Consider the following 114,999-nt stretch of genomic DNA (forward strand, 5'->3'; position numbering starts at 1 on the left):
GTTAATATTTAGTTATTACAAGTAACTCCGGTATCGGCAGGCGATCTTTACATTTCGATGTCGGGATCACCTGCTACGCTTGGTGCTGTTTTGTTGAAAAAATGAACTGTGCAGCGTAGTGAGCCTGTACCTGTGTACACGATGTTGGAGTAATGGAAGGCGATAAAAATGAAGGCAACGTTGGCGATCCTCACCATTGGTGTGGTCCCTGTAAGCGAAGTGTTACCGCTCTTAACCGAGCACGTATCTGAACAACAGATAACGCATCTCAGCCTGCTGGGGAAGATGAGTCGGGAAGAGGTCATGGAAGACTACGCTGTCGAGGCGGGGGAGGATCCCCTGGCGACGTTATTAAGTGACGGTAAACTGGCGCACGTTTCACGCCAGAAAATCGAGCGCTCGCTGCAGGGCGTGATAGAAGTGCTCGATAATCAAGGTTATGACGTTATTTTGCTGATGAGTACTGCCCCCATTAAAGGTCTCACGGCGCGTAATGCGATTTTGCTGGAACCGATGCGCATCATTCCGCCGCTGGTGGCCTCTATCGTTGATGGTCATCAGGTGGGGGTGATTGTCCCCATTGAGGAGCTCATGGATAACCAGGAGGCAAAATGGCACGTGCTGGAAAAAGTGCCCTTGTATGCGCTGGCAAATCCGTTCTGGGACAGTGACGCTAAACTCATTGCTGCCGGGAAGGAACTGCTGGAGAGAGGGGCAGATGTCTTGATCCTGGACTGCCTGGGGTTCCACCAGCATCATCGTGATTTGCTGCAAAAAGCGCTGGATGTGCCGGTGCTGTTATCCAACGTTCTGATGGCTCGCCTGGCCTCGGAGCTCCTCATGTAATGATTTTGCGTGACAGGTGATGAGCATGGCCCCTATAGTGAATTTTTATCTAAAAATATAAGGGCCAGTTCATGCTTCAGAGTAACGAATACTTTTCCGGTAAAGTGAAATCCATTGGTTTTACCAGCAGCAGCACTGGCCGCGCCAGTGTCGGCGTAATGGCGGAAGGGGAATACACCTTTGGCACCGCGGAAGCGGAAGAAATGACGGTAGTCAGCGGCGCGCTGAACGTCCTGCTGCCGGGTGAAACGGAATGGAAAGTTTACGCTGCCGGACAAGTTTTCAACGTCCCTGGCCACAGCGAATTTCATTTGCAGGTGGCTGAGCCTACCTCTTATCTGTGCCGCTACCTGAAATAAAAAATTAGCCGGGTGGCGCTAACGCTTACCCGGCCTACGTTTTGCCCGTTATCTCTGCGCTTCGCCGCCGAGACCTTCCACCAGATTCTGAATCAACGCGGCCAGCTCGCCGGTCATCAGGATGAAGTCCGCGTCAAAACGCTGGGCGTAATCTTCCCTGTCGATATCTTCGTTCTGATCGCGCAGCTCATCGCAGAACTTCAGACGCTTCACGGAGCCGTCGTCGCACATCACGAACTGAATACGCTGCTGCCAGTCGAGCGCCAGTTTGGTCACCACTTTACCCGCTTCGATGTGTACGGCGATCTCGTCGCTCACCAGATCCTGCTTCTTCGCGCGGATCACGCCACCGTCTTCCAGCAGGGCTTTCAGCTCGGCTTCATCAAGGATCTGGAAACCCTGTGCCGCAGCACCGCTGCGTACCCATTCGGTCAGCGTTAACTCAATTGGCGTTTCCAGCGCCAGCGGCACGACCGGTAACGAGCCGATGCTTTTGCGCAGCAGGGCCAGCGTATCTTCTGCTTTCTTGGCGCTGGCGCAGTCCACCATGATCAGCCCGTTAACGGTATCGATCCACATCATGGTCTGGCTAAAGCGGCTGAAGGCGCGCGGCAGCAAGGAGTGCAGCACTTCGTCTTTCAGCGAATCTTTTTCGGTCTTTTTCAGCTTGCGGCCCTGTTCGGCTTCCAGCTTGAAAATTTTCGCTTCGAGCGCCTGCTTAACCACCGGCGTCGGCAGGATTTTCTCTTCTTTACGGGCGCAGACGATGATTTGACCCGTGCTGCTGGCGTGGGTCAGTGCATCGCTTTGTGAACCCATTGGCGGAACCCAACCGGTTTTCGCCATATCCTGGCTACCGCAAGGGGAAAAGGTATAAGCGGCTAACTGTTTTTCCATCTCTTCTGCACGCAGCGAAACGTCGCGGCTGAGACGGTAAACCATCAAATTTTTGAACCACAGCATGATAATTTCCACGGCCTTGTCGTTAAATCAGCGGGCATGATAACGAATTGTCGCATCGCTTGCATTGCTAATCGGGAAGCGTGCTTCTACTCTGTTGATAATCAAAATAATGAGGAGAGTCTTGTGCGTATTGGGATCGATTTGGGCGGCACCAAAACAGAAGTTATCGCACTGAGCGAGCAGGGGGAGCAGCTGTTTCGCCATCGTCTGCCGACGCCGCGCGATGATTATCACCAGACTATCGAGACGATTGCCAGGCTGGTCGAGATGGCAGAGCAGGCGACTGGGCAAACCGGCAGCGTCGGGATGGGGATCCCGGGGTCGATCTCGCCGTATACCGGCGTGGTTAAAAATGCTAACTCCACCTGGCTCAACGGCCAGCCGTTTGATAAAGATTTAAGCGCGCGTCTGAACCGGGACGTGCGTCTGGCCAACGACGCCAACTGCCTGGCGGTCTCTGAGGCCATCGACGGCGCGGCAGCGGGTGCCCAGACCGTGTTTGCCGTTATTATCGGCACCGGCTGCGGCGCGGGGGTGGCGTTCGGGGGGCGCGCCCATATCGGCGGCAACGGCACGGCGGGCGAGTGGGGACACAACCCGCTACCGTGGATGGATGAAGACGAGCTTAAATACCGCGCTGAAGTTCCGTGCTACTGCGGAAAACAAGGCTGTATCGAGACGTTTATCTCCGGCACCGGGTTTGCGACCGACTACCACCGTCTGAGCGGCCAGCCGCTCAAGGGCAACGAAATCATGCGTCTGGTCGAAGAACAGGATCCTGTCGCCGAACTGGCGCTTAGCCGCTACGAAATGCGGCTGGCGAAATCGCTGGCCCACGTGGTGAATATTCTCGATCCTGACGTGATAGTGCTGGGTGGCGGCATGAGCAACGTCGATCGGCTGTACGCCACGGTGCCGAACCTGGTGAAACAGTGGGTCTTCGGCGGTGAATGCGAAACCCCGATCCGCAAAGCGCTGCACGGGGACTCCAGCGGCGTGCGCGGCGCGGCGTGGTTATGGCCAGAATAAACGTTTATTCCCTCTCCCTATGGGAGAGGGCCAGGGTGAGGCAAGGTAAAAGCAAAACAGCAACTCAAGTTGCTGTTTTTGGTGTTTGTACCCTCTCCCTGTGGGAGAGGGTTAGGGTGAGGGCATCAGACCGTACGATCACCCCATTCATTCCACCGCAAACACCTTATCCAGCCTGCTATACCCCAGGCCGTTGATCTTTTTCACCTTGATCTGCACCGGAATACGCTCTTTCATCGCCTCTACGTGGCTGATCACGCCGATGGTTTTCCCGGTGGCGTTCAGCGCGTCGAGCGCATCCAGCGCGGTATCCAGCGTCTCACTGTCGAGCGTGCCGAACCCTTCATCCAGGAACAGAGAATCGATCCGCGTCTTATGACTCACCAGATCGGAAAGGGCCAGCGCCAGCGCCAGGCTGACCAGGAAGCTTTCGCCGCCCGAGAGCGTACGGGTATCGCGAACCGCATCCGCCTGCCAGGTATCGACCACTTCTAGCTCCAGCGCGTCACTGGCCTTACGCTGCAGCAGATAACGCCCGTGCAGACGGTTAAGCTGCTGGTTTGCGAGCCAGACAAGATTGTCCAGCGTCAGCCCCTGGGCGAACTTACGGAACTTGTCGCCGGTGCTGGAGCCGATCAGCGCGTTCAGGTACCCCCAGTCGTCCGCCTGGCGCGCGGTCTCTTCAATTTGCTGCATCAACGCCAACTGGTGCTGACGGTTATCGCTGTCCTGCTTAAGCTGCTGGCGGATCTCGCCCTGATGCGTGGTGTTCTCGCGCAGCCGCTGCGCCAACTGCTGCAGCTGGCTTTGCAGCGCAGGTGCATCGGCGTCGAGCCCTTCCGGCCGCAGCGCCAGATGAGCCTGCAGCTGCTGGTTAGCCTGGCCGGAAAGGGCCGCGGCCTGCTGTATCTGGCTTTCCAGCGACTGTTTCAGCTGTTCGAGGTGGCGAATAGCGTCGTCATCCAACAGCGCGGCAAGGAACGCGTCCCGATCGGCAAAGCAGCTTGCCGAGAGCGCCGCGGTGAACTGCGTCTGCGACTGCTGCAGACGCTCTTGCTCCAGCGTCTCCTGCTGTTGTTGCGCGGTCAGCTGGCTCTGTAGCGACACGCACTCGTCGTGGATGTCGCGCCAGTTATCAGGAATAACCGGTTCGGCGTCTGCGCTGTTCGTTGCCGGAAGCGCGTCGAGCAGCGGCTTCAGGGCGTTTATGCGTTCCTGAAGCACGCCGTGCTGCGTTTGCTTCTCCTGCCACTGCGAGAATTCCGCTTCGCGGGCGTGCAGCCAGGCGGCTTCATTTCCGTCTTCAGGTACGTTGAGTGATAGCGAGAGCAGGGCGTGTTCCAGCGCCTGGCGCGCGGTAGTCAGCTGCTGCTGATACTGTCGCTCCTGCGCTTCCTGCTCGTTCAACTGGTTTTGCAGGGTCAGACGCTGGCTGAGCTGATAAAGCTGGCGCTCGTACTGTTCCTGTTCGTTCAACCATGGCGTGATATCTTCCTGAATATTCAACGCTATATTCAGGGAAGCACAGGCCTCTATCCACTCTTTAGTGAGTGCTTGCTCTTCCTGAGAGAGCGTCTGAACTTCGTCTGTCTCGCGCTGGATCTGCTGAGTCAGGGCATTAACTTGCCCCAGCACCAGCAGGCCTTCCTCTTTAAGCGCGGCGACCTCTTTTTCCAGGGCATCACGGCGGCGCTGGTTATCCGTCAGCTCAAGCGACTGGTATTGCTCAACGGCGGGATGCTCGCTGGAGCCGCACAGCGGACAGGGTTTGCCGGCCTCAAGCCGGGCACGATAGCTTTCCAGGTCTTTAATCGTCGCTTCGCGTTCGCACAGGGCCTTCAGGTCCAGATAGTGCTGGTGTTTCTCTTTGTACTGCTGGCGGCGCAGCGTCAGCGTTTCATTGAGTTTATTTTGTTCGGCCTGGGCCTTCTGCACGCTTTCACCGCTCTGGCGCAGGCGCTTTTGCAGCGGCTGATAGCGGGCATGCAGCGACGTTAGCCGCTGGCGCAGCGTGCGTGACCGGGACTGCTGCTCCATGGCCGTACTGACCTCATCCGCCGTCAGGGTCAGCGCATTTTCCGGCATCTCAGCCAGCCTGTTGCGTAATTCACTCATCCGCGCAGCAAGCGAGGCTAACTGCGTTTTATCGCGGTTAAGCTGCGAGAACTGGGCGCGCCAGCCGGCAATCTCCTGGCCCAGCAGCCGATAGCGCTCGTGCTCCGCCAGCCACTGCGCCAGCGCCGTCAGTTCGGTCTGAAGCTGCTCGTGGTTACGCAGGGCGGTATTGCGGATACGTGAGCGCAGCGCGGTTCTGGCTTGTAAGCGAGTATTTACTTCGATAATTCGCTGCTGTGTCTGTGCCAGACGCGCGGTTTGCTCCTGCTGATGTTCCCAGAGCGGTCGAAGCTGGGCGGCGGGCAGAGCAAGCTGGAGCTTTGCCAGCTCTGGCGCAGCGTTCGTCAGCGCCTGTTGCGCCTGCTGCTGCATCGCGGTGACGCGCTGTTGCTCGCGCACGAGCTCATCATGACGCGTAAGCCACTGAAAATCTTTCTGCTGGCTTTGCTGCTGAACCAGCAGGGTTTTCTCTTCGTCAGTAAGTGCCTGCAAACTTTGCTGTAACTGCTGCTGCTGTTCTTCGCTCAATAGCACGACGCCCGCCGCCTGCGCCTCGCACTTTTCAAGCACGCTGCGGGCGGCTTTATGTTTTTCAAACACCATGGCGGAAATCTGGCCGTAGATCTCGGTGCCGGTCAGCTCTTCCAGCAGCTCGGCACGATCGCTCGGTTTGGCATTAAGGAAGGCGGCAAACTGCCCCTGTGAGAGCAGCATCGAGCGGGTAAAGCGCCCGTAGTCCAGCCCGGTAAGCGCGGCGGTTTGCTCCAGCTTATCCGACACTTTGTCGGCCAGGATTTTGCCATCTTCACAGCGCGCCAGCTCCACGCGCGGCGCCTGCAGGTTCCCGTCCGGCTGGTTGCGCGCCCGGTTCTGGCTCCAGAAGGCGCGATAGGCGGTGCCTTTTACCTCGAACTCCACTTCTGCCAGGCATTCGGCGGTGTCGCGGGTCATCAGATCGTTTTGCGCCTGAGAGACCTTCTGCAGTCGCGGCGTTTCGTGATAAAGCGCCAGACAGATGGCGTCGAGCAGGGTAGTTTTTCCTGCCCCGGTCGCGCCGGTGATGGCAAACAGCCCGTTGCTGGCAAACGGCTCCGCGGTAAAGTCAATTTTCCACTCGCCCTTGAGTGAGTTGAGATTTTTCAGGCGCAGGCTCAAAATTTTCATGCGTTTTCTTCCTCATCATTGAGCGCATGCAGGGTATGGCTGAACAGTTCGCTGAGTCTTGCGCGCTTCGCGTCGTCAATCTCTTCCTGCGAGAGCCTGCGTTCAAACACCTCTTCAACCCGCAGTTCACTGAGCGTTTCACGTTGAGCGCTTAACAGAATTTTCTCGCGCTGCTCGCGGCTGCGGCGGACCAGTAAGACTTCGACGGGCAAATCCTCCGTCAGCGCCTGAATTTTGCGCTGCATATCGTGCAGGTAGTCATCGGTGGTGATTTCGATATCCAGCCAGACGGGGGGATCTTGTTCGACACCGCGCCATTGTTCCAGCTGGGCGGTGATGGCATCGAGATCGCCTTTCAGCACCGCCAGCGGCTGGGTGACCGGTACTTCCAGCGTCTCGACGGCGCGGAGTTTTCCCTCGCTAAAGCTCACCAGATGCACCGATTTGGCTTTGCCCGTTTCGTCAAAGCTGAGCGAAATGGGGGAGCCGCAGTAGCGGATGTGCTCGCTGCCGCCAATAACCTGCGCGCGGTGGATATGCCCGAGCGCAATGTAGTCGGCTGGCGGGAAGTTCTGCGCCGGAAAGGCATCCAGCGTGCCGATATAGATGTCACGCACGGCGTCACTTTTACTGGCCCCGACGGTGGTGAGATGCCCGGTCGCAATCACCGGAATAGGCTGGTCACCCCGCAGGGCACAGGCTTCGGTGTGCTGCTGGTGGTAATAGTCTGTGATGGCCTGTAAGAGATGCTGCTGCTTTTCTGCACCCGACAGCCCCGCCTGGCTTTGCACGATGTCCCGCGGACGTAAAAACGGTATCGGACACAGCACAGCCCCCGGCGACCCGTCGCGTTTATTCAGGATCTGTGGGGCGTGCCCGGCGCTGGCGACCACGGTGGTATTGAGAAATGCCAGGATATCGCGGGATTCATTGAGCGTGGCGACGGAATCATGGTTGCCGGCGACAATCACCAGGTGACAGCCGGTTTGCTGCAGATTCACCACGAAGCGGTTATACAGCTCACGCGCATAGCTGGGGGGCGAGCCGGTATCAAAGATGTCACCCGCCACAATAATCGCGTCCACCTCGTGCGTCCGGGCCGTTTCCAGCAGCCAGTTCAGGAACGCTTCATGTTCAGCCGCACGGCTTTTGCTGTAAAAATTTTGACCCAGATGCCAGTCCGAGGTGTGAAGTATGCGCATAGCTGATCCGTGGCAAAAAAGAGAAAGCAGGATTATAAACGTTCAGAGAAGGGAAAATAACCGCTGTAATAAAACAACGGTTTGCCCGTTATCGTGGTACTGTTTTTCATAAATCTGTCATAAATCTGACGCATAATGGCGCCGAATTACAAACTTGTAACTTAAATAAGATAAGACAGGGCAAAGTATGGCGAGACGTATTCTGGTCGTAGAAGATGAAGCTCCAATTCGTGAAATGGTGTGCTTCGTGCTCGAGCAAAACGGTTTCCAGCCGGTTGAAGCGGAAGATTATGACAGCGCAGTGAACCAGCTGAATGAACCCTGGCCCGATCTGATTCTGCTGGACTGGATGTTGCCTGGCGGCTCCGGACTGCAGTTTATCAAACACCTGAAGCGTGAAGCGCTGACCCGCGACATCCCGGTTGTGATGCTCACGGCGCGCGGAGAAGAAGAGGATCGCGTGCGCGGTCTTGAGACCGGTGCGGACGATTACATTACCAAACCGTTCTCCCCAAAAGAGCTGGTCGCCCGCATTAAAGCCGTGATGCGCCGTATTTCGCCGATGGCGGTGGAAGAGGTGATTGAGATGCAGGGGCTGAGCCTTGATCCCACCTCACACCGCGTGATGACCGGTGAAAATCCCCTCGACATGGGGCCTACCGAATTTAAACTCCTGCACTTCTTTATGACCCACCCGGAACGCGTATACAGCCGCGAGCAGTTGCTGAATAACGTCTGGGGAACTAACGTGTATGTCGAAGACCGGACGGTTGACGTACATATTCGCCGCCTGCGAAAAGCACTGGAACTGAGCGGCCACGATCGCATGGTGCAGACGGTCCGCGGCACGGGTTATCGTTTTTCTACCCGTTTCTGAACAATGACAGGAGTGTGACGCGTGCTGGAACGTCTGTCATGGAAAAGGCTCGTCTTTGAACTGATCTTATGCTGTATTCCGGCCTTCCTTCTGGGGGCCTTTCTTGGACACCTGCCGTGGTTTCTGCTGGCGTCGGTCACCGGGCTGCTGATCTGGCATTTCTGGAACCTGCTGCGCCTCTCCTGGTGGCTGTGGGTTGACCGAAGTATGACGCCGCCGCCGGGAAGCGGCAGCTGGGAGCCGCTGCTGTACGGTCTGCATCAGATGCAGATGCGTAATAAAAAGCGTCGCCGCGAGCTGGGAAGCCTGATTAAGCGTTTCCGCAGCGGTGCAGAGTCGCTGCCGGATGCCGTGATTCTGACAACCGAAGAAGGGACGATCTTCTGGTGTAACGGCCTGGCGCAACAGCTGCTGGGCCTGCGCTGGCCGGATGACAACGGTCAAAATATCCTCAACCTTCTGCGCTATCCCGAGTTTACGCTGTACCTGAAAAAGCGTGATTTTACCCGTCCGCACAATCTGAAGCTCAATAATGGTCGCCATCTGGAGATCCGCGTGATGCCCTACAGCGATAAGCAGTGGCTGATGGTGGCGCGCGATGTCACCCAGATGCACCAGCTGGAAGGGGCGCGTCGCAACTTCTTCGCCAACGTCAGTCACGAACTGCGAACCCCGTTGACCGTGCTGCAGGGCTACCTGGAGATGATGCAGGAGCAAACGCTGGAAGGCGCGCCGCGTGAAAAAGCGCTGCACACCATGCGCGAGCAAACGCACCGGATGGAAGGGCTGGTGAAGCAGCTGCTGACGCTCTCGAAGATTGAAGCGGCGCCAACGCTGGCGCTGAATGACACCATTGATGTCCCGATGATGCTGCGGGTCGTGGAGCGTGAAGCGCAGACGTTAAGCCACAAAAAGCACCACCTGACCTTTGACGTCGACAACACGCTGAAGGTGCTGGGCAGCGAAGATGAGCTGCGCAGCGCCATTTCCAACCTGGTGTATAACGCGGTGAATCATACGCCTGAGGGGACAAATATAGTGGTGCGCTGGCACCATGCCCCAACGGGGGCGGAGTTTAGCGTGGAAGACAATGGGCCGGGGATCGCGCCGGAGCATATTCCGCGTCTGACCGAGCGCTTTTACCGTGTGGATAAAGCGCGATCCCGGCAGACGGGCGGAAGCGGCCTGGGGCTGGCAATTGTGAAACACGCGGTGAATCACCACGAAAGCCGTCTCGATATTCAGAGTACGCTGGGTAAAGGAACCCGTTTCAGTTTCGTTATTCCGGAACGATTAATTGCCAAAAAGATCGCCTGACGGCAGGCGTGTCATTTTACCTTTCCACGGGTCAGCCATCGCTGGCCCGTTTGCTTTGCAGTCAAGCGAAACGCGGATGAATTTTATACGGCTGTCTGTTTTTTGTTCGCATGATTAGCCATGGGTTTTTCTTATAAACAGCGTATTATTCTAATGTGTATTTTCATGCTGGCATATTGTTCTGGTTTTGCGATCCCACCTTGCCTTTAAACGTTATAAGCGTTTAAATTGCGCCCCAGATACTGTCAGACCGACTGTATTTGCGTGGTAAATCGAAAAACTATTCTTCTCCACGCCAGGACGGGAGCATTTCCCGCTGAAATTGAGCAAATTTTCGGCTGTATCGTCCCGTCAGGGATATCGAAAATCTCAATGTTTTCAACACCACATCCACAGGCAGTAAGGTTTTATGACCCATCACTTAAAATCGCGTGACATCATCGCGCTGGGCTTTATGACATTTGCGCTGTTCGTTGGCGCAGGCAACATCATTTTCCCTCCAATGGTTGGCCTACAGGCGGGTGAACACGTCTGGACCGCCGCGTTTGGTTTCCTGATTACTGCCGTGGGTCTGCCGGTTCTCACCGTCGTCGCGCTGGCGAAAGTCGGTGGCGGTGTGGATAGCCTTAGCACCCCGATTGGTAAAGTGGCGGGCGTTCTGCTGGCAACCGTCTGCTATCTGGCCGTGGGCCCGCTGTTTGCGACCCCGCGTACGGCCACCGTGTCCTTCGAAGTGGGTATTGCTCCCCTGACCGGTGACGGCGCGATGCCGCTGTTTATCTACAGCCTGATCTATTTCGCGATCGTGATTCTGGTTTCCCTCTATCCGGGCAAACTGCTGGATACCGTGGGTAACTTCCTGGCTCCGCTGAAAATTGTGGCGCTGATTGTTCTGGCGGTAGCGGCCATGGTCTGGCCAGCGGGCCCGATTAGCGATGCGATGGACGCCTATAAAAACGCCGCGTTCTCTAACGGCTTTGTGAACGGCTACCTGACGATGGATACGCTGGGTGCCATGGTGTTTGGTATCGTTATCGTTAACGCCGCGCGTTCCCGCGGTGTGACCGAAGCGCGCCTGCTGACCCGCTATACCATCTGGGCTGGCCTGATGGCCGGTGTGGGTCTGACGCTGCTGTATCTGGCGCTGTTCCGTCTGGGCTCCGACAGCGCCATGCTGGTCGATCAGAACGCCAACGGTGCGGCTATCCTGCACGCCTACGTTCAGCACACCTTCGGCGGTGCGGGCAGTATGCTGCTGGCGGCGCTCATCTTCCTGGCCTGTCTGGTCACCGCGGTTGGCCTGACCTGCGCCTGCGCAGAGTTCTTTGCACAGTATCTGCCGCTCTCTTACCGCACCCTGGTGTTTATCCTCGGCATCTTCTCTATGGCGGTGTCAAACCTCGGTCTGAGTCACCTGATTCAGGTCTCTATTCCGGTGCTGACGGCGATTTATCCGCCGTGCATCGTGCTGGTGGTGTTGAGCTTTACTCGCCCGTGGTGGAACAACTCTTCACGAATTATTGCGCCAGCCATGTTTATCAGCCTGATTTTTGGTATCCTTGACGGGATTAAAGCATCAGCTTTCGCGCACATACTGCCGGCATGGACACAGCGTCTGCCGCTGTCCGAGCAGGGTCTGGCCTGGCTGATGCCTACCGTTGTTGCACTGGTTCTGGCCATTATCTGGGACCGTGCTGCAGGGCGTCAGGTCGCATCGAACGCCCATTAATCAACGGCAACAAACTGTTTAACCACGGGGCTTAAGGCCCCGTGGTTTTTTGTTTTTTTCGTGTTGAATGGCAAGATTTAAATGGAAAGCACTAACAAACTTAAACGTGGATTGAGCACGCGCCACATCCGCTTTATGGCGCTGGGCTCTGCTATCGGCACCGGTCTTTTTTATGGCTCGGCAGATGCCATCAAAATGGCCGGTCCCAGCGTGCTGCTGGCGTACATCATCGGCGGCGTGGCGGCGTATATCATCATGCGCGCCCTCGGCGAAATGTCGGTTCACAACCCGTCTGCCAGCTCATTCTCCCGCTACGCGCAGGAAAACCTCGGCCCGCTGGCCGGGTTTATCACCGGCTGGACCTACTGCTTTGAAATCCTGATCGTGGCGATTGCCGACGTGACGGCGTTTGGCATCTATATGGGCGTCTGGTTCCCGGCGGTGCCGCACTGGATATGGGTGCTGAGCGTGGTGCTGATCATTTGCGCCGTCAACCTGATGAGCGTGAAGGTGTTCGGCGAGCTGGAGTTCTGGTTCTCCTTCTTCAAGGTCGCCACCATCATCATCATGATTGTGGCCGGTTTTGGCATCATCATCTGGGGAATCGGCAACGGCGGGCAGCCGACCGGCATCCATAACCTCTGGAGCAACGGCGGCTTCTTCAGCAACGGCTGGCTCGGCATGGTCATGTCGCTCCAGATGGTCATGTTCGCCTACGGCGGTATCGAGATTATCGGTATTACCGCCGGGGAAGCGAAAGACCCGGAGAAGTCTATTCCGCGCGCCATCAACTCGGTGCCAATGCGTATTCTGGTGTTCTATGTGGGCACCCTGTTTGTGATCATGTCCATTTACCCGTGGAACCAGGTGGGTACCAACGGTAGCCCGTTTGTTCTGACCTTCCAGCACATGGGGATTGCGTTTGCCGCCAGCATTCTGAACTTTGTGGTGCTGACCGCGTCGCTCTCCGCGATCAACAGTGACGTCTTTGGCGTGGGCCGTATGCTGCACGGCATGGCGGAGCAGGGCAGTGCGCCGAAGGTGTTCGCCAAAACCTCACGCCGCGGCACGCCGTGGGTGACCGTTGTGGTGATGACCGTGGCGCTGCTGTTCTCGGTTTACCTGAACTACATCATGCCGGAGAACGTCTTCCTGGTGATTGCATCGCTGGCGACCTTCGCGACGGTGTGGGTGTGGATCATGATCCTGCTGTCGCAGATTGCCTTCCGCCGTCGCCTGTCGCCGGATGAGGCGAAAGCGCTGAAGTTCAAAGTACCGGGCGGCGTTGCGACGACCGTCGTCGGGCTGATCTTCCTGGTGTTTATCATTGCCCTGATTGGCTACCATCCGGATACCCGCATTTCCCTGTACGTGGGCTGCGCGTGGATCGTCCTGCTGCTGGTGGGCTGGGTGTTTAAATGCCGCCGCGACCGTCAGCTGGCAGAAGCGCAGTAAGGTAAAAATGCCGGGTGGCGCTGCGCTTACCCGGCCTACACTCCCTTTTACCCCCGAAAAAAACTCCTCCCCCGTCCTCCTCCCCCAATAAATCCCATCATGGTGAGCTATCCTTAACCACCCTGTGGCAAGGTGACGTCAATTTCATCAAAGGGGATTCGTGATGTTAAACGCCTGGCACCTTCCGGTTGCCCCATTTGTTAAGCAAAACAAAGACAACCTTGAGATTACGCTCTGGCTGGCGGGTGAAAATCAGCCTGAACGCGTGACGCTCCGCGCCGAAATCGATAACGAAGAGACCGGGCTGAAAATGCACAAGCTGCGCAGCCAGCCGCAGCCGGGGATCACCGCCTGGCGGGCGAATATCGACCTGCGTAGCGGGCAGCCGCGCCGCCGTTACAGCTTCAAACTGCTGTGGAATAACCGCCAGCTGTGGTTTACCCCGCAGGGGTTTAGCCGTTTCCCGCCCGCACGGCTGGAGCAGTTTGCAGTCGATTATCCGGATAACGGCCCGCAGTGGGTTAACGACCAGGTCTTTTACCAGATTTTCCCGGACCGTTTTGCGCGCAGCGAAAAACGCACTGCCGACCAGGATAAGGTCTATCACCATCATGCGGCGGGCCATGACATTATCCTGAAAGCGTGGGACGAGCCATTAACCGCGCAGGCGGGCGGATCGACGTTTTACGGCGGCGATCTCGACGGTATCAGCGAAAAGCTGCCGTACCTGAAAAAACTGGGCGTGACGGCGCTGTATCTCAACCCGGTGTTTAAGGCCCCGAGCGTACACAAATACGATACCGAAGATTATCGCCACGTTGACCCGCAGTTTGGCGGTGACGAGGCGCTGCTGCGCCTGCGTAAGAACACCCAAAACGAAGGCATGCGCCTCATTCTGGACGGCGTGTTCAACCACAGCGGAGATTCGCACGCCTGGTTTGACCGTCATAATCAGTCGATGGGCGGGGCATGTCATAACCCGGATTCGCCGCAGCGCGACTGGTACAGCTTTAACGAGGAGGGCCGTGCGCTGGACTGGCTGGGCTACCCGAGCCTGCCGAAGCTGGATTTCCAGTCGCCAACGCTTGTGAACGAGATTTACGGCGGGGAAGACAGCATCGTGCGTCACTGGCTGAAGGCGCCGTGGAATATGGACGGCTGGCGCCTGGACGTGGTGCATATGCTCGGCGAAGCGGGCGGGGCGCGGGAAAACCTTCAGCACGTCGCCGGGATTACGCGCTCGGCAAAAGCGGCCCAGCCGGAGGCGTTCGTCTTTGGCGAGCACTTTGGCGACGCGCGCCAGTGGCTGCAGAACGATGCGGAAGATGCGGCGATGAACTATCGCGGCTTTACCTTCCCGCTGTGGGGATTCCTCGCTAACACCGATATCTCCTACGATCCGAATCATATCGACGCTGAAACCTGCATGGCGTGGATGGAGAACTACCGCGCCGGCCTGTCGCATCAGCAGCAGCTGCGGATGTTTAACCAGCTCGATAGCCACGATACCGCGCGCTTTAAATCCCTGCTGGGCAAGGATGTCGCGCGTCTGCCGCTGGCGGTGACCTGGCTCTTCACCTGGCCGGGCGTACCGTGCATCTACTACGGAGACGAGGTGGGGCTGGACGGCAATAACGATCCGTTCTGCCGCAAAACCTTCCCGTGGGAGCCAGCGAAACAGGACAAGGTGCTGTTCAGCCTGTATCAGCGGCTGGCAAAGCTGCGTAAGCAGAGTCTCGCCCTGCGCTACGGCGGCTGTCAGGTGGTGTACGCCCACGATAACGTGGTGGTATTTGCTCGCGTCTATAACCAGCAGCGCGTGCTGGTGGCCATCAACCGGGGCGAGGCCTGCGAAGTGGTGCTGGATGATTCACCGCTGCTGAAGGTAGCGACGTGGAAGAATAAAGAGGGCAAGGCGACGATACAGGACGGCGTGCTGGCGCTGCCTGCGGTATCCGCAACGATCTGGTCCGGCAGCTAAGACCTGTTAATGTTTCCACCTTTTAAGATGGCGCAAATGCAACTATTTGTGTCAATCTTAACGGATCGTTTACGGTGAAGGTGGAAACATGGACGAGCTTTACATCCTTGGCTGTTTGTTCCTGGTATTTGCGCTGGTGGTGGCACCCGTGCTTGCGGTTATAGGCTTTAATCGAAGTACGGCGGCGCGACAGGAGATTGCCCGGCTGCGCCAGCGCATTGAGGCGCTTGAGCAGCGCGGCGTGCCTGAGGACGCGCCGGAGCCGGTGCAGACCGCCGCGCCGGAGGCTGTGACCGCGACGGTGGTTGCAGACGCTCCCGCGCCTGTCGACCCCTGGCGCCCCGATACTCCCGCTGCCGTGGCAGAACCTGCCCCGACCCCGACCCCGGCGCCTGCGGCAAAACAGCCTTCTGCCTTTGGCGGCATCCTGACGTCGCTGCTGCGCTGGTTTATGCAGGGTAATCCGCTCGCGAAGCTTGGGATCCTGCTGCTTTTCCTTGGTCTTTCATTCCTGCTGCGCTATACCGTGGAACATTCCCTGTTCCCGCTTGAGCTGCGCCTCGTGGCAACGGCGCTGTTTGCCATTGTTCTGCTGGCGGTTGGGTGGCGACTGCGACACAGGCAGCGCGTCTATGCGCTGATCCTCCAGGGCGGGGCGACCGGCGTGCTCTACCTGACGGTGTTTGGCGCCTTCCGGCTCTGGCAAATGTTGCCGTTGACGCTGGCCTTTGCGCTGCTGGTGGTGATTTGCGCGGCGAGCGTCGGGCTGGCGGTGCTGCAGAAGGCGCTGAGCCTTGCCATGCTGGCGAGCCTCGGCGGCTATCTTGCGCCGCTGCTTTTGTCTACCGGGGGCGGCAGTTTTGTCGCGCTGTTCTCTTTCTATCTTCTGCTGTCTATCGGCATTCTCGCTATCAGCATCTGGCAGCACTGGCGCGAGCTGAACCTGCTCGGGCTGCTGTTCACGTTCGGCGTGGGCGGCATGTGGGGGCTGAATGACTACCAGCCTGAAGACTATTGGGTCTGCCAGCTGTTCCTGATTGCCAATACGCTGATATTCGGTGTCCTGAGCGTGGCGCTGTCGCTGCGGGCGCAGGAGAAAGGGAAGCAGATTATTGACGGCGTGCTGCTGTTTGCCCCGCCGCTAATCGGTTTTGGGATGCAGTACGGCATGACCCGGCACTGGGAATATGGCCCGGCCCTGAGTGCGCTGGGATACGGCGCATTTTATCTTACCCTCGCGTTCCTTGCGCTGCGGCGCTATCCCTCCCTCGGACGACCGCTGGTCATGGCGGCGCTGGCCATCGGCGGCGGGTTCGCGACGCTCGCCATTCCGCTGGCGCTGTCAGCGCGCTGGACGGCGATGGCCTGGGCGCTGGAAGGGCTGGGTATCCTCTGGCTGGGCGTGCAGCAGCACCAGCGTCGCATGAGCTATAGCGGGACGGCGCTGCTGGTGCTGGCGCTCGGCAGCGCGCTGTGGGCACAAACGAACGGCGTTACGTCGCTGAGTCTGCTGCTGATCTTCGCCATCCTCAGCCTTTGCTGGCTGGCGGCTGGCTGGCTGTGGCGGACTCTCTTCCTGCCGGTCAGCTGGGCGCTGCTGGCTGGCGGGCTGCTGTTCTGGCTCGTGGCGCTATTGGGCGCAGCGCGGCTGGCGCTGACGCAGGAATTACCGATTCTGGCGGGCGTGCTGGCGCTGACGGCGGCGTCGGTCTGGGGCTGGCGGCAGGTGGCCGCACGTCTGGCGTGGAGAGAGCTGGACGCCAGCAAATGGCTGCTGTGGCCGGTTATGCTGCTGATGGTGGGTTATCAGCTCTGGCACCAGCAGATCGTCTCCGCCGGCTGGTCAAATCTGGCCTGGTGCGTTGCGCTTCCTGCCGCGCTGGTACTGCTGCGGCGCGACGGTGAAAGACTCCTGCCACGCATCGCAATGGGGCTGCATTTGTCGCTCTTCTGGATGATTTTACTGGCGCTGGCCGCCGAGCTTTACTGGTTTGCCCGGTCTCTGCCCTGGGGCATGGCGGCCTGGGGTAGCGGTTTAGCGATGGCCGCAGGCGGCGGGGTGATTATGGCGCTCTCTGCTGCGGTACGGCGTCGCGTATGGCCGTTCCGGGAGTGGCCTGCGCTCTACGCCTGCCTGGCACCGATTCCTGTAGTCGTGGCGCTGCTGGTATTGCTGGTGGTGACCAATTTCCAGGACGGCGTGGTCTATCGTCAGACCTGGCTGCCGCTGGTGAACCCGCTTGAGGAAGGTGCTGCGTTCGCGTTGCTGGGGCTGGTCGTCTTTTATCGGGCGGTGGATCGCTACTACCCGGCGTGGCTTGCGCAAGCGCGCCCGTGGCCTGCCGTCGCGCTCATGGCGGTTGGCTTCTGGTGGCTTAACGGTGCGCTGATGCGCGCCCTGGCCTGGTACGGCGACGTGGCCTGGAATATGGCATCGCTGTGGGATTCGCGGCTTATCCAGACCAGCTTCGCCCTGTTCTGGATGCTGAGCGCGCTGGTGGTCATGATCCATGCTACCCGTCGGGCTTCCCGGCAGGAGTGGCTCTGCGGTGCCGCGCTGCTGGGTGTGGTAATGGTTAAACTGATGCTGGTGGACAGCGCGGGCGGAGGCGGTTTGTCGCGCGCGGTAGCGTTTATCGGCGTGGCGATACTGGTTCTGATTGTGGGGTATTTCTCACCGCTACCGCCCAAAACAGGAGATGAAAAATGAAATGGATGAAAGCGGTAGCGTGTACCGCGCTGCTGGCGCTTTCCGGCCCGGCGTTTTGCGACGAGGGACAAACGGAATCGCCCCGGGACTATGCTTTTGGTCTTTCACTTGATACCTCTGTTCCTTCCAAGTGGTATCGGGTGATGCTGCCGCTCGCCGTCTATGAGCAAAGCACGTCGCCAGATCTGCATGATGTCCGCGTCTTTAACCAGTCGGGCGAGCCGGTTCCCTTCAGCCTGGTCAGCGCGACGCGTCCGCAGGCGTCAGTGCAATCCACGGCGCTGCGCCTCTTCCCGCTGGATGCCTCGCCGCTTGCGGCTTCGCAAGGATCCGGTGATAGCGATAAGATCCTGCTCCGCTCCGGAAACGGTGTTGAGATTGTGCTGGAGGGGCAAAAAGCTGCTGCAGCCGGGCAACATTATCTGCTGGCCCTGCCGGAGCAGGCTACGGGGGAGATGGCCATATCCCAGCTGCAGCTGCTCTGGAATTCTCCTCAGACGCCGTGGCAGGGAACGGCGTCGGTCTATTACAGCGAGGATCTTAAGCGCTGGTATACCCTGCGCGAGGATATGCCATTACTTGACGCCGTCAGCGGCCAGGATCGTCTTAAGCTCGATCGGATCGATACCGATACGGTTTTATCTCCCGATGCGAATCGCTATCTCATGGTGGTGCTGAACGCGCAGAGCCAGGGGATAACCTTGACCGGCGTTAACGCAATCATCGCACCTGCCCAGGCGACCCCGGAAGCGGTCGAGCTTGAGGGGGAAGGGGAGCAGCTATCGACAAGCGAAGCGCAGTGGCGCTGGGCGCGCCCGCAGCCGCTGAGTGCTGTCAGCATCTCACTGAATGGCGATGGCGTCCTTCCCGTGGAGATCGCGTGGCGGAGTACGGAAAAAGACGCATGGCACCCCCTGAAAAAAGAGGTCCTTTACCGTCTTGAGGGAAAAACGTCGCCACCGGTTTCGCTTAACGGGGGCCTGGTGCAGGCAGTGAAAATCACGACGCTGAATGCGCGTCTGCCAGAATACCTGCCGAGCGTCACGGGACATCGTGACCGCTACGATCTGGTGTTCAACGCCCAGGGGAAAGCGCCGTACGTGCTCGCCTGGGGTAATGGCGCCGCAAAGCCTGCCAGCGTGGAGCCCGGCATGCTGATCCCAGCCGACCTGCGCAAGACCTATGCTATGGCGAACCTGCCGCAGGCCGACATTGTGGATAATGTTGCGTTAGGCGGCGAAGGGCGTCTGACCGCCACCTCTGCGGCCGAGCGAGAGAGCAGGATGAACACCCTGCTGGTGTGGGGCGTGCTGATTGCGGGCGTGATCCTGCTGGCGGGCATGGCCTGGCGCATTTGGCGAGAGACGCAGGGTAAGGCATAAAAAAAGCCCGCATAAGCGGGCCTTTTTCGTAAACCGTGCCGATTACAGGCTGGATACGTTCTCAGACAGGTATTTAGCCACGCCGTCTGGGGAAGCAGCCATACCTTCTTTACCTTTTTCCCACTGAGCCGGGCACACTTCGCCGTGCTCTTCGTGGAACTGCAGCGCGTCAACCATGCGCAGCATTTCGTCGATGTTACGACCCAGCGGCAGATCGTTCACAACCTGGTGACGAACGATGCCGTTTGCGTCGATCAGGAAGGAACCGCGCAGCGCAACGCCAGCGTCCGGATGTTCGATACCGTAAGCCTGCTGGATTTCGCGTTTGATGTCCGCAACCATTGCGTATTTCACCGCACCGATGCCGCCTTTGTCGACAGGGGTGTTACGCCATGCGTTGTGTACAAATTCAGAGTCGAAGGAGACGCCAACAACTTCCACGCCACGCTTCTGGAATTCTTCATAACGTTTGTCGAATGCGATCAGCTCAGACGGGCAAACGAAAGTGAAGTCCATTGGCCAGAAGAACAGAACGGTCGCTTTACCGTTGGTGTGCTGTTTGAAGTTGAAGTTTTCAACGATTTCACCGTTGCCCAGAACTGCTGCAGCTGTAAAATCCGGAGCCGGACGAGTTACCAGAACCATATGATTCTCCTGTAGATACTAAGGTTATTTGGAACGCAACGCGAGCCAGTATAGAGAGTGTTCATGGATAAGACAAAGAGGTGGTGACAATCGTTCCGCCAGCTTTTACCTATCAATGTCATTTTTATACACAAAATCATTCAAGTTGCATCAAGGCGGCAAGGCTGGGAATCCCCGGGAGCTTACTTAAGTAAGTGACCGGGGTGAGCAGACGTAGCCAACGCAGAGGCAGCTTGAAGGATGACGTGTATTCAAAGTTGTTTGTTTTTCGCCTGCGCCATCATGCGCGGATAGAATTGCCAGAATCGGGCCTCCAGCGCATCGTAATGTTCATCCAGGTCATACCAGGAATCCCGCAGCGCATCCAGGCGCGGGCGACGGCTGGCCATCCCGTTCAACACGTTCTGGATAAAGTCCATCTCGCGATAGCGCTCCAGCCAGCGTTCCGACCACAGATAGTTATTCAGATTCACAAAGCGCGGCGGCGAGTCGGGCAGAATAATCGAGACCTGCTGGTGGGCATAGCGCACAAACGCCGGCAGCGGCATCTCCGGTGACAGCTGTTCCCAGTGGCGCGACAGGAAGTGATCCCACATCACGTCGAGTGTGATCGGGGCAACGCGGCGCGTTTCAGGGCGGAACCAGGCTTTGGCTTCCGTCACTTCCGGCAGCTTATCCGTCAGCACGTCGATGCGGCGGTGCATAAAAATCCCGTCGACAACCTCAGGGGAGTAGTCCTCTGCGGGATTACCGCGTACGAAATCGGCCAGCAAATTGCCCGAGAGGGAGCTGTCAGCAAGGTGCGCGAGATGCAGGTGAGCGAGAAAATTCATGCGTTTTATTTGTCCGGGGGCGGCTAGTTGTTGCAGCAAAAGGGTGTGAGCACTAGACTATGCCGCCTGTTTTTAAGTCACGAGTATACGTCATGCGCGTCGCCGATTTCTCCTTTGAACTACCTGAATCCCTGATTGCTCACTATCCCATGCCTGAGCGCAGCAGCTGTCGCTTACTGTCACTGGATGGGCCAACGGGCGAGCTGACGCACGGTACTTTCACCGATTTGCTCGACAAGCTCAACCCTGGCGATCTGCTGGTTTTTAACAATACCCGCGTGATCCCGGCGCGCCTGTTTGGCCGTAAAGCCAGCGGCGGTAAGATTGAAGTGCTGGTCGAACGTATGCTCGATGATAAACGTATTCTGGCACATATTCGCGCTTCTAAGGCGCCGAAGCCGGGCGCGGAGCTGCTGCTGGGCGATGATGAGAGCATCAAGGCGACCATGACCGCGCGCCACGACGCGCTGTTCGAGGTGGCGTTTGACGACGAGCGCACGGTGCTCGATATCCTGAACGCCATCGGCCACATGCCGCTGCCGCCCTATATTGAGCGTCCGGACGAAGAGGCCGATCGCGAGCTGTACCAGACCGTCTACAGCCAGAAGCCAGGTGCCGTCGCTGCGCCGACCGCAGGCCTGCATTTTGATGAGCCGCTTCTCGAGAAACTGCGTGCGAAGGGCGTGGAGATGGCGTTCGTGACGCTGCACGTCGGCGCGGGGACCTTCCAGCCGGTGCGCGTGGACAGCATTGAAGACCACATCATGCACTCTGAGTATGCTGAAGTGCCTCAGGACGTAGTGGACGCGGTGCTGGCGGCGAAAGCGCGCGGTAGTCGCGTCGTGGCGGTCGGGACGACGTCTGTGCGCTCGCTGGAGAGCGCCGCGCAGGCGGCGAAAAACGGTCTTATCGAGCCGTTCTTTGGCGATACGCAGATCTTTATCTACCCGGGCTATCAGTACAAAGTGATTGACGCGCTGGTAACCAACTTCCATCTGCCTGAATCGACGCTGATTATGCTGGTCTCCGCGTTCGCGGGCTACCAGCATACGATGAATGCCTACAAGTCTGCGGTAGAACAAAAATATCGCTTTTTTAGCTACGGGGACGCGATGTTTATCACGTACAATCCGCTGGCTTTGAATGAGCGTGTCGGGGAATAAGTCCGCGGCACCGTTTTACAACGTTGGACTGTTTTTCTGACGTCGGAGAAAAAATGAAATTTGAACTCGATACCACCGACGGTCGCGCGCGTCGCGGTCGCCTGGTGTTTGATCGCGGCGTGGTGGAAACCCCCGCGTTTATGCCTGTGGGCACGTACGGCACCGTAAAAGGGATGACGCCGGAAGAAGTAGAAGCCACTGGCGCACAGATTATCCTCGGCAACACCTTCCACCTGTGGCTGCGTCCGGGTCAGGAGATCATGAAACTCCACGGCGATCTGCACGATTTCATGCAGTGGAAAGGCCCCATCCTGACCGATTCCGGTGGCTTCCAGGTCTTCAGCCTGGGCGATATCCGCAAGATCACCGAGCAGGGTGTACACTTCCGTAACCCGATCAACGGCGATCCGATTTTCCTCGATCCCGAAAAGTCGATGGAGATTCAGTACGATCTCGGCTCTGACATTGTGATGATCTTCGACGAATGTACGCCGTACCCGGCGGACTGGGACTACGCAAAACGCTCTATGGAGATGTCCCTGCGCTGGGCGAAGCGTAGCCGTGAGCGTTTTGACTCTCTGCAGAACAAAAATGCGCTGTTCGGCATTATCCAGGGCAGCGTTTACGAAGATTTACGCGATATCTCTGTTAAAGGTCTGGTAGAGATAGGTTTTGATGGCTACGCTGTCGGCGGTTTGGCTGTGGGTGAGCCGAAGGAAGACATGCACCGTATTCTGGAACATGTCTGCCCGCAAATCCCGGCGGATAAACCACGATACCTGATGGGCGTGGGTAAACCAGAAGATCTGGTTGAAGGCGTACGCCGCGGCATTGATATGTTTGACTGCGTCATGCCAACCCGCAACGCGCGTAACGGCCACTTGTTCGTTACCGATGGCGTGGTGAAAATCCGTAACGCGAAGCATAAGAGTGACACCAGCCCGCTCGATTCCGAGTGCGATTGCTATACCTGTCGCAATTATTCTCGCGCGTATCTGCATCATCTCGATCGTTGTAACGAGATTTTGGGCGCGCGTCTCAATACCATTCATAATCTTCGTTATTATCAGCGCTTAATGGCTGGTTTACGTAAGGCTATCGAAGAGGGTAAATTAGAGAGCTTCGTGACCGATTTCTACCAACGTCAGGGGCGGGATGTTCCACCGTTGAACGTTGATTAATTTTAATAATGAGGGAATTTGAATGAGCTTTTTTATTTCTGATGCGGTAGCGGCAACAGGTGCTCCAGCGCAGGGCAGCCCGATGTCTCTGATTCTGATGCTGGTTGTGTTCGGTCTGATCTTCTACTTCATGATCCTGCGTCCACAGCAGAAGCGCACCAAAGAGCACAAAAACCTGATGAACTCCATTGCGAAAGGCGATGAAGTACTGACTAACGGTGGTCTGGTCGGTCGCGTAACCAAAGTGGCTGAAAACGGCTACATTGCTATCGCCCTGAACGACACCACTGAAGTGGTCATCAAACGTGACTTCGTAGCTGCCGTTCTGCCGAAAGGCACCATGAAGGCGCTGTAATCCCAACTTTTCCCAAAGGGAACTGCCGTGTTAAACCGTTATCCTTTGTGGAAGTACATCATGCTGGTCGTCGTGATTCTCGTCGGCCTGCTGTACGCGCTTCCCAACCTGTATGGTGAGGATCCGGCTGTTCAAATCACTGGCGCGCGCGGTGTCGCCGCCAGTGAGCAAACGCTGATCCAGGTCCAGAAAACGTTACAAGAAGAAAAAATTACCGCTAAGTCTGTGGCTCTGGAAGAGGGTGCAATTCTTGCTCGCTTCGACACCACCGACACGCAGCTCCGCGCTCGCGAAGCGCTGATGGGCGTGCTGGGTGACAAATACGTCGTGGCGCTTAACCTTGCCCCTGCAACCCCGCGTTGGCTGGCTGCGATGAAAGCAGAGCCAATGAAACTCGGTCTTGACCTGCGTGGCGGCGTTCACTTCCTGATGGAAGTGGATATGGATACCGCGCTCGGCAAGCTGCAGGAACAGAATATCGACAGCCTGCGCAGCGATCTGCGTGAAAAAGGCATCGCTTACACCACCGTGCGTAAAGAAGATAACTACGGCATGAGCATCACGTTCCGCGACAGTGCGGCGCGCGATCAGGCTGTAGATTACCTGACCCAACGTCACCGTGACCTGGTAATCACCTCTCAGGGCAGTAACCAGCTGCGCGCGGTGATGACCGATGCGCGTCTGAAAGAAGCGCGTGAATATGCCGTTCAGCAGAACATCAACATTCTGCGTAACCGTGTAAACCAACTGGGCGTGGCTGAGCCGCTGGTACAGCGTCAGGGTGCTGACCGTATCGTGGTTGAACTGCCGGGTATCCAGGACACTGCGCGTGCGAAAGAGATTCTGGGTGCGACCGCAACCCTGGAATTCCGTCTGGTGAACTCTAACGTCGATCAGTCCGCTGCAGCCGCAGGGCGTATTCCGGGTGACTCCGAAGTGAAACAGACTCGCGAAGGTCAGCCAGTTGTGCTGTACAAACGCGTGATTCTGACCGGTGATCACATCACCGACTCCACGTCGAGCCAGGACGAATACAACCAGCCGCAGGTTAACATCTCGCTCGATAGCGCGGGTGGTAACATCATGTCTAACTTCACCAAGGACAACATCGGTAAACCGATGGCGACCCTATTCGTGGAGTACAAAGACAGCGGTAAGAAAGATGCAAATGGTCGTGCGGTGCTGGTGAAAGAGGAAGAGGTGATTAACATCGCCAACATCCAGTCTCGTCTGGGTAACAGCTTCCGTATTACCGGTATTAGCAACCCGAACGAAGCGCGTCAGCTCTCCCTGCTGCTGCGTGCCGGTGCGCTGATTGCGCCAATTCAGATTGTTGAAGAGCGTACCATTGGTCCAACTCTGGGGATGCAAAACATCCAGCAGGGCCTGGAAGCGTGTCTGGCCGGTCTGGTGGTCTCTATCCTCTTCATGATCTTCTTCTATAAGAAGTTTGGTCTGATTGCGACCTCCGCGCTGATCGCCAACCTGGTGCTGATCATCGGCATTATGTCCCTGCTGCCGGGGGCGACGCTGACCATGCCGGGTATTGCGGGTATCGTCCTGACCCTTGCGGTGGCGGTCGACGCCAACGTACTGATTAACGAACGTATCAAAGAAGAGTTGAGCAACGGCCGCTCTATTCAGCAGGCGATTGACGAAGGCTATAAAGGGGCGTTCAGCTCCATCTTCGATGCGAACGTAACAACACTGATTAAGGTTCTTATCCTGTATGCAGTGGGTACTGGCGCGATCAAAGGCTTTGCGATTACAACCGGTATCGGTGTCGCAACGTCAATGTTTACCGCTATTGTCGGCACCCGTGCCATCGTGAACCTGCTGTACGGCGGCAAGCGCGTCAAAAAGCTGTCTATCTGAGGAGTGCGTTGTGGCACAGGAATATACTGTTGAACAATTGAACCACGGCCGTAAAGTCTGGGACTTTATGCGCTGGGACTACTGGGCCTTCGGCATTTCAGGTTTCCTGCTGATTCTGTCCATCGTCATTATGGGCGTGAAAGGCTTTAACTGGGGTCTCGATTTCACCGGTGGTACGGTTATCGAGATCTCCCTGGAAAAACCGGTCGATATGGACCAGATGCGCCTGTCTCTGCAGAAAGCGGGCTTTGAAGAGCCGCTGCTGCAGAACTTCGGCAGCAGCCGCGACATCATGGTGCGTATGCCGCCGGTGCACGATGCTAACGGCAGCCAGGAGCTGGGCAGTAAGGTTGTTAGCGTGATTAACGAAACAACCAGCCAGAACGCGGCGGTTAAGCGTATTGAGTTCGTCGGCCCAAGCGTGGGTGCTGACCTGGCCCAGACCGGTGCGATGGCGCTGCTGGTGGCGCTGATCTCCATCCTGGTATACGTCGGTTTCCGCTTTGAGTGGCGACTGGCGGCCGGTGTGGTTATCGCCCTGGCGCACGACGTGGTGATCACCATGGGCATACTGTCGCTGTTCCACATTGAGATTGACCTGACGATTGTGGCATCCCTGATGTCCGTTATCGGTTACTCACTGAATGACAGTATCGTGGTATCTGACCGTATCCGTGAAAACTTCCGTAAGATCCGTCGCGGTACGCCGTACGAAATCTTTAACGTGTCGTTGACCCAGACGCTGCACCGTACCTTGATCACATCTGGTACCACATTGATGGTGATCCTGATGCTGTTCCTCTTCGGTGGTCCGGTACTGGAAGGCTTCTCGCTGACCATGCTGATTGGTGTCACCATCGGTACTGCATCGTCTATCTACGTTGCGTCTGCACTGGCTCTGAAACTCGGCATGAAGCGCGAGCACCTGCTCCAGCAGAAAGTTGAGAAAGAAGGGGCGGATCAGCCGTCCATTCTGCCGTAAAGCGACGTTTAGCGCGTTATCGAAATCCCGGTCTGTTGACCGGGATTTTTTTTATCTGCTCCTGACAAACACTCCTGACAGTATGCTGTCAGGAGCCCTGTCGTAGACTCTTTTCGAACCCAAACAAGAGTCAGGAGGATGTATGAAAAGCGTAATTAACTGGTTTGAAATTCCGGTCACGGATATGGATCGCGCTATCAAATTTTATGAGCCAGTGATGCAGCTCGCGCTGCGTCGCGAGAATATGGACTGCGCTGAGCTGGCCGTTTTCCCGCATGAGGATCCGGGTACCGGCGGGGCGCTGGCAAAATTTGACGGCGTTACACCGTCTTTGCAGGGCGCTATTATTTACCTGCATACTGATAATCTGGCGGCCACGCTCGATCGCATCGCCTCTGCGGGCGGCGAGTGCGTGTTTGGCCCGCTGGAACTGCCGCATGGCATTGGCACTATCGCATTGTTTACCGACAGCGAGGGTAACCGCGTCGGCCTCCATCAACCTGCCTGAGAACGGAATAAGATATGACCCGACGCGCTGACCGTTTGTTTCAGATTGTGCAGATCCTGCGGGGCAGGCGTCTGACAACGGCAGCGCATCTGGCGGACCGGCTTGGCGTGTCCGAGCGCACGGTCTACCGCGATATCCGCGACCTGTCGCTTTCCGGTGTGCCAGTGGAAGGTGAGGCAGGGAGCGGATATCGGCTGATGTCGGGTTTTGACCTGCCGCCACTGATGCTGACAAATAAGGAATCTGAGGCGCTGATCGTCGCGATTCGCCTGCTCAAAACCTGGGGAGGCGAATCGCTGTCGCGCGAGCTGGAGTCGGCTCAGGAAAAGGTGCTGGCTATCCTGCCCGAGGAGAGTCGTCGAAAGGCGGAGCAGACGCGGATCTACGCCCCGGATTTTTGCATGCAAAGCCACTCCCGCAGCGACTTTGACAGGATTCATCAGGCGATTTCCGCCCAACAGGTGCTGGCGCTGCATTACCGTGATGAAGCAGGACAGTTGTCTAATCGTGAGGTTCAGCCGCTGGGGCTGTTCTTCTGGGGGGAGCGCTGGCTGCTGGCGGCGTGGTGTGAACGGCGCGATGACTATCGCTGTTTCCGGCTCGACCGGTGTCTCAATATTGTGACTACGGAAAGGCGGTTTAGCGAAAGTGCGGACAGGTCTCTGGCAGATTTTTTGCGGAAGGTTAAGCAGTAAAAAGCCGGGTGGCGGCTACGCCTTACCCGGCCTACATTTGGGTCGTAGGCCCGGTAAGCGTAGCGCCACCGGGCGAAACCCGCGCTGATTAGAAGTTGTAACCCACAACCAGGTAACCACCCCAACCGGTAGAACGGACGTGTTCGTTCATCCATACCAGTTTAGCGTCGTCGTTCCACTGGCCGCCGTTGTGCCAGTAACGTGCCACAACAGAGTAATGCCAGTGATCGTAGTTCAGCGCCAGGATGTGGCTGGAGGCTATGGAGTCATTGGTACGCTGCTTAATACCGTTCTCTGCGTAACCGCTCTTATCGCCCAGATCTGAACCCCAGTCGAAGTTGGTGAAGCCGATGTAGCTCAGGTTACCGCCCCACAGCTGGGTGATTGGCACAAAGTATTTCACTTTGAAACGATAGCCATCCCATTCGTTCTGGTTTTCAGCGCCATAGTTCTGCCACTGATATTTGGCATAGACGTTCAGAGACAGGCTCATTGGCAGGCCAGTGTCGATGTCCGTACCCAGACCCATATACCAGGTGCTCTGACGACCGGACTCGTTGCGGCCCATGTCGTAAATGTAGTTGTTCGCGAAGTACCACTCTTTGAACGGGCCGAAGCTCAGATCGGTGCCGGTCAGCTTGTCGATGGAGAAGCGTGGTTCGATTTCCATGAACAGAGGGGAGCCGTGGTTCCAGATACCTTTAGCCTGAGAGTTACCACCGAAGAAGACCGGTGCATCCATGTAGCCATAGAAATCAAACCAGTCTTTCTTGGCGAACGCTTCATATTCCAGGTAGGTATCGTTACGAATCTGTGGTCCGAAACGCGTGTGGTAGCTGCCGACCACGTTAACGCTCTGGTGCCACCAGTCGGAGAGGTATTGTGGTTTATCGTTTTCCGCTGCGTTAACAGTGAAAGAGGAAGAAAGTGCCAGCACGGCGCCAGCTGCGAGTAATGTTTTTTTCATAATCATGCCACTGATTGAAATTCCCTTCCGGGAGTGAAAAATGCGCGAATTGCGTTTCTAAATATTTCGTGTTTCTGCGGTGCCTATTATAGGAATCCCTGCTCACAAAAATATGTGTTGTTTCACATATCTCTCACACGCGTAATCGATTGCGTTCACGTTTGCGTACTTTAAACGGCCGGGATTGTAGCGGCAATCATTTATGTTGCCAATCCATACGAAATGTAAATGTTAGCGGAGTGACATTTCACTCCGCTAAAAGAGGGGTTACTGAGCGGCGGGCTGGATATCGTGAATGCGGATGAAACCTAACTGATCCGGAGTCAGTCCGTTAAGCTGCAGTGGAATGTCAACATCGCTCGGAGCCAGCACGCTGGCCGGTGCGGTGAACAGCTGACGGTTAACATTCACCTCCTGGTAGCTCTCCGTGGTGCCCTGGATCTGTCCCCATTCGACGGTGCCGCTGAAGGCTGGCAACGGATCGTTGGATTCTCCCTGGATGCGTAATGTTGCGCGAGTACCATTTGCATTTGCCGCCACGTTCACCAGAGACATTTTCAGCGTGCCAATCTGACTATTGAGACGCGCAGGCGTATTCGCCCCCGGTAACAGATAAACCCCGCTGCTGGATTTAGCATTCAGCGCGTTTTGCTGGGTGATCTTCACCGTTTCTTTGTTCAGTTTGTCCATCGCCGTATTGAGCGTATTCACGCTCTGTTTCATCTGACGGACTTCGGTTTGCTGTGCACAGGCGCTAAGGGTGAAGAGGCTCCCCACCAGCAAAATTTTCAGGTAACGTCTTGTCATTGCGTTTATTTCCTTGAAATAACGGATCGTCCTAATGGTAGCCAGCATCATCGTGTCAGACATAGATCCATTGTCTCAAAAAGCTCTTCCTTTGTTGTCAGGCCAGATCAGGGTAAAATGAAAATCAGTTAACCGGATAACAGGGATACCGTATGCATTGCCCATTCTGCTCCGCTGTGGATACCAAAGTCATCGACTCTCGTCTTGTGGGCGAAGGGTCATCCGTACGCCGTCGTCGGCAATGTCTGGTGTGCAACGAGCGTTTCACGACCTTTGAGGTTGCTGAGCTGGTAATGCCGCGCGTGGTAAAAAGCAACGACGTGCGCGAGCCGTTTAACGAAGAGAAACTGCGCAGCGGGATGCTGAAGGCCCTGGAAAAACGTCCCGTTAGTGCGGACGACGTTGAAATGGCGTTAAACCACATAAAATCTTACCTTCGTGGTTTGGGTGAGCGTGAAGTGCCGAGCAAAATGATCGGCAACCTGGTGATGGAGCAGCTGAAAAAGCTCGATAAGGTCGCCTATATCCGCTTCGCCTCGGTCTACCGCAGTTTCGAAGATATCAAAGAGTTTGGCGAAGAGATCGCCCGCTTACAGGATTAAGCTCATGCAGGATGAGATTTACATGGCGAGAGCCATGAAGCTGGCGCAGCGCGGTCGTTTTACGACCCATCCTAACCCGAACGTCGGGTGCGTTATCGTCAAAGATGGCGAGATCGTGGGGGAGGGGTTTCACTATCGTGCCGGTGAACCGCATGCTGAGGTTCATGCGCTGCGCATGGCCGGCGAGAAGGCGCGCGGTGCTACGGCCTACGTCACGCTGGAGCCCTGCAGCCATCACGGGCGTACGCCGCCGTGCTGCGAAGCGCTGATCGCGGCAGGTGTTTCGCGTGTGGTCGCATCGATGCAGGATCCGAATCCGCAGGTAGCCGGACGCGGTCTGTATCGTCTGCAGCAGGAAGGCATTGACGTCAGCCATGGCCTGATGATGCAGGACGCGGAAGCGCTCAATAAAGGCTTTCTGAAGCGCATGCGTACGGGGTTCCCGTATATTCAGCTCAAGCTGGGCGCCTCGCTGGATGGTCGTACGGCGATGGCAAACGGCGAAAGCCAGTGGATCACGTCGCCACAGGCAAGGCGCGATGTGCAACGTCTGCGCGCGCAAAGCCATGCTATTCTCACCAGCAGTGAAACCGTTCTGGCTGACGATCCGGCTATGACCGTGCGCTGGGACGAACTGAATGCCGATACCCAGGCGCTTTACCCGCAGGAGAACCTGCGTCAGCCGCTGCGTATTGTCATTGATAGCCAGAACCGGGTGACGCCGGAGCACCGCATCGTCCAGCAGCCGGGTGAAACCTGGATTGCCCGCACTAAAGAAGATACGCGCGAATGGCCGGAAGGCGTGCGCAGCATTATGGTGCCGGAGCATAACGGTCATCTGGATCTGGTGGTGCTGATGATGCTGCTCGGCAAGCAGCAGGTGAACAGCATCTGGGTCGAAGCCGGGCCAACGCTCGCCGGTGCGCTCTTACAGGCCGGACTGGTGGATGAACTGATTGTTTACGTTGCGCCTAAACTGTTAGGTCACGATGCGCGCGGCCTGTTTGTGCTGCCTGGCCTTGAAAAACTGGCCGACGCACCGCAACTCAAATTTAGCGAGATTCGTCCGGTAGGTCCGGATGTCTGCCTCCACTTAACGACAGCGTAATTGCTCCTGAAATAGGGAAGCAGTGCGCAAAGTATTATGATAAAATCCGCCCCCCTGCGGGGCCAAATGAACCCGTAAAGGAAGAGTATGAACATTATTGAAGCTGCTGTAGCTACCCCGGACGCTCGCGTCGCCATCACCATTGCGCGTTTCAACAACTTCATCAACGACAGCCTGCTGGAAGGTGCTATTGACGCCCTGAAACGTATCGGCCAGGTTAAAGATGACAACATTACCGTTGTTTGGGTTCCAGGCGCTTACGAACTGCCACTGGCGGCGGGCGCGCTGGCGAAAACCGGTAAATATGACGCGGTGATTGCACTGGGTACCGTTATTCGTGGCGGCACTGCGCACTTCGAATACGTTGCGGGCGGTGCAAGCAACGGTCTGGCACACGTTGCGCAGGATGCTGAAATTCCTGTCGCGTTCGGCGTGCTGACCACCGAAAGTATTGAACAAGCCATCGAACGTGCTGGCACCAAAGCCGGTAACAAAGGTGCAGAAGCTGCACTGACCGCGCTTGAAATGATCAATGTATTGAAAGCCATCAAGGCCTGATTTTTTTGTAAGGGGAATTCCGTGAAACCTGCTGCTCGTCGCCGCGCCCGTGAATGTGCCGTCCAGGCACTTTACTCCTGGCAGTTGTCCCAGAACGACATCTCTGATGTTGAATACCAGTTCCTGTCAGAACAGGACGTGAAAGACGTTGACGTTCTGTACTTCCGTGAACTGCTGTCGGGAGTGGCGACTAATAGCGCGTATCTCGATGGTCTGATGAAGCCTTACCTGTCCCGTCTGCTCGAAGAGCTGGGCCAGGTAGAAAAAGCAGTGTTGCGTATTGCGCTGTTTGAGCTGTCTAAACGTGATGATGTGCCGTATAAAGTGGCCATCAACGAAGCGATCGAACTGGCGAAAACCTTCGGCGCTGAAGACAGCCATAAGTTTGTAAACGGCGTACTTGATAAAGCAGCACCTGCGATCCGTCCCCACAAAAAGTGATCCGCAAACCGGAGTCCTGCATTGCCTGACGGGCAGTGCGGCTCCGGTTTTTTCTTTTATTTGCTGAGGCATAACGTATGGCATGCGGCGAATTCTCCCTGATTGCCCGTTATTTCGACCGTGTCAGAACCTCTCGTCTTGATGTTGAAACCGGCATTGGCGATGACTGTGCACTTCTCAATATTCCCGAAAAACAGACGCTGGCAATCAGCACCGACACCTTAGTGTGCGGCCGTCATTTCTTACCGGATATCGATCCTGCCGATCTGGCGTATAAAGCGCTTGCGGTGAACGTCAGCGATCTGGCGGCGATGGGTGCCGATCCTGCGTGGCTGACGCTGGCTTTGACCCTGCCAGAGGTGGATGAAGCCTGGCTGGAAGCCTTTAGCGATGCGCTGTTTGAGCAGCTTAGCTACTACGATATGCAGCTGATTGGTGGTGATACCACTGCCGGTCCGCTGTCGATGACGCTGGCGATCCACGGCTATGTGCCGCTTGGCCGCGCGCTGAAGCGCTCAGGCGCAAAACCAGGCGACTGGATCTACGTGACCGGTACGCCGGGCGACAGCGCGGCAGGGCTGGCGATCCTTCAGAACCGTTTAACGGTTGAAGATGCTGATGATGCGGCATATCTGGTAAAACGCCATCTGCGGCCAACACCGCGTATCTTGCACGGCCAGGCGCTGCGCGAGCGGGCGAGCTCGGCTATCGATCTTTCTGACGGGCTAATCTCAGACCTCGGCCATATTCTGAAGGCCAGCGGCGTCGGCGCGCGCGTTGACCTGGACATGTTCCCACTGTCTGAGCAACTGCTTCGCCATGTAGAGCCTGAGCAGGCCCTGCGCTGGGCGCTGTCCGGTGGTGAAGACTACGAACTGTGCTTCACGGTGCCTGAGCTCAATCGCGGAACGCTGGATGTGGCGTTAGCGCATCTCGGCGCGAAATTTACCTGCATCGGTCAGATCATGCCGGAGAGTGAAGGGCTGAAGTTTGTGAAAGACGGTGAGCCGGTTACGCTGGACTGGAAAGGGTACGATCACTTCGCGTAAGTTTGTGCGCTCTGTATTGCCGGGTGGCGCTGCGCTTACCCGGCCTACAAATAGGGTGCGATCGTAGGCCGGGTAAGGCGAAGCCGCCACCCGGCGAGTGTTTACTTAAACCCCACCACCGGATGCTGCTGATACGGCGTCTCAAGCTCGGCAACCTGCTCCGGCGTCAGCGTGATATCCACCGCATTCAGCAGTTCGTCAAGCTGCTCTTGCCGGGATGTGCCGATAATCGGCGCCGCGACGCCGCGTTTACCCAGCAGCCAGGCCAGCGCCACCTGGGCGCGGGTTGCCCCGGTATCGTCGGCGATCCCGGCTAAACGTTCGGCAATCAGCGCATCGCTGGCTTCCGTTCCGCCATAAAGTTTTTTTCCTACTTCATCCGATACCAGACGGGCCGTGGTTTCTCCCCACGGACGGGTCAGTCGACCGCGCGCCAGCGGGCTCCACGGGATCACCGCCACGCCCTCCTGATGGCACAGCGGCAACATCTCGCGCTCTTCTTCACGATAGATCAAGTTGTAGTGATCCTGCATGGTGACGAAGCGCGCCCAGCCGTGCTGCGCCTGGAGATCCAGCGCCTGAGCAAACTGCGACGCGTGCATAGACGACGCACCGATGTAGCGTGCTTTACCGGCTTTGACCACGTCGTTCAGCGCTTCAAGCGTCTCCTCGACTGGCGTGTTGTAATCCCAGCGGTGAATTTGCAGCAGGTCGACGTAATCCATGTTCAGGCGTCTGAGGCTGTCATCAATGGAGCGCAGGATCTGTGCGCGAGAAAGACCCTCAGCCAGGTCGCCTACCGGATAGTAGACCTTGGTGGCGACGACGATGTCATCACGACGGGCAAAATCGCGCAGGGCGCGGCCAACAATCTCCTCGCTGCTGCCGTCGGAGTAGCTGTTGGCGGTGTCAAAGAAGTTAATGCCGCCCTCGATGGCGCGTTTGATAATCGGACGGCTGCTCTCTTCCGGCAGCGTCCAGGCGTGGTTTCCCCGATCGGGTTCGCCAAAGGTCATGCATCCCAGACAAAGTCGGGAAACCTTAAGGTCCGTTTTTCCTAATGTTGTGTATTGCACGGTTCCGCTCCTGCTGTTTAAACACCAGGTTTAAGCATAGCAGGAGCGGAAAAGGGGGAAGGGGTCAGTCCAGCCAGCGGCGGATTTTAGCTTCGATACCGGCAGCGTCCAGGCCAATCGCCGCACGGGCTTCATCCTGGGTACCCTGAGGAATGAAATGATCCGGCAGGCCGAGGTTTAGCACCGGCACGGCTTTACGATTTGCCATCAGCACCTCGTTCACGCCGCTGCCCGCGCCGCCCATAATGGCGTTTTCTTCCAGCGTGACCAGCACGTCATGCGTCTCCGCCATACTCAGGATCAGCGATTCGTCGAGCGGTTTCACAAAGCGCATGTCCACCAGGGTGGCATTCAGCGCTTCAGCCGCTTTCGCCGCCTCTGGCATCAGCGTGCCGAAGTTCAGGATCGCCACTTTTTCACCGCGACGCTTCACCAGACCTTTACCGATCGGCAGTTTTTCCAGCGGCTGGAGCTCAACGCCCACCGCATTGCCGCGCGGGTAGCGAACGGCGCTTGGGCCATCCTGATAGTGGTAGCCGGTAAACAGCATCTGACGACATTCGTTCTCGTCGCTTGGCGTCATGACGACCATATCCGGAATACAGCGCAGGAACGACAGGTCAAACGCGCCCTGGTGCGTCTGGCCGTCGGCACCGACGATGCCTGCACGATCGATAGCAAACAGCACCGGCAGCTTCTGAATCGCCACGTCGTGGATCACCTGATCGTAGGCGCGCTGCAGGAAGGTGGAATAGATCGCGACAACCGGCTTGTAGCCGCCAATGGCCAGGCCCGCCGCAAACGTCACCGCGTGCTGTTCGGCAATAGCAACGTCAAAATACTGGTCAGGGTATTTTCTGGAGAACTCCACCATGCCGGAGCCTTCACGCATGGCCGGGGTGATCGACATCAGCTTGTTGTCTTTCGCGGCGGTTTCGCACAGCCAGTCGCCGAATATTTTTGAATAGCTCGGCATGCCGCCGCTGCTTTTTGGCAGACAGCCGCTGGACGGGTCAAATTTCGGTACCGCGTGGAAGGTGATCGGATCTTTTTCCGCCGGTTCGTAGCCACGCCCTTTTTTGGTCATGATGTGCAGGAACTGCGGGCCTTTCAGGTCGCGCATGTTCTTGAGCGTGGTTACCAGACCGAGCACGTCATGGCCGTCAACCGGGCCGATATAGTTAAAGCCCAGCTCTTCAAACAGGGTGCCCGGCACGACCATGCCTTTGATGTGTTCTTCGGTACGCTTGAGCAACTCTTTGATCGGCGGCACGCCGGAGAAGACTTTCTTGCCGCCTTCACGCAGCGAGGAGTAAAGCTTGCCGGAGAGCAGCTGCGCCAGATGGTTGTTCAGCGCGCCGACGTTCTCGGAAATCGACATTTCGTTATCGTTAAGGATAACCAGCATGTCCGGTTTGATGTCGCCCGCATGGTTCATGGCCTCAAAGGCCATACCGGCGGTGATGGCACCGTCGCCAATCACGCAGACGGTGCGGCGCTGCTTGTTCTCTTTTTCGGCGGCAACGGCAATCCCGATGCCCGCCGAAATGGAGGTAGAGGAGTGGCCGACGCTCAGCACGTCGTACTCGCTCTCACCGCGCCACGGGAACGGGTGCAGGCCGCCTTTCTGACGAATGGTGCCAATTTTATCGCGACGTCCGGTCAGAATTTTGTGCGGATAAGCCTGGTGGCCCACGTCCCAGATGAGCTGATCGAACGGCGTGTTATAGACATAGTGCAGCGCCACGGTCAGCTCTACCGTGCCAAGCCCGGAGGCGAAATGGCCGCTGGAGCGGCTAACGCTGTCGAGCAGGTAGCGACGCAGCTCGTCGCACAGCTTCGGCAGGCTCTCTTTCGGCAGCAGACGTAACTCCTGGGTGGAGTCAACTAACGCCAGTGTCGGGTATTTGGCAATATCAAAACTCATCAAAGGCTCATCGAGATATATAGTTTATTTATCACGCTGGATTATATAGTCCGCTAGCGCTTCCAGTGCCGAGGTATCCAGCGATTGTGCGGCCAGTTCATTTAGCGACTGGCGGGCATCGTCAATCAGATCCCGGGCTTTACGTTGGGCTTGCTCAAGGCCCAGCAGGGCGGGGTAGGTACTTTTGCCAAGCTGCTGGTCCGCACCCTGACGTTTACCCAATGTTGCAGTATCGCCCACCACATCCAGAATGTCATCCTGAACCTGGAATGCCAGACCGATACTTTCTGCGTATCTGTCCAGAATCGGCAGGGCTTTGCGCCCTTGCTCACCCGCGCTCAGCGCGCCCAGGCGAACGGCGGAACGGATCAACGCCCCTGTTTTATGGCGATGAATACGCTCCAGCTGTTCCAGATTAACCTGACGTCCTTCCGCTTCAAGATCCAGCGCTTGTCCGCCACACATGCCGGCCACGCCGCTGGCCATTGCCAGCTCGGAGATCATCGCCAGGCGGTCGCGGTCAGCCACTTCCGCCATCGGCGCGTCGCTCAAAATCGAGAATGCCAGCGTTTGCAGGGCATCACCCGCCAGAATAGCATTCGCCTCGCCAAACTTGATATGGCAGGTGGGTTGACCCCGACGTAAATCGTCGTCGTCCATGGCCGGGAGATCGTCGTGGATCAGCGAGTAGGCATGGATGCACTCAACGGCGGCTGCCGGGGCGTCCAGCGTGTTATCGCTGATGCCAAACATATTGCCTGTGGCGTACACCAGGAACGGGCGCAGGCGCTTTCCACCCAAGAGTGCGCCATAGTGCATGGCTTCAACCAGTGGAGTGTTCTGAAAAGGCTGTGGCGCGATAAAACGGCGCAGGGCGTCGTTGGCGCGTACGACACGCGCCTGAAGCTCATTGGCAAAATCCATTTACTCGGCGTCCGGTGTGAAAGGCGTGGTTTTTGCGTCTTCGCTGTCGGAAAGCAAGATCTGCACGCGCTGCTCGGCCTGCTGCAGCTTGACCTGCCCCTGGCGCGCCAGCTGCACGCCACGCTCGAATTCGTTGAGCGCCTCTTCCAGCGGGAGATCGCCGCTCTCAAGGCGGGTAACAATTTGCTCCAGTTCACTCAGCGCAGTTTCGAAACTGGCCGGTGCGTCGTTCTTCTTCGGCATAGTGAATTGACTCTTATATTCTCAGCCCCGACATGGTAACGGACTCAGGGCAATTATCAAATAACGCGCAATGTGCACAGGAGCGGCGCGATGGTGGTATACTTGCGCGCCTGGATGCAGCCACGGGTGTGGGCTGCTGTACTCTTTTCCATTACAAGCCTTAATACGCTTGCCTAAGAAACATTGCCGCCATGAAGTTTATCATTAAATTGTTCCCTGAAATCACCATCAAAAGCCAATCTGTGCGTTTGCGCTTTATTAAAATTCTCACCGGGAACATTCGAAACGTATTAAAGCACTACGACGAAACCCTCGCCGTGGTGCGCCACTGGGACCACGTTGAGGTCCGTGCCAAAGACGAAAACAAACGTCAGGATATTCGCGACGCCCTGACCCGTATTCCGGGTATCCACCATATCCTGGAAGTGGAAGATGTCCCGTTCAGCGATATGCACGACATCTTCGAGAAAGCGCTGGTCCAGTACCGCGACCAGATCGAAGGCAAAACCTTCTGCGTGCGCGTAAAGCGTCGCGGCAAGCACGAGTTCAGCTCCATTGAAGTGGAGCGTTACGTCGGTGGCGGTCTGAACCAGCACGTCGAGTCTGCGCGCGTGCGCCTGACCAACCCGGACGTGACCGTCAATCTGGAGATCGAAAACGATCGCCTGCTGCTGGTGAAAGGGCGCTATGAAGGCATCGGCGGCTTCCCGATCGGCACCCAGGAAGACGTCCTGTCCCTGATCTCCGGCGGCTTCGACTCCGGCGTCTCCAGCTATATGCTGATGCGCCGCGGCTGCCGCGTACACTACTGCTTCTTCAACCTGGGCGGCGCGGCGCACGAGATCGGCGTTCGTCAGGTCGCGCATTACCTGTGGAACCGCTTCGGCAGCTCTCACCGCGTGCGTTTCGTGGCAATTAACTTCGAACCTGTGGTTGGCGAAATCCTCGAAAAAGTAGACGACGGCCAGATGGGCGTCATCCTGAAGCGCATGATGGTGCGCGCGGCGTCCAAAGTGGCTGAACGCTACGGCGTGCAGGCGCTGGTCACCGGCGAAGCGCTGGGCCAGGTTTCCAGCCAGACGCTGACCAACCTGCGTCTGATCGACAACGTGTCTGATACGCTGATCCTGCGTCCGCTGATCTCCCACGACAAAGAGCACATAATCGATCTGGCGCGCGAAATCGGCACCGAAGATTTTGCCCGCACCATGCCGGAATACTGCGGCGTGATCTCAAAAAGCCCAACGGTGAAAGCGGTGAAGGCGAAGATCGAAGCGGAAGAAGAGCACTTCGATTTCAGCATTCTGGAAAAAGTGGTGGCGGAAGCGTCCAACATTGATATCCGCGAGATTGCCCAGCAGACCGAGCAGGAAGTGGTAGAAGTGGAAACCGTGAGCGGTTTCGGCGCTAACGATGCGATTCTGGATATCCGCTCTATTGACGAGCAGGATGACAAGCCGCTGCAGGTTGAAGGCGTCGACGTGGTTTCTCTGCCGTTCTACAAGCTGAGCACCAAGTTTGGCGATCTCGACCAGAGCAAAACGTACCTGCTGTGGTGTGAGCGCGGGGTGATGAGCCGCCTGCAGGCGCTGTATCTGCGCGAACAGGGCTTTGCGAATGTGAAGGTGTATCGTCCGTAGCGTGCGGCCTGATGCCCTCACCCCGACCCTCTCCCACAGGGAGAGGGCGCAAACATTAAAAACGGCAACCTTTGGTTGCCGTTTTGCTTTTACCTCGCGCCACCCGGCTTTTTTTATGCACTACTCTTCATAATAATTATAAATCCCCGCCGGCATCACCAGCGACGATGCAACTTCGTACGCCTTCTCGCGTCCGACCAGCAGGTCAATAATCTTTAAGCCAAAATCAATTGCGGTGCCGGGTCCCTGGCTGGTCAGCAGGTTGACGCGCGGGTCCCAGACGACGCGTTTATCCACCCAATGCTCATCCGGGATCGTATCCTTAAGCCCCGGGAAGCCGGTCATGTTGCCGATAGGGAAGATATCGTGCGGAACCAGCACCGTGCCGGCGGCGGCACAGATAGCGGCGACGATACGGCCGGATAAATGAAACTGACGCACGGTCTCGACCAGCAGCGGGCTGTCGCGAAAACATTCCGCGCCTTTCAGGCCACCGGGCAAAACGATGATGTCGTAATCCCCGTCGGCTACCTGCACGAGCGGGGCATCCGCGAGCAGCTTCACGCCGCGCGAGCAGGTAATCGCCAGGCTGCCGTCGCTGGCGACGCTGGCGGTGGTCACCTTAATGCCGCCGCGCACCATCAAATCAATGGTGGTGACAGCTTCCATCTCTTCGCTACCAGGGGCGAGGCAGATCAGGGCTGACGCGCTCATATTCACTCTCCTTACGTTTAACCAGGTCATACAGACGGGCGTTTTCCGGCACCGCGATGCCATGCGCGCGGGCGCGTTTTAGCAGATAACCGGTGATGTAGTCGATCTCAGTGTGGCGTAATGCCCGAACATCCTGCAGCATCGAGGAGATGTTTTCTGCCGTGCTCTCAATGACCTGCTCGACATAACAGCGCAAATCGTCCGCCGACGTGTGCAGGCCTTCCCGCTCAACGACCGCCGCGATTTCTGCACACAGCACCGCAACGTCCTGTGGATGATTTTTCAGCTCTCCGTTCGGACAGTTCCACAGCGCCGTCAGCGGATTGATCACGCAGTTTACGGCCAGCTTGCGCCAGAGTTGAGGACGAATATGGTTATGCCAGGCCACGTCCGGCAGCACCTTCTGCAGCACATCGGCCAGATAGCTATAGTCGCCATCCTGCGTTCTGGCGGGTCCAATGTGCGTCACCCCGCTGGCGACATGCACGATGATGTTACCGTCGCGACGGGCAGCGTGCGTGGTCGTCGCCATCAGCAGGGGCTGCGGAACGCTTTTCAGCTCGTCAAGTGTCCCCATGCCGTTATGCAGCAGCAGTATGGGCGAAGTGGGGGGGAGCTGGGCGGACAGCGTCTTTACCGCGTCTGAGACCTGCCACGCTTTGAGCGTCACCAGTAAAAGGTCACTTTGCGCCAGGAAATCAGGATCGTTCGCGGTGAGGGATTCGTTAAATATGCTTCCGTCTTCACCAATCAGGTTTACCCTGCAATAGGGCTGGGGCACGCGCAGCCAGCCCTGAACCTCATGTCCGTGCTTGCACAGCGCGGTCAGCCACAGCTGACCAAGGGCTCCACATCCGAGCACTGTAATTTTCATTGTTCCTCCTCACCTGCAACTGCGCCAGGTGTTACAGCTTAATTATACAGCTAAGCTTCTGTTGAGTTATGCCTCGTAGCGGGTATTATGCAACGCAACAAAAGTGAAGGGAGAAGAAAAGATGCCATCTTTCGATATTGTTTCCGAAGTTGATATCCAGGAAGTTCGCAACGGCGTTGAGAACGCAACCCGCGAAGTAGAGTCACGTTTCGATTTTCGTGGCGTTGAGGCGTCGTTTGAGCTGAACGACGCAAATAAGACCATTAAGGTGCTGAGCGAGTCTGATTTCCAGGTAAATCAGCTGCTCGACATTCTGCGCGCCAAGCTGTTAAAGCGCGGCATCGAAGGGACGTCTCTGGATGTGCCGGAAGAGTTTGTGCACAGCGGCAAGAACTGGTTTGTGGAAGCCAAGTTGAAGCAGGGCATTGAGAGCGCGGTGCAGAAGAAGATTGTGAAGCTCATCAAAGACAGCAAGCTGAAGGTGCAGGCGCAGATCCAGGGCGAAGAGATTCGCGTCACCGGGAAATCTCGCGACGACCTCCAGTCCGTGATGGCGCTGGTGCGCGGCGGCGATCTGGGACAACCGTTCCAGTTTAAAAACTTCCGCGATTAATGTAAAAAGCCCGGTTTAACCGGGCTTTTTTTCACGCGTTGAGCGCCTGCTCAACTTCGAAGCGGTTGGTCATTTTACTGTCTATTTTGACGTAAGCGCTGCGCTCTTCGGGGACAATCAGCACCTCTGTGACCCCTTCTTTTTCTTCCAGACGCTGTTTCAGCGCATCGCTAATCTCAACGTCATTCGGGATTTCCACGCGCAGGCTGCTCACGTAGCGCGGCTCTTTCATGGTGCTGGCGACCAGCAGCCAGACTGTCGCCAACAGCGCACCGGCGAGAAACACGGTTTGTGAATCAAACAGGCCGTCCACCCAGCCGCCAAGCGAGCCGCCGATCGCCACGCCGAGGAACTGGCTGGTGGAGTAGATGCCCATCGCGGTACCTTTATACCCGGCGGGGGACTCTTTGCTGATAAGCGACGGGAGCAACGCTTCCATCAGGTTAAAGGCCAGGAAGAACAGCTGCACGCCGGCAATCAGCTCCCAGAAGTGCGGGCCGGCACCCCAGAGCACGATCTCGGCAATCAGCAGGACCGCCACGCAGCCCACGAAGACGCGCTTCATTTTGCGCTTCACTTCGGCGTAGATGATGAACGGCACGACGGAGACAAACGAAATCAGCATCGTGACCAGATAGATTTTCCAGTGCTCAGCAGCCGGAAAACCCGCTGCGGCAAGCTGGCCGGGCAGGGCAACAAAGGTCGACATCAGCAGGATGTGCAAACACATAATGCCAAAATTCAGCTTCAGCAGGCGCGGCTCGACGATCACTTTGCTGAAGCAGCCTTTTACCATCCCCGACTCACGGTTGAGGACGTGGTTTTTGCTGTCCGGAACCACCCACAGGGTTAAGGCAATACCGATGGTCGCCAGCACGGCAATCATCCAGAACAGCGCGTGCAGACCCAATGTGTGCGTAATGATGGGGCCCAGCACCATCGCAATCGCAAACGTCACGCCAAAGCTCACGCCGATGAATGCCATCGCTTTAGTGCGGTTCTGCTCGCGGGTTAAGTCTGACAGCAGCGCCATCACCGCAGCGGCAATCGCGCCGGAACCCTGCAGGGCGCGGCCGAGAATAATTCCCCAGATGGAGTGGGAGAGGGCGGCAATGACGCTCCCGAGCACAAAGACCAGAAGCCCACCGACGATCAGCGGCTTTCGGCCCACCCGGTCAGAGAGCAGGCCAAACGGGATCTGGAACACCGCCTGCGCCAGACCATAAATGCCAATGGCGAGGCCAATTAGCGCCTCGCTGGCCCCCTGCAGCGCCATACCGTACGTGGTCAGAACAGGCAGGACCATAAACATGCCAAGCATCCGTAGCGAGAAGACAGTCCCTAAGCCCCAGGTCGCGCGAAGCTCGCCTGGCGTCATTTTATAATCGTTCATTACCACCTCAGTTCAAAAGCAGGCCATAGTGTAGTGCGGGGAAGGGGCGGGGTAAATAAAGGGTTATTTAACAAATATTACATGCGTTATTAATAAATTCCGTGAATAAAAAAGGGTGCCGAAGCACCCCTTTATTCACCTGTTGTGGCTTACCAGACGTAAGTCAGCAGGTTGTGTGAATCTGGCACCATGAAGTCCACGGACATCATCACGGACAGCGAGGTGATGGCCACAATCGAGAACACAAACAGTTTGCGCGCCCAGACTTTGTCATCTTCCACTTTGTAACCGCGCAGCGCCATACCGAGCCACCAGACGCTCACCGCAGCCGCTACCGCCAGATATTTATATCCAGCGTAACCACCCAGAGAGAGCATCAGCGTTGCCACGGCAAAGGCGATGATGTACAGCGTGATGTGGTTCTTGGCAACCGAAATGCCTTTCACGACCGGCAGAACCGGGATGTTCGCTGCCTGATAATCCTTAAAGCGGAAAATCGCAATGGCATAAGAGTGCGGCATCTGCCACAGGCTAAAGATAGCCAGCAGGATCAGCGCACCGCTGTCGAACTCGTTCGTGACCGCGCAGTAGCCAATCACCGGCGGCGCAGCGCCGGAGAGAGAACCAATCAGCGTGCCGTAGACGGAGTGGCGTTTCATATACAGGCTGTAGACGCCCACATACACCACGAACCCCATCACCCCCAGCCAGCAGGCCAGCGGGTTAGCACCAAACCACAGCAGCATAAAGCCAGCAATACCCAGCAAGGTGGCGTACACCAGCGAGACGGAAGGGGCGATCAGGCCTTTCACCAGCACCCGATTTTTGGTCCTTTCCATCTTCTTGTCGATATCCATGTCGATGTAGTTGTTAAATACACAACCGGACGCAACAACCAGTGACACACCGACCAGCGTATAGATAAAGAGGGTGTAATCAATGCTGCCCTTAGAGGCCAGCAGGAACCCTCCGATCACGGAGATCAGGTTGCCAAAGATGATGCCTGGTTTCGTTACTTGCAGGTATTGCTTAAACATACTCGCCGCTCTTAGTGAACCATCATGTTGTAGTTGAGGTTCCACATAATCCAGATGGAACCGACTACCAGGATAGCGATGATAATCACGGTAAAGATAAAGGCGGTCATATTCCAGCCTTCATCGGACTTGGTGTTCATGTGCAGGAAGCAAACCAGATGCACCAGAATCTGAATCACCGCGGTCACCAGGATTGCACCCAGAATAACCGGCTTAGACGCAGAACCGCTCATCACCATCCAGAACGGGATCACCGTCAGGATGATCGACAGGATGAAACCTGTCATGTAGGTTTTTACGCTACCGTGGGAAGCGCCATGATCGTTTGAATGACTCATTACATCGCCCCCATCAGATATACAACAGAGAACACACAGATCCACACCACGTCCAGGAAGTGCCAGAACAGACTCAGGCACATGATACGGGTACGGTTAGTGCTGGTCAGGCCGCGACGGGATACCTGGAACATCAGTACCGCCATCCAGATCAGACCAGAGGTGACGTGCAGACCGTGGGTACCTACCAGCGCGAAGAACGCGGACAGGAAACCACTGCGATCCGGACCGAAACCTTCCAGAATCAGGTGATGGAATTCATAGATTTCCATCCCGATAAATCCAGCACCAAACAACCAGGTCAACGCCAGCCAGGACACAACCTGGCTCTTGTTGTTTTTGTACATGGCGATAGCCGCCATGCCGTAGGTGATGGAGCTGAATAACAGCAGTGCGGTTTCAACCAGAACGAACGGCAGTTCAAAGATATCCTTGCCTGCCGGGCCGCCCGCCGTGCCGTTCACCAGAACGGCATAGGTCGCGAACAGACAGCAGAACAGAATGCAGTCGCTCATCAGGTAGATCCAGAAACCGAAGACTTTGGTCGGTCCTGTATCGTGGTGCGCATGTTCATGCGCGTGGGCAGTTGAGTGCGCCAGAGTATCAGTTGCCATTTTTCAGCCCCGCTTTAGAAATCTCGTCGAAATGCTGATTTTCCAGCTTCTCAACTTCACGGACTGGTACGTAGTAGTCCACGTCCTCGTCAAAGCTCTTCACAATCCAGCTGATTACGATGCCGGCGAAGCCAACAATCGCCATCCACCAGATGTGCCAGATCATTGCGAAACCAAATACCGTTGCGAAGGCGGCAATCACGATGCCCGCACCGCTGTTTTTCGGCATGTGGATCTCTTCGTAATGAGCAGGTTGCTTGTACGCTTCACCTTTTTCTTTCATTTCCCAGAATGCGTCGCGTTCATGAACCTGCGGCACGATGGCAAAGTTATAGAAAGGCGGTGGAGAAGAGGTTGCCCACTCCAGCGTACGGCCACCCCATGGGTCACCGGTCAGGTCACGGTTCTGGTCGCGGTCGCGAATAGACACGTAGAACTGAATCAGCTGAGACGCGATACCACAGGCAATCAGCACGGCACCGCCCGCTGCAACCATCAGCATTGGGTGGAACTGCGGATCGATCTGCTGGCTCAGACGACGGGTCATACCCATGAAGCCCAGCACGTACAGCGGCATAAATGCTACGAAGAAGCCGATGATCCAGAACCAGAACGCGCGTTTACCCCATTTCTCGTTCAGCGTGAAGCCGAACGCTTTTGGCCACCAGTAGGTTACGCCAGCGAAGCAGCCGAAGACCACGCCACCGATGATAACGTTATGGAAGTGCGCAATCAGGAACAGACTGTTGTGCAGAACGAAGTCAGCACCTGGTACCGCCAGCAGTACGCCGGTCATCCCACCTACGGAGAAGGTCACGATGAAGCCGATGGTCCACAGCATCGCTGAGTGGAACACGATACGGCCCTGGTACATGGTGAACAGCCAGTTGAAGATCTTCACCCCGGTAGGGATGGCGATAATCATAGTGGTGATACCGAAGAAGGCGTTTACGTTCGCGCCCGCACCCATGGTGAAGAAGTGGTGCAGCCAAACGATGAACGACAGAACGGTAATACACACGGTTGCCCACACCAGAGAGGTGTAACCAAACAGACGTTTACGCGAGAAGGTTGCTGCGATTTCGGAGAACACACCGAACACAGGCAGAACCAGAATGTACACTTCCGGGTGACCCCAGGCCCAAATCAGGTTGATGTACATCATCATGTTGCCACCCATATCATTCGTGAAGAAATGGGTGCCCAGGTAGCGGTCCAGGGTCAGCAGCGCGATGGTGACGGTCAGAATTGGGAAGGATGCAATAATCAGGATGTTGGCGCACAGAGATGCCCAGGTAAATACCGGCATCTTGAACATGGTCATGCCAGGGGCACGCATCTTGATAATGGTCACGAAGAAGTTGATACCGGTCAGGGTAGTACCGACACCGGAGAGCTGAAGCGCCCAAATCCAGTAGTCGACGCCAACGCCCGGACTGTACTCAATTCCTGACAGCGGCGGGTAAGCCAGCCAGCCGGTCTGCGCGAATTCGCCCACACCCAGTGACAGGTTAACCAGAATAACGCCGACAACCGTGAACCAGAAGCTCAGGTTGTTCAGGAACGGGAACGCCACATCGCGCGCGCCGATTTGCAGCGGAACGACAACGTTCATCAGACCGATAACCAGCGGCATCGCCACGAAGAAGATCATGATAACGCCGTGAGCGGTAAAGATCTGATCGTAGTGGTGCGGCGGCAGGAAGCCGGCTTCACCCGCAGAAGCGAGTGCCTGCTGGCTACGCATCATGATCGCATCCGCAAAGCCACGAATTAACATGACGATACCGACGATGCAGTACATGATACCGAGTTTTTTGTGGTCAACCGAAGTCAGCCACTCGTTCCACAGGTAGCTCCACTTACCGAAGTAAGTGATCAGGGCCAGTAAGGCCGCGCCACCAATGATAATTGCAGCCACCGTAACCACGATAATCGGTTCATGGTAGGGCACTGCATCCAGTGTCAATTTTCCGAACATTTTCTTCCTCGGCCCCTTAGTGAGCGGTTTCCGCGTGGCTCATGTCCATGCCTTCCATACCTTCATGCGCGCTGTGCTCGCCTTCAGGCTGGGTCATGTCCATGCTCTTGCCGTGATCCATAAATTTGCCAATAACGTCTTTGAACAAATCTGGTTTCACATTAGAGAAGTACTCCACCTTGTTGTATTCGCTAGGTGCAGCCACTTTTTCGAACGCCGCCATGTCAGACATGGTGTTTGGAGACTGCTTCGCTTTTTCAACCCACTGGTCGAAAGCGGCACGGTCCGGCGTCGCAATAGCTTTGAACTTCATACCTGAGAAGCCCGGGCCGCTATAGCTGGCGGAGATACCATCATAGGTGCCTGCTTCATTCGCGATCAGGTGCAGATTGGTCTGCATACCGGCCATCGCGTAAATCTGGCTACCCAGACGTGGGATGAAGAAGGAGTTCATTACGGAGTTGGAGGTCACTTTGAACTGAACCGGAGTGTTCGCCGGGAAGGCGATTTCATTCACGGTAGCAATACCCTGCTCTGGATAGATGAAGAACCATTTCCAGTCCATGGAGACCACTTCAATGGTAATAGGTTTCTCATCGTGAACCAGCGGTTTGCTTGGCTCAAGTGCGTGAGTGGTTTTCCAGGTCAGTACGGCAAGGAACAGGATGATCAGAATAGGTACCGTCCAGACCACAGCTTCCACTTTATTGGAGTGTGACCAGTTAGGGCTATACTTCGCATCTTTATTGCTCGCACGATACTTCCAGGCGAAACCAACAGCCATCAAAATGGCAGGAATAACCACAATCAACATCAGGCCAAAAGCCGTCAATATCAGTGAACGTTGTTCCAGTCCAATCTGTCCTTTGGGGTCTAGTAGTGCAGAATCGCAGCCACTGAGTAATACAGTGCCCGCGAATAATGACAACCATCCCAAACTTTTATTGTATTTCCCGAGTCTCATTTAACGACCTCAATTCCACGGAGTCTGGTGGCGTTTAAAGTGTGCGGGCATTTTACGGGAAGGTTACATTACTGTAAACATCATTAGGCCTGTGTCAGGAAGGTGTTACCGGGTTCTGCCGCACGTGTCACAAGTGTTGCAAATTATGTCGGTTTTTATGACCGAAGCCGCATGGCATGGGCTTTATAACGAAAGGACCCCCAAGCATACCCTAAAAGGGACAATTGGTATAACCATTGTTGAAAATAAACAAAAAATTAACAATTAATTATCAATAAAAAGACATCTAAAAAACGAAAAATCAAACTCTCGCATGCTGAATCGTTTAATGAAAAATAGCGCTTTGGAATGGGAGTCAATAATTTCCAAATCCTATCCCGCACAAAAAAACAAATATTTTTTTTTGCGGTTGATGGCTATTTCGCCGTTATAATTTCGGTTAGTGATTACAACGGGAAATAACCTTTCGCATTTTTCTTCAGGTCATCTGCGTTTTACGCAAGGCCATGAAATCGAGCAGGCCCCCGGTCAGGATCCCGGCGATAGCCAGCAGGGCGCCTGCGTCCAGCAGAAGGGCTTCGAAGGGGAGTGCCAGTGACGTGCTGGCATTAATAATGAGCACCACCAGCCACAGTGCCAGAGCAAGGCAGCCCACCATTAACAGACGTAACGCAAAACGGTAGGCGCGGTGATATTCGGTGCGCGGCATAAAGTGTTCTGTCCGCTGGGTATATTCCAGCGTCTGGCGACACACCAGCAACAATAAAATCCCCGGCACGGCAGCCACGACCGAAAAGAGATAAAATGTTGGCCAACCGTGAGCTTCCACGAACCAGCCGGCAACCGGGCCAACGTACACGCGGCCTACGGCAGAGAGCGCCGAGAGCAGAGCGAACTGCGTGGCGGAAAATGACTTGTTGCACAGGGTCATCAGCAGGGCGACAAACGCCGCTGTGCCCATACCGCCGCAGAGGTTTTCGAAGAACACCGCCGCGGCCATGCTGATAGTATGTTTATCGGTAATCGACAGCAGCCAGTAGCCTGCGTTAGAGGCGCCCTGAAGGATGCCGAAAATCAGCAGCGCGCGGAACAGCGTCAGGCGCTGCATCAGCACGCCACCGTATAATGCCCCGACAATGGTCGCAAACAGCCCCAGCGTTTTATTCACCACACCCACTTCACCGGCGTCAAAACCGACACCGCGGATCAGGAAGGTGGTGGTCAGGCTCATGGCAAAGGCATCGCCCAGCTTATAAAGGACGATGAGCAACAGGATCAGCCAGGCGTTGTTGCGGCCAAAGAAGTCACGAAGCGGTTCGGCGACGGCCTGCTCCAGCGAGCGGGGAACCGGGATAACGTCACTCGGTTCGGGCGCCAATAAGGTCGCGATAATGCAGGGGATCAGCAGGGCGGCCATCAGCCAGTACATGCCCTGCCAGCCGAGGTAACGGTCGGCAAGCCACAGCGCCAGCCCACCGGAGACCAGCATCCCGAGGCGATAGCCCAGCACGCTGATTGCCGCACCGGCGCCGCGCTCTTCCGCAGGTAACACGTCCGTCTTCCAGGCGTCGAACACGATATCCTGAGAGGCGGAACAGAAGGCTATCACCACCGCAAGCGCCGCCATCCAGCGAAGCTGCGTGGTGGGTTCAAGAAAACCCATCGCCGCAATCGCCAGCAGCAGCAGGATCTGCGTCATCACCAGCCAGCCGCGACGACGCCCGAGGAAAGGCGGCGTGTAGCGATCCATGACCGGAGACCACAGGAACTTGAATACATAGGCCTGACCCACAAGCGAGAAAAAGCCAATGGTTTTCAGATCGATGTTCTCAACCGTCATCCACGCCTGAAGCGTGCCGGAAGTGAGTGCGAGGGGTAAACCCGAGGCAAAGCCGAGGATCAGCAGAATCGCTGATTTCGGTTGCTGGAAAATGCGTAAGTAATGGCTGGACATGTTCTTATAAAACTGACCCGGTGATACACCGGGTCAGCGAGCGGGATTAACGCGCGTTCTGCTTGATGAAGTCGTGAATGCTGGTGTCCTGCGCCATATCGGCGATGGTGTCGGTCAGCACGCTATTAACGGCGTTAGCAATGTTCTGGTTGGAGGCCTGGAACGCACCTTCAACAGAGTAGCTGGCGCGGTAGTTTTTGGTCATCTTGTTGCCATTCTTCGCGGTGGCAATGATGGCGATATCCGCTTTGGTCGCGATGTTGTAGCGCACGTTGCCCTGAGACACGTCAGCATACAGGTTGTTCACGATGATCTGCAGATCAACCGCGCCGCTTGGGCCAATCATGTAGCCGCGAGCGGTCATCTGTTTCTCCAGCACTTCCTGGAGCAGGAAGCGCAGGTCGCGGGACGCGGTGAGGGTAACCTGCTGGTTATCGCGGGTCACTTTTGCCAGTGCTTGATCCTGACGCTGATCGGCACCGTTAATGCTCACGGTGACGCCCATCAGGCTTGGGTCCTGCTGAGGCAGGGTGATTTTTGGTGAGACATCAATAGTGGTAGGCGGGGTAGCGCAGCCTGCCAGCATAAAAAGGGCTACCAACGGAAAGAAGAGTTTTTTTAACATTTTCGGGTTCTCAACGAATCGTAAGCATATAAAGAGAAAAATTGCCGCCATCATAACATCGCCAACGGCGAGGGGAAGTGGTCAACGCATGTAAATTCATCGCCTTGTCCGAAAACTGACCAGTTCACCGTTTTTCCCAATCCGTGTATGACAAAACGTATGAGTCTCACAGTGAACTTCATTCGTTTGAATGAGAAAATCAGACGAAAGCTAAATATTTGTTGTCAAGGTGTAATGGAAACGGTAAAAGCGGCTAACATTTAAAGGGATGGGTGACATCCTGGCGTTGTCGGAGGAGTAATTTCATGATGATACGTGAGCATATAGAAGATAAATTAAGGGCGGCGTTCAACCCTGTGTTCCTCGAAGTCGTCGACGAAAGCTATCGTCATAACGTGCCGGCAGGTTCTGAAAGCCACTTCAAAGTGGTTCTGGTTAGCGATCGCTTCACGGGAGAACGTTTCCTGAATCGACACCGCTTGATCTACAGCACCTTGACGGAAGAACTCTCCACGACCGTACATGCGCTGGCACTGCATACCTACACCATTAAGGAATGGGAAGGCTTGCAGGATACGGTTTTTGCATCACCGCCCTGTCGCGGAGCAGGCACAATCGCCTGATAAATCGGATTTGCAACGGCTGGAGCTTTTCCAGTATGTTGCTTACAGATTTCCTCAAAACGGCCTCCGGGCCGTTTTGTTTTGTCTGAGTTTTGAGCGGATGGTGCGATTTTAAGGCTAAAAATAGCCTTAAAGTGTGAAAAAAGCCGCAGCAACATGCCCCAACCGTTCTCGACTCACCTAAGTGATGCCGCTATAATGCCGCGTCTTATTGAATGTCTTCGGGATGATTCTGGCGACAGGGAATGTGAATCTGCACTAAGAGAGCATCCCGGTATAACAGACAGATTCAGAGTTGACCGAGCACTGTGATTTTTTTGAGGTAACAAGATGCAAGTTTCAGTTGAAACCACTCAAGGCCTTGGCCGCCGTGTAACGATTACTATCGCTGCTGACAGCATCGAAACTGCTGTGAAAAGCGAGCTGGTCAACGTAGCAAAAAAAGTACGTATTGACGGCTTCCGCAAGGGCAAAGTACCAATGAATGTTGTTGCTCAGCGTTATGGCGCTTCCGTGCGTCAGGATGTGCTGGGTGAACTGATGAGCCGTAACTTTATTGATGCGATCATCAAAGAAAAAATCAATCCGGCCGGCGCGCCGAACTACGTTCCAGGCGAATACAAACTGGGCGAAGACTTCACCTACTCCGTAGAGTTCGAAGTGTACCCGGAAGTTGAGCTGAAAGGTCTGGAATCTATCGAAGTTGAAAAACCAGTTGTTTCCGTGACTGACGAAGACGTTGACGGCATGCTGGATACCCTGCGCAAGCAGCAGGCGAACTGGAAAGAGAAAGAAGGCGCTGTTGATGCTGAAGACCGTGTCACCATCGACTTCACCGGTTCTGTAGACGGCGAAGAGTTCGAAGGCGGTAAAGCGTCTGACTTCGTACTGGCAATGGGCCAGGGTCGTATGATCCCAGGCTTCGAAGACGGTATCAAAGGCCACAAGGCTGGCGAAGAGTTCACCATCGACGTGACCTTCCCGGAAGAATACCACGCTGAAAACCTGAAAGGGAAAGCAGCGAAGTTCGCTATCAACCTGAAGAAAGTTGAAGAGCGCGAACTGCCAGAACTGACTGAAGAATTCATCAAGCGTTTCGGCGTGGAAGATGGTTCCGTAGCGGGTCTGCGTACCGAAGTGCGTAAGAACATGGAACGCGAACTGAACGGCGCGGTGCGTAACCGTGTGAAATCTCAGGCGATCGAAGGTCTGGTGAAAGCCAACGACATCGACGTTCCAGCTGCCCTGATCGACAGCGAAATCGACGTTCTGCGCCGTCAGGCTGCACAGCGTTTCGGTGGCAACCAGCAGCAAGCGATGGAACTGCCACGCGAGTTGTTCGAAGAGCAAGCGAAACGCCGCGTAGTTGTTGGCCTGCTGCTGGGCGAAGTGATTCGTACCCACGAGCTGAAAGCTGACGAAGAGCGTGTGAAAGGCCTGATCGAAGAGATGGCTTCTGCATACGAAGATCCATCAGAAGTGATCGAGTTCTACGGTAAGAACAAAGAGCTGATGGACAACATGCGCAACGTCGCCCTGGAAGAGCAGGCTGTTGAAGCAGTACTGGCGAAAGCGAAAGTGTCCGAAAAAGCGACCTCTTTCAACGAACTGATGAACCAGCAGGCGTAATTTCGCCCCAACGGTTTAAAGTTTGAACAAAAACCCGTTGCCTTTTGGTGACGGGTTTTTTTTATCACACCAATAGCCCAGGAAGAGTGCTAAAACGCCCTTTCAGTGTTAGCGTAACAACAAAAGGTTGTTATGCTTGAAATAGGGCACTGTGAACCCCATAAGTACGTAATCACGATGAATGAGACTGGCTGATAATCCGTCCATAAGGTTACAATCAGTACAGCAGGTGTTTTCAATTTAGATCCAGGAGACGGAAATGTCATACAGTGGCGAACGAGATAACTTTGCACCCCATATGGCTCTGGTGCCAATGGTTATTGAACAGACCTCACGTGGTGAGCGATCTTTTGATATCTATTCCCGTCTGCTCAAGGAACGCGTTATCTTTCTTACCGGCCAGGTGGAAGACCACATGGCTAACCTGATCGTGGCGCAGATGCTGTTTCTGGAAGCGGAAAACCCGGAAAAAGACATTTACCTGTACATCAACTCCCCGGGGGGCGTGATTACAGCGGGGATGTCCATTTATGACACCATGCAATTCATCAAGCCAGATGTCAGCACTATCTGTATGGGTCAGGCTGCATCTATGGGCGCGTTCCTGTTAACAGCAGGGGCGAAAGGGAAGCGTTTCTGCTTGCCAAATTCCCGCGTGATGATTCACCAGCCGCTGGGCGGTTACCAGGGGCAGGCGACGGATATCGAAATCCACGCCCGCGAAATTCTGAAAGTAAAAGCGCGCATGAATGAACTTATGGCGCAGCATACGGGTCAACCACTCGAGCAGATCGAGCGCGATACCGAGCGCGATCGCTTCCTCTCTGCACCAGAGGCAGTTGAGTACGGCTTAGTCGACTCCGTGTTGACCCATCGTAATTGATGCCCGCGACGCGAGTGTGCCGCTATACTAAGGTAGGGCGGCACGCTGCTTATTGCAGCTTGCGTCTTAGATTGGCATTTGCGTCGTCATGTGCGGCACAAAGAACTTAAAAAGAGGTTTGGACTCATGACAGATAAACGCAAAGATGGTTCGGGCAAACTGCTGTACTGCTCTTTTTGCGGCAAAAGCCAGCATGAAGTGCGTAAACTGATTGCCGGGCCGTCCGTGTATATCTGCGACGAATGTGTCGATTTATGTAACGACATCATTCGCGAAGAGATTAAAGAAGTCGCACCGCACCGTGAGCGCAGCGCGCTGCCAACGCCGCATGAAATTCGTCATCACCTTGACGACTACGTCATCGGACAGGAGCAGGCCAAGAAAGTGCTGGCGGTAGCGGTCTATAACCACTACAAACGTCTGCGTAACGGCGACACCAGCAATGGCGTAGAACTGGGTAAAAGTAACATTCTGCTGATCGGCCCAACCGGTTCCGGTAAAACGCTGCTGGCTGAAACCCTGGCGCGTCTGCTTGATGTTCCGTTCACGATGGCGGATGCCACCACCCTGACCGAGGCCGGTTATGTGGGTGAGGATGTTGAGAACATCATCCAGAAACTGCTGCAGAAATGCGATTACGACGTACAGAAAGCCCAGCGTGGGATTGTTTACATCGATGAGATCGACAAGATCTCTCGTAAATCCGACAACCCGTCCATTACCCGTGACGTATCGGGTGAAGGCGTACAGCAGGCACTGCTGAAGCTGATCGAAGGTACGGTTGCCGCTGTTCCGCCACAGGGTGGTCGTAAACATCCTCAGCAGGAGTTCCTGCAGGTTGATACCTCCAAGATCCTGTTCATCTGTGGTGGTGCGTTCGCTGGTCTGGATAAAGTCATCTCCCACCGTGTTGAAACCGGCTCCGGCATTGGTTTTGGCGCAACGGTGAAATCGACGTCCGAAAAACCAAACGAAGGTGAACTGCTGTCTCAGGTTGAACCAGAAGATCTGATCAAATTCGGTCTGATCCCTGAATTCATCGGCCGTCTGCCGGTTGTGGCAACGCTGAATGAGCTGAGTGAAGATGCGCTGATCCAGATCCTGAAAGAGCCAAAAAATGCGCTGACCAAGCAGTATCAGGCGCTGTTCAATCTGGAAGGCGTTGACCTGGAATTCCGCGACGAAGCGCTGGATGCCATTGCCAAGAAAGCGATGATCCGTAAAACCGGCGCCCGTGGCCTGCGTTCTATCGTTGAAGCGGCACTGCTCGACACCATGTACGATCTGCCATCGATGGAAGACGTTGAGAAAGTGGTGATTGACGAGTCCGTCATCAGCGGTCAAACCAAGCCGTTGCTGATTTACGGCAAACCGGAAGCACAGCAGGCATCTGGCGAATAATTCACCAAATCATACAAGCAGTTAATCAAAAAGGGGGGATTTTATCTCCCCTTTACTTTTTCCGTATTCATAGCGTTGAATGTGTGGGAAACATCCCCATATACTGGATACATGTTAATGGTTATGTGAAGCACAGTGACATGACCAGCTTACCTGGCGGACACTAACTAAGAGAGAGCTCTATGAATCCTGAGCGTTCTGAACGCATTGAAATCCCCGTATTGCCGTTGCGCGATGTGGTGGTTTATCCGCACATGGTCATACCCTTATTTGTAGGGCGGGAAAAATCTATCCGTTGCCTCGAAGCCGCTATGGATCATGATAAAAAAATCATGCTGGTGGCGCAGAAAGAAGCATCAACGGATGAGCCGGGTGTAAACGATCTTTTCACCGTCGGGACCGTGGCCTCTATTTTGCAGATGCTGAAGCTGCCTGACGGCACCGTGAAGGTGCTGGTAGAAGGGCTGCAGCGTGCGCGTATTACCACTCTGTCAGACGATGGCGAGCACTTCTCTGCGAAGGCAGAGTACCTTGATTCGCCTGAGCTTGATGAGCGCGAGCAGGAAGTGCTGGTGCGCACCGCGATTAGCCAGTTTGAAGGCTATATCAAGCTGAACAAGAAAATCCCACCAGAAGTGCTGACGTCGCTGAACAGCATCGACGATCCTGCACGTCTGGCGGACACCATCGCTGCCCATATGCCGCTGAAGCTGGCTGACAAACAGTCCGTGCTGGAAATGTCCGACGTTAACGAACGTCTGGAATACCTGATGGCGATGATGGAGTCTGAAATCGATCTGCTGCAGGTTGAGAAGCGCATTCGCAACCGCGTGAAAAAGCAGATGGAGAAATCTCAGCGTGAGTACTATCTGAATGAGCAAATGAAGGCCATTCAGAAAGAACTGGGCGAGATGGACGATGCGCCGGACGAAAACGAAGCGCTGAAGCGTAAGATCGATGCGGCGAAGATGCCGAAAGAGGCGAAAGAGAAAGCCGAAGCAGAACTGCAGAAGCTGAAAATGATGTCTCCGATGTCGGCTGAAGCGACCGTTGTACGCGGCTACATTGAGTGGATGGTGCAGGTTCCGTGGAACGCCCGCAGCAAGGTCAAAAAAGACCTGCGTCAGGCGCAGGAAATCCTGGATACCGACCACTACGGCCTGGAACGCGTGAAAGACCGCATTCTTGAGTACCTCGCGGTACAGAGCCGTGTAAACAAAATCAAAGGCCCAATTCTGTGCCTGGTCGGACCGCCGGGGGTGGGTAAAACCTCTCTGGGTCAGTCCATCGCCAAAGCGACCGGACGTAAGTATATCCGTATGGCGCTGGGTGGCGTACGCGATGAGGCGGAAATCCGCGGTCACCGCCGTACCTACATCGGTTCTATGCCGGGTAAACTGATCCAGAAGATGGCAAAAGTGGGGGTTAAAAACCCGCTGTTCCTGCTCGATGAGATCGATAAGATGTCGTCGGACATGCGTGGCGACCCTGCGTCTGCACTGCTGGAAGTGCTTGATCCAGAACAGAACGTGGCGTTCAGCGATCACTACCTGGAAGTGGACTACGACCTGAGCGATGTGATGTTCGTGGCGACCTCCAACTCCATGAACATTCCGGCCCCGCTGCTGGACCGTATGGAAGTGATCCGTCTCTCCGGTTATACCGAAGATGAGAAGCTGAACATTGCTAAGCAGCACCTGCTGCCGAAACAGATCGAGCGTAACGCGCTGAAAGCCAACGAGCTGACCGTCGAGGACAGCGCGATTATCGGCATCATTCGCTACTACACCCGTGAAGCGGGCGTGCGTAGTCTTGAGCGTGAAATCTCTAAACTGTGTCGTAAAGCGGTGAAACAGCTGCTGCTGGATAAGAGTCTGAAACACATTGTGATTAACGGCGACAATCTGCACGCGTACCTGGGCGTCCAGCGCTTCGACTACGGTCGCGCGGACAACGAAAACCGCGTTGGTCAGGTGACTGGCCTGGCATGGACGGAAGTGGGTGGCGATCTGCTGACCATCGAAACCGCCTGTGTGCCAGGTAAAGGCAAACTGACTTACACCGGCTCGCTGGGTGAAGTGATGCAGGAGTCCATCCAGGCGGCGCTGACCGTGGTGCGTGCGCGTGCGGAGAAACTGGGTATCAACCCTGATTTCTACGAAAAACGCGACATCCACGTGCACGTACCTGAAGGGGCGACGCCGAAAGATGGTCCAAGCGCGGGTATTGCCATGTGTACCGCTCTGGTTTCCTGTCTGACAGGGAACCCGGTGCGTGCTGATGTGGCAATGACCGGTGAAATCACGCTGCGTGGTCAGGTTCTGCCGATTGGTGGTTTAAAAGAAAAACTGCTGGCGGCGCACCGCGGTGGGATCAAAACCGTATTGATCCCTTACGAAAATAAACGCGATCTGGAAGAGATTCCGGACAACGTGATTGCCGATCTGCAGATTCATCCTGTGAAGCGAATTGAGGAAGTTCTTAGTCTCGCACTGCAGAATGAACCCTCCGGAATGCAGGTTGTAACCGCAAAATAGTGACCTCGCGCAAAGAGCGTTAATAAAAACAAGGCTGGTAAGTCATTTCGCACTTGCCAGCCTTTTTTTGTATAGCTAATTTAGATTGCTGATTAGGTCAGCCATCAACAACGGGTGTTGTAAGGTCATGGCAGGCCTGATATAACTGCTGCGCGGTCGCGTTGTGAAGGATTCAGGCGCGATATAAATTATAAAGAGAGGAAGAGAACAGTGAATAAATCTCAACTGATTGACAAAATTGCTGCTGGTGCTGATATTTCTAAAGCTGCAGCTGGACGTGCCTTAGATGCATTAATTGCTTCTGTTACTGAATCTCTGCAGGCTGGGGACGACGTTGCACTGGTAGGCTTCGGTACTTTTGCTGTTAAAGAGCGTGCTGCCCGTACTGGCCGCAACCCTCAGACCGGTAAAGAGATCACCATTGCTGCTGCTAAAGTGCCGGGTTTCCGTGCAGGTAAAGCGCTGAAAGACGCAGTAAACTGATTGCTTTCCCGTTTCAGGGAAGCCGGAAAGTACAAGGGCGCATCATTTGATGTGCCTTTTTTGTTTGTCCAGACCTGATTTGTGCGAGTTTATGCGAGTTGTGGGCTGACAATCGCCCCGTTTTCTTGTCACAATACACCTTCACGCGCGACGGGCAGGATTTTCCGTCAGCGTCAGGTAACCAGTCACCTACAGCGGAGTGTTGTTACACCATGATGGACAGCTTACGCACGGCTGCTAACAGTCTCGTGCTCAAGATTATTTTCGGTATCATTATCGTGTCGTTCATATTGACCGGCGTGAGCAGTTACCTTATTGGCGGTGGCGCAAACTATGCCGCAAAAGTGAATGGCCAGGAGATCAGCCGTGGTCAGTTCGAGAATGCTTTTGCCGGTGAACGTAACCGTATGCAGCAACAGCTGGGCGACCAATTCTCTGAACTGGCGGCGAACGAAGGGTACATGAAGACCCTGCGCCAACAGACACTGAACCGTCTTATCGACGAAGCGCTTCTGGATCAGTATGCCAAAAAACTGGGCCTTGGCATCAGCGATGAGCAGGTGAAAAAAGCCATCTTCTCCACCCAGGCTTTCCAGTCTAACGGTAAATTCGACAACGCGCGTTATAACAGCATCGTCAACCAGATGGGCATGACGGCCGATCAGTACGCGCAGGCTCTGCGTAATCAGCTGACCACCCAGCAGCTCATCAATGCCGTTGTGGGCACCGATTTCATGCTCAAAGGTGAAACGGACGAACTGGCCGCGCTGGTGGCGCAGCAGCGCGTTGTACGCGAAGCGACTATTGATGTGAACGCCCTGGCGGCGAAACAGCAGGTGAGCGACGCTGACGTTAACGCTTACTACGAGCAGAACAAGAATTCCTTTGTTTCTCCAGAGCAGTTCCGTGTGAGCTACATCAAGCTGGATGCTGCCGCGCTGCAGGAAACCGCGTCTGATGCGGAAATCCAGTCTTACTACGACCAGCATCAGGATCAGTTCACTCAGCCGCAGCGTAACCGCTACAGCGTGATTCAGACGAAGACCGAGGCTGATGCCAAAGCGGTACTGGAAGAGCTGAATAAAGGCGCTGATTTCGCGACCGTTGCGAAAGCGAAATCCACCGACATTATCTCTGCGAAAAACGGCGGTGATATGGGATGGCTGGAAGACGCGACTACACCGGATGAGCTGAAAAATGCCGGTCTGAAAGATAAAGGTCAACTTTCTGGCGTCATCAAGTCTTCCGTTGGTTTCTTGGTCGTGCGTCTGGACGACATCACCGTGGCGAAAACCAAGCCTCTGGCTGAGGTTCGCGACGATATTGCGGCGAAAGTGAAACAGGAAAAAGCGCTGGATGCCTACTACGCGCTGCAGCAGAAGGTGAGCGATGCTGCCAGCAACGACAACGAATCTCTGGCGGGTGCAGAGCAGGCGGCGGGTGTGAAGGCGGTTGAGACGGGCTGGTTTGGTCGTGACAACCTGCCGGAAGAGCTGAACTTTAAACCGGTTTCCGATGCCATCTTCAATGGTGGTCTGGTGGGCGAGAACGGCACGCCGGGCAGTAACTCTGACATCATTACCGTCGACGGCGATCGTGCGTTTGTGTTGCGCGTCAGCGAGCACAAGCCAGAAGCGGTCAAACCGCTGGCGGACGTGAAGGATCAGGTCGTTGCCCAGGTTAAGCACAACAAAGCGGAACAGCAGGCGAAACTGGATGCTGAGAAGATTCTGTCTGATTTGAAAGCGGGTAAAGAAGACGCGCTGAAAGCGGCTGGCCTGAGCTTCGGTGAAGCGAAAACGCTGAGCCGTACCGGCCAGGACCCAATCAGCCAGGCCGCGTTTGCTCTGACTCTGCCTGCGAAGGACAAGCCAAGCTTCGGTACCACCACCGATGCGCAGGGGAACGTCGTTCTGCTGGCGCTGGATGAAGTGAAAGCCGGCACCCTGCCAGACGCGCAGAAGAAAGCGATGGTTCAGGGGATTACCCAGAACAATGCTCAGATTGCCTTTGAAGCCATGATGAGCAACCTGCGTAAAGAAGCCAAAATCAAGCTGGGTGATGTGATGACTCAGCAGCAGTAATTACGTGTCTGCTCGCAGATTTTCGTAACGCTCTGCAATAACTAAAGGCCGCTTTCGCGGCCTTTTCCATTTCTGCAATCTGCTGTTTGTACCGGGTTTATCTGGCGGCTATCGTGACGTGGCTGTCAACAAACAAGGAGATAACAGCATGAAATGTGGAATCAAAGCACTGTTAATTACGCTGGCTATTGCCACCACCGGGATGAGCGCGGGCGCGCTGGCGGCGACGCCCGCCGCCAAACCACAGGCTACGCAGAGCAAGTCCGACGCAGCCGCGCCGGTGCAAGGGCAAACCAAAGCGACTGACGTCGGTAAAAACGTGGATGATGACGGTACGCGGGTGAGTATCAATTCGGCCTCGGCGGAAGATCTGGCCCGCGTGATGAATGGCGTCGGCCTGAAAAAAGCGCAGGCCATCGTCAGCTACCGCGAAGAGTATGGTCCTTTCAAAACGGTCGACGATCTCAAACAGGTGCCGGGAATGGGGGGCGCACTGGTTGAGCGCAATCTCTCACACCTGACGCTGTAATTACGCAATTTCTTGCACTGCGGCAAAATTTTGCCAGGATAAAGAGGTCATACCAGTTATGACCTCTCATCCTACAATAACAGTAAAGGCAATTGCGCTATGCAGACAAAAATCAAAGTACGCGGTTTTCATCTCGACGTTTACCAGCATGTGAACAACGCTCGCTATCTTGAGTTTCTTGAAGAAGCGCGCTGGGACGGGCTGGAAAATAGAGAAAGTTTTCAGTGGCTGACCGCGCACAACATCGCGTTTGTGGTCGTCAATATCAATATCAACTACCGGCGTCCGGCCGTGCTGGGCGATGTGCTCACGGTGACCAGCCAGGTGCAGCAGATCAACGGCAAAAGCGGGGTGCTAAGCCAGGTGGTGACGCTCGATCCAGAAGGGCAGGTGGTGGCTGATGCGCTGATTACTTTTGTCTGTATCGATCTGAAAACGCAGAAAGCGCTGCCGTTGGAAGGGGAATTGCGGGAAAAGCTGGAGTTGATGATCGCGTAGGAATTTGTCTTTTATAAAAGACAACAGGGTTTTTCAGGGATAGAATAATGGACAGGGACTACGTTGTTGAACGTTACCGGACCCGTGACGGAAAAGTGCCGTTTGAAGAGTGGGTAGCCAGAATGAATCGAAAGGATCCGGATATGGTTTTCCGGATCCTTATGCGGATTAACCTTGCGATAAAACGTAATTTTGGCGATTACAGGTATCTCAGGGAAGGTGTTTGGGAGATGCGAGTCGACAGTGGCCCCGGCTACAGAATCTATTTTTCAGTAGAGAATCGGCAGGTTTTATTGTTACTGATCGGTGGTGACAAAAAGAGCCAAAAAGCAGATATCCAACTGGCAGTAGATTACTGGAAAGATCATCAAACAAAAGGACATTCCAATGAGTGCCGCTGAACGAAAATATTCGAGCTCCGTTAACCACCATGATGCTGTTGTGAAAATGCTGCGGGAGAATCCTTCCTACGCTCAGCGTTATCTGCAAACAGCCCTGGAAGAGATCTATGAAGACCAGGGGATCCCTGCATACTTAATCGCGTTAAGACGTGTTATCGAATCCCGCGGTGGCATAGGTGAAATCGCTACCAAAGCAGGTCTGTCCCGCCAGCAGCTATACCGAACCTTATCAGACAACGGCAACCCAACGCTGACAACGCTGATGAAAGTCACCCGTGCTGCCGGTGTGAAACTGTTCGACAGCACGGTCAAATAGCCCTATTTAAGCCCGGTCTTTTTCTGCATCACGGCCATCACGCCGGCTTTATCGGCCAGATAGTGGTTCAGCCCGTTAGCGCGAAGATTACAGGCCGCGCACTGGCCGCAACCGTCGCCTTTGATACCGTTATAGCAGGTAAGTGTTTCGCTGCGAACAAGGTCCAGCTTGCCCCAGTAGTCCGCCAGCGCCCAGGTTTCGGCTTTATCCAGCCACATCAGCGGGGTTTCAAAGCGCGTCTCTTTCGCCATCCCCAGATTGACGGCGTGGTTTAACGCTTTCACGAACTCATCACGACAGTCGGGGTAGCCGGAGAAGTCGGTCTCGCACACGCCCGTGATCACCGCTTCGGCTTTTACCTGGTAGGCGTAGATCGCCGTCAGGGTCAGGAAGAGGATATTACGACCCGGCACGAAGGTATTCGGAATGCCGCTGGCATCAGGTTCGTAGTCCGGGACGGGAATACTGTCCCGGGTGAGGCTGCTTACGGCCAGCTCATTTAACAGCGTAACGTCCAGCACCTTGTGCGCGCGTGCGCCCAGTTTCAGGGCAAGTTCACGGGCAACGTCGATTTCAGCGCGATGACGCTGACCATAATCGAAAGTCACACAGTGAACTTCATCGTACTGATGAAGAGCCTGAACCAGGCAGGTAGTAGAGTCTTGTCCTCCGCTGAACACGACGACGGCACGTTTCATAAATCATCTCGACTGTTACGGTAAAAACGTTATGTTACCGTCAGACCACGACGGCGACCAGCTTCTTCACGATTTAGGGGCGGGCAGCCAGGCTTCGGTAAAGTCAAACCAGCCGCGGGTATTGAGGCGTATGCCGTTAACTCCCGGCGGGGCGCTGATCTGGTATTGATAATTGAACAGTGGGGTGATCACCGCCTTTTCCATGAGCCGGGAGAAAATGGCCCTGAGCCCGGCATGTCTGGCCTGCTCGTCGGCCTGGGCCTGTACCGCATCCAGGGTGGCCTGCAGATGAGCATATTGCGGTGCGCTAAGCACGTGTGGCCATAGGGCATCACAGCGCAGCCACTGTTCAAGCGTATATTCCGGCGCTTCGCCAATCAGCCTGTCACCCATCATGAGGTCCGCGTCCGCCAGTTGCTGGCATCCGTCCCAGGTTTTTGCGTCGTGAAAGATAACCGTTAGCTCGCAGCCCTGCTGCGCAAGATACTGTTTTAGCTGACGCGCCATCGTGTGTAACTCAACCGGTAAATGGTAAATCAGGGTTAACTTAGTCGGCAGAGAGACATGAGTTAAATCCGACCACTGAGGGATTGCCCATCCTGGCAGTAACTCCTCTGTTGGGGTAATCAGCCCTTCGTTGAGCGGAAGCGTGTGCAGAAGCGATGAGAGATGAATGATGTTAATGAGCCGTCGTGCCTGCATTTCACTCAGACGCGGGCTTTGCTTCAGGGTGAGATAACAAAAGCCCAGACTGGTGCTGTTCGTCACCAGGCGCAGACTCTCCAGTTCATCCGGCTCGCCAATGGCGATCTGCACCGGATGGCGACAGCTGGTACCCAGCCCATAGTCAAACAGCGACGGTGTGATCCAGTATTCGATAGCCTTAAGCAGCGGGTGGCTGAGATGGTACTGTTCGTGGCTTTCCAGACGAACCAGATCCGGCTCATACACGCTGAGTCGGAAGGGACCGCAGCCCGTCAGGGGCTGTTCGGGATGTGCAAGCCGACTACAGTAGGTGGCGAGGCGGTGTGCCAGCCAGTAATCCGGCTGGTGCAGTGTGAATGTCAGACACTGGGGATGGGTGACGTCAATGCGCAGGACGCTCTGGAATAGTTTACGCAGGGCGGGTAAGGCAAAAAGCGCATTCAGGCTTTGCTGAAGCTGTCCGGTTTCGACCTTATCGCCGTTATGCCAGTGTAAGGTGGAACGTATATAAAAATGCCAGCGCAAACCGTCCGTAGACACCTCCCAGTGATGAGCGAGATCGCCCGTGGGTTCACTGCTGTTGCCGTGAAATCGCGTCAGTCCGGAGAATACCTGTCCCGCAAGATGCTGCTCCGCCCGACCAGGTAAAAAACCCGGCTGAAGCGGATCCAGTGAGCGGTAATAGGGGATACGCAGCGTTGGCGTGTCGTTTTGCCACTGCCCGCCTAAAAACGGATGCAGCAACGATCGTAATTCTGCGGGGGCAAGCTGGGCCAGTTCCAGCGCGTTATGCTGCTGCCCGCTCTTCAGCGCCTCCTCCATCATCGCATTGCGCAGTGACTCCGGCGTGACATGGAACGTAAGCTCACCCCGCTTACCGCGGCCAGACTGCGATCGCCAGCTCAGCCAGCCCGCCTCCTGGGCCTGACGCAGCAGCGTTCGGACATGCCGCTCGCTACAAAAACAGCGGGCGGCCAGCTCGCTGATGGTGACCTGTTGCGTTGCACCCAGGGAAGGCTGCCACAGGCGGTGATACTGGTTGAGTCGATTGAGCTGGCGCATAAGAAACCCGGAACAATAATTATCATCTATTCACTATTACTTCCGTATATCTCACACGATACTGATGCACAAGTTAACCGCATCACATTTCGGGAGTAATCATGGCTCGGCTCGCTGCATTTGATATGGACGGTACGCTGTTAATGCCGGATCACCGTTTAGGGGAAAAAACCCTGAACACGCTGAAGCGCCTGCACGAGCGTAATGTCACCCTGACGTTTGCCACCGGGCGTCATGTGCTGGAAATGCGCCACCTGCTGGGGGCGTTTTCCCTCGACGCCTTTCTGATCACCGGCAACGGGACGCGAATTCACTCCGTAGAAGGCGACGTGCTGCACCGACAGGATCTCAACCCGGAAGTGGCGGACATCGTGCTGCACAGCACCTGGGACACGCAGGCCAGCATCCACGTCTTTAACGATCGGGGCTGGTTTACCGGAAGCGACATCCCGGAATTATTGCACGCGCATGTTTACAGCGGCTTTAAATACCAGCTTATCGATCTGCGTCGGATCCCCGCCCATGCGGTAACTAAGATCTGCTTCTGCGGCGATCACGACGATCTGTGCCGCTTACGGATTCAACTGAATGAGGCGCTGGGCGACCGGGCGCACCTGACCTTCTCGGCGGTGGATTGCCTGGAAGTGCTGCCGGTGGGCTGTAACAAAGGTTCCGCTCTGGCGGTTCTGAGCGACCACCTGGGCTTAACGCTGCAGGAGTGTATGGCGTTTGGTGACGCCATGAACGACCGCGAAATGCTGGGCAGCGTAGGTCGCGGTCTGATCATGGGGAATGCGATGGCGCAGCTGAAAGCAGAACTTCCTCATCTGCCGGTTATTGGTCACTGCCGTAATGAAGCGGTGTCCCATTTTTTGACGCATTGGCTGGACAACAACAACCTCCCATATTCCCCCGAATAGTGAGACCCTTCCAGCAAGCCAGACTTCGGTCTGGCTTTTTTTTATTTCACAAGCTGCGCAATCTGCGCTTTCCACGGCGTGATGTCGCCAATGTTGGCCTGCACCCACTCCGCGTTGTAGTAGGTCTCAAGATAACGCTCGCCGCTGTCACACAGCAGCGTGACGATGGAACCGGTGCGACCCTCTTCGCGCATACGTGCGGCAAGCTGCAGCGCGCCCCACATATTTGTGCCCGTGGAGGCACCCACCTTGCGGCCAAGCTGCGTTTCCAGCCAGTGCGCCGTTGCCACGCTGGCGGCATCCGATACGCGCATCATCTCGTCCACCACGTCGGGGATGAAAGAGGGCTCCACGCGCGGGCGGCCAATCCCTTCAATTTTACTGCCCACCGGGCTGCGCAGACTGGCATCGCGATTTTGCCAGTAGTCGAGGAACACGGAGTTCTGCGGGTCAACCACCATCAGCTGGGTATCGTAGCCCTGACAGCGGATGTAGCGTCCGATCGTGGCTGAGGTGCCGCCGGTACCGGCGCTCATGACAATATACGACGGAACCGGATGCGGTTCGTGGGTCATCTGGCGGAAGATACTGTCGGCAATGTTGTTATTGCCGCGCCAGTCCGTTGCGCGCTCGGCGAAGGTGAACTGGTCCATGTAGTGGCCGTTCAGCTCGCGGGCCAGCATTTCGGAGGCGGCGTAGATTTCGCAGGCGCTTTCCACAAAGTGGCAGCGACCGCCGTAAAATTCGATCTGCTCGATTTTGCGTTTTGCGGTGCATGACGGCATCACCGCGATAAACGGCAGGCCCAGCAGGCGGGCAAAATAGGCTTCGGACACCGCCGTTGAACCGGATGAGGATTCAATGATGGTGGTGCCTTCTTTGATCCAGCCGTTACACAAACCGTATAAAAACAGCGAGCGCGCCAGGCGATGCTTCAGGCTACCGGTAGGATGGGTGCTTTCGTCTTTCAGATAGAGCTGAATGCCGTCAAATCCCGGCAGGGAAAGGCGAATCAGGTGCGTATCCGCCGAGCGCTGATAGTCGGCATTGATTTCGCTGATCGCATGTTTAACCCAGGTGCTATTCATCGTCGTTATCCGTTTGTCATTTTGTGCCTAGCATAGCGAAAAGCACAGAAAAAATTGTTGCTATCTGGCCTTTAAAATAGAATGAAGGGAGAAAAATTTTCTCTATGAGGTGGGTATGCTAGATAAAATTGACCGCAAGCTCCTTTCATTGCTGCAAAATGACTGTACCCTCTCTTTGCAGGCGCTGGCAGATGCCGTTAATCTGACCACCACCCCGTGCTGGAAGCGTCTTAAGAAGCTGGAAGATGACGGCATTCTTCTGGGGCGCGTCGCGTTATTAGATCCCGAAAAGCTGGGGCTTGGGCTGACGGCATTTGTGTTGATTAAAACCCAGCATCACAGCAGCGAGTGGTATTGCCGCTTCGTCACTCAGGTGTCTGAGATGCCCGAGGTGCTCGGTTTCTGGCGCATGGCCGGCGAGTACGATTACCTGATGCGCGTCCAGGTGGCCGACATGAAGCGCTATGATGATTTCTACAAGCGGCTGGTGAACAGCGTACCCGGTTTGTCGGACGTCACCTCAAGTTTCGCCATGGAACAGATTAAATACACCACAGCATTACCTATTGAATAACTTCGTAAAATACCTTCAGGAACAAACCGCGTGCGATTATTTGCCCAATTAAGCTGGTACTTTCGTCGGGAGTGGCAACGCTACCTCGGTGCAGTAGCCCTGCTTATTATCATTGCCATCCTGCAGCTGATCCCGCCGAAAGTGGTGGGGTACGTCGTGGATGGCGTCACCGAACAGCATTACACCACCGCACGGGTGTTGATGTGGGTCGGCACGCTGGTGCTGACGGCGGTCATTGTTTATCTGCTGCGCTACGTCTGGCGCGTGCTGCTGTTTGGTGCGTCCTATCAGCTGGCCGTTGAGCTGCGTGAAGATTTTTACCGCCAGCTGAGCCGACAGCATCCTGAATTTTATCTGCGCCACCGTACCGGGGATCTCATCGCCCGCGCCACTAACGATGTCGATCGCGTGGTCTTTGCCGCCGGGGAAGGGGTGCTGACGCTGGTGGACTCGTTGGTGATGGGCTGCGCGGTGCTGATCGTGATGTCCACGCAGATCAGCTGGCAGTTGACCCTGCTCGCTCTTCTGCCGATGCCGATCATGGCGCTGGCGATCAATCGCTATGGTGAACAGCTGCACGAGCGCTTTAAGCTGGCGCAGGCGGCGTTTTCGTCTCTGAACGATCGCACCCAGGAGAGCATGACCAGCATTCGCATGATCAAAGCGTTTGGCCTGGAAGACCGGCAATCTGCGCTGTTTGCGGCCGATGCGGCGGACACGGGAGCGAAAAACATGCGCGTCGCGCGTATCGACGCCCGCTTTGACCCGACCATTTATATCGCGATTGGCATGGCGAACCTTTTGGCGATTGGCGGCGGCAGCTGGATGGTGGTGCAGGGCTCGTTGACCCTGGGGCAATTAACCAGTTTTGCGATGTATCTGGGGCTCATGATCTGGCCGATGTTGGCGCTGGCCTGGATGTTTAACATCGTGGAGCGCGGCAGCGCCGCCTATAGCCGCATTCGCGCCATGCTGGCCGAAGCGCCGGTGGTCGTTGACGGCAGCGACGCGGTACCTGAAGGGCGCGGCGTCATGACCGTCGACGTCCGGCAGTTTATCTATCCGCATACGGAGCATCCGGTACTGGAGAACGTCAGCTTTACCCTACAGCCGGGCCAGATGCTGGGCATCTGCGGCCCGACGGGATCCGGCAAAAGTACCGTGCTGTCGCTGCTCCAGCGCCACTTTGACGTTACGCAGGGCGATATTCGCTTCCATGATATTCCGCTCACCAGCCTGCTGCTGGATGAGTGGCGTGGTCGCCTGGCGGTTGTCAGCCAGGCGCCGTTTCTTTTTTCTGACACCGTGGCGAACAACATCGCGCTTGGGTGCCCGGCAGCAACGCAGGAAGAGATCGAGCATGTGGCGCGTTTAGCCAGCGTACATGATGACATTTTGCGCCTGCCGCAGGGCTACGACACCGAAGTCGGGGAACGCGGCGTCATGCTGTCCGGCGGGCAAAAACAGCGTATCTCCATTGCCCGCGCGCTGCTGCTGAATGCGGAAATCCTGATCCTGGATGATGCGCTTTCTGCCGTGGATGGCCGTACCGAGCACGAAATCCTGCATAACCTGCGCCAGTGGGGCGACGGACGCACGGTGATTATCAGCGCCCACCGTTTGTCAGCGCTCACCGAAGCCAGCGAAATTCTGGTCTTACAACACGGGCACATTGCCCAGCGCGGGCAGCATGAAACGCTGGCCGAGCAGCCGGGCTGGTATCGCGATATGTACCGCTATCAACAGCTTGAAGCGGCGCTGGACGATGCGCCGGAGCAGGATGAGGAGGCCGCCAATGCGTAAGCTCGGAACGATGTGGCCGACGCTCAAACGTCTGCTGGCCTACGGCTCGCCGTGGCGTAAACCGCTCTCGGTGGCCGTGCTTTTACTCTGGATTGCGGCAATTGCCGAGGTGAGCGGTCCGCTGCTCATCAGCTATTTTATCGACAACATGGTCGCCAAAAGCTATCTACCGCTGGGTCTGGTGGCGGGTTTAGGCGTGGCCTACGTCGGCTTACAGCTGACGGCGGCAGGGTTGCACTATGCTCAGTCGCTGCTGTTTAACCGTGCAGCCGTGGGCGTTGTACAGCAGCTGCGTACGGACGTGATGGACGCGGCGCTTCGCCAGCCGCTCAGCGAGTTTGATATCCAGCCGGTCGGGCAGGTGATTTCGCGCGTGACCAACGATACCGAGGTGATCCGCGATCTGTACGTCACCGTGGTCGCGACGGTATTACGCAGCGCGGCGCTGATTGGCGCGATGCTGGTGGCGATGTTCAGCCTCGACTGGCGCATGGCGCTGGTGGCGATCACCATCTTCCCGGCGGTGCTGATTGTTATGGTGATTTACCAGCGCTACAGCACGCCGATTGTGCGTCGGGTGCGCGCTTACCTGGCTGACATCAATGATGGCTTCAACGAAGTGATCAACGGCATGAGCGTCATCCAGCAGTTCCGCCAGCAGGCGCGCTTTGGCGAACGCATGGGCGAAGCCAGCCGTTCGCACTATATGGCGCGTATGCAGACGCTGCGCCTGGACGGTTTCCTGCTGCGACCGCTGCTGAGCCTTTTCTCGGCGCTGGTGCTGTGTGGGCTGCTGATGCTCTTTGGCCTGAGCTCAAACGGTACGATTGAAGTGGGCGTGCTGTACGCTTTTATTAGCTATCTGGGACGCCTCAACGAGCCGCTGATCGAGCTCACTACGCAGCAATCGATGCTGCAACAGGCGGTCGTCGCCGGTGAGCGCGTCTTTGAGCTGATGGACCGGCCGCGTCAGGCCTACGGCAATGATGAGCGACCTCTGCAAAGCGGGGCTATCGCCTTTGATAACGTCTCGTTTGCCTATCGCGAAGACCGCCTGGTGTTGCAGGACATCACGCTTGACGTTCCGTCGCGCGGTTTTGTGGCGCTGGTGGGGCATACCGGCAGTGGTAAGAGCACGCTTGCCAGCCTGTTGATGGGCTATTACCCGGTCAAGCAAGGTGAAATCCGCCTCGACGGACGCCCGCTTGCGTCTCTCAGCCACACCGTGTTACGCAAAGGCGTTGCGATGGTGCAGCAGGATCCGGTCGTTCTGGCCGATACCTTCTACGCCAACGTGACCCTGGGGCGAGACTACACCCAGGAGCAGGTCTGGGACGTGCTGGAAAAAGTGCAGCTGGCAGAGCTGGCGCGCGGGTTCAGCGACGGGATCAACACGAAGCTGGGCGAGCAGGGGAACAATCTCTCTGTCGGGCAAAAGCAGCTTCTGGCACTGGCGCGGGTGCTGATTGAAACGCCGCAGATACTGATTCTGGATGAAGCGACGGCCAGTATTGACTCCGGCACCGAGCAGGCTATCCAGCAGGCGCTGGCCGCGGTACGCGATCATACGACGCTGGTGGTGATTGCCCACCGCCTTTCCACCGTCGTCGATGCGGATACCATTCTGGTGCTGCATCGCGGACAGGCCGTTGAGCGCGGTACGCACCGCGAGCTGCTGGAAGCAAAAGGGCGCTACTGGCAGATGTACCAGCTGCAGCTGGCGGGCGAAGAGCTGGCCGCCAGCGTGCGTGATGAAGAGTCGCTTAGCGCCTGATGCACTAAAATGAGGCGGCGCGCTAACAGTCATTCCTGTTGGTGCAAAACTGAAACGCACCCTGCACCGGCATGGTGCGTTTTTTTTCACCCGGGCGTTTAACAGAACCGTGTAACGCTCATCACACCGTTGTTCCCCTTCGTTTTCATTTCTGGCACACCCCTTGCAATACCTTCTGCGTAAGCTGCGGCCATTACCGAATTCTGACTGGAGGGGATCTATGAAGCTGGTTACGGTTGTAATCAAACCATTCAAACTCGAAGACGTGCGCGAAGCGTTGTCTTCAATGGGTATTCAGGGACTGACTGTCACCGAAGTGAAAGGCTTTGGTCGTCAGAAGGGGCATGCCGAGCTTTATCGCGGGGCGGAATACAGCGTTAACTTTCTGCCAAAAGTAAAAATTGATGTCGCGATTGCTGACGATCAGCTTGACGAAGTCATTGATGTCATTAGCAAAGCGGCCTATACCGGCAAAATTGGCGACGGCAAAATTTTCGTTGCCGAACTGCAGCGCGTCATTCGCATTCGTACCGGCGAATCTGACGAAGCGGCTCTGTAATTAACGCCTGGCACACAGTGATAGGGATCGAGAAAATGAAGATAGCAACACTTAAAACGGGTCTGGGTTCGCTGGCACTGCTGCCGGGCCTGGCGCTGGCTGCTACCCCTGCGGTGGTCGACAAAGCCGATAACGCCTTTATGATGATCAGCACCGCGCTGGTGCTGTTCATGTCCATTCCGGGTATTGCGCTGTTCTACGGCGGCCTGATCCGTGGCAAAAACGTTCTCTCCATGCTGACGCAGGTTGCCGTGACGTTCGCACTGGTCTGCGTGCTGTGGGTGGTTTACGGTTACTCGCTGGCGTTCGGCACGGGCAACGCGTTCTTTGGTAACTTCGACTGGGTGATGCTGAAAAATATTGAGCTGACCGCGCTGATGGGCAGCTTCTATCAGTATATTCACGTGGCGTTCCAGGGCTCCTTCGCCTGTATTACCGTCGGGCTGATTGTGGGCGCGCTCGCCGAGCGTATTCGTTTCTCTGCGGTCCTGATCTTCGTGGTGGTCTGGCTGACGCTCTCCTATGTGCCGATTGCGCACATGGTCTGGGGTGGCGGTCTGCTGGCAACGCATGGTGCGCTGGACTTTGCGGGCGGTACCGTTGTTCACATCAACGCCGCGGTAGCGGGTCTGGTGGGTGCCTACCTGATTGGCAAACGCGTGGGCTTCGGTAAAGAAGCGTTTAAACCGCACAACCTGCCGATGGTCTTTACCGGTACGGCTATCCTCTACTTTGGCTGGTTTGGCTTCAACGCCGGCTCAGCAAGTGCAGCAAACGAAATCGCCGCGCTGGCCTTCGTGAACACCGTTGTGGCCACGGCGGGTGCAATCCTCTCCTGGGTATTTGGCGAGTGGGCGGTACGCGGTAAACCTTCTTTGCTGGGTGCCTGTTCGGGTGCCATCGCCGGTCTGGTTGGCATCACCCCAGCATGTGGTTATGTCGGTGTGGGCGGTGCGCTGCTGGTCGGCCTGGTGTCCGGTCTGGCGGGTCTGTGGGGCGTGACTGCACTGAAACGTCTGCTGCGCGTGGATGACCCATGCGATGTGTTTGGCGTGCACGGCGTGTGCGGTATCGTCGGCTGTATCATGACCGGTATCTTCGCGGCGAAATCGCTGGGTGGTGTGGGCTACGCTGAAGGCGTCACTATGGTTCATCAGGTGCTGGTGCAGCTGGAAAGTATTGCTATCACCGTGGTGTGGTCTGCCGTTGTCGCTTTCATTGGCTACAAACTGGCGGATATGACCGTCGGTCTGCGTGTCCCTGAAGAGCAGGAACGCGAAGGTCTGGACGTCAACAGCCACGGCGAGAATGCGTATAACGCCTAATAAACAGCAAAACGGCAACCTCAGGTTGCCGTTTTTAGTGTGTATTCCCTCTCCCTGTGGGAGAGGGTCAGGGTGAGGGCATCAGGCCGCACATAATCACCCGCGATTACGCATTACCCCTTCCTGCACCGTTGAAGCGACCAGCACGCCGTCCTGGGTATAAAACTCCCCACGCACAAACCCGCGAGCGCTCGACGCCGACGTACTCTCCACGCTGTAGAGCAGCCACTCATTCATGTTGAAGGGACGGTGGAACCACATCGAGTGATCGATCGTCGCGACCTGCATCCCTTTTTCGAGGAAGCCGACGCCGTGCGGCTGCAGCGCCACCGGCAGGAAGTTGAAATCAGACGCGTAGCCCAGCAGATACTGATGCACTCGGAAATCTTCCGGCACGGTGCCGTTAGCCCGGATCCACACCTGGCGCTTTGGCTCGGCGGTGTGGCCCTTCATCGGGTTATGGAACTCAACCGGGCGGATCTCCAGCGGTTTATCGCAGAGAAACTTTTCTTTGACCTGAGGCGGAAGCAGATGCGCCAGCGCACGAGCGATATCCGTCTCCGATTTGAGATCGTCCGGCGAGGGGGCAGGGGGCATGACTTTCTGATGCTCATAACCCGGCTCTGGCGCCTGGAAAGAGGCGGTCATGTAAAAGATCGGCTTACCGTTCTGAATGGCCGCGACGCGGCGCGCGCTGAAGCTGTTGCCGTCTCGCAGAACTTCAACGTCATACACGATGGGTTTCGCGCTATCGCCAGGGCGTAAGAAGTAGCTGTGGAACGAATGCACCAGACGGTCTGCCGGGACAGTCTCCTTTGCTGCGTACAGAGCTTGTCCGACGACTTGCCCCCCGAAGACCTGGCGTAAACCTAAATCTTCGCTCTGTCCGCGAAAGAGTCCTTCCTCAATTTTTTCCAGGTTCAGTAATGTCAGCAGATTGTTCAGTGCCTGACTCATAGTTGTCCTCAATAAACGCCGTAGCGAAAGATAGGCTGAGTATAACGCAGAAATGAAAGTGGTCCGATGGGTAGAATAATCTGAATATCAGGATGATTTCAGGCATTAATCAGTGAGTTGTGCCACACTTAACTACGTTATGTGATTGAAACGACATCGGATGGGATCGATCCCGCTGGTGCATTGATAAGGAGACTTCAATGAAACTCGTGCCCATGCTAAGTGGTGTAGCTATTGCGGTGGCGTTGTCCGCCTGTGCCGGTAAGAGCGCCCAGGTGCCAGTGCCAGCAGCAGACCCGAACGGGATTAATACCCTTTCGCAGCAATCCATTCAGCAGCCTAACGTTTCCGGTACCATCTGGATTAAACAGAGAGTTGCGCTGCCGCCGGATGCGGTATTAACCGTGACGCTGTCTGATGCTTCCCTGGCCGACGCACCGTCGAAAGTCGTGGCTCAGCGTGCCGTTCGTACTGAAGGCAAGCAGGCGCCGTTTAGCTTCGTGTTGCCGTATAACCCGTCGGACGTGCAGCCTAACGCCCGTATCCTGCTGAGCGCAGCGGTAACAATCAACGGTAAGCTGGTCTTTATCACCGATACGGTCCAGGAAGCGATTAACAACGGTGGGACCAAAATCGACCTGAACCTGGTGCCTGTGCAGCAGACCGAAGTGCCGGTCGCGCCGCAGACCAATCAGCCGTCCCTGCCAACCCCACCGACTCAGATGTAATATCTGCATTGCCCCTCTCCTCCGGGAGAGGGGTCAATATTCCCAGCGAAATTTCTGCAAATCGATCTGACCCGACCCTGACACCTGCACCCCCTCTGAAAGTAACGCCTGACGCTGACGCTGGAGATCCGGCCCGGTGAGTGAGATGACGCCATGACGATTCACCACCCGATGCCAGGGCAACGTACTGCCTTCCGGCAGCCGTTTCAGGACGCCTCCAACCTGTCGCGCCGCGCGCGGTGAACCGGCCAGGCGTGCGACATCACCATAGGTGGTTACATAGCCTTCCGGGATTGAGGCCACGATTTGCCATACGCGCTGTGGAAAGGAGTCGTGTTCGTCCATACCTTCACCTGTGGGGAGTTTCTGGAAAGCTATGGTAAACCAGGATCTTCATGATTGCTGCGCCTGTTTGCGCAAGAAACCAGCATCCGGTTCCTGGCGGCTTGCAATTGGGCCTTCGCACAGGGATAATGCGCCAGCGCGTTGGTTATCAACGCTCTCAATGGGGGCTCTGTTGGTTCTCCCGCAACGCTACTCTGTTCACCAGGTCAGGTCCGGAAGGAAGCAGCCAGGGCAGACGACGTGTGTGCCGGGATGTAGCTGGCAGGGCCCCCACCCATTTCTGCCCTCATACGATCTTCCTGCTTTACCTCTCCCTTTAAACTACTATCCCATACTAATATTATGCCTATATCGTGTAATATATATTTCATCGCGCTGAAATATTATTGTCATAAACCTGTAATAATAGACTGTCATTTTATTATTGGACGGTTATTTTCTTCCATACCTCAAAAAAATATATATCTGGATAACATTGTTAACTTCGTGTATTAAATAAAGTACTTATTCCGAAGGGAAGTGACAAACATGGCTACAGCGGTATTAAACGTTAAGATTGATGATGCGCTGAAAGAAAGACTTCGCCACTATGCGGAAGTGAATAACGAGAATTTAAGCGTGACGACAGAGAAACTGCTGCTGCTGGCGTTCGAAGCAGTAGAAGAGGCGGGAGTATCGGAAGAGGATATTGATAATCAGCACACGGAAGAAGAGAGTGTTTCTCCTTTTACTCCTAAAGAAATCAAAGCTCTACGCAAACTTCTGAAGAAGAGAAAATGAAACAACAACTGTCAACTGCCAGTGACTACAAAGAGGCCTGCGATCTGTTGCGTTCAGGCTACGTGAAGCATGTACGTCTTGGCTGGAATGTCGGAAGTGATGAGTTCTTTCGTATTGCGTCTGACTGGTGTGATACCGGCGCAAAAATAAAGAAAGACGGTGAAAACTTCGTTATTTCACTGAAAGGTTTTCCTATTCCTGCTCAGCATTAACTCCTGACTAGTGAAAACTGCTGACTGTATCCGTGACAGTCAGCAGTTTTTATTTTTTATGATCTGCTTCAAAATTTTTAATATTAGATCACGCTGCGTTTTAACGATGGCACGTTTTTATTCAGGGCGAGCCATAGCGGTTTGATCCTCAGCAACGCCTGTTCAAGCTCTGCCGATTCGAGCGAGAAGGGCATCCGTAAATAGCGATCAAATGCGCCAGATAAACCAAACCGCGTACCGGTTCCCAGATTGATCCCCAGAATCTCAGCCCGCGCGGCAAGCTGTGTCGCCAGCATGCCTGGCAGCTCAATCCAGTAAGAGAGCCCGCCTTCCGCTTCATGGAATTTCCAGTCCGGGAAATGTTCGCGCAACAGTTCACCGCATCGATCGCGTCGTTCCGCCAGCATCTTCCGGCGCGCGGGCAGAAACGTCTCGCTGTTGTTAATGAGCCACAGCATCGCCAGCTGTTCCAGCAGCGGCGAGCCTAAATCCAGAGTATCCCGCGTCTGGGCAAGCGTGGCGATCGTGCGCGAGGAGGCGCGGATCCAGCCAAGGCGCAGCCCTCCCCAGAAGCTTTTTCCGGCAGAACCTAAGGTGATGACGGTGGCCTGCGGGTTAAAAGCGGCCAGCGGTGGCGGGGGAGGCGCGTCAAACCAGAGATCCACCATTGTTTCATCCACCACCAGCGCCGTGCGGGTTTGGGCAGCAATATCCGTGATGGCCCGACGGGTCGTGATATCCATACAGCGCCCGGTGGGGTTATGAAAATCAGGCATCAGATACGCCAGGCGAGGTGCCGTCTGGGCAAGCGTTGCCGCGAAGCCATCCGTATCCCAGCCGATTTCCGGTAGCGACACCCCCACGGGCCGACACTGCGCTCCCTGAATGGCGGCAATCGCCAGCGGATAGGTGGGGTGATCGACCACGACGCGATCCCCCGGCCCGGTCATCATCCGCAGCACCAGCGCAAAGCCGCTGACGGCGCCATTGACCACCATCACTTCGTCTGCGCGGGTGGGAAGACCCCGCGCGGTATAGCGCGCAGCGATGGCCTCCCGCAGCGTAGGCAGTCCAAGCTGATCGTAGCCCGTCAGCGAGAGATGCTGCGTAATGGCCGTGAGCGCATGGGCATAAGCCTGATGGATCTCCGGCCCGGCATTGAGGGCTGCAGTAGAGAGATCCAGTGCGGCACTTGCCGCTGAAAGGGTGGGAACGGCGCGCGTATCCGGGAGGAGCACGCGTGACCCGCTACCGTGGCGGCTTTCAAGATAACCCTCCTCGCGCAGATGGGCGAGGGCGCTGCTGATGGTGGTCCGGCTTACGTCCAGCGCGGAGGCCAGCTCACGCTCGCCCGGTAGCCGTGTATTCAGCGCCAGACGTCCATCAAGGATTAACAGACGCAACGCGTCGGCCAGCTGTCGCCAGAGCGGGGTACGAGATGAGGCTTGCTGCCAGTGGCCTAAAAGGCGTACCAGAGACTGGCTTCCGAAGCGACGTGATGACATATGCAGTCCACTATTTGAAAACTGGACATTAATCATAGTGCCATTTTAGGTCAGGATGAAAGCCTGGTTCACTGGAGAAGATAAAAATGGTACGTCGTCTGCTACAACTCTATGTCGGTTTAGGACTGTATGGCCTTTCCACCGCAATGTTTATTCGTTCCGATTTGGGTGTCGATCCCTGGGATGTTTTTCACCTTGGGGTGGGGATGCAGCTGGGGATGACGATCGGGACGGTGATCATTGTGACCGGTGCTGCGGTGCTGCTGCTGTGGATCCCCCTGCGCCAGATGCCGGGCCTGGGCACCATCAGCAACGTGATTTGTATCGGTCTGGCGGCGGACGCCAGCATGGCGCTTATTCCGGAACTGGATTCGTTACCTGTTCGCATCGCTTTCCTGGTGTCGGGTATCGTGATGAACGCGATTGCGACCAGCATGTACATTGGCGCAGGTTTTGGTCCTGGCCCACGCGACGGCCTGATGACCGGCATTCATGCCCGTCTGGGGTGGTCCATTCGCAGCGTGCGCACCTCCATTGAGGTGTCCGTCCTGCTGATTGGGTGCGTGCTTGGCGGCACGTTTGGGGTGGGAACCGTACTGTATGCCCTGACCATTGGCCCGCTTATCCAGCTCTGTCTGCCCTGGTTCCGCCAGAAGCCGCGCGTTGCTGAAATCGTGCAGCCGGAGCGGGTTGTCTAATTTTGCGAAGCGCTCACATGTTTTAACGGCGTCGCTGTGCCACAATAATGGGCCACGACTCACGTGATGCCACAATGCATGAAAGCGATCACTCTCTATGATGTCGCCCTCCTTGCGGGGGTTTCTTATCAGACCGTTTCCCGCGTCATTAACGACGCGGAACATGTGTCTGCCCGCACGCGGGAAAAGGTGCAGCAGGCGATGGCGGAGCTGCACTACGTTCCTAACCTGCGGGCACAGCAACTGGCGGGTAAACGCACCCGCACGCTGGGACTCATCACCACCGATCTGGCCCTGCATGCGCCCTCGCAAATTGTGTCGGCGGTAAAATCCCGCGCGGCGGAACAGGGGGCGAGTGTCCTTATCTCCATGGTGGAGCAGCCGCAGCGGTGTCAGGCCGCGCTTCAGGCGCTGCTGGCGCAGCGGGTGGACGCGCTGCTGGTGAATGTGCCGCTCGACGATCCTGACGCCGAGGCGCTCAGGGCGCTGGCGTCGCCTGTTCCGGTGCTGTTCCTTGATGTCTCGCCTTCAGCACAGGTAAACAGCCTCGTGTTTGACGCAGAGCAGGGGGCGCATCTGGGCGTTGAGCATCTGCTTTCTCTGGGACATCAGCGCATTGCACTGCTGAGCGGACCGGAGAGCTCGGTCTCTGCACGGGCGCGCCTGGCGGGATGGGAAGCCGCTCTGGCATTCGCAGGGCTTGAAGCCGCTGCGGTGGCCTGCGGTGACTGGAGCGCGGCCAGCGGATATGAGAAGGGGCATCTGCTGTTGTCTGCGGCGACATTACCGGACGCGATTCTGGTGGCGAACGATCAAATGGCGCTCGGGGTGATGCGCGCCTGTGCGGAAAAAGGGGTAGCGGTTCCGGGCCAGATATCGGTGGTTGGGTTCGACGATACGGCTGACAGCGCCTGGTTTTCTCCGCCGCTGACGACCATTCGCCAGGCGTTTCGCGAGGCGGGCGAGCGCAGCGTGGAGTGGCTGCTGGCCCCCACCGAAGGCGAGACGTGCTGGCAGGTTCAACTGCCGGTAACGCTGGTTACCCGTCATTCCACCGCGCGACGCGCGACGCAGCAGGCCGAACGCGAGGATCTGGCGCAGCAGCTCAGAAGTCTGGCACTCCTGGCCGAGCAGCTTGCCCGCAAATAAAACTTTGTGATCGGACTCGCTACCCTGCGATTGGGCGCTTTACCGTCGTAGAGTGCCAGGGCATGTTAACCAAAATTGTGAGCGCTTCGCAAAGAGGTTGATATGTCTCATACACCTTCGCTGACCCTCAGCGACATCCTGGCCCGTCGGGACTGGGAAAACCCCGGCGTTACCCAGTGGAACCGTCTGGCCGCACACGCGCCGTTGCACAGCTGGCGTAATGAATCTTCTGCCAGAGATGACGCTGCTTCCCTCCGCAGGCGCTCCCTCAACGGGAACTGGCGGTTTAGCTACTTTTCAGCGCCGGAGCAGGTTCCTCAGGCATGGGTAACAGAAGATTGCGCGGATCCCATTGCGATGCCCGTGCCGTCTAACTGGCAGATGCAGGGGTTCGACACGCCCATCTATACCAATGTCACCTACCCGATCCCCGTCAACCCGCCTTTTGTGCCGCAGGAAAACCCGACCGGTTGTTACTCGCTCACATTCGATGTGGATGACGCCTGGCTGCAGAGCGGGCAAACCCGAATTATTTTTGATGGCGTGAACTCGGCGTTCCATCTGTGGTGCAATGGGCAGTGGATAGGCTATTCCCAGGACAGTCGATTGCCCGCCGAATTTGACCTCTCGGCGGCATTACGCCCTGGGCAGAACCGCCTGGCGGTCATGGTCTTGCGCTGGTGCGACGGCAGCTATCTGGAAGATCAGGACATGTGGCGCATGAGCGGCATTTTTCGCGATGTCTCCTTGCTGCATAAGCCGGAGACGCACATTGCGGATTATCATGTGGTTACCGATCTGAATGCGGAGCTGGACCGCGCGACGCTGAAAGTCGAGGTCTCGCTGACAGGCGCTGACTACGCGGAGTGCGACGTGGCGATAACGCTATGGCGCAACGGTGAACGCTGTGGCGGCACCACCCAACGGTCAGGCTCTGCCATTGTGGATGAACGCGGCAACTGGGCCGAGCGGTTAACGGCGGCGATCCCGGTTACAACCCCCGCGTTATGGAGTGCGGAAACCCCGGAACTCTATCGCCTGACGATTGCGCTTTTGGATGAGCAGGGCAGCGTGCTGGAGACGGAAGCGTGCGATGTCGGCTTCCGCCGCGTTGAAATCAGCAACGGCCTGCTGAAGCTCAACGGAAAACCGCTGCTGATCCGCGGGGTTAACCGGCACGAGCATCATCCCGAAAACGGCCAGGTGATGGACGAAGCGACGATGCGTCGCGATATTGAGATCATGAAGCAGCACAACTTCAACGCCGTGCGCTGCTCGCACTACCCGAACCATCCGCTGTGGTACCGGCTTTGCGATCGCTATGGGCTGTACGTTGTTGACGAAGCCAACATCGAAACCCACGGCATGGTGCCGATGAGCCGCCTTGCTGACGATCCGCGCTGGCTGCCCGCCATGAGCGAGCGCGTGACCCGTATGGTGCAGCGCGATCGTAATCATCCCTCAATTATCATCTGGTCGCTAGGCAATGAGTCCGGGCACGGTGCAAACCACGACGCGCTGTATCGCTGGGTGAAATCCACGGATCCGACGCGTCCGGTGCAGTATGAAGGCGGCGGCGCGAACACGGCGGCGACGGATATTGTCTGTCCGATGTATGCCCGGGTCGATCAGGATCAGCCCTTCCCGGCAGTGCCTAAATGGTCAATCAAAAAATGGATCGGCATGCCGGATGAAACACGCCCGCTGATCCTCTGCGAATACGCCCACGCGATGGGGAACAGCTTCGGCGGGTTCGCGAAATACTGGCAGGCGTTTCGCAGCCACCCTCGGTTGCAGGGGGGATTTGTCTGGGACTGGGTCGATCAGGCTCTGACGAAGCAAGATGAAGAGGGCAATACGTTCTGGGCATACGGCGGGGATTTTGGCGATAAGCCGAACGATCGACAGTTCTGTCTTAACGGGCTGGTGTTCCCCGATCGCACGCCGCACCCGGCGCTGTACGAGGCGCAGCGCGCCCAGCAGTTCTTTACCTTTACGCGGGTTAGCACCTCTCCGCTGGTGATTGAGGTGCAAAGCGGCTACCTGTTCCGCCACACCGATAACGAAGTGCTGAGCTGGACGGTTGCCCGGGACGGGGAGGTGCTGGCTTCGGGCGAGGTGACGCTGGCGATAGCCCCTGGAGGCGCTCAGCGTCTGGAGATCGCTCTGCCAGAATTGAAAGCCGAGCCGGGGGAAGTCTGGCTGAATGTTGAAGTACGCCAGCCGCGGGCAACGCCGTGGTCACCGGCAGACCACCGCTGCGCGTGGGATCAGTGGCTGCTTCCCGCTCCACTCTTTATTGCTCCGCCAGTCCCGGCGGGCGAGCCTCCGGTGTTAACGCAAAGCGATCGCATCCTGGAGATCGCGCATGGTCAACAGCGCTGGCAGTTCGATCGCGCATCCGGAAACCTGACCCAATGGTGGCGAAATGGCGTTGAAACGCTGCTTTCACCTCTGACGGATAACGTCAGCCGTGCGCCGCTGGACAACGACATTGGCGTGAGTGAAGCGACGCAGATCGATCCGAATGCCTGGGTTGAACGCTGGAAAGCGGCGGGCATGTACGATCTCACTTTACGCGTTTTGCGCTGTGAGGCAGAGCAGAATGCGGGCGAAGTCGTGGTCACCACCCTCCACGTCGGGGAGTATCATGGCAAAACGCTGTTCCTGAGCCGTAAAGTCTGGCGGGTGGACGATCGGGGCGATCTGCACGGCGATATTCAGGTCGATATGGCGTCTGATATTCCGGAACCTGCACGGATTGGCCTGAGCGTTCATCTCGCCGAAACGCCGGAAAATGTTTCCTGGCTGGGGCTGGGGCCGCATGAAAACTACCCGGACAGAAAGCTGGCGGCGCAGCAGGGGCGCTGGACATTACCTCTCGGAGCCATGCACACGCCGTATATCTTCCCGACGGAAAATGGTTTGCGCTGCGATACCCGCGAACTTGTGCTGGGAACGCATCAGCTGAATGGCAGGTTCCATTTCTCGGTGAGCCGCTACAGCCAGCAGCAGCTGCGGGAGACAACCCATCATCATCTGCTGCGGGAAGAGCCGGGGTGCTGGCTCAACCTCGATGCGTTCCATATGGGCGTGGGCGGCGACGATTCCTGGAGCCCCAGCGTTTCACCGGAATTCATCCTCCAGACTCGTCAGCTTCGCTATACCTTCAGCTGGCAGCAGAACCCTTAACTGACCAGGAGAGGCGGCCACAGGGCGTGGCCGTAGGCTTACGCCAGAATGCCGCTCAGACCGTGCAGGCTCATATAAATCCCTACCACGGTAATCAGCGCTGCGGAGATCCACGGCGCTTTACGGGAAAATTCGCTAAACCCGGGCCAGCGTTTTGTCGCATGTTTGAGGCTCAAGGCGGCAATCGCGCCGGAAGCGACCAGCGTTAGCGCCAGACCGATACTGAAGCTAAATACCAGCGTCGCGCCGAGCGCAAAATGCTTCAGCTGCAGGCAGATCAGCAGAACGGTGATGGACGCCGGGCAGGGGATAAGCCCGCCGGTCAGGCCAAACATGACGATCTGTCCGGTGGTGACGTTTTGACCGCTAAAACGGCGGTTAATATCCTGCGCGTGCGCGCGCTGGTGGGCGTCCTGCCACTCTTCTTCAATTAGCGAATGTTCATGGTGATGATGATCATGATGGTGGTCATGGTGATCATGGTCGTGATGATGATCGTGCGGCTGGCTCTCTTTCCAGGTTCGCCACGCCATCCACAGGGCGATCGCAACGATCAACACCCCGGAGATCAGCTGGAACCAGGGTTCGGACGTATGCGCATCCCAGCCCCGACCAAACCATAATCCCGCCATAGCAACGAGCCAGACCACTGCCGTATGGGAGAGCGTGGCCGCCAGGCCGAGCAGTACCGCCTGTTTCAGCGTGCCGCGGATGGCCACGATAAAAGCGGCCATCATGGTCTTTGAGTGGCCCGGTTCCAGGCCATGCAGTGCGCCAAGCAGGATGGCGCTGGGAACAAACAGCCAGGCATTACCCTGCTGCAGGAGTGAAGCAAAATCGGTCATGGGGGATTCCGGCGTGGAAAATGTCTGCAAATACTACTCCCCCCCAGTAGGATAATACTACCCCCAGTAGAAAAATACTCAGGGGGAGTAGAGCGTGTTATGCTTTAAAAGCCAAAAATAAGGGATAGAGAGATGTCACATACCGTTCGCGATAAGAAAATGTTACTGACTCGCCTGAAGAAAATTCAGGGGCAGAGTAATGCCCTGGAGAAAATGCTCAACAGCGATCACGAATGCGCCGAGGTGTTACAGCAGCTGGCGGCGATCCGCGGGGCGGTCAACGGCATGATGATGCAGGTGATCGAAGGGCATTTAACCGATCATGTGGTGAAAGAACCTGAAGAAGCGCAGCGTGAAGCCGATCTTGGCGTGGTGCTGCAGGTGATCAAATCCTATCTTAAGTAGAATGCGTGCCGAGGTTATTCTCTGCCCAAAGGATAAATTCCATTTTCGGCAGCGCTTTGCTGTAGTACCAGCCCTGTCCGTACTGCACGCCGTGCTGGTGCAGCCAGGCGAGCTGCCCGGCGGTCTCGACGCCTTCCGCAACCATCGCCAGCTCCAGCGACTTCGCCATTTCAATAATGTGCGGCGTCACGTTTTTGTACTCCAGCGCATCCACGAACGATTTATCAATTTTTAGCGTGTCGACATCCAGATCCTGCAGATAGCTCAGGCTGGAATAGCCCGTACCAAAATCATCTATATAGACTGGGTGTCCCGAACGGCGGAAGGCGGCGATAGCCGGCGCGCTGATTTTGGGATCGGCAAAGCCGCGCTCGGTGACCTCAAGGGCGATTTGGCTCGGGTGGACCTTCCATTTGTTCAGCAAGTGACTCAGCAGCGGCGGCAGCGTGCCGGAGGTCAAATCGGCAGGCGCGAGATTGATGGAGATATGCTGATCGGGGTGAAGGTGCAGCCAGTTGCCCATATCCTCGAACACTTTTTCGATAACGAGCTGCGTCAGCTGGGAGATAAGCCCGGTTTGCTCGGCAAGAGGAATAAAAATATCAGGCGAGAGGCTGCTTCCGTCCGGCTGCGGCCAGCGCGTCAGCGCTTCTGCGCCGACAATTTTTCCGCTACACAGCGCCACGATGGGCTGATAGTGAATCACAAAATCGCGGCTGTTAATGGCGTCAAGCAGGCGGTTGCGCGGCGACTGAATGCGACGCAGTATCCGCAGAACAAAAAGCGCGGCAAGCAGGCTTATCAGGACGCCGAAGGGGAGCCATAAAAGCAGCTGCCGGTGCCAGGTTTCCGCCAGCGGTTTGAGCGTAGCCCATGCGACAACGGTAAATCCCAGTTCAGGTACAGGCTTCATAACGTACATTGAACCGTCGTACTGTATGCTGGTCATCTCCTGACCTTTGATCATGTCACGGATATGTGGATCGAGTGTATTACTGCTGGCGAAGATACGGTGTGTTGTGCTTCCTACAAGGGCTGCATCAATCGCTATCTCGCCGAAAGGGATGACATCCACCAGTGAGGCCGGATCGACCAGGACAAGGTAATGACCTTGCCCCAGCACGGCCATGTAGCGATGAAACCCAAGATCGTTTTGCGTGGTCAGCCATGCGCTGTAACCGTCTTCGGTAATGCGCATCGGCGGGGGGAAAGGGGCGGCATGGCTGGTTTGCTCAAGAGAGGAGCAGAGCGGCCTGAGGTTGTCGATATAAATCACTTCCTGAACGTATCGCCACGAGAAAGCGACCCGTCGCATCTCCCTTAACTGCAACGGACTGCACGGCACGCCCTCAAAGGCCTGCAGATGATTAAGCGCTTCTTTCGCCTGATCCACGACCTTGTCGGTGCGTATCAGCACGCGTGAGGCATAGTTTTCCAGCGCATCGACAAATTTATCTTCCGCCTGGCGATGGGCCAGCCAGATGCTCAGGCAAATGGGGACCAGCACGGAAAAGATAAGTACGCCAGTCACCAGACTGACCAGATGTCGGGTTTTCATGCTGTCGTGTCCTTCCTCGTATACCCGTTCCTGAGCACTGAGTTCCCTGCCTGAAGAGAAAGATTTTACCGCGAAATGATATAGTTATAGCACGTGGCTGGCCTGGTTTTCATTTTATCTCAGGTAAACCAGAAAATATCGTCAGAAGGAAGGGGTTGTTTTTAGAACCTGTCCTGGATATTATTTTGTTATGTTATAACAAAACATAAAGGATTGACGATGAAACCCAATATCCATCCAGCCTATCGCACCGTGGTCTTCCACGACACCAGCGCGAATGAATACTTCAAGGTTGGCTCAACCATTAAGACCGACCGCGAAATTGAACTCGACGGTGAAACATATCCGTATATCACCATCGAGGTTTCTTCAAAATCGCACCCGTTTTATACCGGTAAGCAGAAAACGTTCTCCACGGACGGTAGCGCAGCGCGCTTCCGCAAGCGTTTTGGCGGTTTTCTCAATGCGAAGCGGGGCTAACCATGCAGGTACTTAACTCATTACGCAGTGCAAAGCAGCGTCACCCGGATTGCCAGATAGTCAAACGCAAGGGACGCTTGTATGTGATTTGCAAATCCAATCCGCGCTTTAAGGCGGTTCAGGGACGTAAAAAAAGACGCTAGACGCGCGTTTCTCGCCAGCTTTCCAGGGATCTTTTCTGTTTGCCATCGGCAGTAAAATTGTCGGTGGCAAGCCAGCGTTCAAAGGCGTTCGCCAGCGTCGGCCACTCTTTATCGAGAATCGAAAACCAGTCGGTATCCCGGTTATGGCCTTTTATCACCAGCGCCTGGCGAAAACGCCCCTCAAACTGAAAACCCAGGCGCAGGGCGGCTTTGCGAGAAGGTTCGTTCAGGCTATTGCACTTCCACTCATAACGCCGGTAGCCCAGGGTATCGAACACATACCGCATCAGCAGATATTGCGCCTCTGTCGACATGGGCGTGCGGCTTAACAGGGGCGAGAAGTGAACGTGCCCCACTTCCACGACCCCGTTTTTAGGATCGATCCGCATCAGGGACAGCGTTCCAACGGGGGACTGAGTCCGGTTATCCATCACGGTAAAGTGGATGGGATCGGATAACTCACTTACGCTCGCCACCCATTCGGCAAATTCCTCTGCGGTGGCATCGGGTTCACGCAGTAGCCACGTCCAGCTGCGGGTATCTTCGGCCAGGGAATAGGCGGAGAACAGCGCGTGTGCATGCTCCACGCGCAGCGGCTCAAGCCGACAATAGTGACCCTGAAGGACCACCCGGGACGGGTGCTGACGGGGTTGCCAGTCGGTAAGCGCTTCGCCCACCGGCTGTCCGAACTGATTGAATGTCTTCATTTTAATTTCCGTGACGTTGAAAAGAGCTTCAGACTAGTGAATTGCTGGTTCCTTAAAAAGAACCACTGCGCTATGTTTTGATGGTGCCACGAGGAGACGAGATGAATATACCGGGTGATGAATTTTATACCTTGCTCCATGCAGCCCTGAAAACACGCGGAGAAGAGACGCTCCAGCGCGCGCTCTACCTTGCTCTGCGGGAGGCCATACTGTGCGGAAGGCTACGATCCGGCAGCCAGCTTTCCGGTTCGCGAACGCTTGCCCAGCAGCTCTCACTTTCCCGGAATACCGTCAATGCGGCGCTGGACCAGCTCACTCTCGAAGGGTATTTGCAGCGTAATCGCCAGGGAACGCGGGTGGCACAGTTAGCTCACCGTTCCGTCACCCGGACAATGCCGGACCCTGCCATCACGCTCGCAAAACGGGTCGGGCTGCTACCTGCGCCAGTGCCCCGGGACACGCCTGTTCTGGCGTTTACCCCAGGCACGCCGGCCATCAACTATTTTCCGCTGCCGCTGTGGCGGCGACTGTACGATCGCGTGATGCGGGAGGAGGGAAATGCTCTGCTAGGGTATGGCGACCCGGCCGGCGAGCCGTCGCTGCGGGCCGCGATTGCCCGACATCTTGCCCTGTCCCGGGGTATTGACTGCGACGCCAGCCAGATTGTGATAACCGAAGGCGCGCTTGAAGGCGTCAATCTCTGCACGATGCTGTTAAGCGAGCCTGGCGATGTCGCCTGGGTAGAAAACCCCGGTTATAGCGGCGCAAAAAGCGCGTTTGTTAAAACCGGCCTGGCAATGACGGGAATACCGGTTGATGACGAGGGTATGTGCTGGGAAGGGCTGGATGCGCCTGCACCCTCACTGATTTTTACCTCACCTTCGCACCAGTTCCCTTACGGGAGCGTGCTCAGCGCGCGGCGGCGGCTGGCGCTGCTGGAGCTCGCCCGGCAGCACAACGCGTGGATCATTGAAGATGATTACGACAGCGAGTTCCGTTATGCCGGTGAGCCCGTACCGGCGATGCTGGGAATGGTCAACAATGCGCCCGTTGTGTATCTGGGGACGTTCAGTAAAACGCTGTTTCCGTCGCTCCGGATGGGATTTATGGTGTTACCGCCAGCGCTGGCGAAAGCGGCTCGCCCGGCCATCGGCTCGCTGTTGCGCGGTGGGCACCGTGCCGAACAGCGCACGCTGGCGCTGTTCATTGAGGACGGTCATTACGCTCGCCATCTTGCCGCCATGCGTCGGCTCTACCGTAAACGCTATCGCCAGCTGCGGGAGGAGCTGGGCGCAGAGCTTCATGCGCCGCACCGTATTCTGGCCGGTGAAGGCGGGATGCATCTGACGCTGGCGATAGACAATATTGATGACAAGAAACTGGTGGAGCAGGCGAGGGCGTTTCAACTGGCCCCCGCTGCACTGAGCGGGTACTACCTGGAGGCGAAGCAGGGGCAAACCGGTCTGGTTTTAGGTTACGGCAATACCTCTGCTTCTCAGTTTGCCTCGGGGATCCGACGTCTGCAGGCGCTCATCACGCAGCAGCAGGGCGGGAAAGGCTAAAGACATCATAGAAAGAGAGCTGTCCTTTGGTGGAGACCATTTTCTGCAGTTTCTCTTTTTGCCCGGCTTCAACCGCCGGAGAATGCAGGATGTTTTCGATCAGTTCCGCTGGCACGAAACGCGTGTTGTACCATTCGCCGTTGTAGCAGACCCGGAAATCGAGCACGTCGATATCTTCGTAACGGTAGCGCGGATTCACGTCGAAAAAGAAAAAGGCGTTAAAGACGACAAACAGTACAACCAGCAGCCAGACGGAGTCCACCAGCGTTTCGGATGTCAGCATTACAATAAGCGTCGCCAGCCAGGCGGCATACATGGCGACAAACAGTCCAGGATGTTTGCGAATAAAGCTAATGCTAAAGCGTGGGCGATTGTCGCGCTTTTCGCGGAGGTTAAGATCGTCGATGGTGGCGGTAAGCAGGCGCTGTATCTCGGTCATTTTTTGCCTTCATGAGAGTTGACAATACAGGGTGTCTGCCAATTTTAGGGGAGCCATCAGGCTGAAAAAAGTAACAGTCTGGCGCTAAAAGACCATAACAGTTGGCTCCCCGTAACCTCACAACGTTTTAATGATTTTGGCCGGGTTGCCGCCAACGACGACGTTAGCCGGGACGTCTTTCGTCACGACGGCGCCGGAGGCCACCACGACATTATCACCAATGGTGACGCCAGGGTTAATGACCGCCCGGCCACCAATCCAGACGTTATTGCCAATGCTGACAGGTTTTCCAAACTCCACGCCGCTATTGCGTTCCTCCGCATCCAGCGGGTGGGTTGCCGTATAAATATGAACACCCGGCGCGAGCATGCAGTTATCGCCAATATGAACAGGGCAGACATCCAGCATTACACAGTCGAAGTTCGCGTAAAAGTTTTTGCCCAGATAAATGTTATATCCATAGTCGCAGCGGAAGCTCGGTTCTATATAAGCGCCTTCGCTTTGTCCCAGAAGTTCCGCCAGAATGTTCTGGCGTTCTGTTTTTTCATCAGGTGCGGTGTGGTTATAGCGATAGACCAGATGGCGGGCCCGCAGTCGGTCGGCCCGTAACGTCTCATCGCCGGGACGATAATGTTCACCGGCAATCATCTTCTGTTTTTCTAAGCTCATTGGAAACCTCGCTGAATGTGATTACCGCAGGGTAATCTGAACAGGCCAGGAGGGGAACGTTCCCGAAAAGCCGATGTGACTGGCGTCACAACATTGCTGCTGATAAACACGTTTTACACGGAGACCTGGCCTTGGCACAGGGAGCATAACGGGATAGGTAAATACTGAGAACGAGGCGTAGAACTCTACAGACACCCTTCAAAGATTAACGGACAAATTTCCACACAGAAGTAGGGATTTTGTCATACAGCTTGTTCATTGTCAGCTCGGCAAGACGATGGTCAGCGGCTGAATAAAATACCGCCAGCTCATTATCCGAAAGCTCGTATTTATTCTTTTCAATGACGCGCTCAAGCGTGTCAATTGACTGACAACGTCGTAAGCGCATCAAATAATCGACTTTTGTGAGTGGTTTATCAGACATAAATTCACCTTAGTAATTGTAATAATTTTAACAGGAAAGACTAACCGGGTTAGCTCTGCTCACGTTGACGAAACAGCGGAATAGCCGGTTCCCCGATTTACGCCATTTTTGCAAATCCTGGGCGTTAATGCCGTAACTGCTGAACAACATAAAGGTGTCGTCCAGGTATTCATCAATTTGCTCAATGAGCTTATTATCTTCATTGTACTTAATTTTATAATTAAGTGCGAAGGTTGCGATATGCTCTATCAGCTCATTCAACTGTAAATTGATAGCAGACGTTGGGTCGTTTACCCAGCCATGGTTGCTTTCATCAAGGTTGGCAAGGCAGTCATGGTACAAGGATTCGCAGAGAAATTTCAACTGCGCGATATCATGCCTTTTTGGCGAGTACTCGTCCATAGCGCATCCCCTTCTGAGTGATTTCTTACTCACCGAACATCATTGTCGGGATGGATACAACTGACTTAGCTACATGAGTGCTGTGTTCCTGATAACCTAACTATAAGCCACTCCTTCCTGGATTTCATCGCGCGATTACGAAAAATTACAAATAAAACCGCACACATGCGAGCAAGTACGCAAATGGTCATCCCGGACTCAACTTTTTTATCCAAATTAACGAGGGTGCTTTATCGCTTCCTTACGTTTCATCGGCTTAGCAAAATGATGAGAAAAGTTCAGATTCAGACTTATCTTTGTAAGAACTTCTTATTAGGAATATTCCTAATAACTTAAGCGGGGAAATGAAATTAAAAAAATCCTGAATTCACCGATTAAGTTATCAGTTAATTATGATATGTCTATTTAAGATGGCAGAAAATAAATAGAACCACAATAAGCGTAATTTATGATTTTTTCTGAAAATGAAAAAGGCCGCTAATGCGGCCTTTTTATCATGTGAAACCGGTATCAGTGAGGTTCTACCGAATGCGTGTGCTCAATATCCTCATTCTTCCGGCTGAAGCGGCGGCGAACCACCACGAAGAACACCGGTACGAAGAAGATAGCCAGTACGGTTGCGGTAACCATACCACCCATAACGCCTGTACCAACCGCGTTCTGCGCACCGGAGCCAGCACCGGAACTGATAACCAGCGGCAGTACGCCGAGGATAAACGCCAGTGATGTCATCAGGATTGGGCGCAGACGCATACGAACAGCCTCAAGCGTCGCCTCAATAAGGCCTTTACCTTCTTTCTCCATCAGATCTTTGGCGAATTCAACGATAAGTATCGCGTTCTTCGCCGACAAGCCAATGGTTGTCAGCAGGCCTACCTGGAAGTACACGTCGTTGGTCAGTCCGCGGAACGTTGCCGCAAGCAGCGCACCGATAACCCCAAGCGGTACCACCAGCATAACGGAGAACGGAATTGACCAGCTCTCGTACAGCGCTGCCAGACACAGGAAGACGACGATCAGTGAAATCGCGTACAGGGCAGGGGCCTGGTTTCCGGACAGACGTTCCTGATAGGACATACCTGTCCAGTCGTAGCCGATACCCGAAGGCAGTTTACTCGCCAGCTCTTCCATCAGATTCATGGCTTCACCGGTGCTTCGGCCCGGCGCGGCCTGACCCAGGATTTCCATCGATGGCAGACCGTTATAGCGTTCCAGACGCGGCGAACCGTATTCCCAGCGTGACGTTGAGAACGCCGAGAACGGTACCATCTGACCATTGCTGCCGCGCACGAACCAGCTGTTGATATCGTTTGGCAACATACGGTATTGCGCCTCTGACATCACGTACACTTTCTTCACGCGACCGCGGTCGATGAAGTCGTTAACGTAGCTACCGCCCCAGGCGGCGCCCAGCGTGGTATTAATGTCACTGATGGATACGCCCAGCGCCTGGGCTTTCTCCTGGTCGATGTCGATTTTATACTGCGGCGTATCTTCCAGGCCGTTTGGACGCACGCCGACCAGCAGGTCAGGGTGCTTAGCCACTTCGCCAAACAGCTGGTTACGTGCCTGCGTCAGTTTTTCGTGACCCAGACCGCCCTGGTCAATCAGCTGGAAGTCGAAGCCGGTCGCGGTACCCAGCTCAACAATCGCTGGCAGGTTAAAGGCGAAGACCATCGCATCTTTAATCTGCGAGAAGGTGCCCATTGCACGGCCGGTGATGGCTTCAACCTTGTTCTTTTCGCCCGGACGTTCAGACCAGTCTTTCAGAGAAACGAAGGCAATACCTGTGTTCTGACCACGACCCGCAAAGCCAAAGCCGTTAACCGCAAACACGGATTCAACGTTGTCTTTCTCTTTGGTGAGGTAGTAATCCGTCACTTCATCCAGCACTTTCTGGGTACGCTCTTGCGACGCACCCGCAGGAAGCTGTGCCATTGTCAGGAACACACCCTGGTCTTCATCCGGCAGGAACGAGCTTGGCAGACGAACGAACAGGAACGCCATCCCCACCACGATGATGATATAGAGCAGCAGGTAACGACCGGTGCTGCGCAGGATGTTGCCCACGCTGTCGGTGTAGTGGTGCGTGCTCTTGTCAAACATGCGGTTAAACCAGCCGAAGAACCCTTTATGCTCGCCGTGACCGCCTTTCTGAATCGGCTTCAGCATGGTGGCACACAGCGCAGGCGTCAGGATCAACGCGACCAGCACCGACAGCGCCATCGCGGAAACGATGGTAATCGAGAACTGACGGTAAATCGCACCGGTAGAGCCCCCGAAGAAGGCCATCGGGATAAATACCGCAGACAGCACCATCGCGATACCGACCAGCGCGCCCTGGATCTGGCCCATTGATTTACGGGTCGCTTCCTTTGGCGGAAGACCTTCTTCCGCCATCACGCGCTCGACGTTCTCTACCACGACGATGGCGTCATCCACCAGCAGACCGATGGCGAGCACCATCCCGAACATTGTCAGGGTGTTTATCGAGTAGCCAAATATCGACAGGATCGCAAAGGTCCCGAGCAGAACAACCGGCACGGCAATCGTTGGGATAAGCGTCGCGCGGAAGTTTTGCAGGAACAGATACATCACCAGGAACACCAGGATGATCGCTTCTACCAGCGTTTTAACCACTTCGTGAATCGAAATTTTGACGAACGGCGTGGTGTCGTACGGGTAAACGATTTTCAGACCTGACGGGAAGAACGGTTCCATTTTCTTCAGCTCTGCGCGGATCGCCGTGGCGGTGTCCAGGGCGTTAGCGCCTGTCGCCAGTTTGATACCCAGACCGGAAGCCGGTTTACCGTTAAACTTCGCGATGATGTCGTAGTTCTCACCGCCCAGCTCTACTTTTGCCACGTCGCGCAGGCGAACCTGGGAACCGTCCTGATTCACTTTCAGCAGAATTTTGCTGAACTCATCGGCAGAGGTCAGACGGGTCTGCGCGATGATCGAGGCGTTAAGCTGCTGGCCTTTCACCGGCGGCGTACCGCCTAGCTGACCGGCTGCCACCTGGGCGTTCTGCGCTTTAATCGCATTGATCACGTCAACCGGGGTCAGCTGGAAGTTGTTCAGTTTGTTCGGATCCATCCAGATACGCATTGCGTACTGAGAACCGAACAGCTGAACGTCACCCACACCGGAAGTACGGCTGATGGCGTCCTTCATATTGGCGCCCACGTAGTCGGAAATATCCTCCTGCGTCATGGTGCCGTTGGTGTTGATAACGCCGACAACCATCAGGAAGCTGCTGGACGATTTCTCGACGCTCACACCCTGCTGTTGTACTTCCTGCGGCAGCAAAGGCATCGCCAGCTGCAGTTTGTTCTGCACCTGAACCTGCGCAATGTCAGCATCCGTACCTGACTGGAAGGTCAGGGTGATCTGAACTGTACCGGTAGAGTCACTGTTTGAGGACATGTACATCAGGTTATCGATACCGTTCATGTTCTGTTCGATAACCTGAGTGACGGTGTCCTGCACCGTTTTCGCATCAGCCCCAGGGTAGGTTGCGGAGATGGTCACCGCCGGTGGCGCAATCGTTGGATATTGCGCGACAGGCAGCTTCAGGATCGCAAGTCCCCCGGCCAGCATGATGATAATGGCGATCACCCACGCAAATATGGGGCGATCGATAAAGAAATTAGGCATGTCTTAACGGCTCCTGTTTAAGTTAAGACTTGGTTTGTTCTGACTGGCCAGCGGCCGAAGCTTGTTGTTTATCGTCAGATTTCACTTCCTGTGCTTTAACCTGCGCGCCAGGACGAACTTTTTGCAAACCAGTAACAATCACGCGATCGCCATCTTTCAGACCTTCCGTCACCAGCCATTTATCGCCAATCGCCTGGGTGGCGGTGATATTGCGCGTTTCGACTTTGTCATCTGCTCCAACAACCAGTGCGCTCGCATCGCCGCGTGGCGTACGGGTCACACCCTGCTGTGGAACCAGAAGGGCGGCTGGATTCGTTCCTTCTTCCAGACGCGCGCGAACGAACATACCTGGCAGCAGGTTTTTGTCAGGGTTCGGGAAAATCGCACGTAAGGTGATGGAACCGGTGGTCTGGTCGACCGTCACGTCAGAGAATTCCAGCGTACCTTCCTGCGGGAACTTGATACCGTCGTTGGTAATCAGCTCCACTTTGGCTTTGCCGTTTTCCTGTTTCAGGGTGCCGTTAGCCAGCTCCTGTTTCAGGCGCAGGAAATCATTGCTGGACTGCGTCACGTCAACGTAGATCGGATCAAGCTGCTGCACGGTCGCCAGCGCAGTGGTCTGACCGTTCTGCACCAGTGCCCCTTCCGTGACGGAAGACTTACCAATACGACCGTTGATAGGGGAGGTCACTTTGGTATAGGCCAGGTTAATGCGCGCGGTTTCGACCGCCGCTTTGGCTGCCACTACGGCTGCGTTAGCCTGCTGCGCATCTGCCAGGGCGGTATCGTAATCCTGTTGGCTGATGTACTTGGTACCGAGCAGTTTTTGATAACGATTCACCGTCAGCTGGGCAATTTTGGCTGCGGCCTGTGCTTTCGCCAGGTCGCCTTTCGCGCTTTCATAATTTGCCTGATAGGTTGCGGGATCAATCTGATACAGAGACTCACCGGCCTTCACATCACCGCCTTCGGTGAAGTTACGCTTCAGGATAATGCCACTAACCTGAGGACGCACTTCCGCAATGCGGTAAGCATTTGTACGGCCTGGTAACTCGGTGGTGATTTGTAGAGGTTCAGATTTGAGCGTCACGACGCCTACTTCTGGCGCCTGCTGAGCTCCTTGTTGAGCTGGTTTGTCGTCACATCCTGTTAGCGCTAAGCTGCCTGAGAGCATCAGAACGACCGCCAGAGGCGTTAACCCTCTGTTTTTGTTCATATGTAAACCTCGAGTGTCCGATTTCAAATTGATCAAGGGTCCTGAGTCTAAAACCCGTTGCTGCGTTTATATTATCGTCATGCTATGGTACATACATTCACAAATGTATGTAAATCTGACTCCTGTAAATTCACCCACCTATGGCACGAAAAACTAAACAACAAGCGCTGGAAACCCGACAACACATTCTGGATGTGGCAATACGTTTGTTCTCTCAGCAGGGTGTTTCGTCAACCTCGCTGGCACAAATTGCTCAGGCTGCCGGTGTGACGCGGGGAGCGATTTACTGGCATTTTAAAGATAAGTCAGATCTGTTCGGTGAAATCTGGGAGCTTTCAGAGTCCAGCATTAGCGATCTCGAGAGTGAGTATCGGGCAAAATTCCCTGATGATCCACTCTCAGTAATGAGAGAAATATTAGTATATATCCTTGAAGCGACGGTAGTTGAAGAACGTCGCAGATTAATGATGGAAATAATTTATCATAAATGCGAGTTCGTGGGCGAAATGGCGGTGGTGCAACAGGCGCAACGCAGCCTCAGCCTCGAAAGCTATGACCGTATCGAACTGAACCTGAACCTGTGTATGCAGGCAAAGCTGTTACCGGCCAATCTCTTGACCCGCCGGGCGGCTATCCTGATGCGCGGCTACATTTCAGGTCTGATGGAAAACTGGCTGTTTGCCCCGCAATCCTTTGACCTCAAAGAGGAAGCCCGCAGCTACGTGGCGATTTTACTGGAAATGCTACAGCTCTGCCCGTCGCTGCGCAGCGACGCGCCATCGCTAACTGCCTGAGTCATTTCCAGGATTTATCTCAGAGGCTCACGTTCGCGCTATTCTGCTTCCGGCGAGCGTGATATTCTTCACGCCGGACTATTTTCGGTCATCTTCTGACATCATTCACAACTATGCTGCCCATCAATCGCTCGCAACATCCTGTTTTTGCATTGCTCTTTGCGATGCTGTTTTTCTTTGCCACGGCGCCGCTGACCTGGGCCCGCGCCGATAACAGCAATGACATTCCCTCGCGTGGCGATGTTCAGTCGCAGCTCGACGCGCTGAACAAACAAAAAGAGCTCTCTCCTCAGGATAAGCTCATCCAGCAGGATCTGACGGAAACGCTGGAAACGCTGGATAAAATTGAACGCGTCAAAGCCGATACCGCCCAGCTTCGTCAGAAGGTGGCGCAGGCTCCTGAAAACATGCGCAAAGCGACGGAATCACTGAACGCCCTGAGCGACGTCGATAACGATACCGAAACGCGCAAGACGCTCTCGACGCTCTCTTTACGTCAGCTGGAGTCGCGCGTCGCTCAACTGCTCGACGACCTGCAAACCGCGCAGTCCGACCTCGCGACCTATAACAGCCAGCTTGTCTCCCTGCAAACCCAGCCGGAACGCGTGCAAAACTTGATGTACTCCGCGTCTCAGCAGCTGCAGCAGATCCGCAACCGTCTGAACGGCACGACGGTGGGAGAGGGAACGCTGCGCCCGACCCAGCAAACCCTGCTGCTGGTTCAGCAGACCTTGCTCAATGCACAGATTGAACAGCAGCGAAAAAGTCTGGAAGGGAATACGGTGCTGCAGGACACCCTGCAAAAACAGCGTGATTACGTCACCGCCAACATTAATCGTCTTGAACACCAGCTTCAGCTGTTGCAGGAGGCGGTTAACAGCAAGCGCCTGACGCTGACGGAAAAAACCGCCCAGGAGGCCGTATCGCCTGATGAGACCGCCCGCATTCAGGCGAATCCGCTGGTGAAACAGGAGCTCGACGCCAACCACCAGCTTAGCCAGCGCCTGATACAGGCGACGGAAAAGGGTAACTCACTGGTTCAGCAAAATATCAAAGTGAAGAACTGGCTGGATCGCGCGCTGCAGGCTGAGCGCAACATCAAAGAGCAGATCGCGGTCCTGAAGGGCAGCCTCCTGCTGTCGCGTATTCTCTACCAGCAGCAGCAGACGCTTCCGTCCGCTGATGAGCTGGAAGACATGACCAACCGCATCGCGGATTTGCGTCTGGAACAGTTTGACGTCAACCAGCAGCGCGATGCCCTTTTCCAGAGCGATACCTTTGTCGCCAAAATTGAAGAGGGGCATTCCAGCGACGTGAACCCGGAAGTGCACGACGCGCTGCTCCAGGTCGTCGATATGCGTCGCGAGCTGCTGGACCAGCTCAACAAACAGCTGGGTAACCAGCTGATGATGGCCATTAACCTGCAAATCAACCAGCAGCAGCTGGTGAGCGTCTCGAAAAGTCTGCAGGAGATCCTGACTCAGCAGATTTTCTGGGTAAACAGCAATAAACCGATGGACTGGGACTGGATTAAATCCTTCCCTGAGACGCTGAAAACGCAGATCAAGAGCATGAAAATCACCGTGAACTGGGAGAAAGCCTGGCCTGCGGTGACGATTGCCTTGCTGGCGGGATTACCGCTGCTGCTGATTGCTGGCCTGATCCGCTGGCGTCTGGGCTGGCTGAAAAAATACCAGGCGAAGCTGGCCTCCGAAGTGGGACAGCTGCGCAACGATAGCCAGCTCCATACGCCAAAAGCGATTCTCATCGATCTCATCCGCGCCCTGCCGGTGTGCCTGATTATTCTGGCTGTGGGCCTGATTCTGCTCACCATGCAGCTCAACGTCAGCGATCTGCTGTGGGCGTTCAGTAAAAAACTGGCGCTGTTCTGGCTGGTGTTTGGCGTGTGCTGGAAGGTGCTGGAAAAAGACGGCGTGGCGGTGCGTCATTTCAACATGCCTGCGCAGCTGACCAGCCACTGGCGTCGCCAGATTGTGCGCATCAGCCTGGCGCTCCTGCCGCTGCACTTCTGGTCGGTTGTCTCTGAGCTTTCCCCGCTGCATCTGATGGATGATGTGCTGGGCCAACTGGTCATCCTGCTGAACCTGCTGTTGATTGCGATCCTGATGTGGCCGATGTGCCGCGACAGCTGGCGTGATAAAGAGTCCCACAATATCCGTCTGGCCACCGTGACCGTGCTGGCGATCATTCCGCTGGCGCTGATGGTGCTGACGGCAACGGGCTACTTCTATACCACGCTGCGCCTGTCCGGGCGCTGGATTGAAACGGTCTATCTGGTGATCGTCTGGAACCTGCTCTATCAGACCGTACTGCGCGGCCTGAGCGTGGCGGCCCGCCGCATCGCCTATCGCCGTGCCATTGCGCGTCGTCAGCATCAGGTGAAAGAGGGGGCTGAAGGCGCGGAGCCACAGGAAGAGCCGACCATCGCGCTGGAGCAGGTTAACCAGCAGACGCTGCGTATCACCATGCTGGTGATGATCGCCCTGTTTGCGGTGATGTTCTGGGCTATCTGGTCCGATCTTATTACCGTTTTCGCCTATCTCGACAGTATTACCCTCTGGCAATACAACGGCACCGAAGCGGGCGCGGCGGTCATGAAAAGCGTGACCATGGGCAGCCTGCTGTTTGCGCTGGTGTCGTCGGTGGTGGCCTGGGCGCTGATCCGCAACCTGCCAGGCCTGCTCGAAGTGCTGCTTCTGTCACGTTTGAATCTTCGCCAGGGGGCGTCCTACGCCATTACGACGATCCTCAACTACGTGATCATTATTGTTGGGGCGATGACGGTCTTTGGTTCGCTTGGCGTCTCGTGGGATAAACTGCAGTGGCTGGCGGCCGCCCTCTCGGTCGGTCTTGGTTTTGGCCTGCAGGAGATCTTCGGTAACTTTGTCTCCGGCCTGATCATCCTGTTCGAACGTCCGGTACGTATCGGCGATACCGTTACTATCGGCACCTTCTCCGGTACGGTCAGCAAGATCCGTATTCGTGCCACCACCATCACCGACTTCGATCGCAAAGAGGTGATCATCCCGAACAAAGCGTTCGTGACCGAGCGTCTGATCAACTGGTCACTCTCGGATACGGTGACGCGCGTGGTGATCCGCCTGGGCGTGGCCTATGGATCGGATCTGGATAAGGTGAAAGAGGTGCTGCTGAAGGCGGCGTCTGAGCATCCGAAAGTGATGCACGATCCGGCTCCGGCGGTCTTCTTCACCACCTTTGGGCCGAGTACGCTGGATCACGAGCTGCGTTTATACGTGCGTGAACTGCGTGACCGCAGCTACACGGTGGATGAACTTAACCGTTCTATCGATCGTCTGTGCCGTGAAAACGATATTAATATCGCCTTCAACCAGCTTGAGGTTCATCTGCGTAACGAGAAAGGTGATGAGCATACGGAAGTGAAGCGCGACATTAAGGGCGACGACCCGACTCCGGCTTAATCTATCTTCCCTCTCCCTGTGGGAGAGGGTTAGAGTGAGGGGTAAGTTTCCCCTCAAAATCCCGCCGTACAATCTCCAGCGCCTTAAGCACCGTTTCGGTGGGGATCTCATGATTCTCCAGCAGCATAATCAAATCGACGGCCAGCTTGACCTCATCGGGTGCATTTTCCAGTGACATGGGTATGGGTCCTGTTAACGGGTCAAACGTTCAATGACGCGCTCAATCTCATCCAGCGCCTGACGGCAGCGGACGATGCGTCCTTCCAGCGCGCTAATCTCGCGCATCAATAGCTGCTGCTCTTCCAGCGTTTCGCTGTTGTTCAGACGCACCTCGCGTTCGCGCTTCATCTCAAACAGTCGGCGTTCAAACTCCTGGTTCTCCAGCCGCTTGCGCTGCCATTTACCGAGCCCCGGGGAGGCGCTGTCCCAGGCGCGCAGCGGCCAGGCGGCGATTTCGCGATGCAGCGCGGTGATCTGCTCGGTGAGATGCGCCGCAAGCCACGCCACCTGTTCCTGCTGTTCACTCTCAACCGCATGGCGAAGCTCGTCGAGATTCGTCTGCGCTTCCGCCAGGTAATCCTGAATGACGGTGCTGCGGGTACGAAAAAGCTGTCGGTCAAAGCGCGGCTTCAGCGTGGCGTGCCCCATTAGCGGTATAGCCTGCTCCCGCAGAGCAATCAGCTGATTTTGCAGCCTCTCAAGAAGCAGTGCTGTTTTCAAGGCGCTCTCCAGTGGTAAAGTAGCCGTTCAGTTTGATAACGATTCGCATTATGAAGCGTACTATTTTAATCATCATTGGCTGGCTCGCGGTAGTGCTTGGCACGCTGGGTGTGTTTTTACCCTTACTGCCGACCACGCCATTTATCCTGCTGGCGGCCTGGTGCTTCGCCCGCTCGTCGCCGCGTTTTCACCACTGGCTGCTCTACCGCTCATGGTTTGGCGGCTATCTGCGGCACTGGCAAAAACACCGGGCCATGCCGCCCGGCGCGAAGCCGCGCGCGATCGCAGTGATCCTCATCACCTTCGCTATTTCATTATGGCTGGTGAAAATGATGTGGGTACGTATTCTGCTGCTGGCGATCCTGACCTGCCTGCTTTTCTTTATGTGGCGGATCCCCGTGGTTGATGAAAAGCAACAAAAGCACTGAAGCCTCATCATGGCTGTTGCAATTATCACGCGCAGCCAGTAAATTCGACCGTTTTCGAGCACAGGTGCGCCTGGTCAAAGGTTAAACAATTGTTGCCTTGGCCGACTCGTTGCGCGCTGTGAGTAACACTGTTTTATTTAGGCACAAACCGATGACCGCAACTGCACAGCAGCTTGAATATCTGAAAAACAGCATCAAAAGCATCCAGGACTATCCAAAGCCTGGCATTCTTTTCCGTGATGTCACCAGCTTGCTGGAAGACCCGAAAGCGTACGCACTCAGCATTGAACTGCTGGTCGAGCGTTATAAAAACGCCGGGATCACCAAAGTAGTAGGTACCGAAGCCCGTGGTTTCCTGTTTGGCGCACCGGTTGCGCTGGCAATGGGCGTGGGTTTTGTGCCGGTGCGTAAGCCGCGCAAGCTGCCGCGTGAAACCATCGCAGAAAGCTACGAGCTGGAGTACGGCACCGATCAGCTGGAGATCCACGTTGATGCGATCAAGCCTGGCGACAAAGTGCTGGTGGTCGACGATCTGCTGGCAACCGGCGGCACCATTGAAGCGACCGTGAAGCTGATCCGTCGTCTGGGTGGGGAAGTGACCGACGCGGCCTTCATCATCAACCTGTTCGATCTCGGCGGTGAACAGCGCCTGGAAAAACAGGGTATTACCAGCTATTGCCTGGTGCCTTTCCCGGGTCATTAATCCCGGTTTTCACAACCTCGCTCAATGGGTGAGGTTGTGATAGCATTCCCCTCCATAAATTCACCTTCCAGCGTTGCAGAGCCTGCCCATGAGTTATCAGGTGTTAGCCCGTAAATGGCGACCACAAACCTTTGCTGACGTTGTCGGTCAGGAACATGTGCTGACGGCCCTGGCGAACGGCTTGTCGCTAGGTCGCATCCATCACGCCTATCTTTTTTCCGGCACCCGCGGCGTCGGTAAGACCTCTATTGCCCGTTTGCTGGCAAAAGGTCTCAACTGCGAAACCGGGATCACCGCCACGCCGTGCGGCGTGTGTGATAACTGTCGGGAGATCGAGCAGGGGCGTTTTGTCGATCTGATCGAGATCGATGCCGCTTCGCGCACCAAAGTGGAAGATACCCGCGACCTGCTCGACAACGTGCAGTACGCCCCGGCGCGCGGCCGCTTCAAGGTCTACCTGATCGATGAAGTGCACATGCTGTCGCGCCACAGCTTTAACGCCCTGCTGAAGACGCTGGAAGAGCCGCCCGCGCACGTGAAGTTCCTGCTGGCGACCACCGATCCGCAAAAGCTGCCGGTCACGATTTTATCGCGCTGCCTGCAGTTCCACCTGAAGGCACTGGACGTCGAGCAGATCCGTGCGCAGCTCGAGCATATTCTTGATGAAGAGAAGATTGTCCACGAACCGCGCGCCCTGCAGCTACTGGCCCGCGCGGCGGACGGCAGCCTGCGTGATGCGCTCAGCCTGACCGACCAGGCGATTGCCAGCGGTGACGGCAAGCTCTCCACCGAGGCGGTCAGCACCATGCTCGGCACGCTGGATGACGATCAGGCGCTGTCGCTTATCGAAGCGATGATTGCCGCCAACGGCGAACGCGTGATGTCGCAGGTGAATGCCGCCGCTGCCCGGGGTATTGAGTGGGAAGGGCTGCTGGTTGAGATGCTCAGCCTGCTGCACCGCGTGGCTATGCTGCAGCTTTCTCCCTCCGCCATTGGTGCGGATATGGCGACCATTGAACAGCGGATGCGTGAGCTTGCCCGCACCGTGCCGCCTGCCGACGTGCAGCTGTACTACCAGACGCTGCTGATTGGCCGCAAAGAGTTACCGTTCGCGCCGGATCCGCGTATGGGCGTTGAAATGACGCTGCTGCGCGCGCTGGCGTTCCACCCGCGCATGCCATTGCCGGAGCCGGAAGTGCCGCGGCAGTCTTTCGCGCCGGTCGCCCCTACGGCGGTGATGTCGCCGCAGCAGGTGCCACCGCAGCCGACACCGCCGCCGCAGCAGAACGTACCGCTGTCGGATGCCACCAGTTCGGTGCTTGCCGCACGCAGCCAGCTGCAGCGTGCGCAGGGAGTAACCAAACCAAAAAAGAGTGAACCGGCAGCGCCAGGAAGAGCGCGGCCGGTGAACAACGCCGCGCTTGAACGACTGGCCTCGGTAACGGAGCGCGTACAGTCGCGTCCGGCACCGTCCGCGCTCGAGCAGAAAGCCCCGGTGAAAGAAGAGGCTTACCGCTGGAAGGCAACCACCATCACCGAAGAGGTGAAGGAAGAGGTCGCCACGCCGAAAGCGCTGAAAAAGGCGCTGGAGCATGAGAAAACGCCGGAGCTTTCCGCAAAGCTTGCCGAAGAGTCCATTGCGCGCGACGCCTGGGCCGCTGAGGTCAGCAAACTCCAGCTGCCGAAGCTGGTGGAGCAGGTCGCGCTGAACGCCTGGAAAGAGCAGGACGGCAATCAGGTGCGTCTGCACCTGCGTCCGGGCCAGCGACACCTCAATTCTCCTGGCGCGCAAAAGGCGCTGGCCGAGGCGCTCGCCACATTACAGGGCGCGCCGGTTGAATTGACTATCATTGAAGATGATAATCCGGCAGTGAAAACGCCGCTCGAGTGGCGCCAGGCCATTTATGAAGAAAAGCTCGCGCAGGCGCGCGAGGCGATTATTGCGGATAACAATATTCAGACCCTGCGCCGGTTCTTCGACGCCGATCTGGATGAAGAGAGTATTCGCCCCATTTGATCGTGAGTCTGACTTACGGTTGTAATCCTTAAACGTGAAAAAGAGAGAAGCCTATGTTTGGTGGAAAAGGCGGTCTGGGTGGCCTGATGAAGCAGGCTCAGCAGATGCAGGAAAAAATGCAGAAGATGCAGGAAGAGATCGCTCAGCTGGAAGTCACGGGTGAGTCCGGTGCCGGTCTGGTCAAAGTGACCATCAACGGTGCGCACAACTGCCGTCGCGTGGAAATCGACCCAAGCCTGCTCGAAGACGACAAAGAGATGCTGGAAGATCTGGTTGCAGCCGCGTTTAACGATGCCGCTCGCCGTATCGACGAAACTCAGAAAGAGAAAATGGCCTCTGTTTCCAGCGGCATGCAGCTGCCGCCTGGCTTCAAGATGCCATTCTGATGCAAACCAGTCCGCTGCTCACGCAGTTAATGGAAGCACTGCGCTGCCTGCCGGGCGTTGGCCCGAAGTCGGCGCAGCGCATGGCGTTTACGCTATTGCAGCGCGACCGCAGCGGCGGGATGCGCCTGGCGCAGGCTTTGACCCGCGCCATGTCAGAAATTGGTCACTGTGCGGACTGCCGTACCTTTACCGAGCAGGACGTGTGTAACATCTGTACGAACCCGCGTCGTCAGGAAAACGGTCAGATTTGCGTGGTGGAGAGTCCGGCGGACATCTACGCCATCGAACAAACCGGGCAGTTTTCCGGCCGCTACTTCGTGCTGATGGGGCATCTCTCCCCGCTGGACGGCATTGGTCCGGATGATATCGGTCTTGACCGCCTTGAACAGCGTCTTGAGTCCGAAACCATCAAAGAGGTGATCCTCGCCACCAACCCGACGGTGGAAGGGGAGGCAACCGCCAACTACATCGCCGAGCTGTGCTCGCAGTACGGCGTTGACGCCAGCCGCATCGCCCATGGCGTGCCGGTGGGCGGCGAGCTGGAGATGGTGGACGGCACCACGCTGTCGCACTCTCTGGCCGGGCGTCACAAGATTATTTTCTGACCAAACGGAGGCTGCGCGCGCGGCCTCCGCTTGAAAATTTCCCCCCTTATCCCCATCTCTCACTCAACGTTTTAAAACCCCATTAAATGGCATTGTTGAGGTCGACATAGATGAAAGGACAAGAAACCCGTGGTTTCCAGTCAGAAGTAAAACAGCTTCTGCACCTGATGATCCATTCCCTGTATTCCAACAAAGAAATTTTCCTGCGTGAGCTGATTTCCAACGCATCCGACGCGGCGGACAAGCTGCGCTTCCGCGCGCTGTCTAACCCGGATCTGTACGAAGGCGACGGCGAGCTGCGCGTGCGCGTCTCGTTCAATAAGGAGAACCGCACCCTGACCATCGCCGATAACGGCATCGGGATGAACCGCGACGAGGTGATCGACCACCTCGGCACCATCGCCAAATCCGGCACCAAAGCGTTCCTCGAGTCCATGGGCTCGGACCAGGCGAAAGACAGCCAGCTCATCGGCCAGTTCGGCGTCGGTTTCTACTCGGCGTTCATCGTGGCGGACAAAGTCACCGTCCGTACCCGTGCGGCGGGCGACAGCGCTGAAAACGGCGTGCTGTGGGAGTCCAAAGGGGAAGGCGAATATACCGTTGATGACATCACCAAAGCGGATCGCGGTACCGAAATCACCCTGCACCTGCGCGAAGGCGAAGACGATTTCCTGAACGACTGGCGCGTGCGCTCCATCATCAGCAAATATTCCGACCACATTGCCCTGCCGGTCGAGATTGAAAAACAGGAAGAGAAAGACGGCGAAACCGTGGTTTCCTGGGAGAAAATCAACAAGGCGCAGGCGCTGTGGACGCGCAACAAGTCTGAAATTAAAGACGACGAGTACAACGAATTCTACAAGCACATCGCCCACGATTTTACCGACCCGCTGACCTGGAGCCACAACCGTGTGGAAGGTAAGCAGGAGTACACCAGCCTGCTGTACATCCCGGCACAGGCGCCGTGGGACATGTGGAACCGCGATCACAAGCACGGTCTGAAGCTGTACGTGCAGCGCGTCTTTATCATGGACGACGCCGAGCAGTTCATGCCGAACTACCTGCGCTTTGTGCGCGGCCTGATCGATTCTAACGATCTGCCGCTCAACGTCTCCCGTGAAATTCTGCAGGACAGCACCGTCACCCGTAACTTGCGCAACGCCCTGACCAAACGTGCGCTGCAGATGCTGGAAAAACTGGCGAAAGACGATGCGGAAAAATATCAGACCTTCTGGAAACAGTTCGGCCTGGTGCTGAAAGAAGGCCCGGCAGAAGACACCGCGAACGTTGAAACCATCGCCAAACTGCTGCGCTTCGCCTCAACGCATACCGACTCCTCCGCGCAGACCGTGTCGCTGGAAGAGTACGTCTCCCGCATGAAAGAAGGGCAGGAGAAGATCTACTACATCACCGCCGACAGCTACGCGGCGGCGAAGAGCAGCCCGCACCTGGAGCTGTTGCGCAAGAAAGGCATCGAAGTGCTGCTGCTTTCTGACCGCATCGACGAGTGGATGATGAACTACCTGACCGAGTTCGACGGTAAATCTTTCCAGTCTGTAGCCAAAGCCGACGAGTCCATCGACAAGCTGGCGGATGAAGTGGACGAAAGCGCGAAAGAAGCTGAGAAGGCGCTGGAGCCGTTCGTTGAGCGCGTGAAAACCCTGCTGGGCGACCGTGTGAAAGAGGTGCGTTTCACGCACCGTCTGACCGACACCCCAGCCATCGTCACCACCGATGCCGACGAAATGGGCACTCAGATGGCGAAACTGTTCGCGGCGGCGGGCCAGGCGATGCCGGAAGTGAAATATATCTTTGAGCTTAATCCGGATCATCCGCTGGTGAAACGCGCGGCGGATACCCAGGACGACGCCCGCTTTGCCGAGTGGGTTGAACTGCTGCTGGATCAGTCCCTGCTGGCCGAGCGCGGTACGCTGGAAGATCCTAACCTGTTCATTAAACGTGTGAATACGCTGCTGCTGGCGTAATTGACCACGCCTCCCCTGGTCTTCTCCCTCTCCCCGTGGGAGAGGGCCGGGGTGAGGGCACCAGACCGCACCCTCCCAAATAATCTCCCCCCATTAACCGTTTCAGCCTTCCTGCCTTCCTTGAGCGATGCCCGTTCTGGTGGTATTGTTTAGCGCTTTTGAAAAATTGAAACGACTTTTGAGGGGATTTTCGCAATGCGTATTATTCTGCTTGGCGCTCCGGGCGCGGGTAAAGGAACTCAGGCTCAGTTCATCATGGAGAAATACGGTATTCCGCAAATCTCCACCGGTGATATGCTGCGCGCCGCTGTTAAATCTGGCTCCGAGCTGGGTAAACAGGCGAAAGACATCATGGACGCAGGCAAGCTGGTGACCGACGAGCTGGTGATTGCTCTGGTCAAAGAGCGCATTGCTCAGGAAGACTGCCGTAACGGTTTCCTGCTGGACGGCTTCCCACGCACCATTCCTCAGGCTGACGCCATGAAAGAAGCGGGCATCAACGTGGACTACGTTCTGGAGTTCGACGTACCGGACGAGCTGATTGTTGACCGCATCGTTGGCCGTCGCGTACACGCTGCTTCTGGCCGCGTTTACCACATCAAATTCAACCCACCTAAGGTTGAAGGCAAAGACGACGTGACCGGCGAAGAGCTGACCACCCGTAAAGACGATCAGGAAGAGACCGTGCGCAAGCGCCTGGTGGAATACCATCAGATGACCGCGCCTCTGATCGGCTACTACACCAAAGAAGCGCAGGCGGGTAACACCAAATACGCGAAAGTTGACGGCACCAAAGCCGTGGCTGACGTACGTGCAGAGCTGGAAAAAATCCTCGGCTAATTGCATTTCTCTCACCCGGGTCCTCCGGGTGAGAAATATTCTCATCTTACCTATTACAGCAATGGGTTTCGTTTAAACGCATTTCCGCTACAATTGACAACCTATCAAATGGTTAAGAGGCGTGAATGAGTCAGGCGAAAACCGGCATCCTGCTTGCCAATCTGGGCACCCCAGAAGCACCTACATCAGACGCGGTAAAACGCTACCTGCGACAGTTTTTAAGCGACACGCGCGTCGTGGATTTCCCGAGACTGCTGTGGTGGCCGCTGCTGCGTGGCGTCATTCTGCCGATTCGTTCTCCGCGCGTCGCCAAACTCTATCAGTCCGTGTGGATGGAAGAGGGCTCACCGCTGATGGTTTACAGCCGTCGTCAGGAAAAAGCGCTGGCCGCCCGCCTGCCGGACATGCCCGTTGCGCTCGGTATGAGCTACGGCAAACCCTCCCTGGAAAGTGCGGTGGAATCCCTGCTGGCGCAGGGCGTGGACCATATCGTCGTGCTGGCGCTCTACCCGCAATACTCCTGCTCGACGGTGGCCGCCGTCTGGGACGAGCTGGCCCGCATTCTGGCGACCCGCCGCCGCATTCCGGGTGTGACCTTTATTCGCGACTACGCGGATAACGAGCTCTACATCAAGGCGCTTGCCAACAGCGCGCGCGCGTCGTTTGAAAAGCACGGCGAGCCGGATCTGCTGCTGCTTTCCTATCACGGGATCCCGCAGCGTTTCGCTAACGAAGGGGATGATTACCCCCAGCGCTGCCGTGATACCACGCGCGAGCTGGTTTCCGCCCTTGGCCTGCCGCCGGAGAAGGTGATGATGACCTTCCAGTCGCGCTTCGGCCGCGAGCCGTGGCTGACGCCGTACACCGATGAAACTCTCAAAATGCTCGGCGAGAAGGGCGTGAAGCATATTCAGGTGATGTCGCCGGGCTTCTCGGCAGACTGTCTGGAAACGCTGGAGGAGATCGCGGTGCAAAATCGGGAATTTTTCCTGGAGGCTGGCGGCGAAAAGTACGAGTACATTCCGGCGCTTAACGACTCGCCTGAGCATATCGACATGATGGTCTCGCTGGTGACGAACAGCCGCTGATCGCACTCCGGGCCGGGTTTGTGCTACCATTCCCGGCCCATATTCTTCGTACAGTTCAGACCATGAAATTTCCCGGTAAACGCAAATCCAAACACTACTTTCCCGTCGATGCCCGCGATCCGCTCCTGCAGCAAATCCAGCCAGAAAATGAAACCAGCGCGGCGTGGGTCGTCGGTATCGATCAGACGCTGGTGGACATTGAAGCCAAAGTGGATGATGCGTTTGTCGCCCGTTACGGTCTGAGCGCCGGACACTCGCTGGTGATTGAGGATGACGTTGCCGAAGCGCTGTACCAGGAGCTGGTGCGCGAAAACCTGATTACCCATCAGTTCGCCGGCGGTACCATCGGCAATACCATGCATAACTACTCCGTGCTGGCAGACGACCGTTCGGTACTGCTCGGCGTGATGTGCAGCAATATCGAAATTGGTGGCTATGCCTACCGCTATCTCTGCAACACTTCCAGCCGTACCGATCTGAACTACCTGCAGGGCGTTGACGGGCCGATTGGCCGCTGCTTCACGCTGATCGGCGAGTCCGGGGAGCGTACCTTTGCCATCAGCCCTGGCCACATGAACAAGCTGCGCGCCGAGAGTATTCCTGAAGAGGTGATCGCGGGCGCCTCGGCGCTGGTGCTGACCTCCTACCTGGTGCGCTGCAAGCCGGGTGAGCCCATGCCGGAAGCGACCATGAAGGCGATTGAGTACGCGAAGAAATACAACGTGCCGGTCGTTCTGACGCTGGGCACGAAATTCGTTATCGCCGATAACCCGGAGTGGTGGCAGGCCTTCCTGAAAGAGCACGTCTCGATTCTGGCGATGAACGAAGAGGAGGCCGAAGCGCTGACCGGCGAAAGCGATCCGCTGCTGGCGTCTGACAAAGCGCTGGACTGGGTGGACCTGGTGCTCTGCACCGCGGGCCCGGTTGGGCTGTATATGGCCGGCTTCACGGAGGAAGAGAGCAAACGCAAGACCCAGCACCCGCTGCTGCCCGGCGCGATTGCCGAGTTTAACCAGTACGAGTTCAGCCGCGGTATGCGCCATCAGGATTGCATCAATCCGCTGCGGATCTACTCTCACATCGCGCCATATATGGGCGGGCCGGAGAAGATCATGAACACCAACGGCGCGGGCGACGGCGCGCTGGCCGCGCTGCTGCACGACATCACCGCTAACGCTTACCACAAAACCAACGTGCCGAACTCCAGCAAGCACAAGTTCAGCTGGCTGACCTATTCGTCGCTGGCGCAGGTGTGTAAGTACGCCAACCGCGTGAGCTATCAGGTACTGAACCAGCACTCACCCCGCTTAACGCGTGGCCTGCCGGAACGGGAAGACAGCCTCGAAGAGGCTTATTGGGATCGGTAAATGTAAAAAGGCAACGTAAGTTGCCTTTTTTAATGTTTGTTCCCTCTCCCCGTGGGAGAGGGCCAGGGTGAGGGCATCAGACCGCACTAAACTTACCCCGTCACAGCCTCTTCAACCGGCGGTTTTTCCAGCAGCGTCAGCATGGTGTTAGCAATCTCGCGCTCGCCCATCACCACCTTATCTGCACCGCGCTCGGTAATGTACTCCACCTCGTCGTCATAGTGCGCCCGGGCGATAATCTCAATTGTTGGGCACTTCGCGCGTGCGGAAGCCACAATCTCACCCGCTTCATAGCCGTTAGGAATGGTCAGCAGCAGCCAGCGGGCGCAGTCCAGATGCGCCAGATTCATGATCTCTTCGTTCGCCGCATTGCCCAGCACCGCACGAATACCGCGCTCGCGCAGCTCGTCGACGCGGGTGCGCGAGGTCTCAATCACCACCAGCGGAATGCCCTGTGCCATCAGCTTTTCACCGAGCAGGCTGCCCACGCGGCCAAAGCCGACCAGCAGAGCGTGGTTGCAAATATCAACCGGGATCTGCTTCTCTTCTTCGATGGCCTCTTCGAGCGTCTGCTCTTCCAGCGTTTCGGTTTTATCGAGGTATTTTTCCAGCAGGGCAAACAGCACCGGGTTCAGCATGATGGAGAGGATCGCCCCCGCCAGCACCAGGTTTTGCCCCGCCTGCGGCAGCAGATTCAGGGCCATGCCCAGACCGGCCAGAATAAAGGCGAACTCACCGATCTGCGCCAGGCTGGCAGCGATGGTTAGCGCCGTACGCGGAGAGTGACCGAACATTCGTACCAGGAAGAAGGCGGCAAGCGACTTACCAAAGATGATGATCGCCAGCGTGCCCAGCACGGCCAGCGGTTGATGGATCAGGACCATCGGGTCAAACAGCATCCCGACGGAGACGAAGAACAGCACGGCGAAGGCATCGCGCAGCGGTAGCGTATCGTGCGCCGCGCGGTGGCTCAGCTCGGACTCGTTCAGCACCATCCCGGCGAAGAACGCCCCCAGGGCAAAGGAGACATCAAACAGCTCAACGGCACCAAAGGCGATGCCCAGCGCCAGCGCCAGCACGGAGAGGGTAAACAGCTCGCGTGAGCCGGTCGCCGCGCTGCGGGACATGATCCACGGCACCAGACGGCGGCCCACCAGCATCATGATGGCGATAAACGCCACAACCTTACCAATGGTGATGCCCATATCCAGCGCCAGCGAGGCGAAGCCGACGTTGTCTTTTTCCATCATCCCGGCGACGGCAGGCAGGAGTACCAGCGTCAGGACCATGACCAGGTCTTCCACAATCAGCCAGCCAATCGCGATCTGCCCGCGCTGGCTGTCAATCAGCTGTCTCTCCTCAAGCGCGCGCAGCAGCACCACGGTACTGGCGGTTGAGAGACACAGCCCAAATACGATGCCGGTCATCAGCGACCAGCCCAGTACGGCCGAAAGCGCCATCCCCAGCAGCGTCGCCACCCCTATCTGGGCGATCGCTCCCGGTATGGCAATCGACTTTACCGCCATCAAATCCTTCAGGGAAAAATGCAGACCGACGCCAAACATCAGCAGAATCACGCCCAATTCCGCCAGTTCAGGTGCCAGTTTGGTATCCGCAACGAAACCTGGCGTGAACGGTCCCGCCAGAACACCTGCCAGCAGATAGCCGACAAGAGGAGAAATACGCAGTTTATTGGCAATCATGCCGAGGATAAAAGCGAGCACAAGTCCACCAACAATGGTGGTGATAAGCGGTGTGGCGTGGTGCATTCCGTCTCCTTTCGTTGTGGGTGTTCCTTTTTGGCGAAAACCAAAAAACCGAGTAATAGTTTATGACAATTTTTACCCTTATGTTTATGAATAATTGTTGAAGTTTGAATAAAACAGCAATATGCACGTAAAAAAGCGCATTTTGATAAATTCAGAGAAGGGATGAAGAAGAAACCCTTATGGCATCAGGGTGTCAGGTAGCCAAAGTAAAACTTTGGCTACCCGTAATTCAGGCTTTATGCCGGTTATCAGGCAGGAATATGGTTAACATCCCAAGAAGCGGCAGGAAAGCGCAGATTTTATAAACCAGGAAGATGCTGGTGTGATCCGCAACCATCCCTAACACCGCTGCGCCAAGCCCGCCCATGCCGAAGGCGAAACCGAAAAAGAGTCCGGAAACCATACCGATACGGCCAGGCAGCAGCTCCTGGGCATAAACCAGAATGGCGGAAAACGCAGAAGCGAGGATAAAACCAATAATCACGGTTAAAATCCCCGTCCATTCAAGGCTCGCGTACGGCAAAATAAGGGTAAACGGCGCCACGCCGAGGATAGAGCCCCAAATGACATATTTACGCCCAATCTTATCACCCACAGGCCCGCCAATGACCGTACCGGCCGCGACGGCGAACAGGAAGGCAAACAGATGGATCTGCGCGTTTTGTACCGATAATCCGAATTTTTGCATCAGATAAAAGGTGTAATAGCTGCTGATGCTCGCCATATAGAAGTATTTCGAGAAAATCAGTACCAGCAGCACAGAGACGGCCAGGATAACCTTATTGCGCGGCAGGGGATTGATAACCTTCACTTTAGGTTTCCCTTTGTTCACGCGATGCTGCGCGGCATACCAGCGGCTGATTTGCGCCAGCACGATAATCGCCAGCAGTGCGGCCAGTACAAACCAGGCCACGTTGCCTTTGCCATACGGCGCGATGATCACCGCCGCCAGCAATGGGCCCAGGGAGCTACCAAAGTTACCGCCCACCTGGAAAAGCGACTGCGCCAGGCCGTGACGACCACCGGACGCCATCCGTGCCACGCGCGAGGACTCCGGATGGAACACGGACGAGCCGGTACCCACCAGCGCGGCGGCGATCAGCACCGCTTCAAAACTCCCGGCCATGGCCAGCAGCACCAGCCCGCTTAAGGTAAAGCACATGCCAATCGGCAGCGACCACGGCATCGGGTATTTATCCGTCCAGTAGCCCACCACCGGCTGCAGCAGCGACGAAGCCAGCTGGAAGGTCAGGGTGATCATCCCGATCTGCACGAAGGTGAGTGAGAACTCAGACTGCAGTAGCGGATAAATCGCCAGAATCAACGACTGGATCATGTCGTTGAGCAGGTGCGAGAGACTGATTGCGCCTAAGACTTTAAAGGAGGTGCGCGATGCAGGCGGCGACGCCGGTGCGCCCGGAACGGGCTGGGTTGATTCACTGATTGCCATAGAGAGAAGTACCACGTCTTTAGTTATTAGAGATGCAGGGTGTAATTATTATCCAACTAACATACCCGCCTGCGACATTTGAAGAAAGTCGCAATTATGAAAACTTATTTGTCTATTCTTATTAGTCACTGTAATTTCTGCCTTTGTCTATTGGTCAGGGAGAGAGAAGATGAAGTTAATGAAGCGGGGCGTCGCGCTGGCGCTCATCGCGGCGTGGGGGCTGGTAAGCCTGCCCGCGCAGGCGTATGAAAAAGACAAAACCTATAAAATTACCATTCTGCATACCAACGACCACCACGGTCACTTCTGGCGCAGTGAATACGGCGAATATGGCCTGTCAGCACAAAAAACGCTGGTGGATGGCATTCGCAAAGAGGTGGCGGCTCAGGGCGGCAGCGTACTGTTGCTCTCAGGCGGTGATATTAATACCGGCGTGCCGGAATCCGATTTGCAGGACGCCGAACCCGACTTTCGCGGCATGAATCTGATTGGCTACGACGCGATGGCAGTCGGTAACCATGAGTTTGATAATCCGCTGACCGTGCTGCGTCAGCAGGAAAAATGGGCCAAATTCCCGTTCCTCTCCGCCAATATTTATCAGAAAAGCACCGGCGAACGCCTGTTTAAACCCTGGGCGCTGTTTAAGCGTCAGGATCTGAAAATCGCGGTCATCGGCCTAACCACTGACGATACGGCGAAAATTGGCAACCCTGAGTTCTTCACCGATATCGAATTCCGTAAACCGGCAGACGAAGCAAAGCTGGTGATTCAGGAGCTGCAGCAAAACGAAAAGCCGGACGTGATTATCGCCACCACCCACATGGGCCATTACGATAACGGCGAGCACGGCTCCAATGCGCCCGGCGACGTCGAGATGGCGCGCAGCCTGCCGGCAGGCTCGCTGGCAATGATTGTGGGCGGTCACTCACAGAATCCGGTGTGTATGGCCTCGGAGAACAAAAAGCAGGTGGACTACGTGCCGGGCACGCCGTGCGCGCCGGACCGTCAGAACGGTATCTGGATCGTACAGGCGCACGAGTGGGGCAAATACGTGGGTCGTGCAGATTTCGAGTTCCGTAACGGCGAGATGAAGCTGGTCCACTACCAACTCATTCCGGTCAACCTGAAGAAGAAGGTCACCTACCCGGACGGGAAAAGTGAGCGCGTACTTTACACGCCTGAGATTGCAGAGAACCAGCAGATGCTCTCCCTGCTGACGCCGTTCCAGAACAAAGGCAAGGCGCAGCTGGACGTGAAGATTGGCACGCTCAATGGCCGCCTGGAAGGGGACCGCAGCAAAGTCCGCTTCGTGCAGACCAACATGGGCCATCTGGTGCTGGCGGCGCAAATAGCGCGCACCGGCGCTGACTTTGGCGTAATGAGCGGCGGCGGCATTCGTGATTCCATCGAAGGCGGAAACATCACCTATAAAGACGTGCTGAAGGTACAGCCGTTCGGCAACGTGGTGGTCTATGCCGACATGAGTGGGAAAGAGGTGATTGACTACCTGACCGCCGTGGCGCAGATGAAGCCAGATTCCGGGGCCTATCCGCAGTTTGCTAACGTCAGCTTCGTCGCGAAAGACGGCAAGCTTAACGACCTGAAGATCAAAGGCGAACCGGTTGACCCGGCTAAAACGTACCGTCTGGCGACGTTAAGTTTCAACGCCACGGGCGGCGACGGCTATCCGCATATTGATAATAAACCGGGATACGTGAATACCGGCTTTATCGATGCCGAAGTGCTGAAGCAGTTCATCGAGCAGAATTCACCGATTGACGTGAATGCTTATGAGCCGAAAGGTGAGGTGAGCTGGCAGTAGTGCGGGGATTTTGTGCCGGGTGGCGGCTTCGCCTTACCCGGCCTACATCCGAACCGTAGGCCCGGTAAGCGCAGCGCCACCGGGCAATTTCCTCAATCCCGGCGGGCAATATCCGCAAACTTCGCGTCCAGCATTTTCGCCAGATCGTCCGCCGCCAGCTCGATATCCAGCCCGCGTTTGCCGCCGGATATAAAAATGGTCTCAAATTCCTGTGAGGGTGCATCGATCAGCGTCGGCAGGCGTTTTTTCTGTCCGAGCGGGCTGATCCCACCCACCAGGTAGCCCGTGGTGCGTTGCGCCACCATCGGATCGGCCATATCCACCTTCTTCGCCCCCAGCGCTTTGGCGACTTTCTTAAGGTCCAGCTGTCCTGCCACGGGAGTCACCGCGACGGCGAGGTGCTTCATATCGCCGTTCACCGCCACCAGCAGCGTTTTGTAAACCTGGTCAGCATTCAGCCCCAGCTTGCGCACCACTTCATCACCAAAGTTGGTCTCGTTCGGATCGTGATCGTAAGTGTGGATCCGGAAAGAAATGTTGTTTTTTTCGAGTAATTTAACGGCGGGAGTCATAGCTATCCTTCTTACGACAGACAAATCATGCCAACAGCATACGCCTGACGTTTGTCTAAAAAATAGCACCATCTTGCGCAATAGTATTGGCAGTGATGGTCACTTTGAGCGACAATCGGCTCAACCGAAGGTCTCCTTCGGCATAATAAAAACGATGAAATTCCTCTTTGACGGGCCAATAGAAATATTGGCCATTTTTTTATTTTAACAGTGACGGCAAATTCCCTTCTCCGTACAAATGTAACGCCCCAACCGCCACCACGTAATGCCCGGCAGGTAAAGCATGCAGCGTCTGCCGCCAGGCTTTGTTGCGCGCATTCATCAGCACATCATACAGCGATTCGCTGAACGTCGACGGTAACGCCAGCTTACCGTCCTCAGGCGGCGCATCCAGCCACCAGCCAATCATGGTCTGCAGCAGGCGCGCGTTGGTGTGCCAGTGGGTCAACGTATCATCCAGCAGCATCAAGCCGTCGTCGGGAAGCTGCCGCAGAAGCGCAATCTGGCTGTCCGTCCCCTCCAGCTCGATGATGGGCAAACTACGCGCCCTTGCCGCGTTCAGCAGCTGGTAATCAATGCCGTAATCACCGCGCAGGCCCAGACGCTGCGCCTGCGTAGCCTGTAATACCATCGCGATTTGCCAGAGCGGCAGGGTGTCAATCATAGAGAGCGAGACGCCCGTCTCATCCGCGACCCGCGTCAGTTCCGCAAGCTGGGTTTCATCCAGGCGCTCCGCCAGGGTGAGATCGCTCTCGAGCCCGGCAAACGGTGACTCCTGACCCGAAATGTCCGCTTCAACGACCAGCGCGTCGGCGTGTTTCAGCAGTTTGATCAGGCCGGGTGGCAGGGGAGACATATCCTGCGTTCCCATATGGATGCTGCCGACCAGGTGCAGGTGTTGCCCGCCGGGAAGCGAGATATCCAGACCGGGCCAGGCGTAACGGCGAGGAAATAGGGCGCGAAACGATGTTTTTATACGATTAAACAGACCCATACGCGCTCCATGAACGGAAAGGTTCATGCTAGCGCGTACGGGTACAAGGTTCAATCCTTCGGTTTAAAGCGCAGCAGGCGGTTGGCGTTGCTCACCACGGTGATGGAGGAGAGCGCCATCGCCGCACCCGCGACCACCGGGTTAAGCAGCGTGCCGGTCAGCGGCCACAAAATACCGGCAGCAATCGGGATGCCGAGTGAGTTATAGATAAACGCCCC

General features: G+C 56.1%; 106 protein-coding genes, 1 other RNA gene and 1 other annotated feature (1 of these 108 only partly in view). Of the genes, 64 read left to right on the forward strand and 43 right to left on the reverse strand.

Annotated features, from left to right (window positions below):
* The first annotated feature begins 168 nt into the window (after window positions 1-168).
* Both AC4IC4_RS04480 and ppnP read left to right on the forward strand, forming a co-directional pair.
* Window positions 169-846 carry an AroM family protein gene (locus AC4IC4_RS04480; protein WP_024906791.1) on the forward strand — a complete coding sequence of 226 codons (678 nt, stop codon included), beginning with the start codon at window positions 169-171 and terminating at the stop codon, window positions 844-846.
* A 71-nt stretch (window positions 847-917) separates the two neighbouring features.
* On the forward strand, window positions 918-1,205 hold the full coding sequence (ppnP, locus tag AC4IC4_RS04485) for a pyrimidine/purine nucleoside phosphorylase (RefSeq protein WP_008503270.1): 288 nt from the start codon (window positions 918-920) through the stop codon (window positions 1,203-1,205).
* Window positions 1,206-1,253: 48 nt separating this feature from the next.
* On the opposite strand, the gene rdgC is transcribed toward ppnP, so the two are convergent.
* On the reverse strand, window positions 1,254-2,168 hold the full coding sequence (rdgC, locus tag AC4IC4_RS04490; protein WP_023310540.1) for a recombination-associated protein RdgC: 915 nt from the start codon (window positions 2,166-2,168) through the stop codon (window positions 1,254-1,256).
* 123 nt (window positions 2,169-2,291) lie between these two features.
* Here rdgC and mak point away from each other — a divergent pair, with 123 nt between their 5' ends.
* Window positions 2,292-3,197, forward strand: coding sequence for a fructokinase (mak, locus tag AC4IC4_RS04495; protein ID WP_061715887.1), 906 nt, complete (start codon window positions 2,292-2,294; stop codon window positions 3,195-3,197).
* 147 nt (window positions 3,198-3,344) lie between these two features.
* On the opposite strand, the gene sbcC is transcribed toward mak, so the two are convergent.
* Window positions 3,345-6,476, reverse strand: a complete 3,132-nt coding sequence (gene sbcC, locus AC4IC4_RS04500) for an exonuclease subunit SbcC (RefSeq protein ID WP_491472226.1) — start codon at window positions 6,474-6,476, stop codon at window positions 3,345-3,347.
* Window positions 6,473-7,678, reverse strand: coding sequence for an exonuclease subunit SbcD (sbcD, locus tag AC4IC4_RS04505; RefSeq protein WP_491472227.1), 1,206 nt, complete (start codon window positions 7,676-7,678; stop codon window positions 6,473-6,475). Before sbcD ends, sbcC begins: the two co-directional genes overlap by 4 nt.
* Before the next feature lie 187 nt (window positions 7,679-7,865).
* Here sbcD and phoB point away from each other — a divergent pair, with 187 nt between their 5' ends.
* The 7 genes from phoB to AC4IC4_RS04540 all read left to right on the forward strand — a co-directional run bounded on the left by phoB (window position 7,866) and on the right by AC4IC4_RS04540 (window position 19,129).
* Window positions 7,866-8,555, forward strand: a complete 690-nt coding sequence (gene phoB / locus AC4IC4_RS04510; RefSeq protein WP_008503265.1) for a phosphate response regulator transcription factor PhoB — start codon at window positions 7,866-7,868, stop codon at window positions 8,553-8,555.
* A gap of 21 nt (window positions 8,556-8,576) precedes the next feature.
* Window positions 8,577-9,872, forward strand: a complete 1,296-nt coding sequence (gene phoR / locus AC4IC4_RS04515) for a phosphate regulon sensor histidine kinase PhoR (RefSeq protein WP_491472228.1) — start codon at window positions 8,577-8,579, stop codon at window positions 9,870-9,872.
* 409 nt (window positions 9,873-10,281) lie between these two features.
* Window positions 10,282-11,601: a branched-chain amino acid transporter carrier protein BrnQ gene (gene brnQ / locus AC4IC4_RS04520; RefSeq protein WP_491472229.1), complete on the forward strand. Its 1,320-nt coding sequence runs from the start codon at window positions 10,282-10,284 to the stop codon at window positions 11,599-11,601.
* Between the two features lie 81 nt (window positions 11,602-11,682).
* Window positions 11,683-13,056 (forward strand): proline-specific permease ProY, encoded by a 1,374-nt coding sequence (gene proY, locus AC4IC4_RS04525; RefSeq protein WP_029739758.1) that lies wholly within the window; start codon window positions 11,683-11,685, stop codon window positions 13,054-13,056.
* A gap of 163 nt (window positions 13,057-13,219) precedes the next feature.
* A complete protein-coding gene (gene malZ, locus AC4IC4_RS04530) occupies window positions 13,220-15,037 on the forward strand; it encodes a maltodextrin glucosidase (protein ID WP_491472230.1) in 1,818 nt (605 codons plus the stop codon).
* An 88-nt stretch (window positions 15,038-15,125) separates the two neighbouring features.
* On the forward strand, window positions 15,126-17,747 hold the full coding sequence (locus AC4IC4_RS04535; RefSeq protein WP_491472231.1) for a DUF2339 domain-containing protein: 2,622 nt from the start codon (window positions 15,126-15,128) through the stop codon (window positions 17,745-17,747).
* Window positions 17,744-19,129, forward strand: coding sequence for a DUF3999 domain-containing protein (locus AC4IC4_RS04540; protein WP_491472232.1), 1,386 nt, complete (start codon window positions 17,744-17,746; stop codon window positions 19,127-19,129). Before AC4IC4_RS04535 ends, AC4IC4_RS04540 begins: the two co-directional genes overlap by 4 nt.
* A gap of 42 nt (window positions 19,130-19,171) precedes the next feature.
* On the opposite strand, the gene AC4IC4_RS04545 is transcribed toward AC4IC4_RS04540, so the two are convergent.
* On the reverse strand, window positions 19,172-19,774 hold the full coding sequence (locus AC4IC4_RS04545) for a peroxiredoxin (RefSeq protein ID WP_008503347.1): 603 nt from the start codon (window positions 19,772-19,774) through the stop codon (window positions 19,172-19,174).
* A gap of 251 nt (window positions 19,775-20,025) precedes the next feature.
* Window positions 20,026-20,607 (reverse strand): ACP phosphodiesterase, encoded by a 582-nt coding sequence (acpH, locus tag AC4IC4_RS04550; protein ID WP_023310549.1) that lies wholly within the window; start codon window positions 20,605-20,607, stop codon window positions 20,026-20,028.
* Window positions 20,608-20,699: 92 nt separating this feature from the next.
* On the opposite strand from acpH, the gene queA reads away from it, so the two are divergent.
* The 7 genes from queA (at window position 20,700) to AC4IC4_RS04585 (ending at window position 27,366) form a co-directional block, all read left to right on the forward strand.
* A complete protein-coding gene (gene queA / locus AC4IC4_RS04555; protein WP_028012140.1) occupies window positions 20,700-21,770 on the forward strand; it encodes a tRNA preQ1(34) S-adenosylmethionine ribosyltransferase-isomerase QueA in 1,071 nt (356 codons plus the stop codon).
* A 53-nt stretch (window positions 21,771-21,823) separates the two neighbouring features.
* Window positions 21,824-22,951 carry a tRNA guanosine(34) transglycosylase Tgt gene (gene tgt / locus AC4IC4_RS04560; protein WP_491472233.1) on the forward strand — a complete coding sequence of 376 codons (1,128 nt, stop codon included), beginning with the start codon at window positions 21,824-21,826 and terminating at the stop codon, window positions 22,949-22,951.
* A gap of 22 nt (window positions 22,952-22,973) precedes the next feature.
* Window positions 22,974-23,306 (forward strand): preprotein translocase subunit YajC, encoded by a 333-nt coding sequence (gene yajC, locus AC4IC4_RS04565; RefSeq protein WP_003859109.1) that lies wholly within the window; start codon window positions 22,974-22,976, stop codon window positions 23,304-23,306.
* Window positions 23,307-23,333: 27 nt separating this feature from the next.
* Window positions 23,334-25,181: a protein translocase subunit SecD gene (gene secD / locus AC4IC4_RS04570; RefSeq protein WP_090418045.1), complete on the forward strand. Its 1,848-nt coding sequence runs from the start codon at window positions 23,334-23,336 to the stop codon at window positions 25,179-25,181.
* A gap of 10 nt (window positions 25,182-25,191) precedes the next feature.
* Window positions 25,192-26,163, forward strand: a complete 972-nt coding sequence (secF, locus tag AC4IC4_RS04575) for a protein translocase subunit SecF (RefSeq protein WP_024906803.1) — start codon at window positions 25,192-25,194, stop codon at window positions 26,161-26,163.
* A 142-nt stretch (window positions 26,164-26,305) separates the two neighbouring features.
* On the forward strand, window positions 26,306-26,671 hold the full coding sequence (locus AC4IC4_RS04580; protein ID WP_491472234.1) for a VOC family protein: 366 nt from the start codon (window positions 26,306-26,308) through the stop codon (window positions 26,669-26,671).
* A gap of 14 nt (window positions 26,672-26,685) precedes the next feature.
* Window positions 26,686-27,366 carry a helix-turn-helix transcriptional regulator gene (locus AC4IC4_RS04585; RefSeq protein WP_048992545.1) on the forward strand — a complete coding sequence of 227 codons (681 nt, stop codon included), beginning with the start codon at window positions 26,686-26,688 and terminating at the stop codon, window positions 27,364-27,366.
* An 88-nt stretch (window positions 27,367-27,454) separates the two neighbouring features.
* On the opposite strand, the gene AC4IC4_RS04590 is transcribed toward AC4IC4_RS04585, so the two are convergent.
* Window positions 27,455-28,333, reverse strand: coding sequence for a nucleoside-specific channel-forming protein Tsx (locus AC4IC4_RS04590; protein ID WP_025912622.1), 879 nt, complete (start codon window positions 28,331-28,333; stop codon window positions 27,455-27,457).
* A 267-nt stretch (window positions 28,334-28,600) separates the two neighbouring features.
* On the reverse strand, window positions 28,601-29,140 hold the full coding sequence (locus AC4IC4_RS04595; protein WP_024906807.1) for a SadB/YajI family lipoprotein: 540 nt from the start codon (window positions 29,138-29,140) through the stop codon (window positions 28,601-28,603).
* Between the two features lie 152 nt (window positions 29,141-29,292).
* On the opposite strand from AC4IC4_RS04595, the gene nrdR reads away from it, so the two are divergent.
* The 5 genes from nrdR (at window position 29,293) to thiL (ending at window position 32,898) form a co-directional block, all read left to right on the forward strand.
* Window positions 29,293-29,742 carry a transcriptional regulator NrdR gene (nrdR, locus tag AC4IC4_RS04600; protein ID WP_008503337.1) on the forward strand — a complete coding sequence of 150 codons (450 nt, stop codon included), beginning with the start codon at window positions 29,293-29,295 and terminating at the stop codon, window positions 29,740-29,742.
* Window positions 29,743-29,746: 4 nt separating this feature from the next.
* Window positions 29,747-30,850 carry a bifunctional diaminohydroxyphosphoribosylaminopyrimidine deaminase/5-amino-6-(5-phosphoribosylamino)uracil reductase RibD gene (ribD, locus tag AC4IC4_RS04605; protein WP_420277830.1) on the forward strand — a complete coding sequence of 368 codons (1,104 nt, stop codon included), beginning with the start codon at window positions 29,747-29,749 and terminating at the stop codon, window positions 30,848-30,850.
* Window positions 30,851-30,937: 87 nt separating this feature from the next.
* Window positions 30,938-31,408, forward strand: coding sequence for a 6,7-dimethyl-8-ribityllumazine synthase (gene ribH, locus AC4IC4_RS04610; RefSeq protein ID WP_006176874.1), 471 nt, complete (start codon window positions 30,938-30,940; stop codon window positions 31,406-31,408).
* Between the two features lie 21 nt (window positions 31,409-31,429).
* Window positions 31,430-31,849 (forward strand): transcription antitermination factor NusB, encoded by a 420-nt coding sequence (nusB, locus tag AC4IC4_RS04615; RefSeq protein WP_024906809.1) that lies wholly within the window; start codon window positions 31,430-31,432, stop codon window positions 31,847-31,849.
* 77 nt (window positions 31,850-31,926) lie between these two features.
* Entirely contained in the window at window positions 31,927-32,898 is a 972-nt protein-coding gene (gene thiL / locus AC4IC4_RS04620; protein WP_491472235.1) for a thiamine-phosphate kinase, read from the forward strand.
* Between the two features lie 101 nt (window positions 32,899-32,999).
* Here thiL and AC4IC4_RS04625 read toward each other — a convergent pair whose 3' ends face one another.
* The 4 genes from AC4IC4_RS04625 to xseB form a co-directional block, all read right to left on the reverse strand.
* Window positions 33,000-33,974: an aldo/keto reductase gene (locus AC4IC4_RS04625; RefSeq protein WP_491472236.1), complete on the reverse strand. Its 975-nt coding sequence runs from the start codon at window positions 33,972-33,974 to the stop codon at window positions 33,000-33,002.
* A 64-nt stretch (window positions 33,975-34,038) separates the two neighbouring features.
* Window positions 34,039-35,901, reverse strand: a complete 1,863-nt coding sequence (gene dxs / locus AC4IC4_RS04630) for a 1-deoxy-D-xylulose-5-phosphate synthase (protein ID WP_491472237.1) — start codon at window positions 35,899-35,901, stop codon at window positions 34,039-34,041.
* A 24-nt stretch (window positions 35,902-35,925) separates the two neighbouring features.
* A complete protein-coding gene (gene ispA, locus AC4IC4_RS04635) occupies window positions 35,926-36,825 on the reverse strand; it encodes a (2E,6E)-farnesyl diphosphate synthase (RefSeq protein WP_008503332.1) in 900 nt (299 codons plus the stop codon).
* Window positions 36,826-37,068, reverse strand: a complete 243-nt coding sequence (xseB, locus tag AC4IC4_RS04640) for an exodeoxyribonuclease VII small subunit (RefSeq protein ID WP_008503331.1) — start codon at window positions 37,066-37,068, stop codon at window positions 36,826-36,828.
* Window positions 37,069-37,259: 191 nt separating this feature from the next.
* On the opposite strand from xseB, the gene thiI reads away from it, so the two are divergent.
* Window positions 37,260-38,708 carry a tRNA uracil 4-sulfurtransferase ThiI gene (gene thiI / locus AC4IC4_RS04645; RefSeq protein WP_024906813.1) on the forward strand — a complete coding sequence of 483 codons (1,449 nt, stop codon included), beginning with the start codon at window positions 37,260-37,262 and terminating at the stop codon, window positions 38,706-38,708.
* A 120-nt stretch (window positions 38,709-38,828) separates the two neighbouring features.
* Here thiI and yajL read toward each other — a convergent pair whose 3' ends face one another.
* Both yajL and panE read right to left on the reverse strand, forming a co-directional pair.
* On the reverse strand, window positions 38,829-39,422 hold the full coding sequence (gene yajL, locus AC4IC4_RS04650; RefSeq protein ID WP_491472238.1) for a protein deglycase YajL: 594 nt from the start codon (window positions 39,420-39,422) through the stop codon (window positions 38,829-38,831).
* Window positions 39,385-40,296, reverse strand: coding sequence for a 2-dehydropantoate 2-reductase (gene panE, locus AC4IC4_RS04655; RefSeq protein ID WP_491472239.1), 912 nt, complete (start codon window positions 40,294-40,296; stop codon window positions 39,385-39,387). Before panE ends, yajL begins: the two co-directional genes overlap by 38 nt.
* Before the next feature lie 121 nt (window positions 40,297-40,417).
* Between panE and AC4IC4_RS04660 the strand changes: the two genes are divergently transcribed.
* Window positions 40,418-40,909, forward strand: coding sequence for a YajQ family cyclic di-GMP-binding protein (locus AC4IC4_RS04660; protein WP_023334701.1), 492 nt, complete (start codon window positions 40,418-40,420; stop codon window positions 40,907-40,909).
* 31 nt (window positions 40,910-40,940) lie between these two features.
* Here AC4IC4_RS04660 and AC4IC4_RS04665 read toward each other — a convergent pair whose 3' ends face one another.
* From AC4IC4_RS04665 to AC4IC4_RS04700, 8 genes are all read right to left on the reverse strand, one after another.
* A complete protein-coding gene (locus tag AC4IC4_RS04665; protein ID WP_491472240.1) occupies window positions 40,941-42,302 on the reverse strand; it encodes an MFS transporter in 1,362 nt (453 codons plus the stop codon).
* A 149-nt stretch (window positions 42,303-42,451) separates the two neighbouring features.
* The gene (gene cyoE, locus AC4IC4_RS04670; RefSeq protein WP_013095848.1) at window positions 42,452-43,339 is read right to left on the reverse strand and encodes a heme o synthase; all 888 of its coding nucleotides are present in this window, start codon (window positions 43,337-43,339) and stop codon (window positions 42,452-42,454) included.
* 11 nt (window positions 43,340-43,350) lie between these two features.
* Entirely contained in the window at window positions 43,351-43,677 is a 327-nt protein-coding gene (locus AC4IC4_RS04675; protein WP_006176899.1) for a cytochrome o ubiquinol oxidase subunit IV, read from the reverse strand.
* Window positions 43,677-44,291, reverse strand: coding sequence for a cytochrome o ubiquinol oxidase subunit III (locus tag AC4IC4_RS04680; protein ID WP_023334703.1), 615 nt, complete (start codon window positions 44,289-44,291; stop codon window positions 43,677-43,679). Before AC4IC4_RS04680 ends, AC4IC4_RS04675 begins: the two co-directional genes overlap by 1 nt.
* Entirely contained in the window at window positions 44,281-46,272 is a 1,992-nt protein-coding gene (gene cyoB / locus AC4IC4_RS04685) for a cytochrome o ubiquinol oxidase subunit I (protein ID WP_014168864.1), read from the reverse strand. The genes AC4IC4_RS04680 and cyoB overlap by 11 nt, the downstream gene beginning before the upstream one ends.
* Before the next feature lie 16 nt (window positions 46,273-46,288).
* A complete protein-coding gene (gene cyoA, locus AC4IC4_RS04690; RefSeq protein ID WP_014882770.1) occupies window positions 46,289-47,236 on the reverse strand; it encodes a cytochrome o ubiquinol oxidase subunit II in 948 nt (315 codons plus the stop codon).
* Window positions 47,237-47,714: 478 nt separating this feature from the next.
* Entirely contained in the window at window positions 47,715-49,190 is a 1,476-nt protein-coding gene (gene ampG / locus AC4IC4_RS04695) for a muropeptide MFS transporter AmpG (protein WP_491472241.1), read from the reverse strand.
* A 46-nt stretch (window positions 49,191-49,236) separates the two neighbouring features.
* Window positions 49,237-49,815 carry a lipoprotein gene (locus AC4IC4_RS04700; protein ID WP_023310568.1) on the reverse strand — a complete coding sequence of 193 codons (579 nt, stop codon included), beginning with the start codon at window positions 49,813-49,815 and terminating at the stop codon, window positions 49,237-49,239.
* Between the two features lie 305 nt (window positions 49,816-50,120).
* Between AC4IC4_RS04700 and bolA the strand changes: the two genes are divergently transcribed.
* The 11 genes from bolA to AC4IC4_RS04755 all read left to right on the forward strand — a co-directional run bounded on the left by bolA (window position 50,121) and on the right by AC4IC4_RS04755 (window position 61,199).
* Window positions 50,121-50,438 carry a transcriptional regulator BolA gene (gene bolA / locus AC4IC4_RS04705; RefSeq protein ID WP_021241655.1) on the forward strand — a complete coding sequence of 106 codons (318 nt, stop codon included), beginning with the start codon at window positions 50,121-50,123 and terminating at the stop codon, window positions 50,436-50,438.
* Between the two features lie 330 nt (window positions 50,439-50,768).
* Window positions 50,769-52,067 carry a trigger factor gene (gene tig, locus AC4IC4_RS04710; RefSeq protein WP_024906818.1) on the forward strand — a complete coding sequence of 433 codons (1,299 nt, stop codon included), beginning with the start codon at window positions 50,769-50,771 and terminating at the stop codon, window positions 52,065-52,067.
* A 259-nt stretch (window positions 52,068-52,326) separates the two neighbouring features.
* The gene (gene clpP / locus AC4IC4_RS04715) at window positions 52,327-52,950 is read left to right on the forward strand and encodes an ATP-dependent Clp endopeptidase proteolytic subunit ClpP (protein WP_010428105.1); all 624 of its coding nucleotides are present in this window, start codon (window positions 52,327-52,329) and stop codon (window positions 52,948-52,950) included.
* Window positions 52,951-53,076: 126 nt separating this feature from the next.
* Window positions 53,077-54,351, forward strand: a complete 1,275-nt coding sequence (gene clpX, locus AC4IC4_RS04720; protein ID WP_024906819.1) for an ATP-dependent protease ATP-binding subunit ClpX — start codon at window positions 53,077-53,079, stop codon at window positions 54,349-54,351.
* Window positions 54,352-54,533: 182 nt separating this feature from the next.
* Entirely contained in the window at window positions 54,534-56,888 is a 2,355-nt protein-coding gene (gene lon / locus AC4IC4_RS04725) for an endopeptidase La (protein ID WP_023334706.1), read from the forward strand.
* Between the two features lie 210 nt (window positions 56,889-57,098).
* Window positions 57,099-57,371 (forward strand): nucleoid-associated protein HU-beta, encoded by a 273-nt coding sequence (gene hupB, locus AC4IC4_RS04730; RefSeq protein ID WP_002444653.1) that lies wholly within the window; start codon window positions 57,099-57,101, stop codon window positions 57,369-57,371.
* A 212-nt stretch (window positions 57,372-57,583) separates the two neighbouring features.
* Window positions 57,584-59,455, forward strand: coding sequence for a peptidylprolyl isomerase (gene ppiD, locus AC4IC4_RS04735; RefSeq protein ID WP_491472242.1), 1,872 nt, complete (start codon window positions 57,584-57,586; stop codon window positions 59,453-59,455).
* A gap of 148 nt (window positions 59,456-59,603) precedes the next feature.
* Window positions 59,604-59,984, forward strand: a complete 381-nt coding sequence (locus AC4IC4_RS04740; RefSeq protein ID WP_491472243.1) for a helix-hairpin-helix domain-containing protein — start codon at window positions 59,604-59,606, stop codon at window positions 59,982-59,984.
* A gap of 99 nt (window positions 59,985-60,083) precedes the next feature.
* The gene (locus tag AC4IC4_RS04745) at window positions 60,084-60,482 is read left to right on the forward strand and encodes a YbgC/FadM family acyl-CoA thioesterase (protein ID WP_491472244.1); all 399 of its coding nucleotides are present in this window, start codon (window positions 60,084-60,086) and stop codon (window positions 60,480-60,482) included.
* 47 nt (window positions 60,483-60,529) lie between these two features.
* Window positions 60,530-60,883 (forward strand): type II toxin-antitoxin system RelE/ParE family toxin, encoded by a 354-nt coding sequence (locus AC4IC4_RS04750; RefSeq protein WP_491472245.1) that lies wholly within the window; start codon window positions 60,530-60,532, stop codon window positions 60,881-60,883.
* The gene (locus AC4IC4_RS04755) at window positions 60,870-61,199 is read left to right on the forward strand and encodes an addiction module antidote protein (RefSeq protein ID WP_491472246.1); all 330 of its coding nucleotides are present in this window, start codon (window positions 60,870-60,872) and stop codon (window positions 61,197-61,199) included. The genes AC4IC4_RS04750 and AC4IC4_RS04755 overlap by 14 nt, the downstream gene beginning before the upstream one ends.
* Window positions 61,200-61,201: 2 nt before the next feature.
* On the opposite strand, the gene queC is transcribed toward AC4IC4_RS04755, so the two are convergent.
* A complete protein-coding gene (gene queC, locus AC4IC4_RS04760) occupies window positions 61,202-61,897 on the reverse strand; it encodes a 7-cyano-7-deazaguanine synthase QueC (protein ID WP_491472247.1) in 696 nt (231 codons plus the stop codon).
* A 66-nt stretch (window positions 61,898-61,963) separates the two neighbouring features.
* The gene (locus tag AC4IC4_RS04765; protein WP_491472248.1) at window positions 61,964-63,664 is read right to left on the reverse strand and encodes an SgrR family transcriptional regulator; all 1,701 of its coding nucleotides are present in this window, start codon (window positions 63,662-63,664) and stop codon (window positions 61,964-61,966) included.
* A 101-nt stretch (window positions 63,665-63,765) separates the two neighbouring features.
* Between AC4IC4_RS04765 and cof the strand changes: the two genes are divergently transcribed.
* Entirely contained in the window at window positions 63,766-64,584 is an 819-nt protein-coding gene (gene cof, locus AC4IC4_RS04770; protein WP_024906827.1) for an HMP-PP phosphatase, read from the forward strand.
* A 41-nt stretch (window positions 64,585-64,625) separates the two neighbouring features.
* Here the strand turns inward: cof and AC4IC4_RS04775 are convergent, their stop codons facing one another.
* On the reverse strand, window positions 64,626-65,672 hold the full coding sequence (locus AC4IC4_RS04775) for a PLP-dependent cysteine synthase family protein (RefSeq protein WP_491472249.1): 1,047 nt from the start codon (window positions 65,670-65,672) through the stop codon (window positions 64,626-64,628).
* 115 nt (window positions 65,673-65,787) lie between these two features.
* On the opposite strand from AC4IC4_RS04775, the gene AC4IC4_RS04780 reads away from it, so the two are divergent.
* The 5 genes from AC4IC4_RS04780 (at window position 65,788) to amtB (ending at window position 71,707) form a co-directional block, all read left to right on the forward strand.
* The gene (locus AC4IC4_RS04780) at window positions 65,788-66,246 is read left to right on the forward strand and encodes an Lrp/AsnC family transcriptional regulator (protein ID WP_023310581.1); all 459 of its coding nucleotides are present in this window, start codon (window positions 65,788-65,790) and stop codon (window positions 66,244-66,246) included.
* A 30-nt stretch (window positions 66,247-66,276) separates the two neighbouring features.
* Complete coding sequence (locus AC4IC4_RS04785) at window positions 66,277-68,049, forward strand: SmdA family multidrug ABC transporter permease/ATP-binding protein (protein ID WP_491472250.1); 1,773 nt, start codon at window positions 66,277-66,279, stop codon at window positions 68,047-68,049.
* On the forward strand, window positions 68,042-69,823 hold the full coding sequence (locus AC4IC4_RS04790; protein ID WP_032646170.1) for a SmdB family multidrug efflux ABC transporter permease/ATP-binding protein: 1,782 nt from the start codon (window positions 68,042-68,044) through the stop codon (window positions 69,821-69,823). Before AC4IC4_RS04785 ends, AC4IC4_RS04790 begins: the two co-directional genes overlap by 8 nt.
* Before the next feature lie 220 nt (window positions 69,824-70,043).
* Window positions 70,044-70,382 (forward strand): P-II family nitrogen regulator, encoded by a 339-nt coding sequence (gene glnK / locus AC4IC4_RS04795; protein WP_008503304.1) that lies wholly within the window; start codon window positions 70,044-70,046, stop codon window positions 70,380-70,382.
* A gap of 35 nt (window positions 70,383-70,417) precedes the next feature.
* Window positions 70,418-71,707, forward strand: a complete 1,290-nt coding sequence (amtB, locus tag AC4IC4_RS04800; protein WP_024906831.1) for an ammonium transporter AmtB — start codon at window positions 70,418-70,420, stop codon at window positions 71,705-71,707.
* A 96-nt stretch (window positions 71,708-71,803) separates the two neighbouring features.
* Here amtB and tesB read toward each other — a convergent pair whose 3' ends face one another.
* Window positions 71,804-72,664, reverse strand: coding sequence for an acyl-CoA thioesterase II (gene tesB / locus AC4IC4_RS04805; protein WP_023293157.1), 861 nt, complete (start codon window positions 72,662-72,664; stop codon window positions 71,804-71,806).
* A 200-nt stretch (window positions 72,665-72,864) separates the two neighbouring features.
* On the opposite strand from tesB, the gene AC4IC4_RS04810 reads away from it, so the two are divergent.
* Complete coding sequence (locus tag AC4IC4_RS04810; RefSeq protein WP_024906833.1) at window positions 72,865-73,392, forward strand: YbaY family lipoprotein; 528 nt, start codon at window positions 72,865-72,867, stop codon at window positions 73,390-73,392.
* A gap of 33 nt (window positions 73,393-73,425) precedes the next feature.
* On the opposite strand, the gene AC4IC4_RS04815 is transcribed toward AC4IC4_RS04810, so the two are convergent.
* Complete coding sequence (locus AC4IC4_RS04815; protein ID WP_024906834.1) at window positions 73,426-73,737, reverse strand: MGMT family protein; 312 nt, start codon at window positions 73,735-73,737, stop codon at window positions 73,426-73,428.
* A gap of 170 nt (window positions 73,738-73,907) precedes the next feature.
* Between AC4IC4_RS04815 and ffs the strand changes: the two genes are divergently transcribed.
* The 3 genes from ffs (at window position 73,908) to AC4IC4_RS04830 (ending at window position 74,729) form a co-directional block, all read left to right on the forward strand.
* Window positions 73,908-74,004: signal recognition particle sRNA small type (ffs, locus tag AC4IC4_RS04820), an RNA gene on the forward strand.
* A gap of 261 nt (window positions 74,005-74,265) precedes the next feature.
* Window positions 74,266-74,517 (forward strand): hypothetical protein, encoded by a 252-nt coding sequence (locus AC4IC4_RS04825; RefSeq protein WP_023310587.1) that lies wholly within the window; start codon window positions 74,266-74,268, stop codon window positions 74,515-74,517.
* Window positions 74,514-74,729 (forward strand): hypothetical protein, encoded by a 216-nt coding sequence (locus AC4IC4_RS04830; RefSeq protein ID WP_008503298.1) that lies wholly within the window; start codon window positions 74,514-74,516, stop codon window positions 74,727-74,729. The genes AC4IC4_RS04825 and AC4IC4_RS04830 overlap by 4 nt, the downstream gene beginning before the upstream one ends.
* Window positions 74,730-74,812: 83 nt before the next feature.
* On the opposite strand, the gene yczR is transcribed toward AC4IC4_RS04830, so the two are convergent.
* Window positions 74,813-76,234, reverse strand: coding sequence for a MocR-like transcription factor YczR (gene yczR, locus AC4IC4_RS04835; protein ID WP_491472251.1), 1,422 nt, complete (start codon window positions 76,232-76,234; stop codon window positions 74,813-74,815).
* A gap of 86 nt (window positions 76,235-76,320) precedes the next feature.
* On the opposite strand from yczR, the gene yczE reads away from it, so the two are divergent.
* From yczE to AC4IC4_RS04850, 3 genes are all read left to right on the forward strand, one after another.
* Entirely contained in the window at window positions 76,321-76,932 is a 612-nt protein-coding gene (gene yczE / locus AC4IC4_RS04840) for a membrane protein YczE (RefSeq protein WP_032646175.1), read from the forward strand.
* Between the two features lie 78 nt (window positions 76,933-77,010).
* Window positions 77,011-78,081 carry a LacI family DNA-binding transcriptional regulator gene (locus tag AC4IC4_RS04845; protein WP_491472252.1) on the forward strand — a complete coding sequence of 357 codons (1,071 nt, stop codon included), beginning with the start codon at window positions 77,011-77,013 and terminating at the stop codon, window positions 78,079-78,081.
* A 102-nt stretch (window positions 78,082-78,183) separates the two neighbouring features.
* Window positions 78,184-81,273, forward strand: coding sequence for a beta-galactosidase (locus AC4IC4_RS04850; protein ID WP_491472253.1), 3,090 nt, complete (start codon window positions 78,184-78,186; stop codon window positions 81,271-81,273).
* 38 nt (window positions 81,274-81,311) lie between these two features.
* Here the strand turns inward: AC4IC4_RS04850 and AC4IC4_RS04855 are convergent, their stop codons facing one another.
* Window positions 81,312-82,118 carry a nickel/cobalt efflux protein RcnA gene (locus tag AC4IC4_RS04855; protein WP_491472254.1) on the reverse strand — a complete coding sequence of 269 codons (807 nt, stop codon included), beginning with the start codon at window positions 82,116-82,118 and terminating at the stop codon, window positions 81,312-81,314.
* Window positions 82,119-82,250: 132 nt separating this feature from the next.
* On the opposite strand from AC4IC4_RS04855, the gene AC4IC4_RS04860 reads away from it, so the two are divergent.
* Complete coding sequence (locus AC4IC4_RS04860) at window positions 82,251-82,523, forward strand: metal/formaldehyde-sensitive transcriptional repressor (protein ID WP_024906840.1); 273 nt, start codon at window positions 82,251-82,253, stop codon at window positions 82,521-82,523.
* Here the strand turns inward: AC4IC4_RS04860 and AC4IC4_RS04865 are convergent.
* On the reverse strand, window positions 82,516-84,081 hold the full coding sequence (locus AC4IC4_RS04865; protein WP_491472255.1) for an EAL domain-containing protein: 1,566 nt from the start codon (window positions 84,079-84,081) through the stop codon (window positions 82,516-82,518). The two genes, AC4IC4_RS04860 and AC4IC4_RS04865, sit on opposite strands and share 8 nt — an antisense overlap.
* A 219-nt stretch (window positions 84,082-84,300) precedes the next feature.
* On the opposite strand from AC4IC4_RS04865, the gene AC4IC4_RS04870 reads away from it, so the two are divergent.
* On the forward strand, window positions 84,301-84,561 hold the full coding sequence (locus AC4IC4_RS04870; protein WP_006176933.1) for a type B 50S ribosomal protein L31: 261 nt from the start codon (window positions 84,301-84,303) through the stop codon (window positions 84,559-84,561).
* Between the two features lie 2 nt (window positions 84,562-84,563).
* A complete protein-coding gene (ykgO, locus tag AC4IC4_RS04875) occupies window positions 84,564-84,704 on the forward strand; it encodes a type B 50S ribosomal protein L36 (RefSeq protein ID WP_003859006.1) in 141 nt (46 codons plus the stop codon).
* Here ykgO and AC4IC4_RS04880 read toward each other — a convergent pair.
* Window positions 84,701-85,411, reverse strand: coding sequence for a GNAT family N-acetyltransferase (locus AC4IC4_RS04880; protein ID WP_024906842.1), 711 nt, complete (start codon window positions 85,409-85,411; stop codon window positions 84,701-84,703). The genes ykgO and AC4IC4_RS04880 overlap by 4 nt on opposite strands.
* 101 nt (window positions 85,412-85,512) lie before the next feature.
* On the opposite strand from AC4IC4_RS04880, the gene pdxR reads away from it, so the two are divergent.
* Window positions 85,513-86,973: a MocR-like pyridoxine biosynthesis transcription factor PdxR gene (pdxR, locus tag AC4IC4_RS04885; RefSeq protein WP_491472256.1), complete on the forward strand. Its 1,461-nt coding sequence runs from the start codon at window positions 85,513-85,515 to the stop codon at window positions 86,971-86,973.
* Here pdxR and AC4IC4_RS04890 read toward each other — a convergent pair.
* The 6 genes from AC4IC4_RS04890 to acrA all read right to left on the reverse strand — a co-directional run bounded on the left by AC4IC4_RS04890 (window position 86,945) and on the right by acrA (window position 93,780).
* Window positions 86,945-87,412: a YlaC family protein gene (locus tag AC4IC4_RS04890; protein WP_024906844.1), complete on the reverse strand. Its 468-nt coding sequence runs from the start codon at window positions 87,410-87,412 to the stop codon at window positions 86,945-86,947. The genes pdxR and AC4IC4_RS04890 overlap by 29 nt on opposite strands.
* A gap of 117 nt (window positions 87,413-87,529) precedes the next feature.
* A complete protein-coding gene (gene maa / locus AC4IC4_RS04895; RefSeq protein WP_024906845.1) occupies window positions 87,530-88,081 on the reverse strand; it encodes a maltose O-acetyltransferase in 552 nt (183 codons plus the stop codon).
* A gap of 205 nt (window positions 88,082-88,286) precedes the next feature.
* Window positions 88,287-88,505 (reverse strand): hemolysin expression-modulating protein Hha, encoded by a 219-nt coding sequence (gene hha, locus AC4IC4_RS04900; protein WP_010428174.1) that lies wholly within the window; start codon window positions 88,503-88,505, stop codon window positions 88,287-88,289.
* Window positions 88,506-88,532: 27 nt separating this feature from the next.
* Window positions 88,533-88,907: an Hha toxicity modulator TomB gene (gene tomB / locus AC4IC4_RS04905; protein ID WP_008499288.1), complete on the reverse strand. Its 375-nt coding sequence runs from the start codon at window positions 88,905-88,907 to the stop codon at window positions 88,533-88,535.
* Window positions 88,908-89,417: 510 nt separating this feature from the next.
* Window positions 89,418-92,564 carry a multidrug efflux RND transporter permease subunit AcrB gene (acrB, locus tag AC4IC4_RS04910; protein WP_024906846.1) on the reverse strand — a complete coding sequence of 1,049 codons (3,147 nt, stop codon included), beginning with the start codon at window positions 92,562-92,564 and terminating at the stop codon, window positions 89,418-89,420.
* A gap of 22 nt (window positions 92,565-92,586) precedes the next feature.
* Complete coding sequence (acrA, locus tag AC4IC4_RS04915; RefSeq protein ID WP_491472257.1) at window positions 92,587-93,780, reverse strand: multidrug efflux RND transporter periplasmic adaptor subunit AcrA; 1,194 nt, start codon at window positions 93,778-93,780, stop codon at window positions 92,587-92,589.
* 140 nt (window positions 93,781-93,920) lie between these two features.
* Between acrA and acrR the strand changes: the two genes are divergently transcribed.
* Window positions 93,921-94,574, forward strand: a complete 654-nt coding sequence (gene acrR / locus AC4IC4_RS04920; protein ID WP_024906848.1) for a multidrug efflux transporter transcriptional repressor AcrR — start codon at window positions 93,921-93,923, stop codon at window positions 94,572-94,574.
* Window positions 94,575-94,687: 113 nt separating this feature from the next.
* The gene (gene mscK, locus AC4IC4_RS04925) at window positions 94,688-98,035 is read left to right on the forward strand and encodes a mechanosensitive channel MscK (protein ID WP_407859518.1); all 3,348 of its coding nucleotides are present in this window, start codon (window positions 94,688-94,690) and stop codon (window positions 98,033-98,035) included.
* A 1-nt stretch (window position 98,036) separates the two neighbouring features.
* Here the strand turns inward: mscK and rsmS are convergent, their stop codons facing one another.
* On the reverse strand, window positions 98,037-98,213 hold the full coding sequence (rsmS, locus tag AC4IC4_RS04930) for a pleiotropic regulatory protein RsmS (protein ID WP_491472258.1): 177 nt from the start codon (window positions 98,211-98,213) through the stop codon (window positions 98,037-98,039).
* 14 nt (window positions 98,214-98,227) lie between these two features.
* Window positions 98,228-98,755, reverse strand: coding sequence for a primosomal replication protein N'' (gene priC / locus AC4IC4_RS04935; RefSeq protein WP_491472259.1), 528 nt, complete (start codon window positions 98,753-98,755; stop codon window positions 98,228-98,230).
* Between the two features lie 50 nt (window positions 98,756-98,805).
* Between priC and AC4IC4_RS04940 the strand changes: the two genes are divergently transcribed.
* The 9 genes from AC4IC4_RS04940 to AC4IC4_RS04980 all read left to right on the forward strand — a co-directional run bounded on the left by AC4IC4_RS04940 (window position 98,806) and on the right by AC4IC4_RS04980 (window position 108,174).
* Entirely contained in the window at window positions 98,806-99,183 is a 378-nt protein-coding gene (locus tag AC4IC4_RS04940; protein ID WP_024906851.1) for a DUF454 family protein, read from the forward strand.
* A 151-nt stretch (window positions 99,184-99,334) separates the two neighbouring features.
* Window positions 99,335-99,886, forward strand: a complete 552-nt coding sequence (gene apt / locus AC4IC4_RS04945; RefSeq protein WP_006176947.1) for an adenine phosphoribosyltransferase — start codon at window positions 99,335-99,337, stop codon at window positions 99,884-99,886.
* Window positions 99,887-99,974: 88 nt separating this feature from the next.
* Entirely contained in the window at window positions 99,975-101,903 is a 1,929-nt protein-coding gene (dnaX, locus tag AC4IC4_RS04950) for a DNA polymerase III subunit gamma/tau (protein WP_024906852.1), read from the forward strand.
* Window positions 101,233-101,297: a sequence feature (DnaX frameshifting element), on the forward strand. Its footprint overlaps the gene before it by 65 nt.
* A gap of 53 nt (window positions 101,904-101,956) precedes the next feature.
* Window positions 101,957-102,289 carry a YbaB/EbfC family nucleoid-associated protein gene (locus AC4IC4_RS04955; protein WP_003858972.1) on the forward strand — a complete coding sequence of 111 codons (333 nt, stop codon included), beginning with the start codon at window positions 101,957-101,959 and terminating at the stop codon, window positions 102,287-102,289.
* Window positions 102,289-102,894: a recombination mediator RecR gene (gene recR, locus AC4IC4_RS04960; protein WP_008499298.1), complete on the forward strand. Its 606-nt coding sequence runs from the start codon at window positions 102,289-102,291 to the stop codon at window positions 102,892-102,894. Before AC4IC4_RS04955 ends, recR begins: the two co-directional genes overlap by 1 nt.
* 110 nt (window positions 102,895-103,004) lie before the next feature.
* Window positions 103,005-104,879 (forward strand): molecular chaperone HtpG, encoded by a 1,875-nt coding sequence (htpG, locus tag AC4IC4_RS04965; RefSeq protein WP_473721737.1) that lies wholly within the window; start codon window positions 103,005-103,007, stop codon window positions 104,877-104,879.
* A gap of 195 nt (window positions 104,880-105,074) precedes the next feature.
* On the forward strand, window positions 105,075-105,719 hold the full coding sequence (gene adk / locus AC4IC4_RS04970; protein WP_006809841.1) for an adenylate kinase: 645 nt from the start codon (window positions 105,075-105,077) through the stop codon (window positions 105,717-105,719).
* Between the two features lie 125 nt (window positions 105,720-105,844).
* Complete coding sequence (hemH, locus tag AC4IC4_RS04975) at window positions 105,845-106,807, forward strand: ferrochelatase (protein ID WP_032646187.1); 963 nt, start codon at window positions 105,845-105,847, stop codon at window positions 106,805-106,807.
* A gap of 62 nt (window positions 106,808-106,869) precedes the next feature.
* Complete coding sequence (locus AC4IC4_RS04980) at window positions 106,870-108,174, forward strand: inosine/guanosine kinase (RefSeq protein WP_024906855.1); 1,305 nt, start codon at window positions 106,870-106,872, stop codon at window positions 108,172-108,174.
* A gap of 92 nt (window positions 108,175-108,266) precedes the next feature.
* Here the strand turns inward: AC4IC4_RS04980 and ybaL are convergent, their stop codons facing one another.
* Window positions 108,267-109,943, reverse strand: coding sequence for a YbaL family putative K(+) efflux transporter (ybaL, locus tag AC4IC4_RS04985; RefSeq protein WP_024906856.1), 1,677 nt, complete (start codon window positions 109,941-109,943; stop codon window positions 108,267-108,269).
* Window positions 109,944-110,172: 229 nt separating this feature from the next.
* Window positions 110,173-111,393 carry an MFS transporter gene (locus tag AC4IC4_RS04990; protein ID WP_491472260.1) on the reverse strand — a complete coding sequence of 407 codons (1,221 nt, stop codon included), beginning with the start codon at window positions 111,391-111,393 and terminating at the stop codon, window positions 110,173-110,175.
* A gap of 169 nt (window positions 111,394-111,562) precedes the next feature.
* On the opposite strand from AC4IC4_RS04990, the gene ushA reads away from it, so the two are divergent.
* Window positions 111,563-113,215, forward strand: a complete 1,653-nt coding sequence (gene ushA / locus AC4IC4_RS04995) for a bifunctional UDP-sugar hydrolase/5'-nucleotidase UshA (RefSeq protein ID WP_491472261.1) — start codon at window positions 111,563-111,565, stop codon at window positions 113,213-113,215.
* Window positions 113,216-113,307: 92 nt separating this feature from the next.
* Here the strand turns inward: ushA and ybaK are convergent, their stop codons facing one another.
* From ybaK to copA, 3 genes are all read right to left on the reverse strand, one after another.
* Window positions 113,308-113,787 (reverse strand): Cys-tRNA(Pro)/Cys-tRNA(Cys) deacylase YbaK, encoded by a 480-nt coding sequence (ybaK, locus tag AC4IC4_RS05000; RefSeq protein WP_032646192.1) that lies wholly within the window; start codon window positions 113,785-113,787, stop codon window positions 113,308-113,310.
* A gap of 199 nt (window positions 113,788-113,986) precedes the next feature.
* A complete protein-coding gene (locus AC4IC4_RS05005; RefSeq protein WP_248163508.1) occupies window positions 113,987-114,781 on the reverse strand; it encodes a TraB/GumN family protein in 795 nt (264 codons plus the stop codon).
* Window positions 114,782-114,831: 50 nt separating this feature from the next.
* A protein-coding gene (gene copA / locus AC4IC4_RS05010; protein ID WP_491472262.1) for a copper-exporting P-type ATPase CopA crosses the window boundary here: on the reverse strand, window positions 114,832-114,999 show its 3' portion. The gene runs 2,331 nt beyond the window's last position; the window shows 168 of its 2,499 coding nt (coding positions 2,332-2,499); its start codon lies off the right edge, out of view — the gene reads right to left on this strand; the stop codon is at window positions 114,832-114,834.

The sequence above is a fragment of the Enterobacter sp. Taxon_2 genome (genome assembly GCF_058355295.1).

Bases quoted from the DNA above. Each gene is read 5' to 3' on its own strand.
- AC4IC4_RS04480 (WP_024906791.1), top strand. From the start codon at position 169: ATGAAGGCAACGTTGGCGATCCTCACCATTGGTGTGGTCCCTGTAAGC.
- ppnP (WP_008503270.1), top strand. From the start codon at position 918: ATGCTTCAGAGTAACGAATACTTTTCCGGTAAAGTGAAATCCATTGGT.
- rdgC (WP_023310540.1), bottom strand. From the start codon at position 2,168: ATGCTGTGGTTCAAAAATTTGATGGTTTACCGTCTCAGCCGCGACGTT.
- sbcC (WP_491472226.1), bottom strand. From the start codon at position 6,476: ATGAAAATTTTGAGCCTGCGCCTGAAAAATCTCAACTCACTCAAGGGC.
- sbcD (WP_491472227.1), bottom strand. From the start codon at position 7,678: ATGCGCATACTTCACACCTCGGACTGGCATCTGGGTCAAAATTTTTAC.
- phoB (WP_008503265.1), top strand. From the start codon at position 7,866: ATGGCGAGACGTATTCTGGTCGTAGAAGATGAAGCTCCAATTCGTGAA.
- brnQ (WP_491472229.1), top strand. From the start codon at position 10,282: ATGACCCATCACTTAAAATCGCGTGACATCATCGCGCTGGGCTTTATG.
- proY (WP_029739758.1), top strand. From the start codon at position 11,683: ATGGAAAGCACTAACAAACTTAAACGTGGATTGAGCACGCGCCACATC.
- malZ (WP_491472230.1), top strand. From the start codon at position 13,220: ATGTTAAACGCCTGGCACCTTCCGGTTGCCCCATTTGTTAAGCAAAAC.
- AC4IC4_RS04535 (WP_491472231.1), top strand. From the start codon at position 15,126: ATGGACGAGCTTTACATCCTTGGCTGTTTGTTCCTGGTATTTGCGCTG.
- AC4IC4_RS04540 (WP_491472232.1), top strand. From the start codon at position 17,744: ATGAAATGGATGAAAGCGGTAGCGTGTACCGCGCTGCTGGCGCTTTCC.
- AC4IC4_RS04545 (WP_008503347.1), bottom strand. From the start codon at position 19,774: ATGGTTCTGGTAACTCGTCCGGCTCCGGATTTTACAGCTGCAGCAGTT.
- acpH (WP_023310549.1), bottom strand. From the start codon at position 20,607: ATGAATTTTCTCGCTCACCTGCATCTCGCGCACCTTGCTGACAGCTCC.
- queA (WP_028012140.1), top strand. From the start codon at position 20,700: ATGCGCGTCGCCGATTTCTCCTTTGAACTACCTGAATCCCTGATTGCT.
- tgt (WP_491472233.1), top strand. From the start codon at position 21,824: ATGAAATTTGAACTCGATACCACCGACGGTCGCGCGCGTCGCGGTCGC.
- yajC (WP_003859109.1), top strand. From the start codon at position 22,974: ATGAGCTTTTTTATTTCTGATGCGGTAGCGGCAACAGGTGCTCCAGCG.
- AC4IC4_RS04580 (WP_491472234.1), top strand. From the start codon at position 26,306: ATGAAAAGCGTAATTAACTGGTTTGAAATTCCGGTCACGGATATGGAT.
- AC4IC4_RS04585 (WP_048992545.1), top strand. From the start codon at position 26,686: ATGACCCGACGCGCTGACCGTTTGTTTCAGATTGTGCAGATCCTGCGG.
- AC4IC4_RS04590 (WP_025912622.1), bottom strand. From the start codon at position 28,333: ATGAAAAAAACATTACTCGCAGCTGGCGCCGTGCTGGCACTTTCTTCC.
- AC4IC4_RS04595 (WP_024906807.1), bottom strand. From the start codon at position 29,140: ATGACAAGACGTTACCTGAAAATTTTGCTGGTGGGGAGCCTCTTCACC.
- nrdR (WP_008503337.1), top strand. From the start codon at position 29,293: ATGCATTGCCCATTCTGCTCCGCTGTGGATACCAAAGTCATCGACTCT.
- ribD (WP_420277830.1), top strand. From the start codon at position 29,747: ATGCAGGATGAGATTTACATGGCGAGAGCCATGAAGCTGGCGCAGCGC.
- ribH (WP_006176874.1), top strand. From the start codon at position 30,938: ATGAACATTATTGAAGCTGCTGTAGCTACCCCGGACGCTCGCGTCGCC.
- thiL (WP_491472235.1), top strand. From the start codon at position 31,927: ATGGCATGCGGCGAATTCTCCCTGATTGCCCGTTATTTCGACCGTGTC.
- dxs (WP_491472237.1), bottom strand. From the start codon at position 35,901: ATGAGTTTTGATATTGCCAAATACCCGACACTGGCGTTAGTTGACTCC.
- ispA (WP_008503332.1), bottom strand. From the start codon at position 36,825: ATGGATTTTGCCAATGAGCTTCAGGCGCGTGTCGTACGCGCCAACGAC.
- xseB (WP_008503331.1), bottom strand. From the start codon at position 37,068: ATGCCGAAGAAGAACGACGCACCGGCCAGTTTCGAAACTGCGCTGAGT.
- thiI (WP_024906813.1), top strand. From the start codon at position 37,260: ATGAAGTTTATCATTAAATTGTTCCCTGAAATCACCATCAAAAGCCAA.
- yajL (WP_491472238.1), bottom strand. From the start codon at position 39,422: ATGAGCGCGTCAGCCCTGATCTGCCTCGCCCCTGGTAGCGAAGAGATG.
- panE (WP_491472239.1), bottom strand. From the start codon at position 40,296: ATGAAAATTACAGTGCTCGGATGTGGAGCCCTTGGTCAGCTGTGGCTG.
- AC4IC4_RS04660 (WP_023334701.1), top strand. From the start codon at position 40,418: ATGCCATCTTTCGATATTGTTTCCGAAGTTGATATCCAGGAAGTTCGC.
- AC4IC4_RS04665 (WP_491472240.1), bottom strand. From the start codon at position 42,302: ATGAACGATTATAAAATGACGCCAGGCGAGCTTCGCGCGACCTGGGGC.
- cyoE (WP_013095848.1), bottom strand. From the start codon at position 43,339: ATGTTTAAGCAATACCTGCAAGTAACGAAACCAGGCATCATCTTTGGC.
- AC4IC4_RS04675 (WP_006176899.1), bottom strand. From the start codon at position 43,677: ATGAGTCATTCAAACGATCATGGCGCTTCCCACGGTAGCGTAAAAACC.
- AC4IC4_RS04680 (WP_023334703.1), bottom strand. From the start codon at position 44,291: ATGGCAACTGATACTCTGGCGCACTCAACTGCCCACGCGCATGAACAT.
- cyoB (WP_014168864.1), bottom strand. From the start codon at position 46,272: ATGTTCGGAAAATTGACACTGGATGCAGTGCCCTACCATGAACCGATT.
- cyoA (WP_014882770.1), bottom strand. From the start codon at position 47,236: ATGAGACTCGGGAAATACAATAAAAGTTTGGGATGGTTGTCATTATTC.
- ampG (WP_491472241.1), bottom strand. From the start codon at position 49,190: ATGTCCAGCCATTACTTACGCATTTTCCAGCAACCGAAATCAGCGATT.
- AC4IC4_RS04700 (WP_023310568.1), bottom strand. From the start codon at position 49,815: ATGTTAAAAAAACTCTTCTTTCCGTTGGTAGCCCTTTTTATGCTGGCA.
- bolA (WP_021241655.1), top strand. From the start codon at position 50,121: ATGATGATACGTGAGCATATAGAAGATAAATTAAGGGCGGCGTTCAAC.
- tig (WP_024906818.1), top strand. From the start codon at position 50,769: ATGCAAGTTTCAGTTGAAACCACTCAAGGCCTTGGCCGCCGTGTAACG.
- clpP (WP_010428105.1), top strand. From the start codon at position 52,327: ATGTCATACAGTGGCGAACGAGATAACTTTGCACCCCATATGGCTCTG.
- clpX (WP_024906819.1), top strand. From the start codon at position 53,077: ATGACAGATAAACGCAAAGATGGTTCGGGCAAACTGCTGTACTGCTCT.
- lon (WP_023334706.1), top strand. From the start codon at position 54,534: ATGAATCCTGAGCGTTCTGAACGCATTGAAATCCCCGTATTGCCGTTG.
- ppiD (WP_491472242.1), top strand. From the start codon at position 57,584: ATGATGGACAGCTTACGCACGGCTGCTAACAGTCTCGTGCTCAAGATT.
- AC4IC4_RS04740 (WP_491472243.1), top strand. From the start codon at position 59,604: ATGAAATGTGGAATCAAAGCACTGTTAATTACGCTGGCTATTGCCACC.
- AC4IC4_RS04745 (WP_491472244.1), top strand. From the start codon at position 60,084: ATGCAGACAAAAATCAAAGTACGCGGTTTTCATCTCGACGTTTACCAG.
- AC4IC4_RS04750 (WP_491472245.1), top strand. From the start codon at position 60,530: ATGGACAGGGACTACGTTGTTGAACGTTACCGGACCCGTGACGGAAAA.
- AC4IC4_RS04755 (WP_491472246.1), top strand. From the start codon at position 60,870: ATGAGTGCCGCTGAACGAAAATATTCGAGCTCCGTTAACCACCATGAT.
- queC (WP_491472247.1), bottom strand. From the start codon at position 61,897: ATGAAACGTGCCGTCGTCGTGTTCAGCGGAGGACAAGACTCTACTACC.
- AC4IC4_RS04765 (WP_491472248.1), bottom strand. From the start codon at position 63,664: ATGCGCCAGCTCAATCGACTCAACCAGTATCACCGCCTGTGGCAGCCT.
- cof (WP_024906827.1), top strand. From the start codon at position 63,766: ATGGCTCGGCTCGCTGCATTTGATATGGACGGTACGCTGTTAATGCCG.
- AC4IC4_RS04775 (WP_491472249.1), bottom strand. From the start codon at position 65,672: ATGAATAGCACCTGGGTTAAACATGCGATCAGCGAAATCAATGCCGAC.
- AC4IC4_RS04780 (WP_023310581.1), top strand. From the start codon at position 65,788: ATGCTAGATAAAATTGACCGCAAGCTCCTTTCATTGCTGCAAAATGAC.
- AC4IC4_RS04790 (WP_032646170.1), top strand. From the start codon at position 68,042: ATGCGTAAGCTCGGAACGATGTGGCCGACGCTCAAACGTCTGCTGGCC.
- glnK (WP_008503304.1), top strand. From the start codon at position 70,044: ATGAAGCTGGTTACGGTTGTAATCAAACCATTCAAACTCGAAGACGTG.
- amtB (WP_024906831.1), top strand. From the start codon at position 70,418: ATGAAGATAGCAACACTTAAAACGGGTCTGGGTTCGCTGGCACTGCTG.
- tesB (WP_023293157.1), bottom strand. From the start codon at position 72,664: ATGAGTCAGGCACTGAACAATCTGCTGACATTACTGAACCTGGAAAAA.
- AC4IC4_RS04810 (WP_024906833.1), top strand. From the start codon at position 72,865: ATGAAACTCGTGCCCATGCTAAGTGGTGTAGCTATTGCGGTGGCGTTG.
- AC4IC4_RS04815 (WP_024906834.1), bottom strand. From the start codon at position 73,737: ATGGACGAACACGACTCCTTTCCACAGCGCGTATGGCAAATCGTGGCC.
- AC4IC4_RS04825 (WP_023310587.1), top strand. From the start codon at position 74,266: ATGGCTACAGCGGTATTAAACGTTAAGATTGATGATGCGCTGAAAGAA.
- AC4IC4_RS04830 (WP_008503298.1), top strand. From the start codon at position 74,514: ATGAAACAACAACTGTCAACTGCCAGTGACTACAAAGAGGCCTGCGAT.
- yczR (WP_491472251.1), bottom strand. From the start codon at position 76,234: ATGTCATCACGTCGCTTCGGAAGCCAGTCTCTGGTACGCCTTTTAGGC.
- yczE (WP_032646175.1), top strand. From the start codon at position 76,321: ATGGTACGTCGTCTGCTACAACTCTATGTCGGTTTAGGACTGTATGGC.
- AC4IC4_RS04845 (WP_491472252.1), top strand. From the start codon at position 77,011: ATGAAAGCGATCACTCTCTATGATGTCGCCCTCCTTGCGGGGGTTTCT.
- AC4IC4_RS04850 (WP_491472253.1), top strand. From the start codon at position 78,184: ATGTCTCATACACCTTCGCTGACCCTCAGCGACATCCTGGCCCGTCGG.
- AC4IC4_RS04855 (WP_491472254.1), bottom strand. From the start codon at position 82,118: ATGACCGATTTTGCTTCACTCCTGCAGCAGGGTAATGCCTGGCTGTTT.
- AC4IC4_RS04860 (WP_024906840.1), top strand. From the start codon at position 82,251: ATGTCACATACCGTTCGCGATAAGAAAATGTTACTGACTCGCCTGAAG.
- AC4IC4_RS04865 (WP_491472255.1), bottom strand. From the start codon at position 84,081: ATGAAAACCCGACATCTGGTCAGTCTGGTGACTGGCGTACTTATCTTT.
- AC4IC4_RS04870 (WP_006176933.1), top strand. From the start codon at position 84,301: ATGAAACCCAATATCCATCCAGCCTATCGCACCGTGGTCTTCCACGAC.
- ykgO (WP_003859006.1), top strand. From the start codon at position 84,564: ATGCAGGTACTTAACTCATTACGCAGTGCAAAGCAGCGTCACCCGGAT.
- AC4IC4_RS04880 (WP_024906842.1), bottom strand. From the start codon at position 85,411: ATGAAGACATTCAATCAGTTCGGACAGCCGGTGGGCGAAGCGCTTACC.
- pdxR (WP_491472256.1), top strand. From the start codon at position 85,513: ATGAATATACCGGGTGATGAATTTTATACCTTGCTCCATGCAGCCCTG.
- AC4IC4_RS04890 (WP_024906844.1), bottom strand. From the start codon at position 87,412: ATGACCGAGATACAGCGCCTGCTTACCGCCACCATCGACGATCTTAAC.
- maa (WP_024906845.1), bottom strand. From the start codon at position 88,081: ATGAGCTTAGAAAAACAGAAGATGATTGCCGGTGAACATTATCGTCCC.
- hha (WP_010428174.1), bottom strand. From the start codon at position 88,505: ATGTCTGATAAACCACTCACAAAAGTCGATTATTTGATGCGCTTACGA.
- tomB (WP_008499288.1), bottom strand. From the start codon at position 88,907: ATGGACGAGTACTCGCCAAAAAGGCATGATATCGCGCAGTTGAAATTT.
- acrB (WP_024906846.1), bottom strand. From the start codon at position 92,564: ATGCCTAATTTCTTTATCGATCGCCCCATATTTGCGTGGGTGATCGCC.
- acrA (WP_491472257.1), bottom strand. From the start codon at position 93,780: ATGAACAAAAACAGAGGGTTAACGCCTCTGGCGGTCGTTCTGATGCTC.
- acrR (WP_024906848.1), top strand. From the start codon at position 93,921: ATGGCACGAAAAACTAAACAACAAGCGCTGGAAACCCGACAACACATT.
- mscK (WP_407859518.1), top strand. From the start codon at position 94,688: ATGCTGCCCATCAATCGCTCGCAACATCCTGTTTTTGCATTGCTCTTT.
- rsmS (WP_491472258.1), bottom strand. From the start codon at position 98,213: ATGTCACTGGAAAATGCACCCGATGAGGTCAAGCTGGCCGTCGATTTG.
- AC4IC4_RS04940 (WP_024906851.1), top strand. From the start codon at position 98,806: ATGAAGCGTACTATTTTAATCATCATTGGCTGGCTCGCGGTAGTGCTT.
- apt (WP_006176947.1), top strand. From the start codon at position 99,335: ATGACCGCAACTGCACAGCAGCTTGAATATCTGAAAAACAGCATCAAA.
- dnaX (WP_024906852.1), top strand. From the start codon at position 99,975: ATGAGTTATCAGGTGTTAGCCCGTAAATGGCGACCACAAACCTTTGCT.
- AC4IC4_RS04955 (WP_003858972.1), top strand. From the start codon at position 101,957: ATGTTTGGTGGAAAAGGCGGTCTGGGTGGCCTGATGAAGCAGGCTCAG.
- recR (WP_008499298.1), top strand. From the start codon at position 102,289: ATGCAAACCAGTCCGCTGCTCACGCAGTTAATGGAAGCACTGCGCTGC.
- htpG (WP_473721737.1), top strand. From the start codon at position 103,005: ATGAAAGGACAAGAAACCCGTGGTTTCCAGTCAGAAGTAAAACAGCTT.
- adk (WP_006809841.1), top strand. From the start codon at position 105,075: ATGCGTATTATTCTGCTTGGCGCTCCGGGCGCGGGTAAAGGAACTCAG.
- hemH (WP_032646187.1), top strand. From the start codon at position 105,845: ATGAGTCAGGCGAAAACCGGCATCCTGCTTGCCAATCTGGGCACCCCA.
- AC4IC4_RS04980 (WP_024906855.1), top strand. From the start codon at position 106,870: ATGAAATTTCCCGGTAAACGCAAATCCAAACACTACTTTCCCGTCGAT.
- ybaL (WP_024906856.1), bottom strand. From the start codon at position 109,943: ATGCACCACGCCACACCGCTTATCACCACCATTGTTGGTGGACTTGTG.
- AC4IC4_RS04990 (WP_491472260.1), bottom strand. From the start codon at position 111,393: ATGGCAATCAGTGAATCAACCCAGCCCGTTCCGGGCGCACCGGCGTCG.
- ushA (WP_491472261.1), top strand. From the start codon at position 111,563: ATGAAGTTAATGAAGCGGGGCGTCGCGCTGGCGCTCATCGCGGCGTGG.
- ybaK (WP_032646192.1), bottom strand. From the start codon at position 113,787: ATGACTCCCGCCGTTAAATTACTCGAAAAAAACAACATTTCTTTCCGG.
- AC4IC4_RS05005 (WP_248163508.1), bottom strand. From the start codon at position 114,781: ATGGGTCTGTTTAATCGTATAAAAACATCGTTTCGCGCCCTATTTCCT.